Raw genomic sequence first — 115,343 nt, 5'->3', positions numbered from 1 at the left:
GTTCGTCAAATTCGCATTTGTCGCCGTTGCTGGAATACGCTCTTGATGCAAGTTGATCATTCTATCACTCTCCCATCAAATCTGTCTATTGCTACCATAGAATACGCTTTCAAAAAGTAGTCTATTCTTGCAGGCAAACAAGCCGACTAACCTAAACGATTCGTATGGCATTTAACCGCCACAACTATTATAGCATAACCTTTTTCATCTCGACTATGCTTTTCATTTCCCGCAATGTTTGTTATAACCATTAATAGAGCATCGCCTTGAGCACGGGCTGCATGAGTATACGAAAGGGGGATTTGCTTTTGGAACATCGAAAACGGTTGCAGCATGAGCGAATCGAGCTGCCTGGCAATCGTGAGCTTGTGATTGAAGGTCCTGTGCCGCCTGAGCAAGTTGCACAGCTCGTTATGCATCCTGCGCTTGACGCATTCAGAAGGCCTCGCGACCAGCATGAGGCGTTGGTAGAAATTGCAGCGCTTGACGAGGGACGAATTATACTCGTACGGGAAGCAGATACAATTGTCGGTTATGTAACATTCCATTATGCAGACGAGCTTGAGCGCTGGTCTGAGGGCGGGATGAACGACCTAATCGAGCTCGGCGCGATTGAGGTTGCTGACGACTACCGCTCTTATGGACTCGGCAAGAAGATGATAAATCTCGCTTTTGCCGAAGAACAGCTGGACAATATGATTGTATTTACAACCGAATATTATTGGCATTGGGACTTAGAGGGTACGAAGCTTAATGTATGGGAATATCGCAATATGATGGAGAAGCTGATGAAGTCGGTAGGCATGATCTGGTTCGCAACGGATGATCCCGAGATTTGCTCCCACCCCGCTAACTGTCTAATGGTGAAGATCGGCAAGGAAGTGCCGTTAAGCTCCGTTGAACAGTTCGACCGCGTCCGGTTCCGTCAGCGATTCATGTACTAACACGGTTAGAGCTTAAGACATAGGCTTAACCTTTCTAGGAGGCTATAAGGGGAATGTCTTCAAAAGCAAACGCAATATTTTTTCACCATCCGGGTTCTGAGAACTATAAATTCGGAGAGGAGCATCCCTTTGATCCGATGCGCCTTATGTTAACGATTGATCTGCTGAGACGTATGGGCGCGTTGACGGACGATCAAATAAAGCAGCCCCATCTAAGCGCAAACGAGGAGCTTCTTGCGTTAGTGCATAGGCAGGATTACGTGGACGCCGTTAAGAAATTAAGCGCGCCTGTCGATCATAGCGACACGCTTGCCGAGAAATACGGTCTGCAAACCGAAGACACCCCGTTCTTTGCCGGCATTCATCAAGCCGCTTCTGCGATCGTCAGCGGCTCCGTAGCCGCTGCTGATGCCGTCATGAGCGGACAGTCGCTTCATGCGTTCCACCTCGCTGGAGGCTTGCATCACGCCTTCCCTGAGCGCGCATCGGGCTTCTGCGTCTACAATGACGCCGCCATCGCAATCGAACATATACGCCGTACATACGGCGCAAGAGTGCTCTACATCGATACGGACGTCCATCATGGCGACGGCGTACAGTGGGTATTCTATGCCGATCAGGACGTATGCACTTATTCGATTCACGAAACCGGGCGTTTCCTGTTTCCGGGAACGGGCTTCGTTCATGAGAAAGGCGCGGATAGCGGGTTTGGCGCTTGCTTCAATGTGCCGCTCGAGCCCTATACCGAAGACGACTCATGGCTGGAGAGCTTTAATGTGACGCTTCGCAAAGTCATTGCCGCCCATAAGCCGGATGTCATCATCAGCCAGCATGGCTGCGACGCTCACGCCTATGATCCTCTCTCCCATATGCATTGCAGCATGCGCATCTATCGGGAAATCCCGGCCATCATTCATGAGCTTGCGCATGATTATACGAACGGCAAGTGGGTTGCGCTTGGCGGCGGAGGTTACGATATATGGCGTGTCGTTCCAAGAGCTTGGGCGCTCGTGTGGCTGACGATGACCGAGCATCCTGTAACGACAGAGCTCCAAGACACTCTTACAATGCCGCAGCTGCCAGCGGATTGGCTGGAGCACTGGTCAGCTTCTTGTCCGCATGAGCTTCCTTCACACTGGTTGGATGATCTGACGCACATCCCGCCTATTCCGCGACGTGAAGAAATTACACTCAAAAATCGCGTGACGCAACAAATTGCCATTCAGGATATATGAAAAAAATAAACTGCGATTGTCTCATCTTTCAGCAAAAAAAGCACCCGCCGGTCGATCGAAAGCGATCAACTGGCGGGTGCTTATATGTCTAATCATAATAATTACATATGCTTGACCATCTCATCAATGATCTGGTACGAGTTATTAGCGGCTTGAATCGTAAATTGCGCAAAATTCACATGAGCAGATCCATCAGCCTTGTCCGACATGGAGCGAATGACGACATAGGGGATCCCATTCATGTCGCAAACTTGCGCAACGGACGCGCCTTCCATCTCCGCACATGCGCCATCGAACGTCTCATGCAACAGCTTGACCGCCTCGCGGCTTGCAATGAACTGATCGCCAGACAATACGATTCCCTTTAGACTGCGGCCTGGGAAATGACGATCGCTAGCCGATACAGCAAGCTCAATCAGTCTGTCGTCGGCAGGAAACTCCGAACGGCTATGGAAAGGTATCGTGCCTCTAGCAAAGCCAAGCGGCGAGCAATCCATATCGTGCTGAATGCTGGTTGTCGATACGACGATATCGCCGATGTTGAGTCGCGGATCAACCGCGCCTGCAACGCCTGTGAACAACACACAGTCCGCACCGAGATCAAGCAAAATTTGCGTACATACGGCGGCGTTCACTTTACCTACACCCGACTTGCAGAAGATAACTTCCTTGCCGTGCAGTTTGCCCTCGTAATACGTAATCCCTGCCTTCGTCACCTCGGAAACTACTTCCGCATGCTTATGCAGCAATTCAATTTCTTCAACCATAGCGCCAATAATTCCGATTTTGTTAAACGGCATTTCTATTAAATTCCTCCAACTGATTGACGCACAACAATTTCATGAGGCAAAACCACTTGAGATTGTTCCACGTTTTCTTTCTTCATCAGCTTCGTAAGCAAACGCATCGATACTGCGCCAATATCATACATAGGCTGAGCTACAGCTGTTAGCTGCGGTCTTACCATGGAAGCCATACGGCTATTGTCCACGCTAATAACGGAGAAGTCGTCAGGCACTTTCAGTCCCGCATCTTGAATCGCATGAATAGCGCCGATCGCCATCTCATCCGTAGCTGAAAATACGGCCGTAGGACGTTCAGAAAGCTCAATGAAATATTTCATTGCATCAGCACCGGACTCATAACGATAGTTGCCGATACGAACGAGTGAATCGTCATAGGGAATGCCGGAAGTTTCCAGCGCGCGCTTATATCCTTGGAAACGAGCATAGCCGTTAGCCGGGTCTTGCAGCGTTCCGCTAATCATCGCAATGCGCTTGTGGCCTTTCCCAACCAAGCTCATGACTGCGTCGAAAGCTGCGTTCTCGTGATTAATGTCTACCGATGGAACTTGTCCGCTCTCATCCTTAGTCGCGCATAGCACGATTGGCACATTGGCCGTCTTAAACGCTTGCAAGTGCTCTTCGGTTACAGGCGCTCCTAGAAACAGCAAACCGTCGACTTGCTTCTCTAGCAGTGTATTGATAACGCGAATCTCCTTGTCCTTCTTCTTGTCCGCATTAGCCAAAATAATATTATAATGATACATATTAGCTATATCTTCTATGCCCCTGGCTACCTCTGCATACAAAGCATTCGATATATCGGGGATGACGACGCCTACCGTTGTCGTCTTCTTGCTTGCCAATCCGCGTGCGACGGCATTCGGACGATATCCTAGCCGTTCAATCGCCTCATATACCTTCTTGCGTGTTGCAGGCTTTACGTTAGGATTGTTGTTCACAACCCGAGAAACCGTTGCCATGGATACTCCTGCTTCTCTTGCTACATCATAAATGGTTACAGTCACGGTCCTTCTCTCCATTAGCTCAGATTTGTATTGTTACGTACGCCGCATATTACAGTAATGATACGACAAAATATTACTTTTCGCAATGTTAACGCTTATCGTTTACGCTTACGGTGTAAGTAAAATAGCCGTATGAACGATTTAATCACACATCGCCCACCCGGGTAGATCTGGCTAAAAGTGCAGTCGTTGTACCGTTATGTAAGTAGCGTGCGGCGGCTAAGCTGTTTCAGCCGCTTATCCAAATCTTGAATCCATGCTTCGTCCTTCAGCGTTTGCGCAAGCAAATATAGATCTAGCAATTGATTGACGCGCTCCTCGAAGAGGCGCTCGACCGCGCTGCGATCCGTATGCTGCTTATAGGATTTCGCCTCTACTAACAAACTTGCCCATTCATTGCATTCGTTAAACAAAAACGTTTGCTTATCGGGTTCTGCGCCAAGCTGGGCGATTAGTCCAGTCAAATCGGGCTTAACCTCGGGAATAACCTCGCTCCGGTTGCATATCGTGCAGGAGAATATCGGAACGTTATCAATTTCTACTTTTCCGGAAAATATAACTGTTCGCAGCTTCATCGTCATAATGTCGCCGCAATGACACCGCTTTTGCAAAGTGGTCCACTCCTTCTCATGGCAGCTTGAGCCTAAGCAGAAATCTAGGCACAAAGAGATAGGTAGGTAATTCGACCTTTTTCGCAAAAAATCCTGCTTGCATCGTCTATGTAATTTTTACTACAGCAGGCAACAAGCGTTAATCGCCAGCCTATTGACTATTCGCTTTGGACAACTTCGATCTTAACCGCCTCACGGGCGGCAGTAACCCGATAACAACCCATATAGTTGCTCCAATTAGGTCGTTCCTTAGGTCATGCGGATCAAGCATCCGGCCTCCTACGAATGACTGATGATACTCATCCGTAATGCCGTATAAGCCGCATAATAAGATCACGAGCAGCTTGTAGGATAAAAGCTCCGAGCGGCGTCCAAAACCATAGTCGAGCAGCATGGCAAGCAAAAAGTAGGAAACAAAGTGACCCCAATTGAAATCGTCCATGAATGGAAACAGCTTCTGAAACAGCGGAAGCACGGTATCCAGCTGTTCGCCTGTTCGTGAGGATAATATAAAGATAATCGTCATCCAAAGGAAAGCGGGAATAAATCGAAAAATGGAAATACGCCGTTGAGTCTGCATCATTTTTTGTTCTGTTTGCTTCATTGAAACTCCTTCGCTACAATAATAGGGATGGTTAAACGTACACGTTGGAGGGGAAAATCGAAATGTCCTTACATAATAAGACAGTCATTTGCTTGCTGGATGATGAATTTGAAGATTTGGAATTGTGGTATCCGGTATATCGCGCCCGTGAAGCCGGAGCAACGGTGCTCTATGCTGGACCCGAGAAAGGCAAGAAGCATATTGGCAAGTATGGCGTTCCCGCTGTTGCCGACCTCTCATTCGATGAGGTGAGCAGCGAAGATATCATCGGCTTGCTCGTTCCTGGCGGGTGGGCGCCGGATAAGCTCCGCCGTTATCCGAAGGTGCTCCAGCTTGTACAGGAGCTAAATGCGCAAAATAAGCCGATCGGACAAATCTGCCACGCCGGCTGGGTGCTCATCTCTGCCAAAATACTTGAAGGACGCAAAGTTACGTCGACTCCGGGCATTCGCGACGATATGGAGAACGCAGGCGCGACCTGGTACGATGAAGCCGTCGTTGTCGATGGCAATCTCATATCGGCCAGACGTCCGCCGGATCTGCCGGAATACGCCAAAGCTTTCGTAGACGCATTAGAGCAGCGAATGGGTTAACCATTCGCTGTCTTTACGTCCACACGTTCCATGAAACGAGTCAGCACATCAATAATCTCATTGCTTGTTCGGCATTCCAGCACCTGATGGAGCACCTCGCGACTCTCATTCTGCGTCGTGCTTAGCAGTCTTTCCTTCACAGGCAAGATCGAGTGCGAGGACATGCTCAGCTCCTCGACATCTAGGCTTAGCCATATCGGCAGCGCCCGCAAATCCCCCGCCAGCTCACCGCATACGCCTACTTTGATTCCATTGCGCTTTGCCGCGTCTACGGTCAACATCAGCATTCGAAGCAGCGCAGGATGGAACGGCTCATACAGATGTGAAATTTCCTCGTTCATCCGATCGACCGCTAGCGTGAATTGAACGAGATCATTCGTTCCGATGCTGAAGAAGTCAACTTCCTTCGCGAGCATGTCGGCTATCATGACCGCTGCAGGAACCTCAATCATAATGCCGATCTTAATTTCTTTATCGTATGGGATGCCTTCCTGTTCCAGCTCCCGCTTCGCTTGTTCCAGTATGGCATTCGCCGCTCGTACTTCGTCGACCGAGGAAATAAGCGGGTACATCAGCTTCACCTGACCGTAATGGCTGGCTCGAAGAATCGCTCGAAGCTGCGTCTTGAACAAGTCCTGCCGATCAAGCGATATGCGAATCGCACGATAGCCAAGGAACGGATTATCCTCTTCCGGAAGCTCGAAATAATCAAGTTGCTTGTCACCCCCGATATCGAGCGTTCGAATGACGAGCGCATCTCCTGCCAACTTCTCGGCTACACCTTTATATACGTCGAACTGCTCATCTTCTCTTGGGAATCGATTGCGGTCCATGTATAGAAATTCGGTTCGGAACAAACCAACGCCATGCGCCCCGCTTGCCATCGCAATCTCCAGCTCCTTGAGGGAGCTGATGTTAGCAGCAAGCTCCAGCGTCTTGCCGTCCGGCGTCATCGGGCGATAGCCGGCAATGTTATGAAGCTTCTTCTTCGCTTCTTTCTGCCGGCTGTGCAGCTGGGTGTATGTCTCAATAATTTGTTGCGTCGGCTCCATGAATACTTTGCCGTCACTACCGTCGATTATGATTGTCTGACCGGTCTGAAGCGGCTCCTCTAAGGAGATCTCGACGCCAACGACTAGCGGAACGCCTAGCGCTCGCGCCATTATGGCAGAATGGGAAGTCGTGCTGCCTTGCAGCGTCACAATGCCAAGCACATGCTGTGGATTAATATGAGCGAGCTGTGAAGGGGACAGCTCCTTCGCTATAAGAATAAATGGCTGCGTGTCGGAAGGAAGCGTAATTTCCGGAGCGCCCAGCAAGTGCTTGAGCAGCCGGTTGCCGACATCCTTAATGTCCAGCGCGCGTTCCTTCATATATTCATCGTCCAGCAGATCGAACATCGTTACGAAATGATCGATCGCTTCCTTCACAGCAACTTCAGCCGCCTTGTATTGGCGCTGGATGATGCCTTGAATTTCATTCATGAATACAGGATCGTCCAAAATAGCGAGATGCGCGTCAAATATATGCGTCTCCTCCGAACCGACAACCTCTCGAAGTTCATCCTTGATTTGCTCGATTTCGACTTTGGACGTCCGAATGCCTTCATATACACGCTCGAACTCCCGCGCAAAATCGGCAACGTCAATTTTTTGCTCCGGAAGCTCCCACTCCCAATTAGGCAGCACGAACGCTCTCCCGATCGCAATGCCTGCTGACGCTCCTATTCCTTGAATCATTGTGCTTCCCCTCCACCATTTCTCTCTTTAAGTACAACCGACATCACCGAAGACTGACCTTTCTTCACCGCTTTGAACGGCGCAAAGCGCCAGGAGTGTACGAGATCGGAGTTCGTAATGACCATTGGAGTCGCAAGCGACTTGCTCTCCTTCTTAACGCGCTGCAGATCGAAGCGGATAAGCAGCATGCCCGGCGTAACCTCGTCCCCTTCTTTCACGACAGCGTTGAAGTACGACTTGCCAGCAAGCTTCGACGTATCGATACCGATATGAAGCAGCACCTCAAGTCCTTCCCCTGTCTTGATGCCTATGGCGTGCATCGTCGGATAAATGTGAATGACGACACCTTTGACCGGCGATACGAGCTCCCCTCGGTCGGGAATGAAGGCCACCCCTTGTCCGACAAGCTTGCCGGCGAAGATGGGATCGGGCACTTCCTCGAGCGGAATCATTCTGCCCTGCATCGGGGAATTAAACAAGATTTGCGCCTGATCGCGCTGGATCGTCTTGTTCATTTCCTCGCGTATAAGCTCGGAATAGGTCCCGAAGACGACTTGAACATGCCCGCCGCCAAGCTTGATAACGCCTGCCGCGCCGAGATTGCGCAGTGCGTTCGTATCTATTAGCCTCTCGTTTGATACTTTAAGCCGCAGTCGAGTAATGCAGGACTCCATTTGCACGATATTCTGCTTGCCGCCGATCGCTTGGAGAATGAGCGGCGCGCGGTAAGGAATATCGCCTGCCCATTCGTCGAGCTGCGACCCTTCCTCGCGTCCCGGCGTTGGAATGCGGAATCTCCGAATCGCCCAGCGGAACAGAAAGTAATAAACCAAACCAACGACGATGCCAATCGGAATGAGCAGCCACCCGCGCGTAGCCAAATGTTCATTAATAAGGTAATCGATCGCGCCGCCCGAGAACGAAAAGCCGTGTTTAATGCCTAGCTCATACGTTACCCACATAATAACGCCCGACAGAATCGCATGAACGACGTACAAGTACGGTGCTACGAATAAGAAAGCGAATTCGACAGGCTCGGTAACCCCGGTCAAGAAGGAAGACAGTGCCGCATACATAAACGTTTTGCGGATTTTCGGCTTCAAATCCTCGCGCGCTTCATGAATAATCGCAAACGCAATCGCAGGCAATGCGAACATCATCGTAGGGTACATACCCGCCATGAATGAACCCGCCGTTGGATCGCCTGCGAAGAAACGCGGAAGATCGCCGAAGACCATCTCGCCTGTTGCTGTCTCATAGCCGCCAATTTGGAACCAGAACACATGGCTGACGAGATGATGCAGGCCGAATACGACGAGTATCCGATGAACGAATCCGTACAGGAACACGCCGAATCCGCCGCCTGAGGCAACGATGTCGCCAAGATCAATCAGTAACTGCTGCAAATAAGGAGCTACACCGACCATTCCTATTGAGAATAGCAGCGAAATAAAGCTGACGAACAGCGGCACGAACCGAGGACCGCCAAAAAACTGTATGTACTCAGGCAGCTTAAGATTTTTGAACTGCGCATGGCTTAAACCCGATGCCACGCCTATAAGGGTGCCGATGAGCACGGTCGGCTCAATCTGCGCTTCTACGGAGCCCGTAATCCCTTCGTAAATAAACATCCCTACAAGGGCAGCCATACCGGCCGACAACGCATTGCCAGTCATGCCCAGCGCGATGCCGACGGCAAATATGTAAGGCAAAAACATAAATACAGCTTCGCTCGCCGCTTGCAAATAGCCGGACATGCCGGGCATCCCAACCATATCCCATGGCAGCGTGCTTAAGCTTAAAAATATAGCTGCCGCAGGCAGCACAACCATCGGCAGCATGATCGCTCTGCCGAGCTGTTGAAAGCTCCCAATGGAGATCATTACGCACCCCCTAACCGTTTGCGTCTGTTGTGATATGGAACCAAAATGTCTATTACGATGTTAAGCGCATACGTCCGTTTTGTCAAAACAAAACCCTCCTATCTTTAGTCTAGCTGTTTGAAATCATTCCTACAACGAAGATGCAAGGTGAAACGGCTATCGCTGTCTTTTGGCTGCGTTGCGCGTTTCATTCCGGAGAAATATAGGCGTCAGTTTAGTGTGAAAACATATACTATCCTATATTTTAAGAAGAATCGCCTAGCGGCGTCCTATCTATGGACGCCAACGCTTCGTCGAAACGTATAGAGAAAGTATGTGCAAAATCATATACTTTCCTATACGTCAAAAAAAACGCAAGCACCTGAGGCTTCGCCAGCCTCGGCACTCGCGCTTGATCCATGGGATTAATCACGATCGTCGTCATCATGCTTGTCATCATCAGAATCGTTATCATCGTCATTGTCGTCATCATCATTATCGTAATCGACATCCAGTACCTTGCCAGTTGCTGCTGCAATGTCCACTTCTGCCCTTCCTGCAGCTGTTCTTAGCTTGACTTCGAATTTTTTGATGCCGTCATCCCAATCTGTCTCCACCCGGATGACTTCGCCTTTCACCTTCTGCTGAGCCAGCTTGCCGGCTTGTTCTTTCGTAATCGTCATGGATGCCGATTCGGCTGACGGAGCACTTGTCGGTGCTGTTGTCGGCGACGTTGTCGGTGCTGTTGTCGGTGCTGTTGTCGGTGCTGTTGTCGGTGCTGTTGACGGTGTTGTTGTCGGCGACGTTGTTGGTGCAGCCGTAGCACGCGGAGCATCATCGTCATCGTTTTTAACCTTCAGCACTTTACCGGTTGCCGCATCTACGTGGACATCCACTTCCTGGAAGGTGTCCTTGCGGTTGATGTCCACCTCGTAGTACACCGTGTTGCGTTCACGCTCCAATTCAATATCCGTCACGGTTCCTGGAGCTGCTTTTAAAGCGATTTGCTTCGCTTTGGTCTTGCCGATATAGGAAGTTGCCCCTTCGGCCGCCACGGCCGCGCTCGCCCCTCCTAGCGCCACGATAAGTCCCAATCCGATCATCCAGATTTTTCTCTTCATCATACTCTAACATCTCCTTCACCATTCTCTGATTGCGAACCGTTGCCGGCTCTTGCTGCTACATCTATAACTTACACCCGCAATCTAAGAGAACCATTACAGAAACATTAGAGTTTGATGATAAAGCTAATCGTCATCGTCGTCCCAAGTTACAGATACGACCTTACCGGAAGCGGCATTCAGCTGTACGTCCGCTTCACGTCCGTCTTTGCTTTCGATTTCCACGAAATAGTACCACTTTCCGCCCTCTTGCTCCATGTCGATATCCTTGACCCTGCCAGCAATTTTGCCCAGAGCCAGCTCGGTTGCCTTCTGCTCGGTAATCAGAATGGACGGATTGGTTGACGGACTGCTTGCAGGAGGAGGAGGAGTCGGCTTAGGCGTCGCCGTTGGCGGAGGCGACAGCGACGGTTCGGGCGAACCCGGTTCCGGAGACGCGCCCCCCTCTTCAATGCCGTAGCGTTCCAACGTTCGAATAGCGGCAATACCCGCCGGTTCGACTGTCAGCTCATACAAACCTTGCGTTGATCGGAGCTGGATCGCGTACCCTTCGCCTAACGGTTTGCTTCCAACGATCTCACCCGAATATTGTCCGAGTACCTCCTCCTCGGCCGCAGCTAGCGTAAGTTCGGGCGAGCTATCGGCCCGGACCACCAAATAAATCGCTGCAGCGGCAACAATAACGATGACGGTTGCTGCCGCTGCACCGAGCCGCCATTTTGCGTAATTCATGCAATCCATCCCTCCAGTCGTTCCTTTATACCGTCTATTCTAGCTCCCTTTTCTTACATTTTACTGAGAACGACCGGCTGACGCCTCGATAGGAATGACGATTGTTGCCGTCGTGCCAATGTTAGGCACGCTTTCCAGCACAAGCTCGGCGCTAATGGCGTGCGCAAGCTCCCTGCCAAGCGACAAGCCGAGCCCTGCGCCGCCCACCGGCTCCTGATCCCGGCTGCGGGCTTTATCGACGCGATAGAAGCGCTCGAATACTTGCTTGAGATCTTCTGCCGGAATCCCGATTCCATGATCCCTCACTCGTATATACCCGGCATTCTGCACGCGTCCCACCTCAATTTGAATCATCTCGCTGCTGTATTTGCGAGCGTTGTCCAACAAAATGAAAAGAATCTGCTTAAGCATGTCTTGATCCGTGCTAACCGTCACGCCAGCAAGATCCAGCGCTGCCACCCGGACATCGCGCTTATATGCGCTGCGGAAAAACTCGGCGGTCTGCTCGGCGAACGGCAGCAGTTCCAGCGGCTCCCGTTCCACCTTCCACTCCCGCCGGGACGTCGCGAGCAGCAGCAGCTGTTCCGTCATCCCTTTCATTCGTACGGCTTCGGAATGGATCGCTTCAATCGATTCCTCGAACAGCTCCGGCCGATCAAGTCCTCTTCGCTTGAGCAGACTGGCGTAGCTTTCGATAATCGTTAACGGCGTCTTCAGCTCGTGCGAAGCGTTAGACACGAATTGCTCCTGCTTCGCGAAGCTTTCCTCCAGCAGTCCGATCATCTCATTGAACGTTTCTCCCATTTCCACGAGCTCGTCGCGGGAGCGTCCCTGCTGCTTCAGCTTGACGAACTCGCCGCTTCGGGCAATTTGACGCATTGTTCTCGTCATAGCAGAAATAGGACGCATCAGCACCTTGCCTAATACGACGCTGGAAACGAGCACAGGTATCAGCACCGCTGCCGAAACGCTGATCAGCACAAGCCGCAATATCCGCAGCAGCTCCTTAAGCTCCTCGAGACTCGCCGTCGCCTGCACGTTCGCAACCGCCCCATCCCCTCCGATAACCGGAATGGAAACGAAGCCGTAGCTTTTGCCCGCGATATTCACTCGATGCTGCTTCTGCTCGCTGGAATATACGGCCGCTTGGCCGCTTAAATCTGTTTCCGAAGCTGAAGTAACGAGCGTTCCGCCGCCGTCCGCCCCTTCAGGCACCCACCTAAGCATGCCGTTAAGCGGCACGTAAGCGCGAAGCAGCTCCACTAATGCAGCATTGTGGTCTGCCTGACGTAATGCAGTTGCCGCCTGGCGGGTTTCCGCCGCGAGATTGTTCAGCTCGCGCTCCAGCATCATGGAAGAGAACATCGTGTATACCGTTGCATTGGCAAGCAGCAGCAGCACCGTGAACAATACCGACGAATACAGATGTATTTTGCTGCGCAGCTTCATGTCGCGTCCTTAATGCTATAGCCGATGCCCCGCACCGTATGGATAAGCTCCGTATCGAAGCCTTCGTCTATTTTTTTGCGTACATAGCGGATATAAACATCCACGACATTCGTATTGCCCGCATAATCATAGCCCCACACCTCGGCGAGCAGCTGGTCTCTGCTTAAGACCAGTTTTTTGTTGCGAAGCAAATAGGCTAGCAGGTCGAACTCCCGCTGAGTAAGTGCAATCGGATGCCCGGCCCGCTCCACCTCGCGCGTGCTTTCGTTCAACCGGAGATCGGACGCCGTCATCCACTGGCCGGGCTGCTGGTCCCCCGTGACTTGCCCGGCAGCTTTGCGCAAGGCTGCGCGAATGCGGGCGAGCAACTCCTCCATCTCGAACGGCTTCGTCATATAATCATTAGCGCCCAGATCAAGACCGGTTACTTTATCCGATAAAGCGCTCTTGGCCGTGAGCATAATGACGGGAGTGTTTGCATCCACAGCGCGAATACGCTGCAGCAGGTCAATTCCGCTAATCCCTGGAAGCATCACATCGAGCAAAATGAGGGCGATTCCCCCTGCCTTATATTCTGCCCAGCCCTCTACGCCATCTGGCGCAAGTCTTACCCCGTACCCTTCGCTTTCGAGCTCGATTTGCAGCAAACGGGCGATCCGGCGCTCGTCCTCTACAATCAGTATCGTATCGCTCACTGGCAATTCCCTCCCAGCATTACTATTCTATTTTATAAGCATAGCGGAAAGCGTCGTGCTCGTCTAACCTGCCGGTCCGGTAAGGACACAACAAAAAAGCTTTTTAACCGAAGTGCGGTTAAAAAGCTCTCTGTACCGTATTATTATTTGCCTCCTGGAAGAAGGATGGAATCCTCTACCTTAATGCAACGATCCATAATGACATTCAGGCCGCCTGCTTCTGCAATGGAAGCTGCTTCCTCGCTTGCGATGCCCAGCTGCAGCCACAACGTCTTCGCCCCGATCGCAACGGCTTCTTCAGCCACTGGAGGCGTATGCTCGCTCCGTCTGAAGACGTTCACGATATCGACGGGCACGGGAATCTCTTTAAGACTGGCATAGCTCCTCTGACCGAGAATCGATTCCGCGTTCGGGTTCACCGGAATAATCGTATACCCTTTGGCTTGCATCGCCTCGGACACCATATACGATACGCGGTCAGGCTTATCAGACAGCCCGACAACTGCAATTGTTGTGCTTCCCTTCAGAATCGACTTGATTTCCTCGCGAGACGGATGTTGATAGGCCATTGCCGCACCTCAATTCATCTTATTGATTTGCTGTATGATTCGAATAACCCAATTCTTGCGACCTTTACGCTTCGATCCATTCTACGTTCGCGCCAAGCGCCTTCAGATGGTCGAAGTAAATCGGATAAGACTTAGCGACATGATGCGCGTCACGAATGCGGATCGGCTCTTTCGAGCGCAAGCCTACGATCGTAAGCGCCATAATTACGCGATGGTCGTAATGCGCATTAATCTCCACGCCGCCCTCAACGCCTTCGGGACGTCCGTGCACGATAATTTCCGCTTGGCGCTCCTCGACGTTCGCTCCTGCTTTACGCAGCTCATTCAAGTAGTCCGTTATGCGGTCGCATTCCTTGTATCTTAAGTTCTCTACATTATAGAAGCGCGATGTGCCTTCTGCGAATACGGCAGCCGCTACCATCGCAAGCACAGCGTCGGTTGCGTGGTCGCCATCGAATTCAACGGCCTTCAGCTTGCCGTTGCCCTTCACGTGAACGATGCCGTTCTCGTGAGTAAGTGGCGTCTCCATCATCTTAAGTACGTCTACGACAGCGCGCTCGCCCTGCTTGCTGCGCTCTTCGAGACGATGTACGATCACGTCGGATTCCGTAACCGCAGCAGCAGCCAGAATCGCAGCCGAGCCCGGGTAGTCGCCTTGCACGGAGTATGTCTTCGCCGCATAGCTTTGATTGCCGGGAACGCGGAAGCGCATGTAGTCCTCGTCGGCATGGATAACGATTCCTGCCTGCTCCAACACTTCCAGCGTCTGGCCTACAACGACTTTCGACTTCAAGTCATGAAGCACTTCAATCTCGCTGTCTTCCTCAAGCAATGGAGTAAGGAATAGCAACGCGCTAAGGAACTGCGAGCTAATATTGCCGGATACTTGAATGTGGCCGCCCTTCGGCTTGCCGCCTTGAATGCGAATCGGCAGCTTGCCTTCGTTATGCTCAATCTTAACGCCCATCGAGCTCAGCGATTCGATCAGATCATCGTGCGGACGCTTGCCGAGCGAGTCCGGGTAACGGTTAATAAACGTAACGTCAGGGCATAGCGCCGCGATTGCCATCAAGAAACGAAGCACCGCTCCCGCATTGCCTACATCAAGCTGCTCGGCAGGCTTCGGATTGCGGCCGAAGCCGGTAATGACGATTTTCTCGTCATCCTCTTCCACGATAGCGCCAAGATCGCGAATACAGCGGCGCATCGCATCGCTGTCCTCGCTATGCGCAGGATAATAAATCGTGCTTGTTCCTTCAGCAAGCGCGGCTACCAGCAAGTAGCGCGTCGTATAGTTTTTGGAGGAAAGCGCTTGAATTTCCCCTTGTAGCTTTGGAGTAGGTGTCACTAACACGTCCATAGTTCGTATGATCTCCTTTTACTATAATAGTATCCTCTACTGCTGCTTGCCGTTGCCCCAACGTTCCATAATAACGGCTACAACCTCGTTTGCCGTCAAGCTTGTCGTATCCACGGTGATATGCGCAAAATCATACGCATGCTTCCGCTGCTCGAGCAGCGTATTCACCCGGCTTGCGGCATCTCCTTGAAGCAGCGGACGAGCGTCGTCCGATTGCACTCTGTCAATAATCTGGGCAGCATCCGCCTTAAGCGCAACGACGAGTCCCGATGCCAGCATCAGGTTGCGATTCGCTTCGCGAAGCACAGCTCCGCCGCCAGTAGCTATAACCGATGAAGCCTCATCTGCCAGTATGCTCGCAAGCACATCCGACTCGATATCCCGGAAGCCCTCTTCCCCGCTCTCGGCGAAGATATCCGAAATCGCTTGTCCTGCTCTGCTTACGATCTGCTCGTCGACATCAACGCGTTCCCATTCTAGGCGGCCGGCGAGCAGTTTGCTGACGGTTGATTTACCCGTCCCCATAAAGCCGACCAAAATCAGTTTGTTGCCAAGCTGCCGTTCCATTGTAGCTGATCCACCCTTTATAACCATTGTATCTTCGCACATATTCCACAACATCATATCATTTTTTTTGAATACTAGGGTATAAAAAAGTTGCATATGCCGTATGGATGTTAAAGATGCATAACTTCCGGACAGGAGTGAAGCTAGAGATGAATAGCAAGCTGGATTTACCTCCGCCGCACCGAACCGAATCGCATATCGACCGCATAATGGATCCCGACCATCCGTTATGCCGCTCAGATGTCGTATGGATGCTTCAATATATCAAAAAAAAGGTGGCTGACGAGGATCCCGCCTTAATGGATCTCTCGCAGCCACGCTTGTTGCAGAACTTTCATTACTTTGCCGAAGTGGCTATGTCCCTCATTAACCGCAAGCATTACTGCGATCAAGAAGCCGATCGATTACGCGATTGGCTCAGGGAAGCCTCATACGGCATCAACTCGAACAAAGCAAGATAATCGATCGCCGCGCGGGCGCTGACGATTAGGATTGAATCCAGTTGTAGTGGAACGTGCCTTCTTTGTCGATGCGTTTGAACGTATGCGCTCCGAAGTAGTCGCGTTGCGCTTGCAGCAGGTTAGCTGGCAGACGTTCTGTGCGGTAGCTGTCGAAGTATGCGATCGCGCTTGCGAAAGCCGGTACCGGTACGCCGTTAGCAACTGCGATCGATACAACTTCACGCCATGCGCCTTGGTACGACTCGACGATTTCCTTGAAGTAAGGATCAAGGAGCAGGTTGCGAAGGCCTGGATCAAGATCATATGCGTCCTTGATGTTTTGCAGGAAGCGAGCACGGATGATGCAGCCGCCGCGGAAGATCATTGCGATGTCGCCGTAGCGAAGATCCCAGCCGTACTCTTCGGAAGCAGCGCGCATTTGTGCGAAGCCTTGCGCGTATGAGCAAATTTTGGATGCGAACAATGCTTTGCGAACGGATTCGATGAATGCCGCTCTGTCGCCTGTGAAAGGCTTCTTGGCAGGACCGCTAAGCACTTTGCTTGCTGCAACGCGCTCTTCCTTCATAGCGGACAGGAAGCGTGTGAATACCGATTCTGTAATAATCGACAAAGGTACGCCAAGATCAAGCGAGCTTTGGCTTGTCCATTTGCCAGTACCCTTCTGGCCAGCGGAGTCAAGAATGACGTCTACCATTGGTTTGCCAGTCTCTTCATCGTATCTGGAGAAGATGTCGCGCGTAATCTCGATCAGATAGCTGTCGAGCTCGCCTTTATTCCATTCCGTGAAGATCTCGTGGAGCTCTTCGGCGCTAACGTCAAGAACGTTCTTAAGCAAGTCGTAAGCTTCGCAGATCAGTTGCATATCGCCATACTCGATGCCGTTATGAACCATCTTCACGTAGTGGCCGGCACCGTCTGGTCCGATGTATGTGCAGCATGCGTCTTCGCCGACTTTCGCGGAGATAGCCGTAAGGATTGGCTCTACAAGCTCGTAAGCGGATCTTTGACCGCCCGGCATGATCGAAGGGCCTTTCAAAGCGCCTTCTTCGCCGCCGGAAACGCCCGTGCCGATGAAGCGGAAGCCTTTGGCTTCAAGGTCTTTGCTGCGGCGAACGGTGTCAGGGAAATAAGCGTTGCCGCCGTCTATAATAATGTCGCCTTGCTCCAGGTGCGGAACGAGCGAGTCGATTGTTGCGTCTGTGCCTGCTCCTGCTTGAACCATGATCAGGATTTTGCGCGGTACTTCAAGCGATTGAACGAACTCTTCGATCGTATAAGTAGGAACGAGGTTTTTGCCTGCTGCTTCTTGTACAAGATCGTCTGTTTTCTCGCGGGAACGGTTGAACACCGATACCGTGAAACCTCTGCTCTCGATATTGAGTGCCAAGTTTTTGCCCATTACTGCCAATCCAATTACGCCAATTTGCTGTTTCGACATTTGGTTTCGTCCATCCTTTGTTATTTATTTGTTTTGCAATGACTTTATTCTACTCCTTTTGCTGGCAGAAGAAAACCGTTTGGATGAAAAAAAATTTCTTTTGGTTATTAATAAAATTGACCGCTCGTGAAAGATTCTCTTATATTTAATCAAAAAGTCAAGCGTGACGCGGCTTTCAGGCATTAGTCCTTTGCTTGCCTCACAACAAAAAAACGATCAAACGCTGTGCCTCATCGGAGCAGCATTCAATCGTTTAGCATTTTAGTATGAAAAAAAATTTCATGTCTATAACTCTAATTGCAGCATTTCTGTTCGAAGAACAGCCAGCTTCTCCTTCGATGCGTTTGCCGCCTCCTCATTGCCGTCCTGCAGCGCGTCGAACAACATCGACAGCTCGTAATCAAGCTCGTAGCGCAGGACGATTGCTCGCTCTTCCGCTCTCTTCGACTGGAAAGCTTTAATCATTTCCTCTATTGTCACGAAAGGCTTCTTTTGATAAATAATGCGATGTTCCATACCTGACACCTCCACGAGTCGTATAATCTCACCGAACATAATGCTCTCAATGACGATTTGACGATCTTTGATTCGCTTCACTACCGCATGTCCACGCGTGTCATTAATCAGCTTCTCGATCAACTCAGACAACTTTTCGTCCTTAATGATATAATCTCCGACAATTTTATACCGACTCTTCATTCGCTGAAACCGAAGCTTGACGAGCTTGCGGCCGGTGCGGATGGATACGAGAAACTGGCCCTCCGTCTCGCTCCAGTATAAGGAGTACCCTTCCTGAATCAGATCACGGATGAGATTTTGGATTTGCCGGCGGTCAAATCGCAGTTCTAGATTGCAATATTCGACTTCATAGCTCTTGTTCACGGCAATCCCTCCCTTGCTTTATGATAGTTGACGAAATAATCTGATAATTTGTTCTTACCAATATCTTATACTCCATCTTATGTAATGGCAACTTGGATTATTGACTAATTTTATGGAATCGGGCGCCTGTTTGTAAAAAAAAGGGGCAAGTCCGCCTATGTTAAGCGGTTTGTCCCCCATCTGTACAACTATTGACCGGCATTCAGCAACGACGCCATTGTAAGCGCTTCTTCGATCGTCACTTCCTTAGCCGCCGCTTCTGTCCTAAGCTTCGCTTCGACGATGCCGTTCGCCGCCTGCCTGCCGACCGTCAAGCGCAGCGGAATGCCGATCAGATCGGCATCCTTGAACTTAACGCCCGGCCTCTCATCCCGATCGTCGAGCAGCACTTCAATGCCGGCAGCCGTAAGTCGTTCTGCCAGCTGCGAGGCTAGCGCCATCTGAGTGTCATCCTTTGCCGACACAGGCACGATATGAACATGGTACGGCGCGATTGAAGCCGGCCACGCAATGCCTTGTCCATCGGCATGCTGCTCGATGACGGCCGAGAGCAGCCTCGACACGCCAATGCCGTAACAGCCCATAATAAGAGACTGTGCCTTACCTGAGGCATCGAGGAAAGTGGCTTCCATCGCTTCGCTGTATTTCGTCCCCAGCTTGAACACATGTCCGATTTCGATACCTCGGTGGAATTGAAGCCGCCCCTCTTCGCAACGGGGACAACGGTCGCCTTCCGCCGCATTGCGGTAATCGCCGCTCGCCATGCTGTTGAAATGAACGCCCGGCTGTACATTGGCAAGGTGATAATCCGCTTCGTTAGCACCGACAATGGATGTTTCCATTTGCGTAACCGCAATATCAGCATAGACCGGGATCGCCAGTCCGACTGGGCCCGTAAAGCCTGTAGGCGCGCCTGTTACCCGTTCGGTAGTCTCTTGATCAGCGAGCGCAAGCGAGTCAACGGCCAGTGACTGCTTCACCTTAATCTCGTTCACCTCGTGATCTCCGCGTACGAGAATGGCTACCGGATTGCCATCCGCTACGAAGATAAGCGTCTTAATGAATACGGATGCGTCAAGACCAAGCGATTCCGTAAGCTGCTCGATTTTTTTGATGCCTGGCGTATGCAGCCTTTTAGGCGCTGCTGGTTCAACTACTGCGGCATCCATTTGTGCGATGCCGTACTCCGCCTTCTCCAGATTGGCCGCATAATTGCAGCAGGTACATGATGCAATCGTATCCTCGCCAATATCGGCGAGAGCCATAAACTCGTGCGTGCCCCCTTCGCCGCCAATGGAGCCCGCATCTGCCTCTACCGCACGGAAGTTGAGACCGCAGCGCGTGAATATGCGGTGATAGGCGTCATACATGGCCATGTAGCTCCGATGAAGCCCTTCCCAATCCGCATCGAATGAATAAGCGTCCTTCATCAAAAACTCTCTGCCTCGCAGTAGCCCGTAACGCGGACGCTGCTCATCGCGGAATTTGGTCTGGATCTGATAGAGCGTCGCCGGCAATTGGCGATACGAACTGATCTCGCCGCGCAAGAGAGCCGTAATAACCTCTTCATGCGTCGGACCTAGCGCGAATTCCCGATCATGACGATCTCTCAGCCTGACAAGCTCCGGTCCATACACCTCATAACGACCGGATTGCCGCCAAAGCTCCGCGGGCTGCAGCGCCGGCATGAGCACCTCTTGCCCGCCAGCCTTATCCATTTCCTCGCGTACGATTCCCTCCAGCTTCCGCAGTACGCGGCGTCCGAGCGGCAAGTACGTGTAGATGCCTGCGGCAAGCTGTCTGACAAGACCGGCTCGCAGCAGCAGTTGATGGCTGACTGCCTCCGCCTCAGTCGGCGCTTCACGTAAGGTAGGCATTAGCATTTTACTTTGACGCATGAGAATTCCCCCGATTTTCGTGGATTTTGAGCATAAAAAAAGAACGCGTTCGTCAGGGACGAATGCGTTCGCGGTACCACCCTAATTCTGACCGCCCAAGAAAACGGCAGTTCTTCATTCAATAACGGAATGTTGACATTCCGGCGACAAGCTCCCATGACGATCGTCTGGCAGCCACCGCAGCTCGCAAGGCAGGGAGCTTATCGGCCATTCGCGGAAGCCTTTCAACCGATGGGCTTCCTCTCTGTCGCGAACGTTGTTCCGATCAGCATAACCTTGGTCAATGCTATTGTGATATCGTAAGATAAGCTTTTGAATAATTTACAATATTCGCTTGCCACAAGTCAAGACGCTTCCGGCTTCAGCCTACAGACTTTGCTTGCTCGGCCTAAGCACCGCCGAACCGAAGGCGATGAGTACGGCCGCGAACAAGACCAGAATGGCTAGCTGCAAGCCGATATCCGCAACGCTTCCTCCGCCGCCGAGCCGGTCGATCGCTTGAAGAGCCCATTTCTGCGGCAAAAAGTTCGCCAGCTTCTGCATGAACGTCGGCAGCATCGACAAGGGGAAGAAGCAACCGCTGACCATACAGCTTGGCATGATGACGAGGTTATTAATTTGCGTAAGTTGCCGGCTGTCTCTGACCAGCCCGGCAATAGCCGACGTAAGACCGACGGCAGCCAGCAAGAAAAACTCAAGCACCAGCAGCATGTAGCCGAACGAGACGCCAGGATCGTATTGGAACACAAAGTACGTCAAGCTTAGCACGATGAGAAGCTGCAGCGTCCCTACGGCCATGCTGCCCAGAAAGTTGCCGAGCGAGATGTCGATCGCTCTGACCGGCGCCGTATACATCCTCGCCATCGTGCGAAGCTCTCTGTCCTCCATGATGAACCCGATGGATTGACTGACGAGCATCATGACGAACATGAGCAGAATACCGACCATAATCGGACTGGACAAAATATTCCCAAGCTTCGTCCCGACATGCTCCGTCGTGACAAGCGGCTTCTCCTGCGCGGCCAATAGTTCCTTGAGGAGCTGCATGACCCCCTCCTTATCGACTCCTACCGTACCCACAACCATCGCGGCGGACGCGGACAGCTTCTTCGTCTCTGCCTCCAGCGTCGTAGCCAGCGAGGCGTTCCAAAGCTGAATATTCATCCGGTACATCACGGCTGGAACGTGATTGCCCTCGAGCAAAGCGGCTGTATAATCCGACGGAATGAATACGGCGGCATCCGCTTTTCCATCAAGCACCTGCTGCTTGATTTCCTCCTCGGTACTCCCTGTCACATCGCGGACATCATACAGCTTTTCGCGTGATAAAGCCTCTTTTACGTATGCGCCCAGCTCGCCGGCATCCGCATTCGCAACAGCGATAACGGCTTGTTGGCCTTGTGCGCCGAGCAGACCCGTCAACACGGATAATATGATAGCCGGAAGCAGCATGTTGAGGAATAACCCCCGTCTTGAGCCCATTGTCCGTTTGATTAACTGCAGAGCAATATGGATACTAGGCATCCTGCTTCACCACCTTAGGCAATCTGATCACGGCAAGTGCGGATAGTGCGACCGCGATAATAGCCAGAATCGTTACCGCTTGGCTAAAAGCGGACCAACCTGAACCGTTCATAATCGCCCGGAGCCCCTCATTGGCCCAGTGATTAATCGTCCACTTGGAGACATCTCCGATGATGACGTCAATATCCGCGATCATTCCTCCGCTTACAAAGGTCATGGTGAATGCCACGATACCGAATACCGTTTGCGTTGTCTTGACCGTCTTGGCGAAGGAGGCAATGATAATAGAGATGCCCGCTCCGATAGCCGTTGTGAGCAAGCTGATGAGAAATAGCCAAACGTAATTCGAGCCCCAGTCGACGCCGTATGCGTAAGTCGTGAATACGACAATAATAACAGCCTGCAGCCCCGCAACGAGGAAGGAGCCCGTTATGATGCCGAGAACAAGCCCGGCGAAAGATAGCGGCAACGTGAACATGCGCTGCAGCGTGCCGTTCTTATGTTGGTTCAACAGCTCGATGGCTGCCAGCATGCCGCCATACAGAAGGAACATGATCAAGTAAGTCGCCGCATAATATTGCATGGCCGATACGGAGTGGAAAATCTGGTTGCTGTCAACGCCAAGCATGCCGACCTTTACGAACGGTTCGGTCGAACCCGTTCCTCCGGATGCCGCTTGCCCGCTACCTGCCTCCGGCCCAAGAACGGCTTGCGCAGCCACTTCTCTGTTAACCTCCGCTAAGTAACTGTTGATGACCGATTCCACGGCCAAATTTTTCTCCGCGTACCTCCCTGAATACGTATTCCACGATACATTCTCGCCGCTTAGAACACGACTGGAGTAATCAGTCGGAATGACGACGCCATAGTCGGACTCGGATTCCGTCACGGACGGCTGTACGTCTCCTTCCTCCTCCGCGACAATAAGCCGAACGTAAGGTTTGATGGCATCATTTTCCCAGAAGGCGTCCACGCTCGCCCGCAGCTCTCCCTGATCGCCGTTGTATACGATCACTTTCGCAGGCTTAATCTCCGTATCGAAAGCACTTCCGAGCATATAAATAAGAATAAGCGGCAATACGATCAATATTAAAATCAATGATTTTTTGCGACTGTATTTAAGCAGCTCGTAATAAGCCGTTGTCCACCAAATCCGCATTTATCGTTCCCTCCCAAGCTTGTTAACCGAGCATTCGGCATTTCCGCTAATCGTCCCGCAGCGTACGACCCGTCATTTGCAGGAACATCGATTCCAAATTCGGCTCGACCCGCGTCAGCTTCCGAAGCGTAATGCCGTGTTTTTGAAGGATGAACAGCAAATCCTGAAGCATCGAAGACGACTCCTTGACCGTCACCTCTAATGTCGTTCCATTGTTTTGCTCATCGATCTGGCGAACGCCCGGATGCTGCTTCAGCTCTTCCATCGCTTGCCCCAGCTGGCGGTCGATCTCGAAGATCAGCTTCTCGTCTTGGCCAGCCTGCTGCTTCAGCTCCTCCTTCGTTCCGCATGCAATGAGCTTGCCGTTATCCAGAATCCCTACGCGCGAGCAGATCGCTTCAACCTCTTCCATGTAATGACTCGTATAGATAACGGTCGAACCCAGCTTATTAAGCTCGCGCACCGAATCCAAAATATGATTTCTGGACTGCGGGTCGATGCCGACCGTCGGTTCGTCCATAATAATGAGCTTCGGCCGATGCATAATCGCGCAAGCGATGTTCAGCCGCCGCTTCATGCCGCCGGAGAACGTCCGAGGCTGATCGCCCGCCTTCTCCAGCAACCCGACGAATTGCAGCGCCTCCGCCACACGCTCCTTAAGAAGCTTTCCTCTAAGTCCATACAGCTTTCCGAAGAAAGTAACGTTTTCTTTGGCCGTCAGTGTCTCGTAGATCGCAAGCTCCTGCGGCACGAGACCGATTCTTCGCTTGACCTCCAGCGGCTGCTTGCCGATCGAGTAACCGCCGACGGTAATGTCTCCGCTGGTGGCATTCAATAGTCCGGCCAGCATGTTGATCGTCGTGCTTTTGCCCGCTCCGTTCGGACCAAGCAAACCGAACACTTCGCCTTCGCCTATTTCGAGCGACAAATGATTGACCGTCACCTTCGTATCGTATTTTTTGACCACATCTCGAAATGAAACCAAACTCATGTCTGTTCATCCTCTCTCTTGCGCCCTTGTTAACTCTGATTATACGGAAGGATTTGGATGCAGGCAGGTCTCCAAAGTCATGAGATCGAGGTGACAAAAGTCATTTTTGCCAAAATGATGCATGCCTGCGATACCGGCGACCAGGTTGACTGTCTGTGATATAATGAGAAAACGCCTATCGCAATATATGGAAGCGGATATGGCTAACGCCGTCAAAAAAGCATAGATTGGGAACAAATTCAGTTTCGGGAGACCATTCCATATGAATGTCATACTGCTCCGAATGCGAAGCTTGCTCATAGCTATACCGGCACTTGTAACCATCATAGATATTGAAGCAAGAACATACGCCCCGTATACCGCATTCGCACTGATCGCCCTCTTAATTAGCAAAGCCGACATTATCAAGCCTCGATTAGCAGGACCGATACTGATTGTGGAGCTCGTCTACTTTAGCTGGTTTTCTTATACGTACGGCGGAATTTTATACCTCCTGCCTTTCGCAACGCTTATTGCGGCATTCCGCAGAGGAGCGACCGTGCGAGCTTGCGCGGCTTGGACGGCCATCGGCTGTGCGGCGCTTACGGTCGGACTGTACGGCAGAGAGCTTGAGTTGATTGTTGCTCTCCTCGTCTTATGGGGAACGGCCGCGGGCATGCTCTTCGTTACGAATGATTTTGAGAAAAAGAGGTTTAAGTTCGAAGAGCTGTATGAAGCGCTCACGATCAGCAACGAGCAATTGGATGCCGCCAAAGACCGTATGAAAGATTACGCCGCCCAAATCGAGCAATACGCCCAGACCGAGGAACGAAATCGAATTGCCAAGGATATCCATGACGATCTCGGGCACCGGCTCATTCGCGTGAAAATGATGTCGGAAGCCGCGCTGCATCTGTTTGACGTCGATACGGATAGAGCCCGCGGCATTGTCGAGCAAATCCGCGATCAATTACAGGACAGCATGGAGCGCATGCGCCGAACCGTGCGCAAGCTCGCTTCGGATAGCGATAGCGAACCGCGTCGTTACGCGCTGGATCGGTTAATGGCCGAATCGGTGGACGGACAAGGCTACGAGGTCCGATTCGAGGTGCACGGCAATCCGAGGCCGATCTACCCGAGCATGGAGCTTATATTGTTCAAGAACGCGCAAGAAGCGATAACGAACGCGATCAGGCATGGCGAAGCAACAGTCATTACCGTCGACCTCAGGTTCGAGAGCGACAGCGTGTCCTTGACGGTTGCGAATGACGGCATGCTGCCGAACGAGCCTGTAGAAGCCGGACTTGGCATACGCGGCATGCGAGAGCGGATCGCCCTCATTGGCGGAAGGCTGGAGGTTGCGACCGCGGAGCAATTTGCCATCACAACTATTTTGCCGCTGTTAACGAAGTAGGTTCGCGCAAACGGAAGGCGGCGGCGTGATTCGGGATTACATATGCGAGCGCCATAAATAAGGAGGTGCACACGATGATCAAGGTTCTTGTCGTCGATGACGATCCGTTTATTCGGGAAAGCATGCATGTGATATTAGATCTGGATAAGGAACTTCAAGTCGTCGGCGTTAGTCAGAACGGCAGAGAAGCCGCCGACTTCGCGGCTGTTCACCCTGTTGATGTCGTGCTTATGGATATTCGAATGCCGGTCTGCGACGGCGTGGAAGGCACGAAGCTGCTTCGTGCCTTGCCGGTTCCGCCTGCCGTCCTCATTCTGACGACATTCGACGATGACGATTATATTGCGCAGGCCATTCGCAATGGGGCGAACGGTTACTTGCTTAAGAACGTTTCGCCTAGCCTCATTATTAATGGCATTAAGACCGTTCATCAAGGCACGATGCTAATTCATCCCGACATTGCCCGCAAACTGGCTGGCATGCTTGAATCGCCTCGCGGCGGTTCGGTCGAGCCATCCTTTCTATTCGATCAAGCAAGCAAAAGATTGGCCGAGCAGGGCTTGACGGTGGCGGAATGCCAGATTGTCCGTCACGTAGCGGACGGGCAGTCGAACAAGGAAATTGCTTCGTCGCTCTTTCTAAGCGAAGGAACGATTAAGAATTACATTTCTGAAATTCTTAACAAGCTTGAATTGCGAGATCGGACGCAGCTTGCGATCTATTATTTGAAGCTCTTGCAGGGCTTGTAAGTCCATCACAGACATAGAGGAGAGAAATTATATTATGGCAACGAAAACAGCAACAGCCGGACTAGTCGGCTTCACGCAAGAGGATTTTAACGTATTTCAACTGGAAGGCTTGGAGGAACGCATGGCTGGCATTCAAGAGCTTATTCAGCCGAAATTCCAAGCTATCGGCGAACGGCTGGCTGGCGAGCTTGCCGTTCATGCCGGCGACGAAATGTATCTGCATATCGCGAAACACGCCAGACGCACGGTCAACCCTCCGAAGGATACTTGGCTCAGCATTTGCAACAACAAACGCGGCTACAAATCTCATCCGCATTTCCAGTTGGGCCTGTTCGATGACCATCTGTTCCTGTGGCTGGCGCTCATCTATGAAGTGCCGAACAAATCGCAGATTGCTACAGCTTATTTGGACAAGCTCGATGACGTCATTGCCGCCGTGCCGGACAACTATATGATCTCTCTTGACCATACGATGAAGGAAGCGACGAGAACCGGAGATATGAGCACCGAGGATTGGAACAAGGCGCTCGTCCGGTTCCGCGACGTGAAGAAAGCGGAGCTGTTGATCGGCCGCCACATTCCGGCGGATGACATGCTGCTGCGCAGCGGCGATATTTTGCTCAAATTCGCATCTTCGACATTCGAAACGCTTATGCCGCTTTATCGTATGTCGCTTGTATAAACTGCTAGATATATGAAATATGAAAGGCCGTTCTGCACGATCTGCAGAACGGCCTTTCTTTTCGTTATATCTAAATTATTGTACCGATGCCGCCGCTTCCTTCGCAGCTCCATTCGTATTCGCAATACGTTGCTTGCGCGACTTGCGGAAGTACAGCAATTCATAAATACAAGGCACGATGATGAGCGTAAGCAATGTCGCAGCCGTCAGACCGCCAATGACAACAATAGCAAGACTTTGCGAGACTATGCTTCCCGACTCATGCGAGCCGAATATAAGCGGCAGCATCGCAGAGATTGTCGCCACCGCTGTCATGACGATTGGACGCATCCTTGTCGTTGCGGCTTCTATAAGCGCCTCGCGAATCGACATATGCTCCTCGTTCTGTCTGACGCGGTCGAGCAATACAATCGCATTGGTAACGACGATACCGATCAGCATAAGCGCACCGAACATCGCGGTGAAGTCTGGCGTTACGCCTGAGATGAGCAAGCCTGTCACTGCGCCGATAGCCGCAAGCGGCAGCGAGAACATAATGGCAAGCGGTGTGCGCAATGTCTTGAACGACAGCACCATAATCAAGTATACGAGACCGATGGAGATTAATGCGGTTAAGCCCAGATCCGCGAAATCACTCGCTTGCTCCGCAGATGCACCGCCTACGGATAACGCAACGCCTTCCGGCAGCTTAAGCTCATTCGTCTTATCGGTAATCGCGCTGCCGACGACCGACAGCTCTTTCGGTTCTACGGTTGCCGTTACGCGTACATACATTTTACCGTCTTTATGGTAGAAGCTGCTCGGCTCTTCCTTACGAACGAGCTCGGCAATATCCGACATCGCTTTCGGACCAGCTTCTGTCATAACCGTAAGCGACTTAAGATCTGTTTCAGAGGTTGGGTTAACAATTGGCTGCAAAATAACAGGCGTGTCATGATCCTCAATTCGGATGCTGCCAATCGGCAGAGGGTTCAACATGCTTTGCAGTTGCATCGCTAGCTCTTCGCCCTTCGCAGCAGCCGGATCAATATTGAACGAGTAGACTGGCTTCTTCTCCTCGAGATTGCTTTCCACCTTTAGCACGCCGTCTACCGGTTTCAGCGCTGCAAGCAGCTCTTGAGCAGCTTGTTCAACCTTCGCCGGATCTTCGCCGGTAACGTCTACGAAAATTTGCGATGAACCTCCGCCCATCATCAAATCGGTAGCGTTCACGAGCAGTTCCGCTTCTCCATAACCATCTTTCTGTTTTTTCACATCATCCATGAACTGCTCGGCATCGACTCCATCGTTCAGATCCACGATGTAAGCGACAAGCGTCGGCGAATTGACTCCGCCATACTGGGCAGCGTCGGCGCTATTGCCGATGGACATCATCACCCATTCCGTGCCATCATTTTCTGCCAAATAGGACTCGAGCTTCTTCCCGCCTTCTTCTACCGCTTCGGCAGGCGTATCGCTCGGATATTGCAGCGAGACGTTTACCGTGCCAGCGCTGGAAGAATCAAGCGCGCCCTTCGGCATCGCGACGTATGCGCCGATTGAACCTACGAACAGTACGATCGCAATCACAATCGGCACCCATTTCCGTTGCAAGTTCCAGCGGATGAATGCAGCGAACCTCGGTGAGCCTGTATGCTCCTTCTCCTTCGTGCCGCGCAATAACCACGCGCTTAACAAAGGAACAACAGTCAGCGCTACAATAAGCGATGCTAGAAGCGAGTAAGCAACAGTCAATGCGAATGGCAACAGGAACGCTTGGAGCGATCCGCGCAGAAGTCCCATTGGCAGGAATACCGCTACCGTTACGAGCGTCGACGACGTAATCGCCGATGCCACTTCCTTCGTCGCATCTGTAATGAGCTTCATGGAGAAAGGCTCTTTTTGTAATCTTCTATATATATTTTCAATGACGACGATACTGTCGTCGACAAGTCGACCGACCGCAACCGCAACTCCGCCTAGTGTAATAATGTTGAGCGAAACGCCGGATAATTGCAGCAAATAGAGCGTAATGCCGAGTGACAACGGTATGGATACGACCGTTACGATCGTCGCCTTCAGATTGCGCATGAACAATAGGATAACAATTGTAGCGAATAATGCACCTAGCAACACTTCGCGAAGCATGCTGTTCACCGAAGATACGACCGATTCAGCCGTGCTAAGCACGACGGAAATTTCGATCCCCTCTACGTCTTCGTTCAGTCGGTTAACCGCCTCTTCGATTGCGTTGCCGGCTTTCACCGCATTAGCGTCCGCCGACTTGGAAATGGTGAACATGATTGCGTCCTTGCCGTTCAGTCGGTTAATGCTCTCCTGATCATTGGCATAGTCGACCTTCGCGACGTCAGCAAGCGTTACACCTGGAATGATCGGAAGTTTGCGCAGCGTCTCGATATCCGCAATTTGATCGTTAAGGACAATGTTGGCCGCCGATCCGTCTACATTCTTCTCGCCTAGCGATGCCGTTACGCCCCGTCCTTGCAGTACGCCCATCAGCGTTTGCGCAGGAATGCCAGCCGATGCCAGCTTATCCGTTAGCGGAGTCACTTGAATGGTTGGCGTCGATTTGCCGCCAATCGAAATCTGTCCCGCTCCCTCGGAACGCTGCAGTTCCGCTTTTACTTCCTTGAACTTGTCATCCTTCTGCTGATCCGTCAACCCTTCTTCGAAGGTCATTACGACCCAGGAGATAGGTATCATCGAAGTGTTGAATTGCACGACGAACGGCTTCATAACGCCCGCCGGAAGCTGTACCTGATCGACGATTCGTTCGATCTCCGCCTTCGCTTCCTTCATATTCGTTTTCGAATCAAAATTCAAGTTCACTTGAGCGTAACCATCGCCCGAGGTCGAGAACATATCCGTCTTGCCTTTCACGAAGGCCACCGCTTCTTCAATCGGTCCCGTCACTTGCTGTTCCATCGACTTCGCGTCATTGCCCGGTCCGATTGCCGTAATCATGACTTGCGGATTGTCCGCAGCTGGCAAAAACTCCATCGGCAGCCTGAGGTAGCTCATCACCCCCATCGCTAGTGCCATGATTACAATCAAAATAATAGCTGCCTTATTGCGGAAGGACCACTCCGTCAATCTACTCATCTTTCCCGACTCCTTCTCCCATACGGTTTCTTTGTTTTTGTCTTTCATAATCATAAAGGTCAGGCAGACTTTGTAAAAACGTCTCGAGAACGTTATTTGATCTCGCCTTTAGTCGGAACTAATCTACGCCTTAAGTCTAGGTCGACCTCACGAATGAGTAAGTACTCACTTCTATTTTTGCTATACCTCGCTTATAATCAAATGAAGTGAGTAATCACTCATTCACGACATTTCATTCGAGGAGCGTGTATTTCATGTCGGCTACCCCTTCGGTAAACGGGCAATCGGTGTCTGCTGTACAGTTGCATCAGATACAGCGTCGATTTAATGGCAAAACCATACTCGACGGCATATCGCTTACCATTCCGCAAGGCGAGCTATTCGGGCTGCTCGGCCCCTCCGGCTCTGGCAAAACAACTCTTATTAAGCTTATAACAGGTATCGACCGCGCCGACGGCGGCAGTGTTCACATGCTTGGCGAGCCCATTCCTCAGCTTAAGATGCTGCAAGCGTTCGGCTATATGGCGCAATCCGACGCTCTCTACAATGAGCTAACCGGCAAACAGAACTTAGCATTCTTCGGTGCGCTCTTTGGCTTAAAAGGCGCTAAGCTGCAAGTACGCATTCAAGCGGTTGCCGCACTCGTTGAACTGTCTGACCACCTTAACAAGCAAGTTAGCGACTACTCAGGCGGGATGAAGCGCAGATTATCGCTGGCTACCGCACTGCTTCATGAGCCTCGGCTGCTCGTTCTCGACGAGCCGACCGTAGGCATCGATCCGGTGCTGCGGCGATCGATATGGGCGGAGCTCTCCGCTCTTAGCCAGCAAGGCGTAACGATTATCGTTACGACTCATGTCATGGACGAGGCTGAGAAATGTGACCGCCTAGGCATGATTAGAGACGGCAAACTAATCGCTGTCGATACGCCGCAAGCCATAATCGAGCAAGCGGGAGCGGCAACGATCGAGGAAGCGTTCATCACTCTCGGGCAGCAGCAAGTTGCCGGAACGGAGGCGACACAATGAGAATCCGCGCACTGGCCCTCCGCATCATCCGGCAATTTATTAGAGACAAGCGAACTCTCGCTCTATTATTCCTTGCTCCATTGCTCATCTTAAGCTTGATGAAGCTGGTCTTCGACGGTCAAGCGATAACTCCCGATATTGGGACGGTCAACGCGCCTCAAGCATTCACAGACGAGCTGACTGCAGCCGGCGCATCGCTAACGGAGTACGCCTCGACCGACGAGGCGCAACTGGCGATTGAGCATGGGGATCTCGATGCTTTCATCCAAGTCGGCACTCCCGGATTCGCAATCACGCTCGAAGGCAGCGACCCGGCGATGAACAAGGCGGTTATGCTGCTATTCCAAAACACGCTTCAAGCAAAGGTCAGCTCGTCACTGCCGGCGATCACCTATTTGCATGGCGGTCCGGATATGGCCTCCTTCGACTCATTCGGCCCGGTTCTTATTGGTTTCTTCTCGTTTTTCTTTGTCTTCCTGCTCGCTGGCGTGTCGTTTCTAAGAGAGCGTACGACCGGCACCTTGGAACGTCTGCTTGCCTCCCCGATCAGGCGCACCGAGGTGGTGCTCGGTTACTTGGCAGGCTTCGGTCTGTTCACGCTCATACAGGCGATGCTGATCGCTTGGTATTCCATTAACGTGTTAGGCATGTACATGGCCGGACAGATCGGTTATGTGCTGCTTATTAACCTGCTGCTCTCATTAACCGCGTTGACGCTGGGAACTCTCCTGTCTTCTTTTGCCAGCAATGAATTTCAAATGATTCAGTTCATCCCCATTGTCATCGTGCCGCAAGCCTTTTTCTCCGGCTTATTCAATCTTGATGCGATGAATCCTTGGCTGCAAAAGATCAGCTACGCAATGCCGCTCTTCTATGGAGCTGACGCGATGCAAGGCATCATGATTCGCGGCGAAGGCTGGCGTGACATCGGGATCGATGTATATGTGCTCATTGGCTTCTCCTTGTTGTTCGCGCTGCTGAACGTGCTGGCGCTGAAGAAACACAGGAGTATGTAAGAATTTCATTACTTTGCTATAATGACTTCAATAGATAGAGAATGGTAAGGAGTGAGGAAGTGTCTGAGCGTAGGGATGAGCAAGAACCGATAGAAAAATGGCTGAAGGAGCTTCTGAAGCTCGACGAGGCTGAACATGCGATGACCGATAAGCAGCTCAAGATCGTGCAGGCTGCCGCCGATATATTCGCGGAGAAAGGGTTCGCCGCTTCCTCAACAAGCGAGATTGCGCAGCGTGCAGGCGTTGCGGAGGGGACGATATTCCGTCATTACAAGACGAAGAAGGATTTGCTGCTGTCGATCGTCACGCCAGTGATGGCGAAGCTGATTGCACCGTTCGTCCTGCGTGACTTCAATAAAGTGCTGGATAGCACCTATGACAGCTACGACCAGCTACTGCGCGCCATTATTGTTAATCGAATCGAGTTTATAGAAAAGAACATGAAAATCCTAAAGATTTTCATTCAGGAAATTCCATTCCATCCCGACATGCAAGAGCAGTTCCAGAAGCAAATACTATCGAAAATATTGGAGAAGCTGACCGCCAGCGTCGAAAAGTTCCAGCGCAACGGCTCGCTTATCGATTGGTCGCCGCTCACGATCATTCGGTTATCGGTGTCTAGTATAATCGGTTATGTGCTATCGCGTTCATTGTTCGGTTCGAAGGATGCGGTGAACTGGGATGATGAAGCGGAACGAGAAGCTACAATTACATTTGTATTAAAGGGATTGGCTCCATAAAAAGGAAGGGCTGTGCGAATAGCGAATGAGATCGCTAATCGCACAGCCCTCTTTCATGCTCTTGCCCAGCCTAAGCTTCTGTCGCAGTTTCCTGCTTGTCCAGCGAGCGGAATCGGATCAGCAACAACAGTGCGGCTAAACATAAGATGCCGCCGATCAAATAAGGAAGACCCATCGAGATGGTGAACACGAACGAGCCAAGCAACGGTCCGGCAATACGTCCGAGACTGTCCATCGAGGAGCTAAGTCCGGAAGCAACGCCTTTCCCTACCTTCGTCTTCTGAGTAATTAACGACGTTACACAAGGTCTGATAAGCGAGTTCCCGATGCCGAATACGGCCAGCGAAAGTGTTGCCCACCATAAGGAATGCGCACCTAGCAGCATAAAAAATCCGATCGCCGAGATGACAAGTCCGATGCCGATATATTTCGGTTCATCGCCCGTCTTAATCCGGCGTCTTACGAAGCCGCCTTGCACAAGCGCTCCGACAAAACCGCAGACGAAGAATAAAATGCCGACCTGCAGCGGCGTCACATCAAATCGCTTCATTCCGAAAAACTGCAGTGTCGCCTCCATGCCCGCGAGCGTAAAGGTCACGAAGAAAGCAAGCACATACAAGTATTTGAGCGGTCCTGTGAATGCTGAAAAGCGGGACTCCCGCTTCTCCGTGCTCTTGCGACGCTGCTCTGGCGGCAACGATTCCTTCAGCATCATGAAAGCCAAAATGAACGTAATTAGCGCTAGACCCGATGCGGTGTAGAACGGCGTTTCCAGCGATACGAGACTTAATATCCCGCCGAAGCCTGGTCCAACGGTGAAGCCCAGACCGATCGACATGCCGACGAGTCCCATCCCTTTCGTCCGTTGCTCAGGCGGAGTAATGTCTGCTACGTAAGCGACGATAACCGATGCAACCGCACCGGAGAACAATCCGCCAAGAATACGGGACAAATACATGAGCGTCAAGTCGCCTGAAGACAGACCGAACAGCAGGAAGCTGACTGCGAAGCCCAATATGCCGGTTAAAATAATGGGTCTTCTGCCGATCCGATCCGACAATCCGCCCCATAACGGGGACAGAACAAAGGATACAGCCGAATACAAAGCAAGCATCCAGCCGGTATGAATCTCCGCCCCATCCGGGTCGGCGGCTTGTATAATTTCTGGCATAACCGGGATGATAATGCCAAAGCCTATGAATGTAGTCATTAAAGTTGCCATTACGATAGCCATACGATTTTTTAACATGCTGTAATCCCTCCACCCACCTATGTTACCATAACCGTTTATGGGATTGGTATGAACAATTCGAGAACAAATAGCCAAACCTATCCTTTTATAAAAATAAGGAAAGTATAAATTCCACACTTATACTTGTGTCTATATTTCACCGTGAAACATTGTTATTGCCGCCAAAGATGGCGAGAGCCGTTTGCGCTTGAATGAAAATGAAGCTTGCATTCCCCCCTGTTTTTGCTATACTGGGGCTTGTTTGCACATCAGATGAAAGGCAGGGATGAAAGCGATGGATCATAGCAATACCCCGCTCTTCAACGCCCTTCGCCGACATGCGGCGCAGGATCCCGTTCAGTTCCACATACCCGGTCACAAAAAAGGGCTAGGAAGCGATTCCGAATTTCGTGAATTCATCGGCGACAATGCTTTGTCGATCGATCTCATCAATATAGCACCGCTTGATGACCTGCATCAGCCAACCGGAGTCATTGAGGAAGCTCAGAAGCTTGCCTCCGATGCGTTCGGTTCCGATTATACGTACTTCTCCGTACAAGGAACGAGCGGCGCTATTATGACGATGATTTTGTCCGTATGCGCGCCGGGCGATAAAATTATCGTTCCACGCAACGTTCATAAGTCTATTATGGCGGCTATTATTTTCGCAGGCGCGAGACCCGTTTTCATTTCTCCCGCTCGCGACAGCAACCTTGGTATTGACCATGGCATTACGACCCGTTCCGTTCGCAAAGCGCTAGAGCGTCACCCTGACTCCAAAGCCGTGCTCGTTATTAATCCGACCTACTTCGGCATTTGCGCTAACTTAAAGGAAATCGTTGAGCTCGTTCATAGCTACGATATTCCTGTCCTTGTCGACGAGGCGCATGGGGTGCTCATTCATTTCCATGAGAAGCTGCCGATGTCCGCCATGCAAGCAGGAGCAGATATGGCGGCTACGAGCGTACATAAGCTCGGCGGTTCCATGACACAAAGCTCGGTGCTTAACGTGCGCAAAGGTCGCGTTAATCCGCAGCGCGTGCAGACGATCATCAGTATGCTGACTACCACTTCAACTTCTTATATATTGCTTGCGTCGCTTGACACATCGCGCCGCAATCTAGCGCTTAACGGACATGAGCTTGCCGAGAAAGCGATCTCGCTTGCCCAACATGCTCGCGCGGAAATCAATAAGATTCCGGGACTTCATAGCTTCGGAGAAGAAATTCTCGGAGGCGAAGCGACGTATGATTACGATCCGACGAAAGTATGCATTCACGTCCGTCATCTGGGCATTACCGGCTACGAGACGGAGAACTGGCTGCGCGACAACTATAATGTTGAGATCGAGCTGAGCGATATGTATAACATTCTTTGCCTAGTTACGCCTGGTGATACGTCCGACTCGGTATCAAAATTAATCGAAGCGCTGCGCGGGCTGTCCGACAAGTTCCACGAAGGCGCCGAAGCACGCGAGCTCGTCGTCAAGATTCCGGACATTCCGCAGCTCTCGCTGACGCCGCGCGACGCCTTCTACGCCGAGACAGAAGTCATTCCGTTCAAGGAATCGGCAGGTCGGATTATCGCTGAATTCATCTACGTCTATCCGCCGGGAATTCCGATTCTGCTGCCGGGCGAGGTCATCTCGCAAAAAAATATCGACTACATTATCGATCATGTCGAAGTCGGCCTGCCAGTCAAAGGACCGGAAGATCGCAGCATCGAGTACGTGAAAGTAATCGTGGAAGAAACGGCTATCAGCTAATATCCTTTTATTGTCACTTCCAAACGGTCATGCTATGATGTTGACAGAGGTGAGAGTCGATGAGTCAGAGCGCTTATATTAAATTCGTGCAAGGTTCATTAGCCCCGAGCTTAACGTTAGACGATGTACGCAGCAAGCTGCAGCATTACAGGGAACAGACAGCGCTCACCGGCACCCAGCTCGATTGGGATTATGCTGAAGCCGCTTTTCCTTATACGTTCGAATCGAAAGGCGACGATCGCTGGTTCTATTTGAAAGGAATCACATCTCACTACAATCACATTCTATTCGGCACTGGCGAAGCGACTAGCGCGGCCGGCGATACCGTACCTTGCGTACAGGTCGTCCTGCCGGACAGCGCGACGCATGGCGACAAGGCCAAAGCGAATGAGCTATGCAAGTACATGGCGAAGCAGTTGCAAGCCGAGCTTACGCTTTTCAACGGCCGGACCGTTTATTATTATCCACGCAAGTAAACGAAAGCAAAAGAAGGGGCAGCCGCGGCTGCCCCTTCTTTTCTTATGCAATGATAAAGTCGGCGAATTACTTCGCTTCGTTCTCCGTACGAGCAATTTCCTCGTAAATAGCCGTAACGCGATCCCACTCGGCGTCGTCTTCGATGCCAACGAGGAATGCTTCTTCGTTCTCTTCTTCAATACGGAAAATAACGCCGTCCGCTTCCGGATCGTTGCGATCCAGCAGAACTGCGTATACATTGTTCTCGGATTCAAACGTATAAACCATAACCATTTCACGCTCTATGCCTTCATCGTCAGTCACGATAAACACATGCTCTTCGTGCTCATGGTCTTCACCGCAACCGCAATTATCTCCATGCTCATGCTGATGCTCGCTCATGATATTACCCCATTTCAGTTATATATGCATACCTTGCTATCCTACCACGATATGTTATGCTGGTCAAACAAAACGCCTCCCCGTAATGGGGAGACGTTCATTAAGGCGCTAATGACGATATTTGCTTCTCGGAGATGGCTTGCCATTCATCTGAGCCCTTCAGCTTAATGAAGAATAGAATCGGATATTTCCCGGCAGATTCGAACTTGTACTCGATATCCTCGGTTGCATACCAGAAGTTATCGCTCTTCGGATTAACTGCTCCGCTCTGTATGACTCTCTCCTTGCCGCCAGGGTCGAATATAGATACCTTAACAGCCGTTATTTCGGCCTTCAAGTTATCGATCTGGGCGAACACCTTAAAGCTGCCTTGGAAACCTTTGTTGACGTTGCCGAAAACGTTATTGTTCCGGAAGAGGAACATATGCACATTTGGTTTGTCGACCGTAGCCCGCTTGCTTTGATTGTCCCACTCCACTATAGCTTGCATAGAAGATGCGATCTGCCGCAGCGGCAAATAAGTTTTGCCGTCTACTATAATTCCGCCGTCATCTTGATTTATGCCATTAATAATGACTCGTACCTTCTGAGTTGCAGCATCCGCGAACAGCATCGTTCCGCCCCATAGGGATAGCAGCACCAACAGAATAATTACCTTTCTGAATCTCATCGCTGTGGACCTCCATCCGATTGCCTGGATGTAAGTTTATACTCACAGAGAGGTCCAAAGTTGCGGGGCCGCTTCATATTTTTTCATTGCTGCCTCAAAGCGCAATGCCTGTCGTCAGTCGCTGTCAAATGCTGTTGAAATATGCGCTTGCCTGGGAAATAGTCAGAAAATTAATTTTATTACCCGTAGGTTCTCGTAAGGACGCAAGGTACCCCTTTGCCAACGGCTCCCGGCTGCCTCATCCGATCCAAATAGCGCATCCCTCTTGTGCAAGGCGTCTTGCATACTGCGCATGTATCGGACAACACAAGCTTATAATGATATTGCTTCCTCTCGCTCGCCGGTTTCTTCTTGGCTACTTTCCCTTTTCCTTTGCCTTTGCTCAACTTGGATGCACCCCTTCGATAATATCCATTCGCTCCTGCATTGTATGTAGAGAGGGGCGAATGTGCATCTACATTTGGCATCGACAAGTAATTTTTGGTACAGTAATGACATGAAAACGATGGAGGAATCATTATGTTTATTCAAATGGTAGGGACAGGTAGCGCTTTTGCCAAAAAATACGATAATAACAACGCCTTGATCGAAGCGGGAAGCTTTCGCTTGCTGCTGGACTGCGGCATAACGCTCCCTAAGGCGCTTCATCAAACAGACTTAACTTTCAATGATCTTGATGCCGTATTAATTAGCCATATCCATGGCGATCATGTTGGCGGGTTAGAAGAGCTTGCCTTTCAAATGATGTTTAAATATGGGCGTAAACCGGTCCTTTATATTGTAGAAGATATAATCGAACCTCTATGGGAGCAGACGCTTCGGGGAGGGCTTACGCAAGGTCCTCTGCAGACGCTGGGCGATTTTTTTGAAGTGAGAAAGCTTCATGCTGACCGTGAAACGGAGATTGCGCCAGGCTTAACGGTGCTGCCGATAGAAACAAAACATATCGAGAACAAGAAGAGCTACTCCTTCCTATTCAACCGCCGCTTCTTCTACAGCGCTGATATGCGTTTCGACGGAGAACTGCTGCAGAGACTCGTCAATGACGGGATTGAGACAATCTATCATGATTGCCAATTGGAAACGCCGGCCGTCGTTCATGCAGGCTTAGACGAGCTGATGACCCTGCCTGACGAGATCCAACAGAAAACGTGGCTCATGCATTATGGCGATTCGATGGAACAATTCATTGGCAAGACGGGTTCAATGCGATTTGTAGAGCAGTTGAAGCGTTACGAGGTATAACAATGAGGATATGACGATTTCCGCGTCCGTGTATGAGTGACGTTTAAAGTTCGCATACTACTGGGCGGGAGGCTGATCATAATGGAACCGAATAACGGACAAGAAGAAGTAGTAGCCGTCAGAAAAAATGGCGATGGCAGTATCGTCGAATTCAAGCTTTCGTCTGGCAATGTGGTCGACTATTTAACTGCTCAGTCGATGGTCCGCAATAACGAGATCAACAACCTGCAATTGTTCCGTGGCCGCGACCATGAAGAGCACTTACGTTCGGTGCCTGACGGGCGCACAGATAATAATCTAGATAGCTTACCAACTTTCTAAGCGTTGATTGGTACGCACTGTGTAACAACGCAACAAGAAGAACCGACTGACGTCGGTTCTTCTTTGTTTGCTGGTGCATGCATGTATTGGATTAAGATGAATCTCATCGGACTATTCCTTTTCAGTGCTTTCTAGGGCCATCCTTCCCCAGTTTCCTTCTCCATATGAACTGCTCATCGTAAGCAAGCGAGTCGTCCTTCACAAACTTGGCGACACTTCCAATGACAATGCCGATAATCCCAAACATGCCAATCAGCCAAATAGCCAAATACGCATACTGCTCCGCCAACCGATACCGCCTCCTGCACGCTTTCTATATGTATACGCGGATCAGATCGGCTTTAGAATACGCATTCATAGTCATTTGCCAGTTATTATTAACCTCCCTAACAAACACCCAATCACATTAGAAACAGTCAACATACATTACAGAGTACTTTATGACAAGGAGGTGCATCGTATAATGTCTGGATATGTAGGCGGCGCCTTCCACCACAACAACAACATCGGTTTTATCTTGGTATTGTTCATCCTGTTGGTTATTATTGCTTGTAGCTGCGGAGTAGTAGGCGGCTATGGAAAAGGCTGCTAATTAATTCACATCGCTGCAATAATAATGCAGCATAAGCATTGAGCATGAACGAAAGGGTTATCCTTAACGACGTTAAGGGTAGCCCTATTTGTTCTATTTGGTTTGACCGAACTTTTTCTTAGAAAAAATGAATATTATGGTTGACTTCGGTTTTCGATCCTGATATATTATTAATTGTCGCTAATACAACCTGATCTGTTAGCTCAGCTGGGAGAGCACTATCTTGACAGGGTAGGGGTCAGTGGTTCGAGCCCACTACAGATCATACTAGAAGAAAACCGCGAAGCCTTATAAACATTAGGCTCGCGGTTTTTTCGTTTTTTAATTTTGTTTATAATTCCTTAAACTTTTTGAGATTTGGTGCGAATTTGGTGCAAACGGATTGCCGAGCGCTTAATAATATTAATAATAATTTAATGCCGCCCTGGTGATTCGACTCGGTATCCTATTTTTGTCCTAAACCTACGCCGTTTGCCGCACCCTCTGCCTATCTTTTGTGGTAGGCTTTATCCCCCCATTATTTCCTTCATGTGAATAACAAATCACGACTCCCCCCTCCTGATGGTACACCCTTCGGCACCTTAAACAGGCAACCTACTCGAACTCCACAGTTGTCCCTGAGCCCAGAAGGATGCAAATTTAAAAGTTTTCGAGACCAATCTACCGTCTTCTATCAAAATGTGCGATTATACCACGTCTTTAGCCTCGTCCGATATTTGTCTCGCATCATATGCTTATAGAGTTATAACTATTTTATTATTGAAATGGAGTGCATTCAGATATGGCGAAAAAGTCATGCAAAAAAAGAGCGCCCCGAACTAGAAAGAACTGTGGATCTTCCAATCAACTACAGTTTCTATTACAAGCCCAATTACAATTTCAAGCTCAAGTGCAAGCACAGTTGCAAGCACAAACTCAAGCCCAATTACAATTCCAAGCACAAGTTATGTCACAGATGCAAGAGCAGGCACAAGCAGAGCAACAAGCACAAAGTCAATTACAGTCTCTACTTATAACTCAACATCAGGCGCAAATAGCCTTACTAAGTCAAAGACAAATTCAATCAGATCGAACAATCGTGAATGTCAGAACGTCCGAGCCGCCTCCACCGCCACCTCCAGAACCGCCAACCACGTAAGTAATGGCCTTTTAGCACGTTTAACATAACACGGCCATTTTTCAGTACCATTTATTCGCATAATACAAAGCCACCCTATACAAGGGTGGCTTATAGTGTCTTCACCTATTATTTCGTACTTATCCCATATTCATTTTGTGACATTTTCAATCGCTTCGTTGACCCTGGTAAAAAAAGCTAAAGCTTCTTTTTCCAGTTCAGGTGATAGTTTATATTGAATAGCTGCTTTGTATCCCCCGTAAATGTTAGCCATTACTCTAGAGCGATCATGATTATCTAGCCCTTGCAATCTTTCCCACAATGCTATAACTTCTTCCATTTCCATGTATCGTACGCTCCCTACTCATTTCTTCACCTTATAACTATTCAATCTATGTCTACCTATTTCCTCCTGCACGATTCCGCGGTCCCAAATTTGACAGGGTAGGGGGCAGTGGTTCGAGCCAACTACAATCACCATAATAATTTTGCAAACTAAAATAACCCCTTCACCATCTATTATGTAGATGATTCGGGGGTTATTTTTCCAAGCCTGCAAGGTTACATCAGGTGTTGATTAACGGCTGCCGCCGCTCAATTGTTGCTCAGCGATTTGGACAAGCTTCTTAGTGATGTATCCACCAACAGATCCAGCATCGCGAGTCGATAAGTTGCCATTGTATCCGTCTTGGGAGAACTGCACGCCTAGAGATTGTGCTGCTTCCATTTTCAACTGATTGATGGCTTGTTTCGCTTGTGGTACAACCAAGTTGTTTGAACTGCTCGAATTTTGGTTAGCCATGTATGCTCACTCCTTTCTTGGATGTGAGGTTATTTTGTGATGGATCTTGGTTATATATACATCGCATTAAAAAAAATTTTTAATGATCTGGTTACGAATAGGTTGTTCACATAATTTTGAAATCAAAACTGCCTATAGATGCAACAATAACCGTATATTGCACGTCAAATAAGTGCTGCAGCAAATCATAAATGAGGTGATTCGATGAAGAAGAAATCTTTACTGACGTTCACAATAATAGCCGTGTTGCTCCTTGCACTCGGACAAACTGTGTGGGCATTTAAGGATGTTAAGAACGACCCGAATGAAGCGAAAATCGCAGAGCTGAAAAAGCTTGGGTTGTTGAGCGGCGTTGGTCAAAGCGATAATTTCGATCCCAAAGGGAATCTAACTTACGCCGCAGGTATTTCCCTAATCGTCAAAAGCTTGGATCTTAACTTGGACCATGTCCGTTTCATCAGAGCTCCCAAAGCGACGGATTCATTTCCGAATTTGAAGGATGATGTGTGGTATTCCCAATCATTCATTATCGCTGCATTCTATGGTCTTGAAGTTCCGAAGACGGTTAAAGCAGGCGACATCATGACAAAAGAGCAATTCGCGCATCACCTGTTCAAAGCAATTTCCATCAAAGGCGACTATGCCTTTATAGAGATTTTCCTCATGCTCGAGGATCAAGCAGACGTTAATCCGTCTTACTCGGACAGCATTCAGAAGCTCCTCATAAGCAAAATCGCGCAGCTCGACAGCTCGAACAAGTTCTATCCGAAGCAGCCGATTACTCGCAGCGAAGCAGCAGGCTGGGTGTATGACAGCATTCAATTCGTTAAGAACACGGAGCCGGTTATTACACCAGAGCCAACGCCAGATCCGATTATTGATGCGAAGCTTAGTGTAACGCCAGTTAACGGAGACGTGAACAAAGTAACCATAACAGCTCAGGTGCCTCATCCAGGCTATGGCGTTCGGATTGGGTCCATCGTATTCGAAGGGAAGCAAGCTATCTTAAGGCTTGAAGCAACGCAGCCAGATCCGGACAAAATGTATCCTCAAGTCATTACGGATGTTCAAATATCCACTTATATTGATGCAGCTTATGAGCCCGTTATCGGCAGCTCTGAAGGCGGCGGTACTTCGGGTAATGAAGGTGTTAGCTCCAGCGAGGGCTTCCCGATTTCCGAATAATATCGAAAAGGCTTCTCCCGCAATCCGATAAGCGCATCGGATCACGGCGAGAAGCCTTTTTGATAAGCTATTTAGAAAACAAAACTTTCCTGTGTCGCCTCTGCGTGGTTTGGAATTTGCCAGTCGATCTCCGCGCTCCCTATGCTTGTTAAGAAGGCATTCGTCTGCGAGAATGGTTTGCTGCCGAAGAAGCCTTTGCGTGCCGCTAATGGGCTTGGATGAGGCGAAGCGATGATATGATGCTTGTCCGCTTGTATATTCGCTGCTTTCGCTTGAGCATGATTTCCCCAAAGTATGAATACAACCGGTGTCTCGCGTTCATTCAGCGCTTCAATGACTGCGTCCGTGAAGCTCTCCCATCCGATTCGCTGATGCGAATTAGGCTTGCCCTCTTCCACGGTCAGTACCGTATTGAGCAGCAGAACGCCCTGCTCTGCCCAGTGCTCTAAGCAGCCATGATCGGGTATCGGACAACCGATGTCAGCCTGAAGCTCCTTATAAATATTTTGAAGGGAAGGCGGCGTCTTTACACCTTTTCTTACCGAGAAGCTTAAGCCATGGGCTTGACCCTCCCCATGGTAGGGGTCTTGCCCGAGGATTACGACTTTTACTGATTCATAAGGTGTATAGTGAAGGGCGTTAAATATATGTTCTTTGGCCGGATACACGATTTCATTGTTATACTTTTGCTCGAGAAGAGCCAGCATCTGCTGAAAATAAGGTTTCTCCAGTTCCTGTTCCAACCGCTGAGCCCAGTCGTTATTTAGCTCGATGCTCATTCGTATGCACCTCCAACGTTGTTCAAAATTGCTTAAAACCAACAACTAGTCGTCCCATAATTCATCCATTAATTTCTTCACGGCATTTTGGCGTGCTTCTGTCGCTTGTTTATCCGTCTTCCAAATAGCTCCGCATAGTTCAACAACATCGCCTTGTTGCACGCTGTCCTCCACTTGATCTCTTCGAACATCCTGCATCTGTCCGTCAATTTCAATTATGGCATATTCTCCTTCAAAGCGGTCAACAATTCCACGCATGAACAGCCACCTCCACATATAACCTTATTCGCAAGCAATCCCATCACCGTCACGGTCAAGCTTAGCATTATAACCAGGGTCACCTTTGCGAATGGGCGCTTTGCCCGCTTCCCTGACCGCTGCACAGCTCTCAAACACGCTCTGCTGGGTGAGCTTATCGCTTGCAGTGTCGGTTGCCTTCGCATCGACTAAACGGTCTGTATGATCAATCTCAAGTGAAGTACCGTCAGTAACAAACAAAATGTTTCCTAACTGATCCGTACGATAGACTTCTGCACCTTGTTTCTTAAGCCTACCCAGCACCTCGCTCGTAGGGTGGCCGTAGTTGTTCGTCCCAGACTGGATTACCGCAAATTTCGGCTGAATATTCTTCAACCATTCAGTAGAGGTTGAAGAGTTAGAGCCATGATGACCAACAAGCAGCACATCTGCTTTTAAGCTGACGCCAGACTTCATAATATCGTTCTCGCTCTCCGCTTCTGCATCGCCGGTTAGCAGAAAAGAATGTTTCCCGTAGCTTAGCTTTACGACCGCACTCATTTCATTCGTATCTTCATAGACGGATACAGGCGCGATCATGAGAACCTCGACATCCTGCTCCCATTCTAGCGATAACCCGGCTTTCGCCGTAGAGATCTTTAACGACTTCTCCTTAATCGCCGTCAGTACATCTTCGAATGTCTTTGTATTGGACTGAACCTTCGGCATATAGATTTTACCTATATCGAAATGGCTAATGACCGCATCCAAACCGCCAACATGATCCGCATCGGGATGCGTCGCGATCAATATATCGATTTTGTTTATCCGCTGACTTTGGAGGTATGCGACCATCTTCGCTTCTTCGCTATTATTCCCGCCATCGATAAGAATGGTTTTGCCCGTCGGACCTATTATTAGCTGTGATGCGCCTTGCCCGACATCAATGAAATGAACGCTCAGCTTGCCAGCCGTGTCCGCCAACCCGCTCTTGTTCGCAGGCGCAATCTGGCAGGCAGGCAATAGGACCAAAATGATGCCCATTAACAAGCAAAGCACTCGTGTTAGTAATCTCGTCATTCCCGTCTCCTCGTCTCTACTGCTTGTCTAACCCTTTCAAGAAATAAGACAGCTTAATCTCAACCTCTTCTACCAAAACATCCTTAATTCGCGAATCACGCTCAAACTTCCATTTCTCATAGTATTCCGGTTTCATATACACGTAAGTATTGTAGGAACCGATCTTGAACGAAACTTTATACCCTTCGAACTTGCCGCGCGACATGCCTGCTCACGATCCTTTTCATATGGTAATGAATGAATGCTTTATCTCTTCTTATTATACTATCTCATATTGTCATAGGTTGTCACCAAACAAATGTTCGACAAATATCTCTATCAATACAAAACATCTATCAAGAAAAAACTCCCTCTTCTCAGCTGCGTTCACAGATAAGAAAAAGGAGTTTTATGTACGTCAATCATATAATCCGATAAAGGATGCCGAGGACGGGAATCGAACCCGTACGGTGGTCACCCACCGCAGGATTTTAAGTCCTGTGCGTCTGCCAGTTCCGCCACCCCGGCATGTGTGTAAAAAAAGCTTGCAAATGGTGGGCCCTGAGGGACTCGAACCCCCGACCAATCGGTTATGAGCCGACCGCTCTAACCAACTGAGCTAAGGGCCCTCGAAAAACGCCGGTTGACGTTGAGATCGAAAGGTTGGTTGCGGGGGCAGGATTTGAACCTGCGGCCTTCGGGTTATGAGCCCGACGAGCTACCGGGCTGCTCCACCCCGCGACGTAATTCCATTTGTTAAAAAGCTTTTTTTGAAATGGCGACATCAATTAATATACTATATATGCATATTTCAAGTCAAGCAAATTATTCTAATTTTCTTCAGATTTCTTTCTATCCGATCCCGTATTAGGGTAAGAACCTTACTCCGTACCGTCCTTTGCGCGATTTGAATACTTCAACCTCACGAGGACATTCGTAGCCGTATACCCACCAATCGTTCTCCATCCTCCTTACGAGGCATCCCGCTTGAAATTTGGTCTCGTACAAACGCACCCAGTATACCCACCTCATATTGATCCCTCCCTGCTGTTCGCGATCTTCTGCGTTTTTCTATTCTGCAAACGTGCTTGTAGCCATAGAATACCCCAAAATCGGAAATTCTTATCTTTTCATGCATTCGGGTATACTTGAATCATAAGATCTTTTCAGGAGGCTGGTGGACATGAAATATGGCATTGCGGTTTTTCCCGATAAAAAGGTGCAGGAAGCTGCCGATCGATTACGAATTAGACATGACCCTCATTATTCGCTGATCCCCGCCCATTTGACTGTTCGTGAGGCTGAACCGTGGAGTGATGAGAAGCTAGCTGCAGCGATCGCCCATCTGGAAGCTGTATCTACCGCTCTATCATCCTTTACGATTGCGTTCAATCGGGTATCCTCCTTCTTCCCGGTCAGTCATGTACTGTATATGGCGCTGGAAGACCCTTCTCCTATGGTTCAGCTGCATCAACAGGTTTGCACCGGTCCGCTCGCGTTGGAAGCGCAGCGTTACGTCTATACGCCTCATTTGACGTTAGCCCAGCAACTTACATCCGATGAGCTGTACGATCTATACGGCAATTGGAGGATGAACAAGATGAACCTCACCTCCACGATCGAGAAGCTGATCTTGCTTCAGCAATCAGACACAGGGACATGGAAACAATTAAGAGCCTTCGAACTCAAAAAACAATAAAAAGAAGCCTGCACGCGACGCAAAGTCGGATGCAGGCTTCTCTACTTTCTTAATATTGCTTAACCCATGGGCATAGGCCGAGCGATGCCGCCGTCACCCATGCCGCCGGTAGGATCGGTCTTCAGCTTCTCAAGCGTAGCATTGCCGCGCGTCTCCCATTCAGCGAGTGCTTCCTTAACCGTCTTCTCTTCGGTAAGCACTTGTTGGAACAATTCGTAACCAGGCGACTGAGCTTCCCAAATGCCCGGTTTCTCGCGGTAAATCTTCTCCTGATCGGAGCTTACAGGAGGAAGCGGTTTAAGCGTCGTGAATGCATCCATGTTGTACTGCAAGCCGCCGATCGGCGTCAAGAACTCTTTGCGCGCAACCATTTCGTACAAGCTTCTCGATTTCAGCTTCGCCCATTCCTTGCCGTTCGTGAACTTAATGAAATCCCAAGCGCCATCCGGATTTTGCGCTTTCGCGTTAATGCCCATTAGCGAGCTCAAGTAGATGTTGCCACCTACGTCAGGGTTGCCGGGGAACGTAGGAACCGTAACGACATCCCAATCAACCGGAGTGTAGTCTTTGACCTTCGCCGCGTTATCCGAAGCTTTCTTCAGTTCGTTAATATAGTAGTACTCGCCAATCGTCATAGCGACTCTGCCTTTGATGAACAGATCGCCATAGAATGGATCGTTGCCGCCTTCCGCGCTAACCTTTTCATTCATTTGTTGAACGAATTCTTGCGTTGGAACGATCTTCTCTTTATACAGATCCGCTACCGTCTGCCATACTTCCGCCCATTGATCACTGTTAACGAGCATTTTCTCTGCTTTATCGTCCCACATTTTCAATTGAAGCGCGTTAGCATACGTTTGCGTGTCGCTAAAGCCGTCATTCGACCAACGGTTGAACGAGAAGCCGAAGTTGCGGTCTTCGCCTTCGCCTTTTGCTACTTGACGAGCAAGCGACAAGATTTCGGACCATTGCATTTTATCGGTTGGAGGCGTAACGCCAGCATCTGTGAACAACTTCTTATTATAGAAAAGTGCCGATGAACTGAATGTTGGCGTCAGTGCGTAAATATTGCTGTCGCCTGCCGCTTTGATGCCATCAATAACAGTCGGAACATAATCCGTCAGATCGAATTTGTCCTGTTGAATGAGCGGATCAAGCTGTTGGAGCAGATTATCCTGCGTCATACGGCGGAGCAGGTTGTAGTCGAAGATCATAACGTCAACCGGATTCTGGCCAGTCAGCAGTTCTTTCACTTTCTCATACGTATCGGGTTGTTCCGTAACAGGTTTCGAAGAATCCTGCGATTCAAAACGCTGATCATCATAATTGATCGCGCCGACGATCTCAAACGTCACGTTCGGATTCATCATCTCGAACATATCCGTATATTGCTGGCGCATATAAGGCTCATTGTCTGAACCGCCATACATGACACCAATTCGCAGCACCGATTTCTCCGCAGACTTATCGGAAGAGCCGCTGCATCCAACCAAGACGCCGCCGAGCAAAACAAGCGACATACTAACTCCAACCACTTTACGCAAAGGCAATTTTGCTAACTTATTCATTCGATTTAACCCCCCAATGATTTAGGCGGAGTAATAATAATCCGCTCTCCGTCAAACTCCATCGTTGCTTTGTCTTTAATGTTGAGCGCCGTCAAATATTCTTTTGGCACTTGCAAACGTCCGACACGGTCTACAACGACATACGCTTCATGTACCGTCTGCAGCCCGCTTGCTGCCGGAAGCTCTGCCTCACCTCCACCTAGAGTAATGTTCGGATTGCGTTTAATGAATTCGGTACTCGTAAGACCATCACGGATGGCAACGACACGATCCACCTTGCCGGCTAACGTCAAGTCATGCGTTACGATGACTACAGTAATGCCAATCTCTCGATTGAGCCGCCGGAATATGCCCATGATCATATCGGAGGTTGCCGTATCTACCGAGCCAGTAGGCTCATCGGCCAACAGCAGCTTCGGACGGTTAGACAACGAGATGGCTATAGCCACCCTCTGTTGCTCGCCCCCTGAGAGCTGATGCAGCTTGTTATGCATACGATCCTTGAGTCCTACCCAATCTAGCAGCTGCTTCGCGTAGGCGCGATCGACTTTGCCCGAGAGCATCATCGGCATTTCAACGTTCTCTAGCGCGGATAAATAGGGCAGCAGATTGCGGGCATTATTTTGCCAAATGAAACCAACCGTCTCACGCTTGTATTGCACGGTTTCTTCTTCCGTAATCTTAAGCAGATCCCATGGTCCTACCTTCACTTGGCCGGCGGAGGGGCGGTCAAGACCGCCCAATATGTTCAGCAGCGTTGACTTGCCGCTTCCGCTGTTGCCGATAATCGCCATCAGCTCTCCATCTTCCACCTTCAGGTTCAACCCTTGAAGCGCGACGACCTCGAGATCGTCTGTTTTGTAAATCTTGACAAGTCCTTCGCAATCGATCATCGCTTAACGCTCCTCTCCCATTTTGACCGCTTGATGCACTCTCAGTCTGCGGATATGGAGGAACAGCAGCAAAGCGCCGATCAACATCATGAATCCGACGACAAAATAGAGCTGATTCGTATCGTCCGAGTTGAAAATAACCCGGAACGGAGGAACCGTTTCTGCAACGTTCTCGGTTGTTTGCAGGAAAGGCAGGAAGAGCAAGCTGACCGACTTACCTATTAGAACACCTAGCCCAATCGCTAGACCTGCCGTAAAGATTTGCTCGAGCAGCAGCATTCCCGTCAATTGCTTGCGCGACAGCCCCATTGCTCGAAGTACGCCGAATTGAACGGCACGGCCTGATAAGTTGAAGAACCAATATAAGACGTAACCAGCGAGCGTAATGATGACGGAGACCAGGAAGCCTAAGCTTAATATCCCGAATACGCCCCCCCTAGTAGGAAGCTTCGATTGAGAGATGAGCTCTGTGCGCACATCCTTGACCGACGCGAGTCCAACGCCTGCTTGCTGAAGCGATTCAATAATAGGCGCAACCTTCGCGTCCGGCTTCATCTTCAGCCATACCTCATAAGGGATGAGAGGCAATTGATCGTAAATATAATCCAAATTGGCGATTACAAAAGGCGATTTGTCCGGATATTGCGTCGGCCAATACGGTATTATGCCGGCTACTGTAAATTCCAGCATCCCGTCCGTAAAGCCAACGGATACGATATCGCCGAGTTTCAGCTGATATTGCTCGGCTACGCCGGATGGAATAAGCGCCCCGTGCTCGTATTTGCCTAAGTTGTTCAAGTACTGGAACGGATGCGCTGGGAACAGATCATCACGGAACCAAGCAACTTTAGAGAAATCAACGTTGTCAATGCCCATTACGGTACCTTGACCAACCGATTTGCCCGAAATAACGATATTGCCCTTGGTCTGCATGACTCGAGCGGCAGCTTCTACACCCTCCAGCTTGCGAAACAGCTCGAACGGAGGTTCGCTATACAGCGTACGAGTCGGTGTCGTTTGACCGCCACCGCCACCGCCACCACCGCCGCCTCCTCCACCGTTTCCGCCGCCTCCATTGCCTCCTCCGTTACCTCCACCGCCAGAGCCCCCGCCATTACCGCCGCCGTTATTTCCTCCCGACGTCGTAATTTCGGTCGTACCTTCCCATACGGTCTGAATAATGACATCCGAGCCGTATTTATAAAGCGTACGTTCCGTCGAATTGAGATCAATCGTTCTGGCCGCCGAAGCATTATATACACCTAGCCCCAGCGTAAGAACGAGTAAAATCATAAGCGGATAATAACCTTTGGATGAACGAGACAGCTGTGTCAGCGTCAAGTAAATCGGTACGGGCAAGAACTTGCGTCCGAGCCAGTTGAACAGCTTAAGCAGCCAAGGAAACAGCCTCAAGCAGAATAGTCCAAGTGCGAATATGGCTAGCGCCGGCACGAAGAACAGGAACGGCTGAACGTTAAGCTGATCCGTTGTCATACCGGTCTGGAACGTCAGCATTTGACGTTCATTGAATAGATACCAGCCGTAACCGGCTAGACCAAGCAGCAGTACATCAAGGAACCATCGCTGCCATCCCGGCTGACGATCGGAGCGCGCAAGCTGCTGCTTGTAGTTAACGATAGAGGCGCGGGCATAAATAACGGCCGGTATAACTGTCGCCAATATCGCAATTAGCACTGCCGCGGCGCCGGCGATAATCGCCTCAGTCGAGAAACCTACCGGAATCGACTTGCGGCTAACGAAGGATAAGAATCCGTTCGCCGAGCCGATACTCTTCGCCATGAACCAGCCGATGAATGGACCGGCAGCGAGCGAGAGCCCTCCGAGAATAAGTCCTTCAAGCAGGTAGATCCATATAATCTGCCTCGTTCCCGCTCCGCGGCTGCGAAGCACCGCAATATCGCTCCGTTGCTTGTCGAGCGATTGTCGAGCATTCATCGCGATGAAGAAAAAGACCATCGCAAGCATCGGCGCAGCAAGCGTGAACAGCAAAGTCTGAAGCTGCAAGCTCTGCTTCTTGAACTCAGTCAGCGTGGAGGCAAAGGAAATATCGACCCTTGTATCCTTCAATCGCTGGTAGAGCTCTATATTCAATCGATCCAGCGTCCGACCAAGTGGCGAGAGCTGACTCGTCTGAATCTCCGATAGATTGAAAGCATAATACCAGCTTGCATTATGAAGCGGAATACCGTGCTTCTCAAGCAGCGTCTTCGTGAACGCCTGCTCGCTGATTTGGAACGTATTCAGCAAGCCTTCCAAGCCTTGATACCAGTAAGGGTCTGTATCGAGCAGCGGCTTAACCGCCCCTACGATCTTAACCCGCAGCGTCAGGTCTAGACCGCCGTATACCGGATATTCGAATACATCTCCGATATGTACATCATTGCGATACATCGCTTCCTCGAGCATGACGGCCTCAAGGATCTCGCCGTCGCCCTCGCTATTCGTGAACCATCTGCCCTGCGTCAGCTCGGTCTTCGACTCAAGCTCCGACATCGTCATTATCGTAAGCTGGCGATTACGTCCCGCGTCCACCTTCGTGGGGTCCTCAGGTACGACGTCGCCGCTTCGAATCGAATAGCCGGTTACGTACGTGCCGAACGGAAATCCAATCTCCTTCGGCACATCCTCGGTAATATAACGTTTCAGCTCCGATAACGCCGCTAAATCCGTTTTTCCGCCTGAGGGTGATTGATACCGCATGAGCAGCGATCCGGCAGGAAGGCCAGAGCTCTTCTCCTGCAGCGAATCAGCAACAACTCGCTTAAGCGCGCCGTCCGCGTACATCGGTATACTGGTCGCAAACGCGACCGCCAAGGTCAGCCCCGCCAGCGTGCTTAACGTAAGCCAGCGCGTGTTCCACATTTTGCGGAACAAAAAACGAAACAACGGAATCCCCATCAGCTATCGACCTACAACTTTCTGCCCCGGCGTAAGGCCTTGCAGAATCTCGATCTGCGTAGCCGTCTGCTGTCCTACCTCGACGTCCACTTCACGCTTTCCTTCAGCATCGACAACTTGCACATAGGTGCGCGAACCGATTGAACGAAGGGCAGAAGGAGGAATAACGACCGCGTTTTCCGTCCGATTCGTAATAATACTGATCGACAGCGGTGCGCCGCGATTTAGCCCTTTAGGCAAATCAGCTACACTCACGATCAAGAAGTCTTCGGGCCGTTCGGGCTTCGTCTCCCCAGGTTGACCGCCGCCGTTGTTATTTTCTTCGGCTTTAACCGGAAGCGTCTTTACTTTTCCTTTGAAATTGCCGATGCTGTTCATGTTAACGACAGCTTCCATGCCCGGCGCCACTTTCTCCAGTTCCGTCTTGGACAGCTTCGCTGCCGGCGTCATTAGCGCCGTATCCGCTACGATGGCAATCGGCGCATACGCCTTAATCAGATCACCTTTCTGAACATTCAAGGTCACGATTGTTCCGCCGAATGGAGCAACGAGCGTCGCTTTCGCGATCTCCTCTTCCATATCGACAAGCTTCTGTCTTTTCTCCTCGAAAGCGATCTGGCGCTCTTCGAAATCCGTAGGATCCATCTCATCGCGCGTGCGAAGCAATTCCTTCATTGCGATTTCTTCCTTCTTGAAACTTAAACGCTCCAGCCGAAGCGACTTCGTCAGCTCATCAACGTCAAGCTCGCCAATGACTTGACCCGCCTTCACCGTGTCACCGGCCTTAATATACAGTTCTTTCAGGTTTTTACCATCCAAAGTAAAAAATAAGGTCTCTTCCTTCAAAGAAATAAGCTTGCCAATGACCTGCACCTTTGTTTCCAAAGTAGCTGTTGTCACCTCGTACTCCGGTTTCTTGGAAATTTGAGGCGGCGCGATTTCCGGCAGCACCTCTTCTTCCGGCTCCTTCGGCAGCAGCGAGCATCCGCTCGCAAAAACTAGAGATACACTCATTAAAGCAATGACGGACCGCTTAAATAAACTTACCGTCAACCATTTCGTAGACATGGTCGGCAACCTCCAAAATCGTAGGATCATGTGTAGTCATGCATATCGTGACTTGTTCAGTGCGAATAATGTTTTGAAAGACGGCCATAATTTGTGCGGACATTCCGGAGTCAAGCTCTGCCGTCGGTTCATCAGCCAGCAGAAGCATCGGCTTGTGAGCAATAGCCTTCGCTATGGCAACGCGCTGCTGCTCCCCGCCTGACAGCTCGAACGGCCTGTGGTGCATACGCTTCTCCAGACCAACCAGCTCGAGGCACCGGGCTACACGTTCCTTCCACTCGGCTCGAGGCGTTCCAGCCATCCGAAGCGACAATTCAACGTTCTCCCAAGCCGACAAGAGGGGCATAAGCGCGAACGCTTGGAATATAAATCCCATATGCTTGCGTCGTACGAGCGTTCGTTCATTATCACTCATGCGATGGAACGGCATCCCGTTAAACCATATTTCACCCGAGCTCGGCTGATCGAGACCGCCAAGACTATTGAGTAGCGTCGTTTTGCCAGAGCCTGAGCGGCCCCTAAGCATGACAAGCTCACGTTCCTTGAGCTCCATGTTGATCCCCTTCAATACGCGTAGCGGCGCACCTCCAACTAGAAACTCACGCTCCACCTGGCTCACGGTCAGCAGTTTCCTCGGTTCGTCGCTTGGTGCGGACTGCTGCTCTACTTCTCGTTCTACTTCCTTAGAAATTGCCATTTGCGCTACCCATACCTCCCCCTTGTAAGTCTAAACCCCATGCAAAAAACCATGAAAACGATTGGTAAGACTTTCATAATTCTCATCTTACATGATAGACGTAGGACGTGCTCAAAAAGTTACGACTTTTTTCGGGTAAGTTTTTATAACTTTTCAATAAGAAAAAAAGAGCTGCATCCAGCGGCAAATGCTGCTCGCCAAAACAACTCTTCATTCCAATACTACAGCTTAAATTTGCTTACACCATTGTTCAGAATATTCACAAGACCCGAGAGCTGCTCGGCTGTAGAAGCAATATTCTCAACCAATGCCAGCTGCTCCTCCGTGGCTGCCGCCACTTGCTCGGTTTTCGTCATATTCATGGAAGCTGTTGCAGCGGCCTGCTCCATGGATGCGTTCACCTGCTGAGAGCTCGCAGACATTTGTTCCGTTATAGCAGAGTTCTCGTGCAGCTGTTCCGTCATCTGACTAATGGCATCTACGATAACTTCCAGGCTTTGGCGAATATCCGTTACCCGTTCAGAGCCGGCACTGAAGCATTCTTTCGTTTGGGCCATATAGGTCGATGCACCGTCGATCTCCGCCCGAGTGACGGATACGAGCTGATGAATACCGTCAGCCGATTCCAACGAGCTAGCTGCCAGCTTACGAATTTCCGAGGCGACAACCGCGAACCCTTTGCCATGCTCACCCGCACGCGCTGCTTCAATCGAAGCATTTAGCGACAAAATATTCGTTTGGTTGGAGAAAGACGTAATGTTTTCGGCAATCGCGCCGATCTGTTTCGAACGATTCTCTAACGAGACGATCGTTCCAGACAAATTCTCGATCGCTGACTTGATTGATTGCATCTGTTCGATTAAACGTTCAAGCGCGTTTTTACTCTGATCAACCTGCTGGGAAGTCGACGTCGAATGCTCCGCAAGCGATGCTGTATTCTCGGCTATCCGTTGAATGCCGATCGTCATTTCTTCTATTGCTTTCGACGTTTCCTCGGAACCGCGGGCTTGCATCTCCGAACCGTTCGCTACCTCTTGAATGTTGAGCGCAACATGATTCGCTGCATCTTCCGATTCTTTGGACGCCGTCGTAAGATGCGCAGAAGATTCGGTCACTTCTTTCGCGTGATCGACAATACCTCCAATAAGCCTCTGCAGCATACCTATCATCTGATCAACGGATTGATTGATATCGCCCAGCTCATCCTTGCTATATTTCGCGTCTGCTTTTACCGTCAAGTCAAATTCCGTAACTCTTCTCGTCTTCGATACGACGTTGTTGACGGTTCTCATAATCTTCCGAACGGTAATGAAGACCATAATGATCGATATAATCGTCACAACTATGATCCCGATGAAGGTGGTGAGTAAGCTAGTTTCGAGCTCTTCATCCATTTCGGTAATGTTGATTTCCGCATATTTCTCAACATTTTGTCCGATCTCATCAATGCCCGTACGGCTCGCGAGGAATCCGTTATCGACCTCATCATTATGAATTTGGTTGACATTGTTCGCAGCCGATTCCGTCACTAGCTTGGACCATGCGCCGAAGTTGACCGCGAGTTCCTTGGATAATTCGTCAACCGAACGACCGCTGTCCCCGTAGGTATAGCTCCCAACTCCTGTATCTGCCAGCTTCAGTTTCGCTTCCGTCAATCGATCACTCGCTTGCTTCAGATTTTCGGAAATCTCTTCGCTCGCCGTTTTTTTATCCGCTTCGTCAAGCGATCCCGATTCCAATCGCAAGTAAGCAGTATACGCTTGATACATATCTCTGTCGGCGTTAAGAATTAGCCTATCCACATTGCTCGCCGTATCATAAATTTCAAGCTTCATTTCTTCAAAACTCTTTTTTTGCTGGTCAAGTAAAAAAATGCTCGTGAACACGTAAAGCACAAGAGGCACAGCTGCCAGCAACGCAAGCCTCGCGAGTACAGTAAATCTCATTATTATTCCCGCCCCTTCTCTATTCGAATAAACCCACTTCCTTATTTATCGGGGGGAAACGTCGATTTCAAGAGGGCTTCGACAAAAAATTGTATATTTATTTTGATATTTTATCTCTATCCACAGTATTGGAGTCACACAAAAAAAACACGCCGGCTTGCGGCGTGTTCATCCTTGTCTTTCAAAGCATATGGTTACTTGCCGAACGATTGCGGATCATTGCGCCACGCTTGCAGCGCATCTACATCGGTCTCGTCCACTTTGCCGACTTCGACAGCTGCTTGAATTAGCGCGCTATAGTTGGACAAGGTTTGCAGCGGCACGTTCTCGGCTGCGAAGGCTTGTACGGCCGATTCGAATTGGTAAGTAAAGATAGCAAGCACTGACTGTACTTCAGCTCCTGCTTCACGAACAGCAAGCGCTGCTTTCAGCGAGCTTCCGCCTGTGGAAATAAGATCCTCGATAACGACGACTTTTTGACCAGGCACGATACGGCCTTCGATTTGGTTTTGCTTTCCGTGACCTTTCGCTTTATCGCGAATGTAGGCCATCGGCAGGTTCAGCTTTTGCGCTACCCATGCCGCATGCGGAATGCCTGCAGTCGACGTACCCGCAATTACCTCGGTGTCCGGGTATAGTTCGCGTATAAGAGTTGCGAAGCCTTCTGCGATCAGATCACGAATCTCAGGATAACTCATTGTGAGACGATTGTCGCAATAGATCGGCGACTTGATGCCTGAAGTCCATGTGAATGGATCGTTCGGACGAAGGGCTACCGCCTCAATCGCAAGCAAGCTCTTTGCGATCGTCTGCGGCAATTCCGTTAATGTTACTTTACTCATAAGCTACCAGCTCCTCAATGATGGATTCAAGCGCAGCGAGCGGTGACGGCGCTGCTGTAATCGGGCGTCCGATGACCATATAGTCAGTACCTTGACGAAGCGCCTCGCTCGGCGTCATAATGCGCGATTGATCGTTCACGTCAGCGCCAATAGGACGAATGCCTGGCGTAACCGTCTTGAACGAAGCGCCGCATGCAGCCTTAATCGCTTCCACTTCGGAAGGGGAAGCGACAACGCCATCAAGTCCGGACGCCTTCGTCAGCTTCGCGTAACGAAGCACAGCCTCCTCGACCGTTCCAGCTATGCCGATCTGTTCGTTCAGCGTAGTTTGGTTCGTGCTTGTTAATTGCGTTACCGCAATAACGGTCGGCTTGCTCATGCCGCTGCCAAGCGCCGCGTCGACGCCTTCCAGTGCCGCCTCCATCATCGCCCCGCCCCCAGCTGCGTGGACATTGAACATATCTACGCCTAGCTTCGTTACGCTGTTTGCTCCGCCTTTGACCGTATTCGGTATATCATGCATCTTTACGTCAAGGAACACGTAATACCCGCGCTTCTTCAAGCTCTCTACGAAAGACGGTCCAGCCGCGTAGAATAGTTGCATGCCTACCTTCATGTAACAAGGAATGCCTTGCAGCTCTGCGATCAACTTCTCTGCCGCAGCAGCTTCGGGATAGTCGAGCGCTACCATAATGCGGCCAGCCGCCTGCTCTCTTGTCAGCTTCATTGTAATCATCCTTCCTATTCTTAAAGCTTACATGTGCATAATAAACGGCCATACGCACGGATCTTGCAAGCCTTAAGGGGAAGATGACTCATCCTCCCCAGCCTGCCAAAAATCCGTTAACGCTGGCCGTGCTTATGTGCCCTGCTTAAGGGCTAGTTGGTTTAAGGCAATTACTTCTGCAGAACCGGCATAGCATGCGACGAGAAGTTGATTGTCTCAAGCATGCGAAGCAATGCGCGGACCGTATCGAGCGACGTCATGCAGACGACGCCGTTCTCTACCGCTTCGCGGCGGATACGGAAGCCATCGCGCTCAGGTGTCTTGCCTTTCGTAAGCGTGTTGACTACGAAGTGCGCATGGCCTTCGCGAATGAGGTCGAGAATGTTCGGCGAACCTTCGCTCAGCTTGTTCACATGCGTTACGACAAGGCCTGCTTCTTCAAGCGCTGTTGCCGTACCGCCTGTTGCGTAGATTTTGTAGCCGATATTATAGAAGCCGCGCAGCAATTCTGTTGCTTCTTCCTTGTCCTTGTCCGCTACCGTTGCAATGATCGCGCCCGAAGTAGGGATTTTCATACCTGCGCCGATAAGTCCTTTGAAGAGCGCCTTCGCATACTGCACATCTCGGCCCATAACCTCGCCAGTCGACTTCATCTCTGGTGTCAGTGTAGGGTCAACGCGGCGAAGCTTCGCGAAGGAGAACACCGGCACTTTAACCGATACGTATTCGTCCTCAGGCCACAGACCGTCCGTGTAACCAAGATCAGCCAGCTTCGTGCCCATGATTGCTTTAGTAGCCAGGTTCGCCATTGGCAGGTTGGTCACTTTGCTTAGGAACGGAACCGTACGCGACGAACGCGGGTTAACTTCGATTACATACACTTTATCTTGATGAATAACGAACTGGATGTTTACAAGTCCGATGACTTTAAACTCTTTGGCAATCTTAATCGTAATGTCGATAATTTGCTGTTTGATGTCATCCGACAACGATTGCGGAGGATATACCGCGATCGAGTCGCCGGAGTGAACCCCTGCGCGCTCTACATGCTCCATAATGCCCGGGATCAGAACGGTCTCGCCGTCGCAGATCGCGTCGACTTCGGCTTCCTTGCCCAGCATGTAACGGTCGATCAGTACCGGATGCTCCGGATTGATCTTAACGGCTACTTCCATGTAGCTGAGTAGCTCTTCATCGGAGTATACGATCTCCATCGCGCGTCCGCCAAGTACGTAGGACGGGCGAACGAGTACCGGATAACCGAGCTTCTGCGCCGTTACTACGGCTTCGTCTACCGAAGTTACCGTGCTGCCTTCAGGCTGAGCGATGTCCAGCTTGCGAAGCAGCGCTTCGAACTTCTTGCGGTCTTCCGCAGCATCGATGCTCTCCAAGCTGGAGCCCAGAATGCGAATTCCTGCTTTAACGAGCGGAGCCGCAAGGTTGATTGCAGTTTGACCGCCGAATTGAACGATTACGCCGATTGGCTTCTCTTGTTCAATGACGTTCATGACGTCTTCGAAGAACAGCGGTTCGAAGTACAGTCGGTCGGATGTACTGAAGTCTGTGGATACAGTCTCCGGATTGTTGTTGATAATGACTGCTTCGTAGCCAGCTTTCTGAATAGCCCATACAGCATGTACCGTCGAGTAATCGAACTCGATGCCTTGGCCGATACGGATCGGACCAGAGCCGAGTACAAGCACCTTCTGCTTGGACGTTTCCGTTACTTCGTTCTCTACTTCATATGTCGAGTAGTAGTAAGGCGTTGTAGCTTCGAATTCTGCCGCGCACGTATCTACCATTTTGTATACAGGCTTAAGGTTGTGCTGCAAACGGAATGCGCGAACGTCTTCTTCCGTCGTATGGCTGCCGTTCGGGAATCCTTCGCGGCGAATTTCGGCAATGGAACGGTCCGTGAAGCCTTTGCGCTTCGCTTCATACAAAGTCGGGTACGAAAGCGTCGATTCGCTGCGCATACGATCCTCGAATGCGACGATCGATTGGATTTTATCCAAGAACCACCAGTCAATGTTCGTAAGGTCTTGAATTTCTTGCAGAGCATAGCCGCGGCGGAATGCTTCCGCTACGAGGAACATACGCTCGTCGTCCGGCTTCGCCAGGCGCGTACGGAGTACGGATTCCTCAAGGGACGAAGCTTCCTTCAGGTGGATGCGATGAGCACCGATCTCAAGCGAACGAACCGCTTTGTGAATCGACTCCTCGAATGTACGGCCGATGGCCATAACTTCGCCAGTCGCTTTCATTTGCGTGCCGAGCTTTCGGTTCGCGTTAACGAACTTGTCGAACGGCCAGCGCGGAATTTTCGATACGATATAGTCGAGCGTTGGCTCGAAGCAAGCGTAGGTTTGACCTGTTACCGGGTTAACCAATTCGTCAAGCGTATAACCAACTGCGATCTTAGCTGCCATCTTCGCGATCGGGTATCCTGTCGCTTTGGAAGCAAGCGCCGAGGAACGGCTTACGCGCGGATTAACTTCGATGACATAATATTGGTAGCTTTGCGGATCAAGCGCGAACTGTACGTTACAGCCGCCTTCGATGTTCAAAGCGCGAATGATCTTAAGCGATGCCGAACGAAGCATTTGGTACTCGCGGTCGGACAGTGTTTGGCTTGGCGCTACGACGATACTATCGCCTGTGTGTACGCCAACCGGGTCGAAGTTCTCCATGTTACACACAACGATACAGTTATCGTTGGCGTCGCGCATAACCTCGTATTCCACTTCTTTCATGCCGGCAATCGATTTCTCGATCAGACATTGGCTGATCGGGCTGTAACGAATACCCGATGCAACGATCTCGCGCAGCTCTTCTTCGTTCGCGCAGATACCGCCGCCCGTTCCGCCCAGCGTGTAGGCAGGACGAACGATAATCGGATAGCCGATCGTGTTAGCGAATGCAACCGCATCTTCTACGGTTGTAACGATGTCGCTGTCCGGTACGGGTTGTTCCAGCTCGCGCATCAAGTCGCGGAACAAGTCGCGATCTTCCGCTTTCTCGATTGCTGTAAGCTGCGTGCCGAGCAGCTTCACGTTCTCGCGTTCGAGAACGCCGGCGCGTGCCAGCTCAACCGCCATGTTAAGGCCGGTCTGTCCGCCCAGTGTCGGCAGCAAGCCGTCAGGACGCTCTTGACGAATGATTTGGGATACAAAATCAAGCGTAATCGGTTCGATGTATACTTTGTCGGCCATGTTCGTGTCCGTCATGATTGTAGCCGGGTTGCTGTTAATAAGGACAACCTCATAGCCTTCTTCTTTAAGCGCTTGGCAAGCTTGAGTACCTGCGTAGTCGAATTCCGCCGCTTGTCCGATGACGATCGGGCCGGAGCCGATTACGAGAATTTTTTTGAGTTCATTATTTTTGGGCATACTGAAGCTCTCCTTTCAACGTCTCCGATAACACAGCTTGACGGCGTTTTTGTGGGTTAGTTTTTTTGTGCGTACGGATCATTTCCAGGAATTCATCGAACAGATAGCTGGAATCGAATGGACCTGGCGCCGCTTCCGGATGGTATTGCACCGAGAAAGCAGGGAAGGTGTTATGCTTCAAGCCTTCGATTGTCCGGTCATTGTTGTTGATATGCGTAACAGCTAGCGGCGTTCCTTGGATCGACTCTTCAAGAACGGTGTAGCCGTGGTTCTGCGATGTAATGTAGCAACGGTTCGTAGCGAGCTCTTTCACCGGGTGGTTGCCGCCGCGATGGCCGAATTTCAGCTTCGTTGTATCAGCGCCGCAAGCGAGTGCGAACAATTGATGTCCGAGGCAGATGCCGAAGATCGGGAATTCACCGAGCAGCTCGGAGATCATTTTAACCGCGTAAGGAACGTCTTTCGGATCCCCAGGGCCGTTCGACAATTGAATGCCGTCCGGAGCAAGGCGACGAATCTCGTCAGCCGTCGTGTCGTGCGGAACAACAACTACGTCGCAGCCGCGTTGCGTCAGCTCGCGCAGGATACCGCTTTTCGCGCCGAAGTCAACAAGAACGATACGCTCGCGGTTGCCCGGGCTTGAGAACACGTTTTTCGTTGATGTGCGTGCCACTTGATCCGTCATCAGCTTCGACACGTTCAGGCGTTCAGCCAGCTCTTCAATGCGCTCGTTGCCGGTCGTGATAAGGCCTTTCATTGTGCCGTAATGGCGCAGTTTGCGAGTAAGCATCCGTGTGTCGATGTCGTGAATGCCTGGAATGCCGTATTCCTTGAGCAGCTGCCCAAGCGAATATTGCGCGCGCCAGTTGCTTGGCACCGGTTCATGGCGACGTACGACGAAACCGTGGATAAAGGGACGAATCGACTCGAAGTCGTCGCGCGTAATGCCATAGTTGCCGATGAGCGGATACGTCATCGTAACGATCTGTCCGCAGTACGAAGGATCGGACAATACCTCTTGGTAACCCGTAATACCTGTATTAAAAACAACCTCGCCCGTCATTTGCGCTTCCGCGCCGAACGAAAGACCCGTAAATAACGTTCCGTCTTCCAACAATAATCTTGCTTGCATCCGTATTCACTCCTCAGGTGTTGAATCGTTCTATATGTTCTTACTCGTTCTTCTTGACTACTGCCATTTAAGCTATTAGGTCAATGACGTGTTATTCAGCCCAAGCTACCTTGCCGGCTACAATCGTCGCTACCGGCCAGCCGCTAAGCTTCCAGCCTCCGAACGGCGTGTTGTTGCTCTTCGAGGCGAAGGTGCTTGGGTCAACCGCACGCTCGTTATCCAAATCGATAATGGTAATATCCGCAGGTGCGCCTTGCTCTAACCGTCCAGATTCCAAACCGAATACGCGGGCAGGGTCAGAAGTCATTCGTTGCAGCAAGAAACCGAGCGTCCACTTGCCTGTCTGCACGAATTTCGTGTAAAGCAGAGGGAACGCCGTCTCGAAGCCGACGATACCGAATGGCGCGAGCTGTACAGGACGAGCTTTCTCTTCCGCGCTATGCGGTGCATGATCCGTTACGACCATGTCGATCGTTCCGTCCTCAAGCGCTTCGATGACCGCTTGAACGTCTCTTGGCGTACGAAGCGGAGGATTCATTTTCCAGTTCGCATCGTCAACACCAGGAATATCTTCATCGGACAGGATCAAGTGATGCGGGCAAACCTCAGCTGTGACGCGAACGCCGATCGACTTCGCCAGTCTAATGAGCCGAACCGATTGCTCGGTGCTCACATGACAGACGTGATAGTGAACGCCCGTTGCTTCAGCAAGAAGCACGTCGCGGCCGACATGAATCGCTTCGGACTCGTTCGGAATGCCCTTCAAGCCATGCTTGCGGGAGAACTCGCCTTCGGACGCCCAAGCGCCTTCGACAAGCGTATCGTCTTCGCAGTGCGCGATGATCGGCATGTTCATCGATTGCGCGAGCGCCATTGCGTTCTTCATCATTTGAGCATTCTGTACGCCTACGCCGTCATCCGTAAAGCCGATTGCGCCGGCTTCCTTAAGCGCTGCGAAATCCGTCAGCTCGCGACCAAGCTCGTTCTTCGTAATCGAAGCGTATGGAAGCACGTTAACGACGCCTTCCTGCTTCGCTTTGTTCGTAATGTATTTCACCGTTTCCGGCGTATCTGTAACCGGGCGAGTGTTCGGCATGCAGGCGATCGTTGTGAAGCCGCCTTTCGCTGCTGAACGTGTACCCGTTGCGATATCTTCTTTGTATTCGAAGCCTGGATCGCGAAGATGGACGTGCATATCGATCAGACCTGCCGATACGAGCTTGCCCTTCGCGTCGATTACTTCCGCGCTGCCTGTATCGGGAGTCTCAGCTCCGTCAACGATTTGTTCGATCTTGCCGTTCTCAACCTTCACATGCTTTGTTTCCAAACTGCCCGAAGCTTCATTCCATATGCTGCCGTTAATAATCCACAATGACATTGCTAGATCCACCCTCCGGTTTAATTGGCCTTCTTGCCTGCTCTAGGTTAGCTAAGTGCGCGTTCTACGACGGCCATTCGAATCGGAACACCGTTCTCCATTTGCGGGAAAATACGGGATTGCGGATGTTCAACTAATTCATCATCAATTTCTACGTTTCGGTTAATCGGCGCCGGATGCATAATAATCGCATGCTCGGCAAGCTTGGCTGCTCTCTCTACCGTTAAGCCGTATTGCTCCCTGTAGCTCTCAGCGGAATTCAACATCCCGCTCTCATGACGCTCAAGCTGAACTCTCAGCATCATGACGACATCGGATTTCAGCGCTTCGTCGATTGACACGTAAGGCGCATCAAGGTCAGGCGCTTGCATATTCGCCGGTGCGCAGAAGCGAACATTCGCTCCGAACTTCTGCAGCGCCCATAGATTGGAGCGGGCAACGCGGCTATGCTGGACATCTCCTACGATGGCAATGTTCAAACCGTTCAAGTTGCCGAATTGCTTGCGCATCGTGTACATGTCGAGCAACGCTTGTGTAGGATGTTCGTTATTGCCGTCTCCCGCATTAATGAGCGGCACTTTGATCTTCGTTGCTATGTCAGCCAGCACGCCGATCGGCTTCAGGCGAATGATCCCTGCGTCGATCCCCATCGACTCCAGCGTGCGAACCGTATCATAGATCGATTCGCCCTTCTGTACGCTCGATACGGCGGCAGAGAAGTTAAGTACTTCCGCGCCCAATCTCTTCTCGGCAACTTCGAACGAGAATCTCGTTCTTGTGCTGTTCTCAAAGAACATGTTGGCCGCGAACTTTCCTTGCATCGCGTTATGAACTTTATTCGGGTGATGCTCCCAATAAGCTGCGCGATCGAGTATGGACTCGATCTCATCTTTGCTGAGCTCTTTCAAACCGAGCAAACTGCGTTGTTTAAGCTTCGTCATCGTCATCCGGCTTGCCCCCTCTGATGAATTATTATGACTTGATCGGACGAATCAACTTCGGTTAGCGACACTTCGATTTGCTCTTGCTTCGAGGTTGGGACGTTTTTGCCTACAAAATCAGGTCTGATCGGGAGTTCTCGATGCCCGCGATCGACTAGAACCGCGAGCTGAATGCTTTGCGGCCTCCCGCAATCCATAAGCGCGTCCATGGCCGCTCGAATCGTTCTTCCCGTGTAAAGCACATCGTCGAACAATATGATCCGCTTATCCTGAACGTCGATCGGCAACACATCGGTATCGCCGATCCCTGCAGCGACTTCTATATCCGAAGTCAGCACTGCTTTGGAGCGATCGTCGCGGTAGCGGGTAATATCAAGTTCGCTTACCGGCAACGGCTTACCCTCGATTTCCTTGATTCGATCCGCAATCCTTCGAGCCAAGTAGATGCCTCTCGTCCTTATGCCTACAATGATGCAGTTGTCGATCCCTTTGTTCTTCTCCACGATCTCGTGAGCAATCCGCGTCAATGCCCGGCGAATTGCCGTTTCATCCATGATGATTAAGTGCTCTTCTTCCGCCACTTCCGCGCCGCCTCCCTGATCCGTCAATCAAGCCTTGTTCCTTCTTGCCCTGGCAAAACAAAAGCTCCTTGCGTATATTCGCAAGGAGCTTTGTGATCAGTCGTCAAAAGATAGAGGGTCATGCCCTGAGCGCCCTCGTCACAGAGGGCGCTGTCATGGGATGTCCTACCGTTATCTGTTGATCGGCCTGTTATTCACGCTACCTTGCCAGCCTCTCGGGACTGAGTTAAAGGTACTGCCGTTTATCAAAAGAATTATCCCACGTTCGACAAAACTTGTCAAGCGATGTTGGACTATTTCCGTTGATAAATAGTGTGCTTCTAACACGCACGACTATGCAAGAGCAGCGTTTCCTATTACAGGCTTAACTTACGGATACGATCGACTGCTTTTTCTGTATTTTCACGGCTGCCGAATGCTGTAAGACGGAAGTAGCCTTGACCGCTTTGGCCGAAGCCTACACCTGGCGTACCCACGATATTCGCTTCGGAAAGCAGTTTGTCGAAGAAGGACCAGGAATCCATGCCGCCCGGCGTCTTGAGCCAAATGTAAGGTGCGTTAACGCCGCCGAACACTTCCAACCCAATCGAAGCAAGGCCGTCACGGATAATCCCGGCGTTCGTCATGTAGTAATCGACAAGCGCTTTGATTTGCTCCTTGCCCTCTTCCGAATAGATCGCAGCAGCGCCGCGTTGCGTAACGTACGATACACCGTTGAACTTCGTCGTGTGACGACGATTCCACAGATCGTTAATGAGCACTTCGTTGCCTGCAGCGTCGAGGCCTTTCAGTTCACGAGGCACAACCGTGTATGCGCAGCGTACGCCTGTGAAGCCAGCTGTCTTCGAGAAGCTGCGGAATTCGATTGCTACTTCCTTAGCGCCTTCAATTTCATAAATGCTGTGCGGAACGTCCTCTTCTTGGATGAACGCTTCGTATGCCGAATCGTAAAGGATGATGCAGTTGTTCGCTTTCGCGTAGTCAACCCATACTTTAAGCTCTTCCTTCGTCAGCGTCATGCCTGTCGGGTTGTTCGGGTAGCACAGGTAAATGATGTCAACCTTGCGGTCAGGCAAGCTTGGCTTGAAGTTGTTTTCGGATGTGCATTCCAGGTAAGCGATATTCTCGTAACGCTTCGTCTCTTGGTTGTACTTGCCGGAGCGGCCAGCCATAACGTTCGTATCAACGTATACCGGGTATACAGGGTCTTGTACGGCAACAATGCTGTTGTCGCTGAAGATTTCCTGAATGTTGCCCACGTCGCATTTCGAGCCATCGCTAACGAACACTTCGTTCGTAGCAATGTCGATGCCGCGAGCTTTGTAGTCGTTCTCGATAATCGCATTAATAAGGAAATCATAACCTTGCTCTGGACCGTACCCGCGGAAAGAACCAGGGGCAGCAAGCTCGTCCACTGCGCTATGCATCGCTTTCAATACCGCGTCAGGCAAGCCGCGCGTAACGTCGCCAATGCCTAAGCTGATAATCTCGGCGTTCGGGTTTTCTTGAATGAATTTCGTACGGCGTTTTGCAATTTCGGAGAACAAGTAGCTGCCTTGCAGCTCCAAATAGTTCTGATTAATGGAAGTCATTGTATGGTGTCACCTATCCTTCATATTTTTAGCTCGATGATATCAATAGAATATCGTACTTCTTGCTATCAAATAATGAAGAATGTAGCGAAAAGTTTGCACTATTACGCTTCAAGCTTGGCTTTATCGCAAACGCAGACTATTCAACACATGCTCCATATCCGCCGGTATAGGTACTTCGAAATCCAATCGCTCGCCCGTACGCGGATGAGTGAAACCGAGCTGCGCCGCATGAAGCGCTTGTCCGTTCAAGGCAACCGTCTTATTGCGGCCATATACCGGATCGCCTGCAAGCGGATGTCCGATATATTTCATATGAACGCGAATCTGGTGGGTGCGTCCCGTCTCAAGCTGCAGCTCAACCAACGTATAGTCGAATCCGATTCTTTCTAACACGACAAAATGCGTTACCGCATGCCTGCTGTTATGATCGGTTACCGTGAACAGCTTGCGGTCACGAGAATCCCGGCCTATTGGCGCGTCAATCGTTCCCTGATCATGCTGCAGATTGCCATGTACAAGCGCAATGTATTTGCGTGTTACGGTATGCTCCTTCAATTGCTGTGCAAGCGATACATGCGCGAGATCGTTTTTGGCTGCCATAAGCAATCCTGTTGTATCTTTGTCAATGCGATGCACGATACCGGGACGAACGACTCCGTTAATGCCGGACAAGTCTTTGCAATGGTACATAAGCGCATTGACTAACGTTCCCGAGGAATGACCGACTGCAGGATGCACGACCATGCCTCTCGGCTTATTCACTACGATTACGTCAGAGTCCTCGTACAACACGTCAAGCAGGATATTTTCCGGCACAATTGCCGCGTCTTCCGGTTCTGGAATTTGCAACTGAACGACGTTGCCTTCCGCAACTTTGAAATTCGCTTTGACCGTCACCCCGTCAACGACTGCGGCCCCCGACTTAATCCATTCTTGAACTTGCGTACGCGAGATGCCTTCTGAATCTATGCTTTCCGTTATATACTTATCGATTCGCTCGCCCGATTGCTCAGGCGCAACGATCCATTCCAACGTCTCTTCATTAAACTGGCTGTTGCTCATGTTCGTTAGATTCCTTGTCCTCTCCGTTGTTCATCGTTTTTTTCTCATCGCGGGCTGTCAGCAATGTATCGATCAGGATCAATATTACACCGACCACGATCCCTGAATCAGCTACATTAAAGATTGGGAATTCGTACGAACCGAAGTTGAACTGAAAAAAGTCCACAACCTCGCCAAAACGTACACGATCGATAAAATTGCCCAGCGCGCCGCCAAGAACGAGACCGAGACCTGTTAACAGCCATGGCTTGGACGACTTGCGCATCGCTTGAATGTACCATATGATGCCCGTTAATATGACGACCGTAATGATGATAAAAAACACTCGTTGCTCCTGTAAAATACCGAATGCAGCGCCGCGATTGCGATGCGAAGTAATGAGGAAGAAGTTGCCGATGACGCTGATCTGTTCGGCAATCTCCAACTGAGTTGCAATGATTTTTTTCGTTACGTAATCAAGTACAAACACAACCACCGCAATCCAATAAAAGTAAAAGCGCATCTTATCACTCCTAATTTTTCTGTGAAGCTGATTCTTAGGTCATCCAAAATATTGTAGCATAATGCCGCAGACAAGAGCTAGCAAGCTGCTGATGTCCAGCATCCGGCTTCCATCGAAGTCCATACTGAAAATAGTCCAAGCGGCAAAAGCTAATGAAGCAATTATGTTCACGACAAAGGACGGTGCTTTGAACATGTCAACCTTAACAAGCGCCCAGCTTGCGCTGCTGCGTATGAGACTTGAGGATGAACGTCGCGAGATCGACACTCGACTGTCGCGTAACGATCATTACGGTCTAGGCTCTTCCCTTCGCGACGACACAGGCGAACTGTCGCCGATCGACAATCACCCTGGCGATACGGCTACCGAGCTGTATGAACGCGAGAAGGATATCGCCCTCCATGAACAAGAAGAGCTTCATATCGAACGAATCGATGCTGCGCTTGCCGCCATGGAAAATGGAACGTATGGCATATGCAAGGCATCCGGCCAACCGATTCCTTATGAACGATTGGAGGCTGCGCCTGATACGCTCTATAGTATCGAGCACGCACCTCGCCAGCAGCTGTCGCATACGCGTCCTGCCGAAGAAACGCTTCTAAACCATCCATTCGGCAGAACAAGCATGGACGAGCATGAGGATGGCTATAACGGCTTCGACGGCGAAGACGCCTGGCAGATCGTCGAGCAATGGGGCAATGCCGATTCGCCCGCGTTTTCCGAGAATCGCGATGTCGCCGACTACGACCACGTTGGCATCGAAGCCGAAGAAAACGACGGTTACGTCGAATCGATTGAAAGTTTCCTTGCTACCGATATAACCGGACGGCATCTATCTGTTGTGCGCAACCGGGAATACAACCGTTATCTGGATACCGGTGAAGGCGACCATGGTCTTGAAAACCCGGATGAATCCGACGCACTTCAATAAGTTTTGCCTTCAAGCTGAATTTGTACTATTCGTACGATGTCTGCTATGTAATCACCGATAATCGGTAAGTTCAGCGCCCCTAATATACGAAGCACATAAAGAATCGTTGCCGCAAAAAAAGTAAATCCGATCGCGATGCCGACGCCTCTAGCGGTACCGGCAAGCAGATTGCGCCATATAAGCTTTATCGGGCGGTTCAGCAGATCCACATAATCAGCGATATGCGTTCGCTCCATCTCCGATGCAATATGCTGAAGCCGCTTATCCAGTCTGCTTAAGGACGATTGAACTTCATTCAAATCTTCCGCCTGTTGGGCTGTATCATCGTTAGTTGGTTTCAAGAGAAGCCTCCATTTCTGGCAAGCATTAAGCTGCGTTTGAATTAGGTATTATAATGGATTACACCAAATTCAACTTTTCAACGCATATAAAAAACGAGGCCTGCTTGGCCGCAGCCGCTGCGATCAAGCAGGCTTTCTTCACTGCTTAAGGCAGCGGCCGCCAAGCTGCGGCGCTCGTTCTTCGCATGTCATGCTTCTCTTAGGATAACCTTAACCTTTGATGAAAATCCCAACCTGCTTTTCTCCCAGCGTCACACGTTCCATCTCCGCCGCTTCCTCATACGAAACCGTTTGAATCAATACGTTGTCGCGCAACACGTCATCGAATGTTGTCAATGCAGCTTGCAGCTCGGCATCAACCGAAAGAACCAGATCGATGCGCTTCTCGATCGGCAGATCAAGCTTCTTACGCGTATCTTGCACAGCGCGGATAACCTCGCGTACCCAGCCCTCTTGTTCAAGCTCAGGCGTAATGTCCGTATTCAATGCGACAGTAACGCCGCCTCCCGATGCGGATGCGAAACCAGACTTCGCTTGCTTCTCAACAAGCAGCTCATCGATCGTAATCGTCAGGCCCTCGCCTTCGGCGCTGGTGAATACCAAGCTTCCTTCGCCAACAACGGCTCTCGTCTGTTCTGCAGCCAATCCTTTCAGGTAAGCCTGGATAGGACCGACATGCTTGCCGAATTTCTTGCCGGCAACCTTCAGATTAAGCTTGAAGGCGAAGTCAACGAATCCGCTGTCCGTGTTCTGGATCGTAATCGTCTTCACGTTGATTTCGTCCTTCACGATGTCCTCGTAGCCTGCCACGTCGAAGTCCCGATCGAGTGAAACGATCAGTTCAGACAAAGGCTGACGCGTCTTGATACCCGTTTCGTTACGAACGTTGCGAGCAAGTTCTACAATCTGTTTCGCGCTCTCCATATCGCGCTCCAGCGTTTCATCGATTGCGGATTCATCTGCTTGCGGGTAGTCCGCAAGATGAACGCTGCCGCTGCCGCCAAGGTTGCCGTATACGTCTTCCGCCAGCAAAGGAGCATAAGGCGCGATGACACGGGACAAAGTCAGCAGTACGCTCTGTAGCGTTTGATAAGCGGCTACTTTGTCTTCCGACAAGCCGCTGCCCCAGAAGCGGTCGCGTGAACGGCGGATATACCAGTTGCTTAGCTCATCTACGAACGTTTCAATCGCTTTGGCAGGGTTAAGGAAGTCGTTGACTTCAAGACCTTTGTTAACCGTGCGAATCAAGCTGTTCAAACGGGAAACAACCCAGCGGTCAAGCTTATTCGTCGAAGCCTTCACCGGATGTGCCGCAGGATCAAACCCGTCGATCGATGCATACAGCGCATAGAATGCATGGGTATTAACGATGGTGTCAATAACCTTCGACTTCGCCTCGCCAACGATGCCTTTGGAGAAGCGTTTGCTATTCCATGGCGCGCTGTCTGCAAGCAACGCCCAGCGGAAGGCGTCCGTTCCGTATTCGTTGATGATTTCCCAAGGGTCGATTACATTGCCTTTCGACTTGGACATCTTCTGGCCGTTCTCGTCAAGAATATGTCCTGTCGAGATGACAGCTTTGTATGGCGCTTTGCCGTTGTACAGCGTCGACACCGCAAGCAAGCTGTAGAACCAACCGCGCGTTTGGTCGATGCCTTCGCAGATGATGTCAGCCGGGTATTGGTCGGCGAACTGCTGCTCATTCTCGAACGGGTGATGCTGCTGCGCGAACGGCATCGATCCGCTGTCGAACCACACGTCGATTACTTCCGGCGTGCGCGTCATCACAGCGCCTTCCGCGAATGGCGATTTCAGCTTGATGTCGTCCACATACGGCTTGTGCAATTCAATGTCTTCAGGAACAAAGCCTACAGCCCTTTCACGAAGATCGGCAATGCTGCTCGGCGCATATTCCTTGCCGGTAGCTTCACATACCCATACGTTAAGCGGCGTTCCCCAATAACGGTTCCGGCTGATGTTCCAGTCCACCAAATCTTCGAGGAACTTGCCGAAGCGTCCTTCACGGATATGGCCCGGGTACCAGTCAACGCTATTGTTGTTCGCGATCAATTGATCCTTCACCGCAGTCGTCTTAATGAACCAGCTTTCCATTGCATAATAGATAAGCGGCGTTTTGCAGCGCCAGCAGAATGGATAGCTGTGCTCATAGCGCTCCTTACTGTAGAGCAAGCCGCGTTCGCTAAGCGACTTCACGATGTCGATATCAAGCTCAGGATCCTTCACGAAACGTCCTGCAAAGTCTGTCACTTCTGCAACATATCGTCCTGCAAGATCAACGACATTCAGCATGCTGATGTTGTTTTCGCGTGATACTTTGTAGTCGTCATCGCCGTGAGCCGGAGCGATATGAACGATACCTGTACCGCTCGAATCGCTGACGAAGTCGCCTGCGATAACGATATGGCCGTGCTCGACAGGCACGTAGCCGAATGGCGGCGTGTAGCGTTGACCGACAAGCTCGGCGCCCTTCACGACCGACAGCGTCTCGTAGTCCTCTTTCAATACCTTCTCAGCCAATGCCTCAGCAATGATATACACTTCGCCGTTCTTCGATGCGCGAATATAATTCAGCTCAGGGTTAACGGCAAGCGCCACGTTCGCGGGCAGCGTCCAAGGCGTTGTCGTCCAAGCCAGTACGTACTCACCCGACGTCTCCAGCTTGAACTTCACGGTCGCGCTTAAATCCTTCACATCCTCGTAGCCTTGCGCTACCTCATGAGAGCTTAGCGTCGTTTGGCAATCCGGGCAATAAGGGCTGACGCGGTGACCGCGATACAGCAAACCTTTGCCGTGGATATTGGAGAGGATATGCCACACGCTCTCGATGTACTCGTTCTTCAGCGTGATGTAAGGATTGTCGAGATCGGTCCAATAGGCGATTGCTTCAGTCAGCTCGCGCCATTGCTTCTCGTATTCGAATACGCTCGCTTTGCACTTCTTGACGAATTCTTCTACGCCGTAATTTTCGATTTCCTGTTTACCGGAGATGCCTAGCTGCTTCTCGACGCCAAGCTCGACCGGCAAGCCATGCGTATCCCAGCCAGCTTTGCGAATGACGCGATAACCTGCCATCGTCTTATAACGGCAAATAAAATCTTTGATAACGCGTCCCAGCACGTGTCCGATATGCGGCGCTCCGTTCGCGGTTGGCGGTCCTTCATAAAATACGAAATTCGGTTTCCCTTCACGATTCGCAATCGATTGCTTGAACGTATCGTTCTCTTTCCATTGATTCAGTACGCGCAGCTCACGGCTGCGGGCGCGTTCTTTCACATCTACGCGTTGCATAGCTTCATCTCCCTCTCAGTTAACCCTGTTAATAAACAAAATAAAGCCCCGTCCCCTGTAAAAAAGGGACGAGGCTTGCTCGCGTTACCACCCTTGTTCCGCTCTTGCCCCGTATAGCCTAGGACAAGCCGATTATAGCTCAGCCTATATTATAGACCGTGCTTATCATGCGGCACCTTAGTCGCGAACGTATCATTCGCGTTCCCTATAACGGGGGACAGCCGTCGATGCTTACTGCACACTTCAGCATCGCTTCTCGGAGATGATTTTCCGCATGGACCACTCGCCGGACTTTCAGCAATCGCCGGCTCTCTGAGGAATGGTAGACAAGCGTACTCTTTCTCGTCAACGAAGTTAGAACATAACAATTACTAATAGTTATAGCGTATCGGACAGCCAATTGTCAAATGTTAAGCTGCCCAATTATCGGTTCGATTACCCGCGTTGCAGCTCGATCTCAGCATGTCTGGACTGCGAGTCCAGCGTATCCCAGCCATCTTGGCTAAGCAGTTCAAGCTGAGCCTCAACCAGCGTACGGAAACGCGCGCGGTAGATCGAGGCTTGCTTCTTAAGCTCCTCTACCTCCAGCGATACTTTGCGCGACTTGGACAGCGACTCATTAATAATCCGGTCGGCGTTCTTCTCCGCTTCTTTGATTATGAGCTGCGCTTCCTTCTTCGCATTGTTGCGAACCTCGTCCGCAGCTTCTTGCGCTACGATAATCGTCTTGCTTAACGTTTCCTCGATGTTCGTAAAATGATTTAGTTTCTCTTGAACATTCAGAATTTGATTTTGCAGCTCTTTATTTTCACGAATGATCGATTCGTAGTCCTTAATGACCTGATCGAGAAATTCATTCACTTCATCCTCGTCATAGCCGCGTAATCTGCGTCCAAACTCTTTGTTATGTATGTCCAATGGCGTTAACGGCATTGGCGCACCTCCTCAAGGTATTTGTATTGCTGGCATCCGGCTTGTACCTTTGTTGAGAACATTTTCGACAGCGACGACTGAATTCCTGCAATCCGTTAAATAAATTTACCAATTTTAACGCGAATTCTGCCCTTTTTTGTCACACCGTCGACTTCAAGCACTTTGAACCTGCCTAGCCCCTTGAAAGAAACGACATCGCCTTGCTTAAGCGACTCCGACGGATCCTCTTCCGCCTTCCAATTCACTCTGCATCTGCCTGCCCTAATTGGATCGACGATCTTGGAACGGCTAATCCGGTACACATCGCTTGCAATGCCGTCCAGTCTCATTGAAGCAACAGACAAGCTCATTTCCTCAAGCTTCGGTATTACTGTGCTAAGCTCGGACAATGGAAGCACATCGGTCAACACGCTAACTCGATGCACTTGACGCAAGTGTATATTCAAGTAATCGGCAATCTCATCCATAACGATAATATGACTAAAGTCCTCATGTACATGAATATCGCCGATTCGGTCACGTTTAATGCCTAGCCCAAGCAGCGCGCCTAAGTAATCGCCATGGTCAAGCTCATGCTGCGTCCCGGCAGGACTGTTGACAGCTAATACGGATACGCCCGCTTCCTCGCTGTCCAAATCCCGATAATCCGGGCCGATGATGGCACGTTTCCGTTCCGCTTCCGGATACCCGCCCTCGAACCGAATAGCTACGTCGGCATTCCGATTGGCGAGCATCGTAACGATCTCAATCTGCCTTGGGTCCAAAAAATCGGTCCGCTTCAGCTCGTGCTGCTGTGCGGACCGCTCAACCCATTCCAACGCCCGATCGACGAAAGCTTTCTCGTCGGGGTGAAAATGATTATATATGGCTTGCTTCATCACAAGTCATTCCCTTACTAAAAGATGCCTAAGATAAAATCGACAACGGCCGTCAGTCCAAGCCCGATGAAACGAAGGGCGAAGATCGCAACGATTGGCGATATATCTAGCATACCGCCGATAGGCGGAATAAATCTTCTGAATATGCCAAGGTATGGCTCAACTAGCTTGCCCAAGAATACGCCGATAAAGCTCTCGCGAGCGTTAGGCAACCAAGACAACAGCACATATCCGATAATCAAGAAGCTGTATATGCTGATTATTGTTCCAATTAATCCTGCAGCGCTCATAAATTGTGTGGTCACCTCATTTTAGTGTAGTCGTTCTCCTCCGCCAACATCTCCGTTATCGCACCTTGAATCTCTACGGATTCCGGCGTGCATAGAAAAATATTAGGCCCAAGCTTAGAGATGTTGCCGCTTAAAGCGTACACTGTGCCGCTAAGGAAATCAACAATGCGCACGGCTAGGTCTGTCCGAACGCGTTGCAGATTCACGATGACGGCCCTGCGCGAACGCAAATGGTCGGCAATTTCCTGCGCTTCGTCATAGGAACGCGGTTCGCTAAGCACGACTCTTACATTTTTCTGCGAATGGATGCTGACGACGTTATTGCTCTTCGTATTTTTACGTGTCTCGAAGGGCGAGGTTTCAGGTTCTTGTTCATCCACCTGCGGTATTCTTTCACGCTCTACAACTTCCTCTTCCTCCTGCAAGCCAAGAAAATTCATAAATCGATTCATGACGCTCATTACTCATTCCTCCTCTTTACCTATTAGTACGGTGCCTAAGCGGATCCATGTTGCTCCTTCTTCTATCGCCACCTCGAAGTCGTTGGACATGCCCATCGATAATTCCGTAATCGTGTTAGTCGTATTCATTGCTTGAGCGCGCTCGTGCAGTGCGCCTCGCAGCTCTCTTAACGCTTTGAATACAGGTCTTGTCTCTTCGGATTCTGCTTCGAAAGGCGCCATCGTCATAAGCCCGATTGGCTTAATCGACGAGAGCTTTGTCAGCTCATCCACGAATTCGTACAGCTGATCCGGCGAAAGCCCATGCTTCGAGTCTTCGCCTGACACGTTAACTTGAATGAAGCAAGGTACGATGATGCCTAGCTGGGCAGCTTGTTTGTCGATCGCTTGCGCAAGCGACAGCCTGTCCAGCGAATGAATGTATGTAAACTTTCCGACAACGTCCTTCGCTTTGTTCGTCTGCAGTGATCCGATGTAGTGCCAGGTCGGCTTGCTGATGCTGCCTATCTCGGCTTCGCCTTCCAGCGCCTCCCACTTGTCACGCGCATTTTGCCATCGATTCTCGCCTAGATGCTCTAGACCGAGCTTAACGGCAGCAAGTGTCGTTTCCGTGGATACGTATTTCGTGACTGCAATAACGTTGATTTCTTCCTTGCTGCGCCCTGATCTCAGGCATGCCTGTTCGATTCGCAGCTCTACATCCTTGATCCGTTCCGATAAATGACTCATTATGCCTCACCTTTCACGAATGCCGATCCAACTGGCCATACGGCCGGTTAAGCCGTTCTCCATACGATGGGAAAAAAACAAATCCCGTCTGCAGCCCGTGCACCACTTTGTTAATTCGATATGGATCGGCAAAATTCCTGCTTTTATCATAATCTGTCGGTTTATTTCTTTCAAGTTTATATGCGCTTTGCCGTTATCGCTTTTTTGTAGAACGATTTGAGCATGTTCAGAGCTAAGCCCGAGCGACTCAATAAGACGCTCGACATGGTCGATCACGACGCCGTCCACCTCATAGCAGCAGCTGTCGATCGCCGGTCCAATTGCTGCTTTAAGCTTTTCTCGCTTCGTTCCATACTCCTTCTCCATAGCTGCGATTGTTTCCTCTGCAATTCCCTGCACGGTCCCTCTCCAGCCGGCATGAGCGAGCGCTATCGCCTGATGCTCGGGATCATAGAAGTATAGCGGTACGCAATCGGCGTAAAAAGAGGTCAGCAACACGTTCGGTTCATTCGTAATAATCGCGTCGCAGCCTTTAATTACATCATCAAGCGACAAGCTGCCTTTGCCCTTATCTGCAGCGGTTACCTTGTATATCTTGTTGCCATGCACTTGCTCAGCACAAGTCCAAGCTTCGAACGGCCAATCAATGGCCGCTGCTAGCCGCTGCCGATTGGCGACAACATCAGCTGCATCATCGCCAACATGCAGCCCAACATTAAGCGAATGCCACTGCCCGCCGCTCACGCCGCCGTTACGACCGGTGAAACCTGCCGTTAAGTTAGAATTATCGCTATTCCATTCAGACAATAAAAAAAGCGAAGGTCCCTTCGCCGAATGATCTTCCATAAATGCTTCCATCTGTCCGTCACCTCTGTCAGCAAAGGATACTTCATTTCGCTATCATTCGCCATATATGCTATAAATCACGCTTATGCACAGTTTACAGCCTTATGAGCGAGCGTGCAAATCATCCTCATCAGCCCGCAATGATTTCGTGTCGTCCATACGAACAAGCACGACATCTGCGCCTATCTTCACAATATTGCGCCATGGAATGACAACCTCCGTACCTCCGCCGCCGAACACGCCGAAAAACTTCGTAAACTGCGGAACAACAATAGAATCGATACGTCCCTGGCGCAAATCAAGCTCCAGATCAGATATATGCCCCAGCTTCTTCCCATCCACTATATTAATAACGTCCTTCGTCTGAAAATCAGATATTTTCACTATCAATCACCACTTTTCCAGCGGATTTGTCGTCCGAACCGTCTTCTTATTACTATATGAGCCAAATGCCCAAAATGTCCTGCTGGGGCAAAAAAACGAGCCCCTTGAGATACAAATATTCACAGCCGGTGATGAATGCGATAAATTTATTGTACGACAACGTACAATAAGCGGCGGGAGGCCGACTCATCAACATGCCAAAGAAAATCGCATCAGAGCTGGATTGGTTTGTGTTAGGTATCGATAAATTCGCGGAAGGAGGCGAGTCGGCGCTAGTCGTCGAAAAGCTCGCGAGACAGCTGGGAAGCAGCAAAACGAGCTTCTATTGGTATTTCAAAGACCGTTCGCAATATGTCAGCCGAATAATCGCCGAGTGGCATGAGAGGGCAACTACGTCTGTTATAGCAAGAAATACGGCACTGGCGTCGCTGCCTCCGCAAAGACAAGTACGAGAGCTTATGCTTACGATGTTCAGCTTCAACGGTGACGGTGATTTCCTGTTTTACCTCCGTAAGCTGGGAGAAACCGAGGATTCTTATCGTGCAATGCTTCATCATTTGGAACAAAAGCGTCTTCGGTAGATGAGCGAGCTGCTTATTCGCTGCGGACTATCGCAAGAGGCGGCAGTGCGAGGCTCAGAGCTTGTGTACAGCTATTATCTCGGCTGGTACGAAAGCAATAAATTTCAGACGATTACGAAGGAGCATGCAGAAGAGCAGGCTGATTTCCTCATGGCTTTTATTGGGATTGATTCGGATCATTAGCGAAGGAGTGATCGTTATGCAAGCAATTCTTGCCAGCATTGTAAGTGGCAGCAGCACTGCTTATTCTCATGTATGCGAACCTCATTGCCGTCATAGGTCCTCAGCAGCTTCCACGAATGGCGGCATGGGCTCTCGCAATCGTGTTCGCTATTCGAGCGATCGGGGAATTTCATTACTTAGGCTTATTCAAAAGGTATCGCAACTCCCCTTTCGGACGACTTGATACGTATGTGTATAGTCCGCTTTGCCTCTTGATGGCCGGCATGACTTGGTGGATAATCGGGATATCTTGAATGGGAAAGAGCCTGCCGGGAGAAATATCCCCGAGCAGGCTCGTTTGTTCACGTTTTAACATGCTTCTGCATTTGTTGAATCGCCGACTTCTCAAGCCTCGACACCTGTGCCTGCGATATGCCGATCTCGTCGGCAACTTCCATTTGCGTCTTGCCTTCGAAGAACCGCATCGACAGGATCATCTTCTCCCTGTCATTCAACTTGTGCATCGCTTCACGCAGCGCGATCTCCTCGATCCACGATACATCCTTATTACGATCATCGCTAATCTGATCCATCACATAGATCGGATCGCCGCCGTCGTGGTAGATCGGCTCGAACAGCGATACCGGATCTTGAATCGCGTCAAGCGCGAATACAACATCCTCTTTCGGCACATTCAGCGCTTCGGATATTTCAAAAATCGTCGGCTCGCGACTATTTTTGTTCGTCAGGCTGTCCCTTACCTGAAGCGCCTTATAGGCAATATCTCGAAGGCTGCGCGACACGCGAATCGGATTGTTGTCACGCAAGTAACGGCGAATTTCACCGATAATCATCGGTACGGCATAGGTGGAAAATTTGACGTTCTGGCCAAGATCGAAATTATCAATCGCCTTCATAAGTCCGATGCAGCCGACTTGGAACAAGTCGTCCACAAATTCTCCCCTATTGTTAAACCGTTGTATGACGCTGAGAACAAGCCTCAAATTGCCGTTAACCAATTTCTCTCTTGCTGCCCACTCGTTGCGGGTTTGCAATGCCGTAAACAGCTCTCGCATTTCGGCATTCGTTAGGACAGGCAGTTTCGCGGTATCCACTCCACAGATCTCGACTTTATTTCGGGTCAACGTGATTACCTCCCAAGGAGAAACATTACTGTACATTATCTCCTCGGGACCTCTTTTTATTCCTAATCTGACATCGTTCGACATTCAAATGTCGATTTGCATTTAGACCATTTTGTTAAATTCCTTACGCAGCCGCTTAATTATCCGTTTCTCGAGTCGAGAAATATAAGATTGCGATATGCCGAGAAGATCGGCAACATCCTTTTGTGTTTTCTCCTCGCCGTCGGCAAGACCGAACCGCAGCTCCATAATAATTCGTTCGCGCTCCGACAGCTTTTCCAACGCCTTATGAAGCAGCTTGCGGTCTACCTGCTCTTCGATATTGCGGTAGATCGTATCGTTCTCCGTCCCAAGAACGTCCGATAGTAGCAGTTCATTGCCGTCCCAGTCAATATTAAGCGGCTCGTCGAACGACACTTCCGTGCGTGTCTTGCTATTGCGGCGCAAATACATCAATATTTCATTCTCGATACAGCGCGATGCATAAGTGGCGAGTTTGATCTTCTTCTCCGGATCAAACGTGTTGACCGCCTTGATTAGGCCAATAGCGCCGATCGACACCAAGTCCTCGATATGAATACCGGTATTCTCGAATTTACGGGCGATATACACAACGAGCCTAAGGTTGCGCTCGATCAGCATCGCTCGAATCGCAGAGTCGCCGCTAGGCAGCTTCTCTAGCAAATACTCTTCTTCCTCGCGCGTCAAGGGAGGCGGAAGCGCTTCACTGCCGCCGATATAATAAATCTCATCGCTTTTTAGTCCGAATAAAAATAAAACACGATAATAGTATAACTGCAGGATCAATTTCCACTTGACGAGCATTGGGCCCATCCCTCCCCGATTGTATGAGCTAGCTTGCGATCGTTATTCTCTAACCATTGACGGATGAATGATCGCTTGGTAAGCCCCATCAGATGCTAACTTTCCGCCGTCAAGTCCGATGAGCACCTTTCGTGTTTCAAAAACTTGTCCTTCCCTGTTCACTTCAACATGATCCGGTTTGAGCGCAAGCATGAATTGCGATCCGCGATTGACGCCTCGATACGGAACGAGACGAAGCCGATCTTGCCAAACAAAAGGCTGACTGTCCATACCGGCTACGAGCCGATCGACCTGGGAGCTGCGAATGCTGCTCATCCACGCAGGAGGCAAATCCGCTTCCCAAACCGATGCTTCCATCACCATAACCGGCGTTCGGGTAAGCGGATCATACAGCTGATTGCCTGTATCGATAAGACCGACACAGGTTTCCGTTCGTTCACCGATTGTAATCGTTACAGCAGCCAAATGGGTATGCACCAGCTCCCGTTCTCGTTTTTGCGTCAATACGGTACGGTATATATACAGACCGATACAAAACGCAGCAATAAAATAAAAAAGTCCCATTTTCAACTCAACATGCATGCTTCCGCTAACAAATGTGATCGTCCTCCATACTTCCCCAGAGCCCTGCATAAGTAAATAATAGATACCTAATATCGCACCCGCCGCTATAAAGTTGACCGCATAGAAGGCTGCGACAGTGCGCAAATAATGTTGTACCGTCGCAAAGCCAAAAGCAATCCATACCATAACGAGCGACATCGCGACCTTGACGCCAAGCGTAAACATGAAGCTAAGCTGGGGGTAAAACATCAAGATGACATAGCAGCCTCCGACAGCAGCAGCGAGAAGGATGCGCCAGTGGCGAGGCTTCAGGTGCCGAACCCAGGCCGTCGTCAGCAAGATAGCGCCATCGACAAGAAGCTCACGCAGAAACATAATATCGACATACATGTAGAGACTGGCCACCTTCCTGCCATACCTTGCAGCTGGCGCCCTAGAGAACGATTGACACTAGTATATAAAAATTGTATTTCAAAGTCTGTCTATTCATGACGTCATGACATATCTTTTTTTGTCGAGTATGTATATAAAATCCGCGATTGAATACGTAGGCAAATAGAGGCGGCAGAGGTTGATATTATGGGGCACTAGACAACAAAAAACCCGCTCGCTCGGCTAGGCCAAGTGAGCGGGTTTCGTAATATTAGCGGTCGCCGCGCGGACGATTGCGCAAAAAGGCAGGAATTTCGAGTTGATCGCTCGACGCAGTGCTCGTGCCGAATGGCTTAACCGTGTTCGAGCTAGCAGTCGATTGTCTCGTTTCCGGTTGCACGGCTTGAGGCTGAGCTGCTGCATGCCGCGATGGCGATGGCTTGTGCTCGAAACCTGTTGCGATTACCGTAACTTTAATTTCGTCTTTCAAATCTTCATCGATGATAGCACCGAAGATCATGTTCACGTCTGGATCAGAAGCGGAAGTAACGATCTCAGCTGCTTCATTGACTTCATAAAGCGATAGGTTGCTGCCGCCCGTAATGTTCATGATAACGCCGCGTGCGCCGTCAATGGACGTTTCCAGCAGTGGGCTCATAATCGCTTTCTTTGCCGCTTCCGCAGCACGATTCTCTCCTGTAGCAATACCGATACCCATAAGCGCCGAACCGCGCTCAGTCATAATCGTCTTAATATCGGCAAAGTCAAGGTTGATAAGTCCAGGTACCTGGATCAAATCAGAAATGCCTTGTACAGCTTGACGAAGCACGTTGTCCGCTTCACGGAATGCTTCGAGCATCGGAGTCTTTTTGTCAACGATCTCTAGCAATCGATCATTAGGAATAACGATAAGTGTATCTACTTTTTCCTTAAGCGCTTCGATACCCAGCTCTGATTGTCCAGCACGCTTGCGTCCTTCGAATGTGAATGGCCTAGTGACGACACCTACCGTCAAAGCGCCGCATTCGCGAGCGATCTCAGCGATGACAGGAGCAGCTCCCGTACCGGTACCGCCGCCCATGCCGGCTGTGACGAATACCATGTCAGCGCCTTTGAGCTGGTTCGTAATGCTCTCGCGCGATTCTTCTGCCGCCTTATGACCAACATCAGGATTAGCACCTGCGCCAAGACCGCGTGTAAGCTTATCGCCAATTTGCAGCTTATGCTCCGACTTAGCCAAGTGTAGCGCCTGTGCATCCGTGTTTACGGTAATAAATTCAACGCCTTTAACGCCGTTTTCTATCATTCGGTTAACAGCGTTGCTTCCGCCGCCGCCAACGCCGATTACTTTAATTTGAGCCAACTGCTCAAGATCGATATCGAATTCCAACATCCTTCTTTTCCCCCAGTCATGCGTAAACGGCAGAAGCCGTTTCTACCCGGCGCAGCTGCGTTTCGCGTTGAAATATAAGCATCTTATACTAGATGACATATAGAATGTTATATTTTCAAATAAATTCGTTAAACATGTTTTTGATTCGTTCCATCATACCGGGTTTGGATGTAGTTGCCGGAGCAGCCTTGGCGCGGCTTGTCTGCTTCTTCACAGTTCCTGTTCCGCGAGGCCCCATATACTTCGATACGTATTGGATCATACCGACGCCGCTGCTGAAAGCTGGGTCCCTTACACCAATGTAATCCGGCAATGCTATACGGACGCTGGATTCGAGCTCGGACTGAGCGAGCGCTAGCGTGCCTGGCATGGAAACCGTACCGCCTGTCAACACATAGCCGTTGACTTTGTCTCCATATCCCAGCTTGCGAACCTCTTGCCTAATGAGATGGAATATTTCTTGCATCCTAGGTTCAATAATGCTTGCAAGGTCAAACTGCGAAAATTCCTTCTCCGCGTTGCTGCCCATGCGAGTCACTTTGAACTTAACGTCCTCCGCCGCATCGGTCACGTTCGCGCAGCCGTATTTCAGCTTGATCTTCTCTGCTTGATCGCTCTGCGTACGCAGACCGTATGCTATATCGTTAGTTACGTATTCTCCGCCGATCGGCAATGTTGAAGTAGCGGCAAGTCCGCCTTGATCGTAGATCGCAATCGTACACGATCCTGCGCCAATATCGGTAAGAACCGTTCCAATCATTTTCTCGTCCTTGGTCAATGACATGACCCCAGAAGCAAGAGACAATAGAATAACGCCGGATATACGCAGTCCAGCCTTCTCCACGCACCGCATTAAGTTATGTATCGCGGTCTTCGTCCCTGTAACAATCGTTGCTTCGACTTCGAGTCTAACGCCGATCATACCGCGCGGATCTGATATGCCTTCCAAACCATCTACCAAGTATTGTTTAGGAACCAGATTAATAATTTCACGTTCCGGCGGCAAAGCCACTACTCTCGCAGCTTGTACCACTCGTTCAATATCCTCTTCACCAATTTCCCGATCCTCATTGGATACGGCTACTACACCACGGTTCGTCTGTAGAGCAATATGGTTGCCCTGGATGCCTACATAGACATCCGATATTTGAATACCCACCATGCGCTCCGCATGCTCGATGGCGTTGCGGATCGATTGCACGGTCTGGTCAATATCAACAATTGCTCCCTTGCGAATACCTTCAGAGTCGGCAGAACCAACCCCAATAATATTAATGGCTCCGTTAGATACTTCGCCAATGATCGCACGAACCTTGGATGTACCGATGTCCAAACTGACGATGATGTCGTTGTTACTCAACCCGCGGCACCTCCGTTTCAACTTATTAATTAATTTTCCATTTTCAAACGCATACGGTAACTTTTGACATCTTGCGGTCAAAGCTCCCGTTTCGTACCGTCTTTAAGCCGCTCATACCGGAACGTCACCCAAAAACGGTATTCGGTGAAATATAGACAAGTGTATAGGTCTGTGACCTGCACATCCCTATAATTCAAAACAAGGTATTTCTACATATTCAACGCGCCTATTATTTTCCCTCTTTTTTCTACAAAATTTTCGGTGCTTATTTCACTTACAAACTTCACTTACAATCGAGCGCTGCCCCTTGCAGAGCTCATGTCACCATGTTGTTTCAGTCAGCTTCAGCGAGTATAAATGCGATAACTAAAATTCTACCATTCTTTCAAGCTATTGAGTAGTCTATTTTTTCCTACTACGCCATGTTTAAGCGCTTTTACAAGTGCCAAATGATTGAAAAAGAGTACCGCGAACGAAAAAATACCGGATTCAGCGTGATCTTTCATCACACGGGTTGATCTTCAACCGAATATTTATTCCGAATCCGCTTCCTCGTCTTCCGAATCACCCAAGTTAAACGGAACGTATGTATCCGCAAGCAGCATCGTAATCCGCCCAGGCTCCTGCGTCTCAATAACGGCATTAAGCGCTTCGATCTTCTCCGGCAGAACGGCAACGGATGTAATGACTTCGAATTTAGTGCGCGTATAGATCTTGATGCGGTCAGGATAAGCTTTGGACGGATCAGGAATAATCTCCGAAAGATCGGACAACTGTTTTACCGGAATTTTGCCAAGCTGCTTCATCAACGATACTTTTACTTTGTCTTTGGCCGCCCATCCGGTGAGCACGGGCTTGTCCGCTACGAGCATCGCTTCTATCTTCGATGCTATACTCGTGCCGTTCGACAAAAGAGCTGTCAATTCGCCCTTCGGCGACAACTCGAACGCTACGATGGGATATTCCTGTACCGTAATTTGGACAACTCCCGGAAACACTTTATTGACCGTTGCTTGTTCAACTTGGGGCAGCTTTTCTACCCGTTTCTCGATCGTGCTCGAAGTCGTCCCGAAAAATGCGTCGCCTGCCGCGACGGCGGCCGCCCCGGCAACCTCGGCATTGGTGGCCAGCTTCGTGCCCACAATTTGCACTTCTTCTATTTTGCTAATGGAAGAGTTGAAGAAAAGCACTGCAAGCAATACGAGGAATAACAAAAACAGGACAATCAGCAGCTTTCGGCTGCCTCTGCGTTTCTTGGCTGGCTCTTTTAAGACCGGCATGTTTTCACTCATAACTTGTCCCTACTTTCTATGCGAAAAACTCCAAACGCAGCCGTTTCTCAAAAGAGCGGCCATGTTCAGAGCATGTATCTTCTCGTTCGTATGACGCCATAAGCAGCTTTCATTACACAAAGACGCCGGCTCCGCATCAAGTATAAAGGAGGATGAAGCCGGACGTTTCTAACTCAGAACTTGCTTGCATACTATTAATTATTAGGCACCGGCGAGTAGCGCGAGATACGTGCACCCAGCCTCGTCAACATCGATTCGATTTTGTCGTAACCGCGGTCAATGTGGTGAATCTGCTCCACAACCGTACGGCCGTGAGCCGCCAAGCCCGCTATAACAAGAGCAGCGCCTGCGCGCAGATCGGTTGCTTCAACCGTTGCGCCATACAAACGAGGTACGCCGCGGATGAAAGCCGCATTCATATCGACGCGAATATCGGCGCCCATGCGCGATAATTCATCGACATGCTTCAAACGTCCTTCGAAAATCGTTTCCTTCATAATGCTGACACCGTCTGCCAACGTCAGAAGAACCATCAGTTGTGACTGTAAATCGGTAGGGAATGCCGGATAAGGCGATGTAACCACTCTCTCAACCGCCTTCGGTCTAGTAGCGCAGCCCACTTTAATTATATCACCGTCGACGACAATTTGAACACCTGCGCGACGCAGCACATGGATTAGCGATGACAGATGCGCAGGCTGCGTGTTCTGAAGCGTAACCTGGCCGCGCGTTGCGGCTGCCGCAACCATAATCGTACCTGCTACGATACGGTCCGGAATGACTCGATATTGACAGGGATTAAGCGACTGTACCCCTTCTATCGTTATCGTATCTGTCCCGGCACCCATGATTTTCGCACCCATTGCGTTTAGAAAACGTTGCAAATCTTGAATCTCCGGCTCGCGCGCTGCATTCGTAAGCGTCGTCCGGCCTTCGGCCCTGACAGCGGCCATCATGATGTTTTCCGTAGCTCCCACGCTTGGAAAACTTAGATGAATATCCGCCCCGCGCAGCTTCTCTGCACGGCACACAATCCGGTTGCCAAACTCCTCAATCTCCGCTCCAAGCGCTTGCAAGCCTTGCAAATGAAGGTCTATCTTTCTCTCGCCGATTGCGCAGCCTCCCGGCTGGTACACTTCAGCTTCGCCGAAGCGGGCGAGGAGCGGTCCCATTAGGAAAATAGAAGATCGCATTTGTTTCATTAACGATTCCGGCACATGGGACGTATGAGCAGGCTTTGTATCCAGCACAACCGTATCTCCCGAATGCTCGGCGCGGCATCCCAGTTCGCGCAAAATGTTCAGCATGACGTCGATATCCAGCAATTCAGGCACATGTTCAATCGTAAATGTGCCCTCGGCCAGCAAGCTGGCAGCCAATATCGGCAACGCGGCATTTTTCGCTCCTTGGATAACTATGGTTCCTGAGAGAGGTTTCCCACCTTCAATCACCAATTTGTCCAATGTATCACCTCCGAATTACCGCTCACCCACCACCAATACTTCCGGCACCAGTTCCACGCCGAAGCGCTCTTTTATGGTGCGCTGAATATGGGACATGAGGGCGAGAACGTCTTCAGCAGTCGCTTGCCCGGCATTTACAATGAAATTGGCATGAACTTCTGACACTTGAGCGCCTCCGTAGCGATACCCCTTTAAGCCTGCCTCTTGAATAAGCCTTGCTGCAAAATCATTCGGCGGATTACGAAATACGCTGCCTGCACACGGCATCTGTAGCGGCTGTGTTTGGCGGCGCTTATCCTTGAAAGCGGATAGTGCTGCGGAAATTTCCTTGCGATTGCCCTCTGCAAGCTCGAAAGTCGCTTCTACAACAGACCCTCGCTGCTCTTGCAAAATCGAATGCCGATAGGAAAACTTCATGTCGTCTCGATCGTACGTTACCAATTCTCCTGTCTCCAGCACAATCTCAGCTGACTTAAAAATACGTGACACATCAGATCCGTGCGCTCCCGCATTCATGTAGACGGCTCCGCCGACCGTGCCCGGAATTCCCCCCGCGAACTCTAGACCTGTCAGCCCCTCTTTGCCTGCCACGACAGATAGCTTAATGAATGAATAGCCGGCGCCTGCAGTTACAAGGCAACCGTCGAAACGCACAAAATCCAACCCACCGCTCGGCTTAATCACAACACCGCGAATCCCTTTGTCGCTCACGAGCATATTCGAGCCGCGGCCCAAATTCGTCCAGCTTATCCGATGCTTATTCAACAGCCGGATCGCAGCAATCAGCTGCTCTTTGCTCTCCGGTAGAATTAACACATCGGCAGGGCCGCCGATTTTCCATGTTGTATAGTTCGATAGCGGCACATCATACAGAACTTCGCCGATGCCGGCTTGTTCCAATTCCGCTTTAATTGCTTCCATTGGTTGACCCTCCTAAAAGGTTTACGAAGTAAACCTACTTCGTAAGCGTGGACTTAGGTTTTACGAAGTAAAACCTACTTCGTAAGCGTGGACTTACTCCCGCTGATTCACGATTATAGTTGCGACATCCGCCGCCTGGGCGATGGTCACGAATATAGTGTATATTATGCCTATGCGTACTTTTGTGTGACAATCGCCTACTTACTTGCGCGCTTGCAGCCGCTTCAGCTCCGATGCGATAATCGTTGCGGAATTAGGCATAGCAAACGTCTTCGACGCCTCAGCCATTTGTTTCATGAGCTTATCGTCCCTCAGCAGCTTCTGAATGCGGTTCAGCAGCGCTGAACCTGTTAGATCCTTCTCCAGAATCATCTCGGCCGCTCCCGCGTCAACGAGGCTCCGAGCATTCGCTTCCTGGTGGTTATTGGTTACGTTAGGCGAAGGAATTAAGATAGACGGCAAGCCAAGTGCTGTCATCTCCGCCAGCGAGGATGCGCCAGAGCGGCTTACGACAATCGTCGCATCCATTAGCACCTCTGCCATATTGTTCAGGTACGGCACAAGTTTTACATTAGCAACACCGCCTGGACTAGCTTCTTCAATGCGGCTCGAGGTCGAAGCATAATAACTGTCCCCGGTCACGAAGACGAAATAAACGTCCGGTATTTGCCCAAGCTGCGGTGCCATCTCGACCATCGCCTCGTTAAGCGCCTTAGCCCCGCGGCTGCCTCCTACAACGAGCACGAAGCGGCTGCGAGGCGGAATGCCAAGCGAAGCACTACCTTTGCCTGCCGTCGCCCGAAGTACGTTCGTTGCGCACGGGTTGCCCGTATACAGTGTCTTCTTCGCCTTCGGGAACAGCTTCTCCGATTGCTTGAAGCTAACGCCGATCGTGCTCGCGTATCGGGACAGAAACTGATTCGTTAAGCCGGGAATCGCATTCTGCTCGTGAACTAGCGTCGGAATGCCCAGCTTCGCCGCAGCATACACGACGGGTCCGCATACATAACCGCCCGTTCCGACAACGACATCCGGTTTGAACTTACGCAACAGCGCCTTAGAGCGTCTGACGCCTTTTAAGAACCGCAGCACCGTCTTCACATTATCGAGAGACAGCTTGCGGCGAAAGCCTGTAATCTCTATCGCTTCAAAAGGAATTCCTTGCCCTGGTACGATGCGGCTCTCCATTCCTTTGTTCGTTCCGATATAAAGCAGCTGCGTGTCCGGATTGTCCTGCTGCATTTGCTTGCCGATTGCGACTGCCGGATAAATATGGCCGCCGGTACCTCCTCCGGTCAATACGATACGCATATGAACCTTCACCTCGAATAACGGGATATATTAAGTAAAATGCCAAGCGCGGTTAGCAGCAGCGTCAGCGATGATCCCCCATAGCTGATAAGCGGGAGCGTAATGCCCGTAACCGGCATCATCCCGATGACTACGCCAATATTGATCAGCACCTGAACGCCGACGATGCCCGTAATGCCGACAGCGAGCAGGCTGCCAAACGTATCCGGAGCCGAAATCGCCGCGCGCATGCCGCGCCATATGAGCACAAGGAATAATAAGATTAAAGCAGCGCCGCCAATAAAGCCTAGCTCCTCGGCAACGATGGAAAATATAAAGTCGGTCTGCGGCTCCGGCAAGTAGCTGTATTTCTGACGGCTCATTCCAAGTCCGAGGCCGACCAAACCTCCCGGTCCAATCGCATAAAGCGATTGAATGATCTGATAGCCGCCTCCAAGCGGATCAGCCCATGGATCGAGAAAGCTCGTAATCCGCTGCAGCCGGTAAGGAGCAGCTAGGATTAGACCTACGAAACCAACTACACCTAGCATGGCGAGTCCGCCCAAATGCGCCATTCGAGCACCAGCCGTAAAAATAAGAATGATCGATGCGCCCAACATAACCGTTCCTGAGCCGAGATCAGGCTGCAGCATGATAAGTCCGAACGCAAGACCTACGAGGCCAAGCGGCGGCATAAGCCCTTTCGTGAACTGCGTAATCGTCTGCTGCTTCTCCGACAGCCATTTGGCAAGAAACAACACCATCGCCAGCTTCATGAACTCAGACGGCTGGATGCCGAACGAGCTAATGCCCAGCCAACTGCGCGCGCCGCCGCGAACGACGCCTATGCCTGGGATTAATACGACAACGAGCAAACCGAAGCATACGAGAATCGCTGCCGGCGCCCATTTCTTCCACGTCGAATAATGCGTATTCATAGTAAATAGTAACGCACCTACGCCTAGTCCGGCAAACAAAAGCTGACGTTTGACAAAATAAAAACGATCGCCGTGCTCATGAAAAGCAAGCACGGCGCTCGCGCTGTAAACCATCACAAGCCCGATCGCCAGAATTAGCCCAATCGCTGTCAGCAGCCAAATATCCGGGGCAGAACGCGCTTTAACCATAGCGAACACACCTCTTAGCATGGGAAAGTAGGGACATGCCCCCTACTTACAAGGTATGCGCTGAATCCTTAAAAATGCGCCCTCTCTGCTCGTATGAGGCAAACATATCCCAGCTCGCGCAGGCCGGCGACAACAACACGATGTCACCAGGCTCAGCAAGAGCCGCCGCCTGCTTAACCGCTAGTCGCAGCGTCTGCTCGGCGTCCTCCACAGGTTCGGCGATTTCGACGCTGCCTAAACCTGCCAGCTCGGCAACGCGGGCCAGTTTGCCGCGCGTCTCGCCAAGCGCGACAAGCCCTTTCAACCGATCGCGGAAGATTGGCAGCAGCTCCATGTAGTCGGAGCCGCGGTCAAGTCCGCCCGCAATCAATACAATTTTACCCGGCAGCGAGCCGATTGCCATCATGGTTGAAGCAGGATTGGTCGCTTTCGAGTCATTATAATATTTAACCCCGCCAGCCTCGCGTACGTACTCCAACCGATGCTCAACCGCCTTAAACTGCTGCAGAGGCTCTACAAGCCGCTTTATCTCAGCCCCTGCCGCTACGCTTGCAGCAACGGCCGCAAGCGCGTTAGCAACGTTATGACGGCCTGGAATACCTAACTCATCGACGGGTACGACCACGATGGCGTCATTATCCGACTTCAAGCCAGAGCGGTATACGATCTTCCTAGCCACGGCCTCGCTCGAGGACGCCGCTTTCTCTTCTTCCCGGCTGAACGGAGGCTCCACATATACGCCTGTCTCCAGTCGCTCATATAACGAGAATGGCAGCAGCTTCGCTGCAAGTCCTTCTGAAATTTTGCGGCAAATGGGATCGTCCCAATTAAGGACAGCGACGTCCTCAGCCGTCTGATTCGCGAATAACTTCGCTTTCGATGCAATATAATCGTCCATCCCGCCATGGTAGTCGAGGTGCGTCTCCGCCAGATTGAGCAATAGGCCTATACGCGGCCGGAAAGCGATTGTCCCCTTAAGCTGGAAGCTGCTAAGCTCAGCCACAAGCCAATGCTCAGGCGATGCCTCAAGCGCAGCCTCGCAGAGCGGACGGCCGATGTTGCCGGCGATGATCGGCTGCAGGCCTGCTGCTGACAGCAGCTCGCCAAGCCATGTCGTCGTCGTCGTCTTGCCGTTGCTGCCGGTAATGCCGATGATCGGCGCGGGTGAAAGCCAATAGGCAGCCTCAACTTCAGTAATAATCTCTACGTTATGCTCCAATGCCTGCCGTACAGGGGCTGCCGTATATGGAATGCCTGGATTTTTGACTAACAGCGCGGTTTCAGCCGTTACGAGATCGCTCGGATGATAACCGCATAGCACAGAAATGCCCAAAGCAGCCAATTCGTCCGCTTCGGGGCATAATTCACGTTTTTTCATATCGTTAACGACAACCTCGGCTCCGAGGCTATGAAATACTTTGGCGACGCTAACGCCGCTTCTGGCCAAACCGAGTACGACGACCCGTTTACCCTCGTAAGCTGACGGATGATTCATAACAGACAGTCCCTTCTATGGATCATAGCGACGCCCTATGATTAGGGCGCCGCTGAATCTTCTATGTTTAGATAACGAACAGCAAGCCAAGCGCTGCGAAAACTAGTCCGACAAGCCAGAACACCGTAACGACCTTCCACTCGGACCAACCGACCAGCTCGAAGTGATGATGGATCGGGCTCATCTTGAATATCCGTTTGCCGCGAAGCTTGAAAGAAGCGACCTGCAGAATCACGGACAGCATCTCAAGTACGAATACGCCGCCGATTATGATAAGCAGCAGCTCCGTCTTCGTCAGTATCGCCACTGCTGCGATACCTCCGCCGATGCCAAGCGAGCCCATATCGCCCATGAACACTTTAGCCGGATGCTTATTGAAGACTAGGAAACCGAGCACCGCTCCTACCATAGCCGCGGAGAATACAGCCGATTCATGCGACGATGTCTGCAGAGCAACAATGGTGAACGCGCCGAATGCGATTGCGCTTGTCCCCGCAAGCAAGCCGTCAAGTCCATCCGTGAAGTTCACGGAATTGCTTGCCGCGAACATCATAATGACGACTAGCGGGTAATAAAACCATCCGAGATCGACGCCCCAGCCTGTACCGGGAACGGACACCTCGGTACTATGACCCATATTGTAGAGCAGCGCGCAGACGATAATCGAGAACAGCAGCTGACCGAGCAGCTTCTGCCGAGCCGTCAAGCCGAGCGAGCGTTTGAATACGATTTTAATATAATCATCAAGGAAGCCGACGAGACCGAAACCGAGCGATGCGATAAGCAGTACCCAGAACTCATTCGTCTTATCCGCGAACTTCAGGAAGGCGATCATGAGCGCCACCATAATAATGATGCCGCCCATCGTCGGCGTCCCGCTTTTCTTCAGATGGCTTTGCGGGCCGTCCGTCCGAATTTGCTGGCCGAACTTCATGCGGCGAAGCACGGGAATGAACAATGGTCCTAGCAGAACAGCTAGCAGAAAGGAAGCGCCTATAGAGAATAAGATGACCATCATATCCATTTCCTCACCTCGTTTCTAAAGCTTGGACAATCTGTTCCATCTTCATGCCGCGAGAGCCTTTGACGAGCAAGATGTCTTCCGGCGCAAGCTGCTCCGCGAGCCAACCTGCAAGCTTTTCCTTATCTTCAAAATGAATGACCGACGCATCGGCGCCGCTTTTCGCAAACTGCGTTCTTGCTCCGGCTGACGTATGCTCCGACAACGTTCCGAACGTGAGTACCGCATCCGCCTTGTCAGGCGTTATATACGCGCCTAGATCATAATGGAACTGATTCTCGTCAGGACCTAACTCCAGCATGTCGCCAAGCACGATCCATTTACGGCGGAAGCCGTCCAGCTCCGCAATCAAATCGATTGCTGCGCGAGCAGCGGTCGGATTCGCATTGTACGCATCATTCAGCATAATAGCGCCGTTGAACGCTCGTACCGGCTGAATACGCATCCCTGTCAGCTTAATCGCGCTTAAGCCTTCTACAATGCTTGCAGTCGGAACCCCGAATAACCTGCCAACCGCGATTGCGGCTAGCGCGTTGCTGACGTTATGCACGCCCGGAACAGGCACGCGAATGTGCTGCAGCTCGCTTGGCTCCCCATTATATAGAACAGTGAACGTAGAAGCTTCCGGTTCCAGCACAATATCGGTCGCCGACCACTCGTTCCCGCTGCCAAGACCGAACGTGCGGCAGCGCAGCCCATCCGGCAACGTCATGCCGCTAAGCTCTTCCTTCAGCAGGGGCTCATCGCCATTGAAGAACAAGACGCTCGTGTCGCCGAGTCCGGCCGTAATTTCCAGCTTGGCCTTGGCAATGCCCTCTCTTGAGCCAAGCTGCTGCATATGTGCGTCGCCGACATTCGTAATGATCGCTGCATCGGGCTGAGCGATCTTCGTCAGCAGATCGATTTCACCGAACCCGCTCATTCCCATCTCCAGCACCGCAGCTTCAATCTCTTCTTCGAACTCGAGAACCGTCATGGGAAGACCGATCTCATTGTTCAAGTTGCCTTCCGTCTTATGGACATGGTAGGTCGTACCTAAGATTGCGGCTGTCATATCCTTCGTTGTTGTCTTGCCGTTGCTGCCGGTGATACCAACAACGCGCACGGGCAGCTCGCTGCGGTACGCAGCCGCAAGACGCTGAAGCGCGACAAGCGTATCGCCCACGATAAGCAACGGTACATCTGCCAGCGCTTCCGGCACTTCATGTCCTTTTTTCCACAGCGAGGCGACCGCCCCGTTCTCCACCGCTTGCGCGGCAAAGTCGTGACCGTCGAACTTCTCTCCGATAATCGGCACGTACAGCTTGCCAACCGAAGGAAGGCGCGAGTCCTTCGTCACGCCATGTATGATCATATCCTTGCTGCTTCCGGCGTATCTTGCTCCAGCCATCTGCGCTATCTGTTCAATCGTTCTTCTAATCAATGTAATAATCTCCTTATCGCGTCTCTCGCTACACTGCGATCATCGAATGGATGCTTGACGCCTTCAATCTCTTGATAGTTTTCATGACCTTTCCCCGCAATCAATACTACATCGCCTGGGCTTGCCATTTCAACCGCTTTTTCAATAGCGGCTTTGCGATCAGCAATTAGTTCGTACTTATTCGAGCTAATCATGGCCTCTCGCAAACCAACCTCTATATCCTTTAATATCATAAAACGATCCTCTGTGCGAGGATTATCTGATGTAACCAGCACATAATCCGAGTAAGCCGCCGCAATCGCCCCCATTATCGGCCGCTTCTTGCGATCTCTATCTCCTCCGCACCCGAACACGCACAGTACTCGCTTCTCCGCGAACTGGCGAATCGCAAGCAGCACATTCTCAAGTCCATCGGGCGTATGGGCATAATCCACGATGACGGCGAAGTCCTGACCCGCATGAACGGATTCGATTCGTCCGGGCACGCCTGGAATAGATTCAAGACTAGCTTTAATGCGCGACAGCTCAATACCCTCGATAAGGGCGGCCGATATGGCCGCAAGAGCGTTATATACGTTGAAGCGGCCCGCCATCTGGAGCGAAATGTCGATCTCGCCCCGGAACGTCGCGACATGAAACGTTGTTCCGCTTGCGGTAATGCGAACATTCGAAGCGCGCACATCCGCTTCATGATCAATACCATAGGTCACAACATCCGCCGAAGTCAGCCTCGTGAAATACGCGGTAGCTTCATCATCGGCATTAAGCACCGCATACGTTCGTTCAGATGCATCAGCCATGAATGTATTGCCCAGCCTGGAGAAGAACAGCCCTTTGGCCGCCGCGTAACTTTCCATCGTCTGATGGTAATCGAGGTGGTCCTGCGTCAGGTTCGTGAATACGGCTGTGCGAAAACGGCAGCCCTTCACCCTGCCTTGGGCTAGCGCGTGCGAGGATACTTCCATCGCACAATAAGCAGTGCCTGCATCTCTCATCTCTGCGAGATAACGATGCAGTTCTATCGAATGGGGTGTCGTGCCTGACACCTCGAAGGCGCGGCCTCCATATCTCCACTCAATCGTACCGATCACGCCGGTCGGTTGCTGCTGGTCCTGCAATATTTGTTCAATCAAATACGTTGTCGTCGTCTTGCCGTTCGTACCTGTAACGCCGATCAGCTTCATTGCTCGGCTTGGATAGCCGTAATAATGATCAGCGATGACGGCTGCCGCATGTCTGCTATCCTTCACGATCAGTTGAGGAATATCGATATCCAGTTCTCTCTCTGCCACGATTGCGCATGCGCCGCGGCGTACTGCCTCTGGCGCGTGCAGATGTCCGTCCGTCTTGCTCCCCGATAAGCAAATGAACAATTGACCGTCCTCCACCTTGCGTGAATCGGAAGCAATACCGGTTGGCGCTATTTCTCCGTCTCCTATAAGCCTTGCGGTAATGAGCAGCTCAGCTAGTTCGATAATACGCATCCGCAAAAGTCTCCTCCCTCGATGTAACTCGACAGGATTCAATATATGCAGGCGCGCGCCCAATCGTTAATTGATCGGCAGAATAGAACGAACGCTCGTTAAATACTCGTTAACGATCCGTATAGTATAATCAATGCGAATGGTTTATATCATCCTCGTCGCCCAAATAGATTCGAATCGTCGATCCGCGCTCTACTCTCGTTCCTGCTGCAGGCGCTTGGCGAATGACCGTTCTGCCAGTTCCGGCCGACGTCAGGTTGAAATTCATGTTCATATCCTCGTAGATGTCCGATACCGTTTTGCCTACAAGATTCGGCACAGCGATAATCGGTGTCTCTCCAAGCTTATACGTTTTGTCGATCTGCTTATCTCTACGAGGAACTTCTAGAATCGTAAGCGCGTCCTCCATCATGTTTCTCACGATCGGAGCCGCTACTAGCCCGCCGAACTGAATCCCTTGAGGATTGTCGACCGCAACATAGATAACGATTTGCGGATCGTCAGCCGGAGCGAAGCCGATAAACGATACAATATGCTCATTCGGCGAATAACGTCCGTTAATGACTTTCTGCGCCGTTCCTGTCTTGCCGCCGACGCGATAACCGTCGATGAAGGCGTTGCGGCCCGTACCCTTGGCTACGACACTCTCCAGCGCTTCCCTTACCTGTCTTGAAGTATCTTCCGATATGACCTGACGCACCGCTTCGGGTTCAATCGTCTGAACGGTCTCGCCCGTGCTCGGATTAATCCATGATTTTGCTACATGAGGCTTATACAGTGTCCCGCCGTTAATGGCCGCCGACACGGCTGCGATTTGTTGAATCGGCGTGACGGATACGCCTTGACCGAATGCGGTCGTCGCGAGCTCTACAGGGCCAACCTGGTTCAGCTTGAACAAAATGCCATTTTCCTCGCCGCCAATATCAATCCCCGTCTTTTGCCCGAAGCCGAAGTTTTTTATATACTCGAACAGCTTCTCTTTGCCAAGACGATTGCCTAACGTGACGAAGCCCGGGTTGCACGAATTCTCTACGACCTCAAGGAATGTCTGACTGCCATGGCCGCCCTTCTTCCAGCAGCGAAGTCTAGCGCCGCCGATCTCGATCGCGCCAGGATCGAAGAAGCGCTCATTCGTCAGGTTAACCTTCTTCTCTTCCAATGCCGCCGCAAGAGTTATGATCTTGAACGTCGAGCCAGGCTCGTACGTCATCCAGATCGGCAAATTCCGGTTATACACTTCGGATGCAACTTGCTTGTAATTCGCCGGCTCATAGGTCGGTCGGCTTGCCATGCCTAGAATTTCGCCGTTCTTTGGATCCATTGCAATGGCAATGACGCTGTCGGCTTGCAGCCCGGTCATCGCTTGATCGAGCTCCCGCTCCATCACCGATTGAATGGCCTTGTCAATCGTCAATTGAAGCGTCAAGCCGTCTTTAGGCGGTATGTACGTATCTGATGAATTAGGCATTTGCCGACCGGCCGCATCAGCAAGAAATGATACATTGCCCGCGACACCGCTCAGCTCCTCGTTGAACTTAGACTCAACGCCAGTAAGCCCTTGGTTGTCGATACCGGTGAAGCCAAGCACATGCGCCGCCAAGCTTCCGAAAGGATAATATCGTTTGTTGTCTTCGGCAACGACGATGCCTGGTATACTCAGATCGCGAATTTGCTGTGCCTTGTCCAGCGTCATCTTGCGGCCGCCCGGCTTCAAGCTTACGATCATCGTTCCCGGCTTCATTTTGTTATACAACGTTTCTTCGGACATATCCAGAAGCGGCGCAAGCGCCGTTGCGGCTGCTTGCCTGTCCTTAATTTGAGCCGGAATGGCAAAAACGGTTGGCGAGCTTATATTATACGCAAGCTGAACGCCGTTTCGGTCCCATATCTCTCCGCGCTTGGACGCATAAGGAATGTTGCGCCTCCAAGAGTCTTCGGCTTTACCGGCTAGCTTCTCGCCCATCCACAGCTGAACATAGCCAAGACGGACGCATAATGCAATGAACAACACTCCGGCACACAGGAGCACGATAAATAAGCGTCTTCTCACCGTTACATTTGATACCTTCATTACATGTTCCCCCTTAAGCCCCGCTGATTAAGACGAGCGTACGCTAACGCTCATTCCCAACCTATTCGGGACAAGGGGTTTATAGAACAAGCTTTCTGCCGCAAAGCCTCATGCAGCAAGCTTCTTGCAAGCTACTCCGAGGTAATCGAGTTCGGCTGTTCGCCGCCGCTTTCTTTACCGCTGTTGCCACTATTACTGCTTCCATTGTCGTTTGCGCTATCGTTGCTTTCGGATGTACCTTCACCCTCAGCTCCGTCATCGTTAGTTGAATTCGAACTGCTCTGCTCGCCCGAAGAAGAATCGTCACCTTTTGATTGATCGCCTGTATCCGATTCTGCGCTGCCATTGTCTTCTTCGATCACACCCGCCCCTGTCTGAGGCGCCAATACAATCTTAAGCGACCGCTTGCCGTTCTTCGTCTCCTCCTTCTGCGAAACGACGTAGCCTTGCCCCTCAGGGATAAGCTGAATGCCAAGCAACGTCGTAATCTCTAGCGCATCGCGCAAGGACAGTCCTGTCATATCCGGCACTTTAAGCTTGTCTCGCTGTTCCGTCAGCAAGTAGACGCGCTGACTCGGGTTAACGACGCTGCCGGCTGCCGGAATTTGCTGCAGAACGGATTTGCCATTGCCAATAATCTCGAACGTAAGGTTTTTCGGCGCCAATGTCGCTTTCGCTTGCGCAAGCAGCAGATCCGTCACCTTAGGCACGACGATCGCTGCTTCCTTCTTAGCCTCTTCCTTAATTAAACTTGTATCCGGCATGATGCCCATATGACGCAAGCTCTTCAGCATAATTTCGCGGAATGCCGGCGCTGCTACCAAACCGCCGCCGACCGTGCTGTCATCGGGCTCGTCGACCACAATATACAAGACGATCTTCGGATTCTCTACCGGCGCATAGCCGACAAAGGAAACGACAAATTTATCCTCGGAATAACCTTTTCCATCCGATTTCTCCGCCGTACCCGTTTTCCCTGCAATTCTGTAGCCTTCGATAAACGCTCTTCTGCCCGTACCAATCACTTGGTCGGATACGACCTGCTCCAAATATTCGCCGACTTTGCGCGACGTCTCCTTCGAGATGACCTGGCGAACGACCTTTGGTTCAAATACGGTCGTTTTATTCGTCGTCGGATCGGTTATGCTCTTAATGATTTGCGGCTGCATCAGCTTGCCGCCATTCGCAACAGCCGCTACGGCAGCCACCTGTTGGATCGGCGTCACCGCAACCCCTTGCCCGATCGCCGCAGTCGCTACCTCGATCGGATACTGCATATTTATAACGCCCGTTCGCTCGCCGCTAAGCTGGATACCCGTTTTCTGAGCGAAGCCGAACTTAGTCAAATAATCGCGCAGCTTCTCCGCACCCAGCTTCTGATAGCCCAGATTGACGAAGGCAACGTTACTGGAATGCTTAAGGCCGTCTAGATAAGAAATCGTCCCCCAGCCGCCGCGTTGAATATCGCGAATCGTATCGCCGTAGATCGTTACGCTGCCCGACTTATACGTTTCGTTCGGATTGAAAACCCCTTCTTCCACCGCGGCTGCAAGCGTCATGATTTTGAACGTCGAGCCCGGCTCGTACAACGATACAACGCCATGATTATTGTAATTGGCATAATTGCTGTCCCAGTACGAGTTCGGATTGAACTCCGGCATATTCGCCATCGCCAGTATCTCCATCGTATTCGGATCCGCAGCGATAGCCGTAATGCTCTTTGGATTGTATTTTGCAACGATTTCGCGCAGAGCTTCCTCCACATAATTCTGAATGTTGCTATCAATCGTCAACGCGATATTCTGACCATCCTTCGGCGCTTGGTACTCCACCTCCCCGTCAGACAGCTGTACACGCTTGCCATCCTTCAGGAACTTAATCTCGCCGTTCACGCCTTCCAGCTGATCGTTGAAATAAGCCTCTACGCCAGATTTCGCCTTGCCTTCCCTATCTACGAAACCTATTAATTGCGAGGCTAGCAATTGACTAGGATAATACCGTTTCAGCTCATCCATCAAATAAATGCCAACATCATTCACTCCTTTTTTCTTATCCTTTGCCAGCTGCTCTTTCAATTCGTCGCGCAACGCCTTGACTTGATCCGCCAGCGCTTTATCGATCTTATAGCCCTCCTGCCGCACCTCCCGCTGACTGTAAAATGTACCGTCTTCACGTTTTGCCGTCACGAGCTTACGCAGCTCGGACTCCGGCTTATTCAATATTTTATGTAGACCAGCTATCACTTCTTCTGTAATTCCGGCATCATTGATCGCCTGCGGGTTAACCGCAACCGTGTATGCCCGCGCATCCATAGCAATCACGTTGCCGTCGCGGTCTGTAACCGTCCCGCGCTTCGCCACTAGTGTCTCCTGAGCCGACCAGCGCTGCTTGGCTTTATCATACCAGAAGGCTCCTTTTTCGACTTGCACCCAATAGATTCGGCTTATTAGAATGAGAAAAAGGAGGGTCATTATCCCTCCAAATGCCAAAGTCCTCAATTTAATTCTTTTCTTCATCGTTCAACCACCCTATTCACGCATAGCGGATTGTACGCCGTTTTCGTTCACGCCGGTCTTCACCGTAATACCGCTGTCGGTTATGCTTACCATGCCTTGCGTCTCGGCCATCTTGCGAATGCGCTCAGGAGCGCTTAATATCTCGACTTGCTTCTTCAGTTCTTCCATCTCGACATTCAGCGTCTTGTATTCGTTGTTCAGTTGCTTGATTTGAAGGTTCATATCGTAGATTTGCGCGTATCTGGAAATAATGACAAAGGCCACCACAACGCACATCAGGACAGTGAACAAATAGAGCAGTTTCTCTTGCATCGGTATCGTTTTTTTCTTAACCACTACACGTTTCGTTTCTCGGATAGCCTGTTGCTGCTGCTCCGTCTTGCGCTTCGGTTGTAGTGCCAAATTGCCATTCACATACGCCATCTCAAATCCCCCTCTAGCTTACAATTTTTGAGCCACTCTAAGCTTCGCCGACCTTGCCCGCGGATTCATCTCAAGCTCTCTATCGCTTGGAACAATCGGCTTGCGATTCACTAATTTCAGAACGCCTTCATTCCCGCATACGCATAAAGGAAAGTCTGGCGGACATGTGCATTTTTCAACATATTTCGCAAAAATCTGCTTGCAGATACGATCCTCCAGCGAATGGAACGTAATGACCGATGCCCGGCCGCCCGGACTTAAGCATCTAACCGCCTGCTCAAGCGCTTCTTCCTCTGCGCCCAGCTCATCGTTAACCGCTATCCTCAGCGCTTGGAAGGAACGTTTCGCCGGATGACCGCCGGTCCTTCTGGTCGCTGCCGGGATTGCCATCTTAATCAGCTCGGCTAACTCTCCGGTCTTCTCGATCGGCGCCTTTTCTCTTGCCTTCACGATCGATCTGGCAATATTGCGCGCGAACTTCTCTTCGCCGTAACGATCGAGTATACGGGATATGTCCCGCTCCTCCCACGTATTCACAATCTCATGCGCAGTCAAATCTTCTTCGCGATCCATCCGCATATCAAGCGGCGCATCGTGATTGTAGCTGAAACCTCTCTCCGCCTCGTCAAGCTGCGGACTTGAGACGCCAAGATCGAATAGGATGCCGTCGACCTGAGGTATCCCGTCCTTCACCGGCACTCCGCAGCCAAGCAGCTGCTGCTCAAGCTCCCGAAAGTTGCTTCTGACGAGCGTTACTTTATCCATATATGGCGCAAGCCTAACGCGAGCGTTATCCAGCGCCAGATCGTCTTGATCGAACGCGATCAAACGGCCTCCGTCACCTAGCCGTGACGCAATTAACTCGCTATGGCCCGCTCCTCCAAGCGTACAGTCGACATAAATGCCGTCCGGCTTAATGTCGAGGCCATCAACTGCTTCTTCCAATAACACGGTAATATGCTGAAACACGTATCCGCCCTCCTCATCTTGTTGTCGTCTCTAGAAGTTGAAATCGAAATCGACGAGCTTCTCCGCAATTTCGTTGAACGCTTGCTCTGATTGCTCATAGTAGCCGTCCCATGTTTGTTTGCTCCATATTTCCACGCGGCCGGACACGCCTAATACCATACATTCCTTGTCCAGCTTCGCGTAATCGCGCAGATGACTGGGTAGGTTTACCCTTCCCTGTTTGTCCAGCTCGCATTCCGTTGCCCCAGAGAAGAAAAACCGGGTAAACGCACGAGCATCCGCTTTCATTAGCGGCAATGATTTAAGTTTCTCTTCCAATACGGCCCACTCGCTCATCGGGTAGACGAACAAGCAGTTATCGAGACCGCGGGTAGCGATAAAGGTGGAGCCGAGTGAATCGCGGAACTTTGCTGGGATAATAATGCGGCCTTTTTCATCGATGCTATGTTGAAACTCCCCCATAAACATAAGTCCGCTCCACCCCTCCCCACAAACTCTCCACTTTCCCCCACTTTTCCCCACTAAGATAAACTAGTTCGCCACCTAAAATAAAAATCCTGCTCTGTGAGCAGGATTTTTGCTAAATTGTTCAGTTTTAGTTATAGAGTCACGAATAGGACTAAATTAACTTAGGAACTAGTACCTATATCCCATATTCGTCAAGAAGGGAATATTTTCGACATCCCGATAAATTCGCGCCCTTACTCCCTTGATCGTCTACAAGGCAGGAGGCGAATGGTCGTCATTTGCAGGCGGATTGTTGCTGCCGCCGCTCGCCCGTCCCCGTTTCTTCTTCATGAACCATACGATCGGAGCGGCAATAATGGCGAGAAGAAGAAGTACCGGGATCGCTCCTGCGATGAATACAAGCAGCAGCTTCAATCCGTCAATCACCGTTTGGGCACTGCCCGTCAGCGCATCGGACATTTTGGCGCCAAGCCCCTTTTTCTCCCCGCTGGCCGTGTATAAGCTCTGGTCCGTTTGGTAGAGACGGAGCTCTATCGTCGAATAGGCCACATTATGATCCAGATAACGAAGCCTGCCTTTCAATACTTCGATCTCTTCCTGCGCGGCGGACAGCTGATCCGAGAACTTAAGCAGATCATCGGCTTTCGTTGCCTGCTCCATCATGACAAGCAGCCTAGTCTCCACCAATTGCTTCGCCTTCAGTCTTGATTCCGTATCGACATACTGCTCCGAGACATCCTTGCCGTTCACGTTCGTTTCGAAGTGGCTATGCTTAATCTCACCGACCCGATCAATGAACGGCATGAAGCCGTCCGCAGGCACTTTAATCGTGTAAGTCGAACCAACCTCTCCGCTTTGCTTCGTGTCCTGGAACTGCAAGATATACGAACCGCTCTGATGAATGGCGTTCTTGAGCGCGGTTTTCGCTGCCTCTATCTCTTCTACCTCCATCGTCAGCGCCGCCGAATAAATAATCTTTTGGCTGTATCCGTCTTCTTGAGCCGCTGCCCCGCCAGCAAAGCCGGTTCCGGACTGTACTGCTTCGCCGTCGGGATCGCCACCATCTTCCATAGGAGCTTTTGCAACTTCATCTGAGAAGATCATATCCCCACTGGCGGCGGTCCCTTCTTCGGATGCTCCGTTGCCATCAGACTTCTGACTGCTGCTGTTCATATCGGCGGATGAGCAAGCCGTGAGCAGCATTAACATAATGACCGCCAAAGGTGCGAACCAGCGCACACCCTTTCTTATTCTCAGTACCATTGAAACTCCCCCTTGCTTATTTTTCCATACTGACGTGCAATGGCGGCAAAAGGTTTCCACGTTGGCACGTTAACCGCTTGAAACGCAAAAAAGCCGCCGGGTTGCCCCGACGGCCGTCTTGCCTTATCATCTATTCTTCTTTCCAGCTGTCCAGATACGCCTTCTGCTGTTCGCTCAGCGTATCAATGCTGAACCCTAGCGATTCCAGCTTCAAACGCGCAACTTGTTCATCCAGCACGTAAGGAACCTTTTCTACATGATTGCCAAGATCCTTGTATTGCTCGTTCACATAACGAAGCGACAAAGCTTGAAGCGCAAATGTCATATCCATAATTTCCGCTGGGTGGCCGTCGCCAGCCGCAAGATTCACGAGTCGTCCTTCGGCAAGCAGATAGATGCTGCGTCCGTCCTTCAACTTATATTCTTCGATATTTTTACGAACGGTACGAATGCTGCTCGATAGCGCCGCAAGCTCCGGTTTGTTCACTTCTACGTCGAAATGTCCGGCATTGGACAAGATCGCGCCGTTTTTCATTACTTCGTAATGCTCGCCGCGAATAACATCACGGTTGCCTGTTACGGTAACGAATATTTCGCCGACTTTAGCCGCTTCACGCATTGGCAATACAGCGAAACCGTCCATGTAAGCTTCGACCGCCTTAATGGCATCGATTTCCGTTACAACGACGTTCGCGCCAAGTCCCTTTGCACGCATCGCAACGCCTTTGCCGCACCAGCCGTAGCCGACAACAACAACCGTCTTGCCAGCAACAACGAGGTTCGTCGTACGGTTGATGCCATCAAACACCGATTGGCCTGTGCCGTAACGATTGTCGAACAAATGCTTGCAATACGCGTCATTAACCGCCACCATCGGGAATGCGAGCGAGCCGTCCTTCTCCATGGCCTTCAAACGAATGATGCCCGTCGTCGTTTCTTCCGCGCCGCCGCGCAGATTAACGGCGAGATCCTTACGCTCGGAATGAAGAATCGTTGCCAAGTCGCCGCCGTCGTCTATAATGAGATCCGGTTTTGATTCAAGCGCCTTAATGTTGAGCGACTTGAACTCCTCAGCAGACGGATTGTATTTAGCGAATACCGTAATTCCGTCTTCTACAAGCGCTGCGCACACATCGTCCTGCGTCGAGAGCGGGTTGCTGCCCGTAATCGTAACTTCCGCACCGCCGGCTTGAACGACTTTGGCCAAGTAAGCCGTCTTCGCTTCAAGATGAAGCGCGATCGTTACTTTCAGCCCTTTGAACGGCTGGTCCTTCTCGAACTGCTCGCGAATGCGGTTAAGCACCGGCATATGGGCGCTGACCCAATCGATCTTGAGATGGCCTTCCGGTGCTAAAGATATATCCGTAATAATGCTTTTGTCTACAGTGCTCATTTCGGTTCGTCAGCCTCCAGTATTATAAATATACGATTTCATGACCGCCTGAACGGCTATAAGGCGCTTCAAGCAATTTATCCAACCAATTAAGACCGTATCTATTCCAATAGATTACCATGTTAAGCACACGTTCTTGCGGCTTACCCGCCGGCTTAATGGACAAGCCGATTCGGTCTAATTGCCTAATAGACGCTTCGAACTGTTTGTTGAACGTATCCACCGTCTTCGAGCCCATATATTCAATCTGCTCTACGATTTTTTGCATATTCGTGTCGCCCAGCTTCGCAAGCGATGGAGCTACCGAAGTCGCCAGATCGAGCAGAGGCTTATATAGCTCGATGAACGCTTGCTTCGCGCTATCGAACTGTCCTTCAATCGAGAGGCCGTCCTGCTGCTTCAGCCACTCCGCCTTCCGATCCTCGAACTGCTCCATCACATCGGCGAAGCTCAGCTCATACTTCTGCATATGCTTCGCGACCGTTCCCTCGATTAAAGTAAACGACATGCGCGGAACGATAATCGGCATCTCCATGCCAAGCGTACGGAATGCACCGCCGGTCAACGCCCAATAGGCGATCTCGCCTGGGCCAAGCACCGTCGCAAGCACCGGGAACAGATAATCCTGCATAATCGGACGCGTCAATACGTTATTGCTGAATTGCTCCGGACGGCTCTCTGCAAGCTGCAGCAGCTCATCCTTCGTCAGCGATATCGATTGCTTGCGATCTTGGAACGAGCCGCCATGCTTATGCAGCAGCGTACGCTCATCCCCCTTATCCGCTTGGAAAAGGAACAAGTTCGCACTGCCCGCTACAACATCGGCCTGCGGCGAATAACCTAGCGACTTTACTTGATCAGCAGCAGCCGCATACGCCTGCTCCAGCTCATCGTTTCTCTCGATTATTTGCTTGAATAGAGGAGCTTCAACGCGGCGTAGCGCCGGGTCGTCGGCATCCAGCAGCACAAGTCCCTCGTTGCCGAACAGGCGGCTAAGAATTGCAGCGAACATATCCGACAACGAGCCCGAATGCTGCGCCATTTCGCGCAGCTCTTCAACGATCGGTCCCTTGAACTCGGAATACGGCAACGCTGCCTCAAGCTCTTGCAGCAGCTGCTCCCATACCTCTTCCGTGATTGTCGTCCGGCTTACACAGGTGCGAGCCCCTTCCGGTCTTGCCAAGCTCAGCTTGCGCAACTCCTGCTCCGCAGTCAGCACATAAGCATGATTCGCTTCATCCCAATCATGATCTTCGCCGGCAATCCAGAACACGGGCACAACCTTTCTTCCCAGCTGCGCGCTCGCCGACTTGGCGGCGCCGATAATAGATACAGCTTTATGTATAACGAGAAGCGGCCCTGTCCAAAGTCCAGCCTGTTGGCCGCCTATGACGACCGGCGCCCCTTCCGCAATGGCGGCAATATTCGAAGCGGTCTCTGAAGACGGCTTCAACCCCGCCTGATAAGCCGTTAATACGTTGGCAACATCCGTCGCATTCGCTCTTACATTGGCGCTTGCAGCAAGTCTATCGAGCCTCGAGGCCCAGTCCTGCTCATTTCCGGGATGATAGCCGTACAAATCATGAACTCGTTCATCTGTCCGATATATGAATGCTTCTGTCAAAGGCTGAGCACTCGTCAGCTTATACGTTTCGTTATTCATAGCGCAGCCAAAACCCTCCTAATTGCTTGTCGTCCGTGCTCCAATTGTACACAAAGGATAAGCCGCCCGTCAAAACAAAAACGCCTCGCGCGCCAGCGAGGCAACTTACGCATTTATATTTTGAAAAAAGCTTGCCCCAGTCCAATGAACATGAGCAGGATATACATTAGTGCCATAGAGAAGAAGCCAAGCCTCCAGATGGTGCGAAAAATTTTTTTCGCGTCAACAACTCCGCGCTTGCGGAATTGCGCATTTCCAAGCAAACCCGCTCCAAGAACCATGACGAGAAGAATTCCGTAAAGCCCGAAGCTGCTCCCGAACTGCTTGTCGAACAATACGGCAACGATGCCGATTAGAAAAACCGTCGTTACGTCCATAGCGAGCCGTACCGCCTTCTTTGTATCCTTCGCATAAATCTTATACGCAAAAAAGACGATGATGAAAGGAATGACCGGGAGTATCGCCAAATAACCGTATATATGTACAATACTATTCCATATCGTATCCATCCTAGCTCTCTCCTTTCGGAATCGTCCTTGCCTGCATCGCTCCAATCATCGCAATGACGGCTAGGTTCAGCGGCACATCTACTTCTTGCCGCTTTGCAAGCTCCACGATGCCGCCGTTAATGGCATCGATCTCCGTCGCCCGCCCTGCCCTCACGTCGCTTAACATGGAAGATACATTCCCGCTAGTCCGGCTGCACACATCAAGCACGCGTTGCCAGCCTTCTTTTATTGGCTTCATTCCCGCCTTCATCAGAACCTGCTCCGATTCCTCATAAAGTGCCCGCATGAGCAATTCACGTTGCGGCTGGAGCGGCAAGTCGCCATTCTTAACGTCGAAGATGGATGTGAGCGGATTAATGACGGCATTTACCAGCAGTTTATTATAGATCCGATCCAGCATCTCTTCGGAATCATTCGACAGAAAAGCGGTAAATCCTGCCGTTTGAAGCGCAATCAGCAACATTTTTTGCTCATTTACGCGACTATTATCCCATTTGCTCGTGTTCTCATCTACGACCCCGAACCAGAGCTCCCCTTCGCCCGTATGGCTTACGGCACGCAAGTCCAATCGTCTGGCGCCTGCCGATAGGACTGCGGCATAAAGCGGCACCTCAGGGAGCGTCTGATAAAGCTTCTGCATATGCCCGATTCCGTTCTGCAGAGCAAGTACGGCTGTGAATCCTTGTCGTTCGCGAGCCGCTCCGGCAAGCGATGCAATATGGGAGAGCAGCACATCGTTCAGATGCGTTTGCTTCACTGTGACAATGATCCATCTCGAAGCGTGCCCGTCGTCCGTGGAAATGTCCGCATCGGTATTCTCAATCCAGTTGCTCTCTATATTTACGACCTGCTCCGTTCCATCTAGCCGATGAAGGAGCAGTCCCTGCTTTGCTATCCGATCTGCTTGTTCCCTCGACCTTGTCCAAATCGTCACTTTGGCGCCGGCTGCGGCGAGCATCGCGCTTATTAATAGTCCAATGGAGCCCGCTCCGACGACATGTATATGCACGTTAATGCCCCTTCCGAAATTCCAATATTCCCCTCTACCGCTTCCGTTACATGGTAACAAACGTCCCGGCAACGAGCAAGAGGCTTGCCGCTATTCGCTCGGCAAGCCTCTTTCCCAGGTCCTTCCTATAAACTTATTCAATACGTTCCAAATTGCCGTTTGCGTCCATCTTGAAACGCGGTTTTGCTTCTTCTTCATTCGTCAATACAGTCAATCGCCTAGCGCGGTCCATAATTTGAATCAATGTCTTGTAATCGTCATTGACCGCACGGTAATCATGTTGGACGTTATTAACCTCGCGAGACAATCTCTCATTCTCGTCCCGTAGTCGATATAACTCTTCGTCCCTGTCTTTCAGTTCTTTCTCAAACAGCTTGATTTGACGCGATAAATCCTGATAGGTCGTCTTCCAGCCGCGCAAAAAACGAATAACTGCGTCTACCGACAAACCTTCTTCCATAGAAACGGTATCGCGTCCAAGACCTAGACTGCGCTCCTCCGTCTCATATACCGCTAGCGATGATACATGCGGCGTTGCCACTATCGTTTGTTTCTTCAAATAATTGCGCTTCTGGCGCTGCTGTTTCGCAATTTGAATCGCTTCCTCGTATTTCTTGCGAACACAGCTGTTCCAGCGGAATCCGCATGCTGCGGAAGTGCGCCCGATACGCTCGCCTACTTCTTCAAATGCTGCGAGCTGGGTACTACCCTCTCGAATATGGCGTAGTGTAACCTCGGCGAGAATTAAATCATCGTCCGGACTCCACGCATCTTGTCTGACTGCTGTCATGCAACCATAACCTCCTAACGTAAAGGCGCTTACTTATCTCTATGCCCTTGGTAGAGTTCATAGAATCTATTGGATACTAATTTGTATAACCATTTTTTCAAACAATCATACATGTTTGCCGCCATATTGGTGCAAACTAAAGACAGACCGAAGGCTTCGGACAAAAAGTTTGCGATTTCGTCACGCTTGAAGGTTTACACTCCTTTGGGCAAACGTTATAATGATTCTAGAAAATCGGGTCTTAGCGGAAGGGGGATGTTATCATGGCGCGCATGTATCGAGTACTTGGTTTTTGGACCTTGGTAATCGGACTAATGGCTTTCGCAGGCCACATGACGGAGTTTGCGTTACTGTTTTTCGCTCAAGCCGTCGCTTTTGTCTTTTTGGGGTACTTGAATTTCTCCGAGAAAACTTACATAGTGATGTTCTGGGGATATATGGTCATTGCTTTTGTAGGCTTCACGTATTGGTCCGTATTCAAGATGGATCTACCTTTCTAACCAACAAAACAACAAAAGAGAACAAAATGAAGAACGACGCCCTCCATATGGACAGGCGTCGTTCTTTTATTATTTTTCAAGCACCAGCACCTTGAACGCTTCACTCATCTGATCGCTAAGCAGCAATTGCCTCACCGCTCGATTCATTCGAGCCTCGGCGCTGAACGGATCGCGTCCGTCATGCTGCTGCAGAACCTCCATAATTCCGTTATCGAGCAGAAATTGTTTTTGAGTCGCATAATAGACCGTCCGCCACCCTTGACGTTCAGCAGCATCCCGTATTTGCGTGTAATTAACATGCGAAGTGATGTCCTGCTCGCCGGGAAAAAGAAGCGGATTATCGCTGGCTTGATGTTTGCGATAACAGAGCAGCGTTCCCTGCATGCGGTGCTCTGACGCATACTCCTGCGCCTCATGACCATAATCGATCACGACAAGCCTTCCTCGCTTAAGTTGTCTTCCCAGCTTGCCCAGCCAAGCCTCGGCGTCCAAATTCACCTCTGTTATCTGTCCCTCGCGAAGCTTTATGCCGCTCCGAGCGAGCGACTGCTCAATACATTCGTCCGTAAGCGACATTCGAACATAACGAAAGCCATTCACCTCGTCACATGCAACACCAAGCTCAACGAGCTCTCCTCCATATAGCTGCACGCGATGAACGGGAAACGCGTCCAGCAGCTCGTTAGCCAGTACCATGCTCCATCCGCTCCATTCCATAGCCCATGCCTGAGGAGAGGAGAGAATGCTTATTTGCCGGCCTCCAGCTTCCGCCAATTGCAGCTCTGCTGCAGCTGCCGCCGCTTCCCGGTGCACTGGATTATCATCCACGAGTACGTGACTCACCTGATGGGCCCATTCCGCATCGAAGGATATGCAAGCGTTCACTAGTTGAGTTGACAGCCGACCTGTCCCAGCTCCCCATTCCACAAGCTGAAACGGCGGCTCTCCGAGCTCGCGCCTGAAGTTCACCGCATAGGCCGCCAGTGACCTAGCCATAACGCTTCCAACTGCTGAGCTTGTATAAAAGTCCCCTTCCTTGCCGACCCGAACAGCCCCGCTTCGATAGTAGCCATACCTATCGTCATAGAGGCAGCTATTCATATACTCGCGAAAGCTTATGCAAGGCATCGTTCGTCGTATACCGCCTTCATCCGTAATCCAGCCTTGTAAGGCTGATTGGTATATGTTCTGCTCAATTCGCCGTTTCAGACCGCTATCGTTCATTGTATGTTTCATCCTTTTCCAGATGTAAGATATAATAGAATTGATTGCCGCATAAAATGAATGCTGAGGAAGGAGGATGCCGGTGAGACAACCCGCCATTCGAAGACGTATCGCCTTGACAGGCGTTGCCGCGCTAATCGCGGCGCTGCTGTTAATCCGACTCCCCGTTTCGGCCGAGCCTCAGCTAGAGCTGGATGACGACGTCCACTCCGTTCTTGAGAAAAGCTTATCCGTTGTCGAGATTGATAAAGAGATCGGCCGCATTCAAGAGGAGAAACAGACATTGCTGGCGACGATGACCGACACCGAGCAGCAATTGGCTGCTCAGCAGGAGAAGATTGAGAGCAAGCGCGAGCAGGCAGGAAGTGTTCTGCGTGCCTACTATATGGGAGAACGGGATTTTCTATTTACGGCTTTACTGTCGGCTAATTCGCTGCCTGATCTCTTTCAAATTATCGATTATGTAGACATCCTGCTTACACATGACAAGCATACCTTGAACAGCTACGCGGAGCAATACGAGAAGGTGAAGGCAGGGTATGAGCAGCTTAAGGATCGGCAGGCCGCACTCAGCGAACTGGAGGATCGGCTTCAGTCGCAGCGAAGCCGAGTGCTCGCGCTTGAGGCGCAGTTAGACGAGCAGCTTGCAGGAAGGTCTGACGCCGAACGGCTTCGTCTGATGATGAACGAGCTGACCTCGTTTTGGGAGACGGCCGGGCTTAAGGAAGTAAGACAATATTTCCGCGAGCTGTCGAAAGCGATGCAGAAGCTGCCTTCCTGGGTACAGGACAACAAATCGTATTTGGAAATCGAAGGTTTCAACTATACGCTCCGCGTGCCGCAGGACGATCTAAACGCCTTCCTGCGCGAACAAAATGAAATGTTCGAACGATTCGCTTTCACTTTCGCAGACAACAAGGTGACGGCTACCGGCAAGCGCGACAACATGGAATTAAGTATTACCGGCACTTATACCGTACAGGACGAACCTAAGAACGGCATTATCTTTCATGTTGAGGAACTGCTCTTCAACGGATTCGCGTTGCCCGATACGACACGGTCATCTCTAGAAGAAGAATTCGATCTTGGCTTCTACCCCGGACTTATTATTTCGTTCCTAAAAGCCAAATCCGTCGAAATTACGGACGGCGAGCTCATCGTCAAGCTGAGCATCAATCTCTGACCCTTACCTGTAACAAAAAAAATAAACAGCGGCTCACCGTATGTACGGAACAGCCGCTGTTTTATTTATACTTGGCGATATAGTCGCCGAATGCGAAAAACTGCGGCGAACCGTCGATATGAGCCTCCCATTGCGATTGCCAATCCAGCCATTGATCGGGCCAGTCCGTATCGATGGCTGCGGAACTTTCCGCATTAGTCAAATCATTCATAATCCCAACCCACCAAGAAGGCGGAACAATAGCTTGCTCCGATTGGTAGGTGTTGCTTAGACCGAATAGCGATGACCGGGACGGCAATACACCCGAATCCTCATAGAACTGTTGTTGCGCGTATGAATCCGTCATCTCCTCTATCCATAACAGCGCCTCGTCTTCCGCCTCAGTACGAGCAGAGACTGCGAAGCTGCGCGCATTAAGCCAAGGACTGACGATCGCATCACGGTCAATCTTCAAGCGGCTCTGAACGGACTCGGTTAACTCCAAGTAGTCGGACCACGGAAGGATGGCAGCAAGCAGCTCATTTTTATTAACCGCATCGCCGATCAAATAACTGCTCCCTTGCGCGCCAATCTTACTAATTCGCGATTCCGCAAGCTGAAGCCAGTTCAATTGCCCGACGAGCGACGCATCCGACTTCAACAGGAACTCGCTATTTGCCCTGCCCTTCGGATCGAAGGTATGCAGCCAGACGAGCAGCTGTTGCAGATTGCCCGGCACGAGGTTAACAAGCTTCGCCTCCGGCTTCAGCTCGTTCAGCTTAAGCGCTGTTTCCTCGAAGCTTTGCCAAGTGCCAGGCGGGACGGATAAGCCCGCTTCCGCGAGCAGCTGAGAGTTCCAGAAGACGAGATACGGATTATAGTCCTTCGGCACGCCCCAGACATAGCCATTCCACTTAAGAGGCTCCAGCAGGCCGGACATTTGGTCAGAGAGCGCGTCCCCGGTCAGCAGGCTGTCGACAGGCTTTAGATACCCTTGCATCGCGAACGGCCTAATCCAAGGGCTCGGAAGCAGCATCACATCTGCCGGTGTTCCTTGCCGGCTCTGCTCCAGCCATGATGAATAAGCTTCGCTCTCATTCGCTTGATTCAACAATTTAACCTTAATATGTGGATATTTCATCATAAAAGTTCGATTCAATTGACTAAGCGTCATGAATTGCTCAGCGTTAACGGAAACGTTTACATTTAGTTCAATAGAAGTATCAATCGTCTGTTCTCCGCCCGGGGGCTGATCGACTGACTTGCCGTCCGGTTTGCCCGTGCTTGTCGGATCGACGCCAGGGGATAACGGAATGTCTAGCAAAGCAATGATGAGGATAGCACCGATCACAAGGGGCATCCATCTTCTCAGGGACACAGCTTTCTTCCTCTCCGGCTATTTGATCTCCACACATAGGATAGCAATAAATCCATAATTTGTCCAAAGCCCTTTTTTGCCACAAGGATAAGCTGCCATTGCCTCTTTCTGCTCTAAAATGAGAAAAGTGGAGGAGCAGGGCAAACCCTGCACTCCTCCACTTCACAAACAACAGCTCCATCTGCAGTCGTCTACAGCAAGTCGGCAGCGAGCTGCGCAAGCTTCGAGCGTTCGCCTTTCTCCAGCGTCATATGGCCGCTAATGCCTTCGCTTCTAAAGCGCTCAACGATGTGTGTAAGGCCGTTGCTTATAGAATCGAGATAAGGATGGTCAATCTGCTCCGGATCGCCCATAAGGACGATCTTGCTGCCCTCACCGACGCGCGAGACGATCGTCTTCACCTCGTGTTTCGTTAAGTTTTGCGCTTCGTCAATAATAATGAACTGCCCCGGTATCGATCTTCCGCGAATATACGTTAACGCTTCGACTTGAATGCTTCCGAGTCCCATTAAAATTTTGTCGATGTCTCCGGACTTCTTCGTATCGAATAAATATTCGAGGTTATCGTAGATCGGCTGCATCCAAGGACGAAGCTTCTCCTCCTTCTCCCCTGGCAAATAACCGATATCTTTGCCCATCGGAACGACGGGACGCGCAATGAGCAGCTTCTTATACTTATGCTCATCCTCTACCTTGAGCAGCCCGGCTGCAAGCGCGAGCAGCGTCTTGCCCGTCCCTGCCTTACCCGTTAACGTGACGAGCGGAATATCGTCATTAAGAAGCAGCTCAAGCGCCATTCGTTGCTGGGCATTGCGCGCCGTAATGCCCCATACGGGATCGTTGCTAAGGAAGAGCGGTTCAAGCTTCACCCCGTCCTGGCTCACCTTGAGAAGCGCGGATTTGGATGTGCCCATCTCGTCCCGCAAAATAACGAATTCATTCGGATTCAATCGAATATTCAGATGCATATTATTAATCGTCAAGAAACGGTAGGAGTAGAATTCGTCAATGACCGCGGGGTGAACGTACAGTGTCATATAGCCTGCGTAGAAGTCTGACGAGACGACCACTCTGTCGGACAAATAATCTTGCGCCTGCAGGCCGAGCACATCCGCTTTAATTCGGACAAGCACGTCTTTGCTGACGAGCACAATACTGCGCTTCTCCGTTTCATTGTCTTGTTCATTATGATAATTAAGCGCTACAGCCAATATTCGGTTGTCATTGGACATTTCTCCGAACATTTCCTGTACGCGAATGAAGCTGCGATGGTTCAGCTCTACCTTCAGCAAGCCTCCTCCAGGAAGCACGATGCCTTCATGCAAATGACCGTTCTCGCGCATCTTGTCGAGCAAGCGGGATATCGTCCGGGCGTTGCGGCCAAGCTCGTCGGCCAGCCTCTTCTTCGAATCAATTTCCTCTAGTACAACCGCGGGAATAATGACTTCATTATCGTCGAAAGCGAAGATCGCTTGCGGATCATGAAGCAGCACATTAGTATCAAGCACGAATATTTTTTTCATGAGAACCCTCCCGGCGTAGGAAATTCATTAGAAGCTTAGCGAGCCTTGCTAATGGTTTGCGTTGTACATAGTGTGAGCAGCGATCGGTTACACTAGGGCAGATAAGAAGAAACGCCTGACGGCGTCCTTCTATAACGCCATCGTTTCGTCGAAACGTATAGAGAAAGTATGACCAAAATCATATACGTTCCTATACGTCAAGTGTCATTACAACTAAGCATTACACTAAGCACGCTTAAAAAGAGGTGGAATTCATGTTCAAATGGCTCGCTTCTGCGTTCATTATTGCGATTGTAGCGACAGGCTGCAGCACCGTCGCACGTAATGAATCATCACCCTCTCCACAAAATAATGGCCGCGTGGAGGCCCAGCAAACCGATCCGCGCAAAAAAGAAATAAAAAGCTCCGAACAGGTTGCGAAGCATTTGGAGCAGCTTGCTGAGGGCGTCGACGGTGTCAAAAATGCCCGTTGCGTCGTATTCGGAAATACGGCAATCGTCGGCATTGACGTGGACGCCAATCTCGAACGCTCTCGGGTAGGCACCTTAAAATATTCGGTTGCCGAAGCTTTCCGCAAGGACCCTTACGGAATCGATGCGCTCGTGACGGCAGACATGGATCTTACTGAGCGCATTAATGAGATCGGCGACGACATTCGAAGAGGAAGGCCAATTGCCGGCTTTGCTGAAGAGATGGCCGATATTATCGGACGTATCGTCCCGCAGATGCCAAGAGATCTCATGCCAGATTCTGGCGACGTTCAGCAAGAACCGAAGTTGAAAAATAATAAAAAGCAATAAAGTTCTTTGAAATAACTTATGAAGATTTTGCAAATACGGTCCAAAAGACGCAAAAAGCCTAGTGAATGCTCACTAGGCTTTCTCTATGGCGGCGGATACTTGTACATCCATTCTATCCGCTGCAAATTTGTCGTCTGCAATGATATGGAACTCTTTGCCTGCGGACAAGCGCAAGCCGCAACCCATAGCATCACGGTCCTTCTCACTCGCTAAATACCAAGAAGGATCAGCGTTCGCTAAGAAGGAAAGGCTGCTTCTAACCTCGTTTTCTCGTCCGGTTCGTACTGGAATAGGTATCACCATCGCATAGCCTCCCTTAGATAGGAAATTGGTTTGCGTAGCATTATTATACCCAGTTTATTAAGCCGAGTCTACGGTTATTCAGCCATTTTTGCTTGCAGAGCGGTACGCGCTTCATCCAGCTTTTGCTCATCCAAATATACGTAAGGACTTTTCCAATTACCCTCAAGCGGAATAAACGTAATATCCCCGCCACCCATGCCGAAATAACTTGCAATCATTGCCTTAATTTCTTTGGAAGGCATATCCATCGTCATGTTGTCGCCAACCGCATCAATGACTTTGTCGATCTTCGAAATCCCGCTTAACGACTTCATCTTGTCGGCAAGTGCCCCTAACACTTCCGATTGTCGTCTATTGCGGTCAAAGTCGCTCGACATGTTCTTGCCGTCATTCGATTGACGATATCGTACGAAATCAAGCGCATTATCGCCATTCAGCTCCTGCAGACCTTTCTGTAGGTCAATGTCCGTGCCGTCCGCGTTGCTCTTGTATTTCATTCGCATATCAACATCCACCTCTACGCCGCCAAGCGCATCGACGACATCGACGAAACCTTGGAAGTTGATGACTGCCGAATATTTGACGTCAATGCCGAAGAATTCGCT

General features: G+C 50.7%; 112 protein-coding genes, 4 tRNA genes and 1 other annotated feature (2 of these 117 running past the window's edge). Of the genes, 26 read left to right on the top strand and 90 right to left on the bottom strand.

Annotated features, from left to right (window positions below):
- On the bottom strand, positions 1-60 hold the 5' portion of the coding sequence (acsA, locus tag AC0YN0_RS06180) for an acetate--CoA ligase (protein WP_475820461.1). The gene continues 1,665 nt to the left of window position 1, outside the view; 60 of the gene's 1,725 nt are visible here — the first part of the coding sequence; it begins with the start codon at positions 58-60; its stop codon lies off the left edge, out of view.
- Positions 61-308: 248 nt separating this feature from the next.
- On the opposite strand from acsA, the gene AC0YN0_RS06175 reads away from it, so the two are divergent.
- A complete protein-coding gene (locus AC0YN0_RS06175) occupies positions 309-944 on the top strand; it encodes a GNAT family N-acetyltransferase (RefSeq protein WP_337098726.1) in 636 nt (211 codons plus the stop codon).
- Between the two features lie 53 nt (positions 945-997).
- A complete protein-coding gene (locus AC0YN0_RS06170) occupies positions 998-2,179 on the top strand; it encodes an acetoin utilization protein AcuC (protein ID WP_475820460.1) in 1,182 nt (393 codons plus the stop codon).
- A gap of 101 nt (positions 2,180-2,280) precedes the next feature.
- Here the strand turns inward: AC0YN0_RS06170 and AC0YN0_RS06165 are convergent, their stop codons facing one another.
- From AC0YN0_RS06165 to AC0YN0_RS06150, 4 genes are all read right to left on the bottom strand, one after another.
- Positions 2,281-2,979, bottom strand: a complete 699-nt coding sequence (locus AC0YN0_RS06165) for a 5'-methylthioadenosine/adenosylhomocysteine nucleosidase (protein ID WP_475820459.1) — start codon at positions 2,977-2,979, stop codon at positions 2,281-2,283.
- 5 nt (positions 2,980-2,984) lie between these two features.
- Positions 2,985-3,989 (bottom strand): catabolite control protein A, encoded by a 1,005-nt coding sequence (gene ccpA / locus AC0YN0_RS06160; RefSeq protein ID WP_475820458.1) that lies wholly within the window; start codon positions 3,987-3,989, stop codon positions 2,985-2,987.
- 197 nt (positions 3,990-4,186) lie between these two features.
- Complete coding sequence (locus AC0YN0_RS06155; protein ID WP_442051200.1) at positions 4,187-4,600, bottom strand: hypothetical protein; 414 nt, start codon at positions 4,598-4,600, stop codon at positions 4,187-4,189.
- Positions 4,601-4,751: 151 nt separating this feature from the next.
- Positions 4,752-5,204: a VanZ family protein gene (locus AC0YN0_RS06150; protein ID WP_475820457.1), complete on the bottom strand. Its 453-nt coding sequence runs from the start codon at positions 5,202-5,204 to the stop codon at positions 4,752-4,754.
- 62 nt (positions 5,205-5,266) lie between these two features.
- On the opposite strand from AC0YN0_RS06150, the gene AC0YN0_RS06145 reads away from it, so the two are divergent.
- Positions 5,267-5,797, top strand: a complete 531-nt coding sequence (locus AC0YN0_RS06145) for a type 1 glutamine amidotransferase domain-containing protein (RefSeq protein WP_475820456.1) — start codon at positions 5,267-5,269, stop codon at positions 5,795-5,797.
- Here the strand turns inward: AC0YN0_RS06145 and ptsP are convergent.
- The 9 genes from ptsP to AC0YN0_RS06100 all read right to left on the bottom strand — a co-directional run bounded on the left by ptsP (position 5,794) and on the right by AC0YN0_RS06100 (position 15,891).
- On the bottom strand, positions 5,794-7,536 hold the full coding sequence (gene ptsP, locus AC0YN0_RS06140; RefSeq protein ID WP_475820455.1) for a phosphoenolpyruvate--protein phosphotransferase: 1,743 nt from the start codon (positions 7,534-7,536) through the stop codon (positions 5,794-5,796). The two genes, AC0YN0_RS06145 and ptsP, sit on opposite strands and share 4 nt — an antisense overlap.
- Positions 7,533-9,419 carry a glucose PTS transporter subunit IIA gene (locus AC0YN0_RS06135; RefSeq protein WP_475820454.1) on the bottom strand — a complete coding sequence of 629 codons (1,887 nt, stop codon included), beginning with the start codon at positions 9,417-9,419 and terminating at the stop codon, positions 7,533-7,535. The genes ptsP and AC0YN0_RS06135 overlap by 4 nt, the downstream gene beginning before the upstream one ends.
- 404 nt (positions 9,420-9,823) lie before the next feature.
- The gene (locus AC0YN0_RS06130) at positions 9,824-10,522 is read right to left on the bottom strand and encodes a PepSY domain-containing protein (RefSeq protein ID WP_475820453.1); all 699 of its coding nucleotides are present in this window, start codon (positions 10,520-10,522) and stop codon (positions 9,824-9,826) included.
- A 123-nt stretch (positions 10,523-10,645) separates the two neighbouring features.
- Complete coding sequence (locus AC0YN0_RS06125) at positions 10,646-11,251, bottom strand: PepSY domain-containing protein (protein WP_475820452.1); 606 nt, start codon at positions 11,249-11,251, stop codon at positions 10,646-10,648.
- Between the two features lie 60 nt (positions 11,252-11,311).
- Positions 11,312-12,700 carry an ATP-binding protein gene (locus AC0YN0_RS06120; RefSeq protein WP_475820451.1) on the bottom strand — a complete coding sequence of 463 codons (1,389 nt, stop codon included), beginning with the start codon at positions 12,698-12,700 and terminating at the stop codon, positions 11,312-11,314.
- A complete protein-coding gene (locus tag AC0YN0_RS06115; protein WP_475820450.1) occupies positions 12,697-13,395 on the bottom strand; it encodes a response regulator transcription factor in 699 nt (232 codons plus the stop codon). The genes AC0YN0_RS06120 and AC0YN0_RS06115 overlap by 4 nt, the downstream gene beginning before the upstream one ends.
- Positions 13,396-13,538: 143 nt before the next feature.
- Positions 13,539-13,964 carry a CoA-binding protein gene (locus tag AC0YN0_RS06110; RefSeq protein WP_475820449.1) on the bottom strand — a complete coding sequence of 142 codons (426 nt, stop codon included), beginning with the start codon at positions 13,962-13,964 and terminating at the stop codon, positions 13,539-13,541.
- Between the two features lie 64 nt (positions 13,965-14,028).
- Positions 14,029-15,324, bottom strand: coding sequence for a 3-phosphoshikimate 1-carboxyvinyltransferase (gene aroA / locus AC0YN0_RS06105; protein WP_475820448.1), 1,296 nt, complete (start codon positions 15,322-15,324; stop codon positions 14,029-14,031).
- Positions 15,325-15,360: 36 nt separating this feature from the next.
- Positions 15,361-15,891, bottom strand: coding sequence for a shikimate kinase (locus AC0YN0_RS06100; RefSeq protein WP_475820447.1), 531 nt, complete (start codon positions 15,889-15,891; stop codon positions 15,361-15,363).
- 149 nt (positions 15,892-16,040) lie between these two features.
- Here AC0YN0_RS06100 and AC0YN0_RS06095 point away from each other — a divergent pair, with 149 nt between their 5' ends.
- On the top strand, positions 16,041-16,352 hold the full coding sequence (locus AC0YN0_RS06095; protein ID WP_442051188.1) for a hypothetical protein: 312 nt from the start codon (positions 16,041-16,043) through the stop codon (positions 16,350-16,352).
- Positions 16,353-16,377: 25 nt separating this feature from the next.
- Here the strand turns inward: AC0YN0_RS06095 and gndA are convergent, their stop codons facing one another.
- The 6 genes from gndA to AC0YN0_RS06065 form a co-directional block, all read right to left on the bottom strand.
- On the bottom strand, positions 16,378-17,790 hold the full coding sequence (gene gndA, locus AC0YN0_RS06090; RefSeq protein WP_475820446.1) for an NADP-dependent phosphogluconate dehydrogenase: 1,413 nt from the start codon (positions 17,788-17,790) through the stop codon (positions 16,378-16,380).
- A gap of 285 nt (positions 17,791-18,075) precedes the next feature.
- Positions 18,076-18,672: a hypothetical protein gene (locus AC0YN0_RS06085; RefSeq protein ID WP_307203870.1), complete on the bottom strand. Its 597-nt coding sequence runs from the start codon at positions 18,670-18,672 to the stop codon at positions 18,076-18,078.
- Between the two features lie 188 nt (positions 18,673-18,860).
- On the bottom strand, positions 18,861-20,570 hold the full coding sequence (locus AC0YN0_RS06080; RefSeq protein WP_475820445.1) for a proline--tRNA ligase: 1,710 nt from the start codon (positions 20,568-20,570) through the stop codon (positions 18,861-18,863).
- A 366-nt stretch (positions 20,571-20,936) separates the two neighbouring features.
- The gene (locus AC0YN0_RS06075; RefSeq protein ID WP_475820444.1) at positions 20,937-22,094 is read right to left on the bottom strand and encodes an ABC transporter permease; all 1,158 of its coding nucleotides are present in this window, start codon (positions 22,092-22,094) and stop codon (positions 20,937-20,939) included.
- Positions 22,087-23,253, bottom strand: a complete 1,167-nt coding sequence (locus AC0YN0_RS06070) for an ABC transporter permease (protein WP_475820443.1) — start codon at positions 23,251-23,253, stop codon at positions 22,087-22,089. Before AC0YN0_RS06070 ends, AC0YN0_RS06075 begins: the two co-directional genes overlap by 8 nt.
- A 46-nt stretch (positions 23,254-23,299) precedes the next feature.
- Positions 23,300-24,244, bottom strand: coding sequence for an ABC transporter ATP-binding protein (locus AC0YN0_RS06065; protein ID WP_475820442.1), 945 nt, complete (start codon positions 24,242-24,244; stop codon positions 23,300-23,302).
- Between the two features lie 262 nt (positions 24,245-24,506).
- On the opposite strand from AC0YN0_RS06065, the gene AC0YN0_RS06060 reads away from it, so the two are divergent.
- The 3 genes from AC0YN0_RS06060 (at position 24,507) to AC0YN0_RS06050 (ending at position 27,068) form a co-directional block, all read left to right on the top strand.
- Positions 24,507-25,637 carry a sensor histidine kinase gene (locus tag AC0YN0_RS06060; RefSeq protein WP_475820441.1) on the top strand — a complete coding sequence of 377 codons (1,131 nt, stop codon included), beginning with the start codon at positions 24,507-24,509 and terminating at the stop codon, positions 25,635-25,637.
- A gap of 74 nt (positions 25,638-25,711) precedes the next feature.
- Complete coding sequence (locus tag AC0YN0_RS06055; RefSeq protein WP_475820440.1) at positions 25,712-26,386, top strand: response regulator; 675 nt, start codon at positions 25,712-25,714, stop codon at positions 26,384-26,386.
- 34 nt (positions 26,387-26,420) lie between these two features.
- Positions 26,421-27,068, top strand: a complete 648-nt coding sequence (locus AC0YN0_RS06050) for a DUF1054 domain-containing protein (RefSeq protein WP_475820439.1) — start codon at positions 26,421-26,423, stop codon at positions 27,066-27,068.
- A 75-nt stretch (positions 27,069-27,143) separates the two neighbouring features.
- Here the strand turns inward: AC0YN0_RS06050 and AC0YN0_RS06045 are convergent, their stop codons facing one another.
- On the bottom strand, positions 27,144-30,170 hold the full coding sequence (locus AC0YN0_RS06045) for an efflux RND transporter permease subunit (protein ID WP_475820438.1): 3,027 nt from the start codon (positions 30,168-30,170) through the stop codon (positions 27,144-27,146).
- Between the two features lie 254 nt (positions 30,171-30,424).
- Between AC0YN0_RS06045 and AC0YN0_RS06040 the strand changes: the two genes are divergently transcribed.
- Genes AC0YN0_RS06040 through AC0YN0_RS06030 form a run of 3 tightly spaced genes read left to right on the top strand, consistent with a single transcriptional unit; the run spans position 30,425 to position 32,954 of the window.
- Entirely contained in the window at positions 30,425-31,198 is a 774-nt protein-coding gene (locus AC0YN0_RS06040) for an ABC transporter ATP-binding protein (protein WP_475820437.1), read from the top strand.
- Positions 31,195-32,214, top strand: coding sequence for an ABC transporter permease (locus tag AC0YN0_RS06035; protein ID WP_475820436.1), 1,020 nt, complete (start codon positions 31,195-31,197; stop codon positions 32,212-32,214). The genes AC0YN0_RS06040 and AC0YN0_RS06035 overlap by 4 nt, the downstream gene beginning before the upstream one ends.
- A gap of 59 nt (positions 32,215-32,273) precedes the next feature.
- On the top strand, positions 32,274-32,954 hold the full coding sequence (locus tag AC0YN0_RS06030) for a TetR/AcrR family transcriptional regulator (RefSeq protein WP_475820435.1): 681 nt from the start codon (positions 32,274-32,276) through the stop codon (positions 32,952-32,954).
- Between the two features lie 70 nt (positions 32,955-33,024).
- Here AC0YN0_RS06030 and AC0YN0_RS06025 read toward each other — a convergent pair whose 3' ends face one another.
- On the bottom strand, positions 33,025-34,203 hold the full coding sequence (locus AC0YN0_RS06025; protein ID WP_475820434.1) for an MFS transporter: 1,179 nt from the start codon (positions 34,201-34,203) through the stop codon (positions 33,025-33,027).
- A gap of 277 nt (positions 34,204-34,480) precedes the next feature.
- On the opposite strand from AC0YN0_RS06025, the gene AC0YN0_RS06020 reads away from it, so the two are divergent.
- Both AC0YN0_RS06020 and AC0YN0_RS06015 read left to right on the top strand, forming a co-directional pair.
- Positions 34,481-35,950, top strand: a complete 1,470-nt coding sequence (locus AC0YN0_RS06020; RefSeq protein ID WP_475820433.1) for an aminotransferase class I/II-fold pyridoxal phosphate-dependent enzyme — start codon at positions 34,481-34,483, stop codon at positions 35,948-35,950.
- A gap of 59 nt (positions 35,951-36,009) precedes the next feature.
- Positions 36,010-36,426, top strand: coding sequence for a DUF1885 family protein (locus AC0YN0_RS06015; protein WP_475820432.1), 417 nt, complete (start codon positions 36,010-36,012; stop codon positions 36,424-36,426).
- A 67-nt stretch (positions 36,427-36,493) separates the two neighbouring features.
- Here the strand turns inward: AC0YN0_RS06015 and AC0YN0_RS06010 are convergent, their stop codons facing one another.
- The 3 genes from AC0YN0_RS06010 to AC0YN0_RS06000 all read right to left on the bottom strand — a co-directional run bounded on the left by AC0YN0_RS06010 (position 36,494) and on the right by AC0YN0_RS06000 (position 37,864).
- Positions 36,494-36,808 (bottom strand): DUF1292 domain-containing protein, encoded by a 315-nt coding sequence (locus AC0YN0_RS06010; protein ID WP_337098693.1) that lies wholly within the window; start codon positions 36,806-36,808, stop codon positions 36,494-36,496.
- 100 nt (positions 36,809-36,908) lie between these two features.
- Positions 36,909-37,478 carry a stalk domain-containing protein gene (locus tag AC0YN0_RS06005; RefSeq protein ID WP_475820431.1) on the bottom strand — a complete coding sequence of 190 codons (570 nt, stop codon included), beginning with the start codon at positions 37,476-37,478 and terminating at the stop codon, positions 36,909-36,911.
- A gap of 179 nt (positions 37,479-37,657) precedes the next feature.
- Positions 37,658-37,864, bottom strand: coding sequence for a hypothetical protein (locus AC0YN0_RS06000; protein ID WP_337098691.1), 207 nt, complete (start codon positions 37,862-37,864; stop codon positions 37,658-37,660).
- Positions 37,865-37,991: 127 nt separating this feature from the next.
- On the opposite strand from AC0YN0_RS06000, the gene AC0YN0_RS05995 reads away from it, so the two are divergent.
- Together AC0YN0_RS05995 and AC0YN0_RS05990 are read left to right on the top strand one after the other, a co-directional pair.
- Entirely contained in the window at positions 37,992-38,723 is a 732-nt protein-coding gene (locus tag AC0YN0_RS05995; protein ID WP_475820911.1) for an MBL fold metallo-hydrolase, read from the top strand.
- A gap of 81 nt (positions 38,724-38,804) precedes the next feature.
- Positions 38,805-39,044: a DUF3892 domain-containing protein gene (locus AC0YN0_RS05990; RefSeq protein WP_475820430.1), complete on the top strand. Its 240-nt coding sequence runs from the start codon at positions 38,805-38,807 to the stop codon at positions 39,042-39,044.
- 121 nt (positions 39,045-39,165) lie between these two features.
- Here the strand turns inward: AC0YN0_RS05990 and AC0YN0_RS05985 are convergent, their stop codons facing one another.
- Positions 39,166-39,333: a hypothetical protein gene (locus tag AC0YN0_RS05985; RefSeq protein WP_337098689.1), complete on the bottom strand. Its 168-nt coding sequence runs from the start codon at positions 39,331-39,333 to the stop codon at positions 39,166-39,168.
- 174 nt (positions 39,334-39,507) lie between these two features.
- On the opposite strand from AC0YN0_RS05985, the gene AC0YN0_RS05980 reads away from it, so the two are divergent.
- From AC0YN0_RS05980 to AC0YN0_RS05970, 3 genes are all read left to right on the top strand, one after another.
- Entirely contained in the window at positions 39,508-39,636 is a 129-nt protein-coding gene (locus tag AC0YN0_RS05980) for a YjcZ family sporulation protein (RefSeq protein ID WP_475820429.1), read from the top strand.
- 192 nt (positions 39,637-39,828) lie between these two features.
- Positions 39,829-39,901: transfer RNA gene (locus AC0YN0_RS05975), tRNA-Val, on the top strand.
- Positions 39,902-40,417: 516 nt separating this feature from the next.
- Positions 40,418-40,774 (top strand): hypothetical protein, encoded by a 357-nt coding sequence (locus tag AC0YN0_RS05970; protein WP_475820428.1) that lies wholly within the window; start codon positions 40,418-40,420, stop codon positions 40,772-40,774.
- 130 nt (positions 40,775-40,904) lie between these two features.
- On the opposite strand, the gene AC0YN0_RS05965 is transcribed toward AC0YN0_RS05970, so the two are convergent.
- Positions 40,905-41,099, bottom strand: a complete 195-nt coding sequence (locus AC0YN0_RS05965; RefSeq protein WP_475820427.1) for a hypothetical protein — start codon at positions 41,097-41,099, stop codon at positions 40,905-40,907.
- Positions 41,100-41,330: 231 nt separating this feature from the next.
- Complete coding sequence (locus tag AC0YN0_RS05960) at positions 41,331-41,555, bottom strand: alpha/beta-type small acid-soluble spore protein (protein WP_337098675.1); 225 nt, start codon at positions 41,553-41,555, stop codon at positions 41,331-41,333.
- Between the two features lie 204 nt (positions 41,556-41,759).
- Between AC0YN0_RS05960 and AC0YN0_RS05955 the strand changes: the two genes are divergently transcribed.
- Complete coding sequence (locus tag AC0YN0_RS05955) at positions 41,760-42,740, top strand: S-layer homology domain-containing protein (RefSeq protein ID WP_475820426.1); 981 nt, start codon at positions 41,760-41,762, stop codon at positions 42,738-42,740.
- A gap of 71 nt (positions 42,741-42,811) precedes the next feature.
- Here the strand turns inward: AC0YN0_RS05955 and AC0YN0_RS05950 are convergent, their stop codons facing one another.
- The 7 genes from AC0YN0_RS05950 to AC0YN0_RS05920 all read right to left on the bottom strand — a co-directional run bounded on the left by AC0YN0_RS05950 (position 42,812) and on the right by AC0YN0_RS05920 (position 45,556).
- Positions 42,812-43,519: a uracil-DNA glycosylase gene (locus AC0YN0_RS05950; protein ID WP_475820425.1), complete on the bottom strand. Its 708-nt coding sequence runs from the start codon at positions 43,517-43,519 to the stop codon at positions 42,812-42,814.
- Positions 43,520-43,564: 45 nt separating this feature from the next.
- Positions 43,565-43,777: a DUF3006 domain-containing protein gene (locus AC0YN0_RS05945; protein WP_475820424.1), complete on the bottom strand. Its 213-nt coding sequence runs from the start codon at positions 43,775-43,777 to the stop codon at positions 43,565-43,567.
- 24 nt (positions 43,778-43,801) lie between these two features.
- On the bottom strand, positions 43,802-44,836 hold the full coding sequence (locus tag AC0YN0_RS05940) for an MBL fold metallo-hydrolase (RefSeq protein ID WP_475820423.1): 1,035 nt from the start codon (positions 44,834-44,836) through the stop codon (positions 43,802-43,804).
- Between the two features lie 16 nt (positions 44,837-44,852).
- The gene (locus tag AC0YN0_RS05935; RefSeq protein ID WP_337098670.1) at positions 44,853-45,041 is read right to left on the bottom strand and encodes a hypothetical protein; all 189 of its coding nucleotides are present in this window, start codon (positions 45,039-45,041) and stop codon (positions 44,853-44,855) included.
- Positions 45,042-45,257: 216 nt separating this feature from the next.
- Positions 45,258-45,343, bottom strand: a tRNA-Leu gene (locus tag AC0YN0_RS05930).
- 24 nt (positions 45,344-45,367) lie between these two features.
- Positions 45,368-45,444, bottom strand: a tRNA-Ile gene (locus AC0YN0_RS05925).
- A 35-nt stretch (positions 45,445-45,479) separates the two neighbouring features.
- Positions 45,480-45,556 (bottom strand) — tRNA-Met (locus tag AC0YN0_RS05920).
- Between the two features lie 442 nt (positions 45,557-45,998).
- Here AC0YN0_RS05920 and AC0YN0_RS05915 point away from each other — a divergent pair.
- Positions 45,999-46,514: a 2'-5' RNA ligase family protein gene (locus AC0YN0_RS05915; RefSeq protein ID WP_475820422.1), complete on the top strand. Its 516-nt coding sequence runs from the start codon at positions 45,999-46,001 to the stop codon at positions 46,512-46,514.
- Positions 46,515-46,573: 59 nt separating this feature from the next.
- On the opposite strand, the gene AC0YN0_RS05910 is transcribed toward AC0YN0_RS05915, so the two are convergent.
- The 16 genes from AC0YN0_RS05910 to lspA all read right to left on the bottom strand — a co-directional run bounded on the left by AC0YN0_RS05910 (position 46,574) and on the right by lspA (position 67,754).
- Positions 46,574-48,082 carry an ABC transporter substrate-binding protein gene (locus AC0YN0_RS05910; RefSeq protein ID WP_475820421.1) on the bottom strand — a complete coding sequence of 503 codons (1,509 nt, stop codon included), beginning with the start codon at positions 48,080-48,082 and terminating at the stop codon, positions 46,574-46,576.
- Positions 48,083-48,087: 5 nt separating this feature from the next.
- The gene (locus AC0YN0_RS05905) at positions 48,088-48,975 is read right to left on the bottom strand and encodes an ABC transporter ATP-binding protein (protein ID WP_475820420.1); all 888 of its coding nucleotides are present in this window, start codon (positions 48,973-48,975) and stop codon (positions 48,088-48,090) included.
- A 3-nt stretch (positions 48,976-48,978) separates the two neighbouring features.
- Positions 48,979-51,894: an FtsX-like permease family protein gene (locus tag AC0YN0_RS05900; RefSeq protein WP_475820419.1), complete on the bottom strand. Its 2,916-nt coding sequence runs from the start codon at positions 51,892-51,894 to the stop codon at positions 48,979-48,981.
- 3 nt (positions 51,895-51,897) lie between these two features.
- A complete protein-coding gene (locus AC0YN0_RS05895) occupies positions 51,898-52,962 on the bottom strand; it encodes an efflux RND transporter periplasmic adaptor subunit (protein WP_475820418.1) in 1,065 nt (354 codons plus the stop codon).
- Positions 52,928-53,659 carry an ABC transporter ATP-binding protein gene (locus AC0YN0_RS05890; RefSeq protein WP_475820417.1) on the bottom strand — a complete coding sequence of 244 codons (732 nt, stop codon included), beginning with the start codon at positions 53,657-53,659 and terminating at the stop codon, positions 52,928-52,930. Before AC0YN0_RS05890 ends, AC0YN0_RS05895 begins: the two co-directional genes overlap by 35 nt.
- Before the next feature lie 221 nt (positions 53,660-53,880).
- A complete protein-coding gene (locus AC0YN0_RS05885; RefSeq protein WP_475820416.1) occupies positions 53,881-55,605 on the bottom strand; it encodes a methyl-accepting chemotaxis protein in 1,725 nt (574 codons plus the stop codon).
- A gap of 194 nt (positions 55,606-55,799) precedes the next feature.
- Complete coding sequence (gene pyrE / locus AC0YN0_RS05880) at positions 55,800-56,447, bottom strand: orotate phosphoribosyltransferase (protein ID WP_475820415.1); 648 nt, start codon at positions 56,445-56,447, stop codon at positions 55,800-55,802.
- Positions 56,440-57,174 carry an orotidine-5'-phosphate decarboxylase gene (pyrF, locus tag AC0YN0_RS05875; RefSeq protein ID WP_475820414.1) on the bottom strand — a complete coding sequence of 245 codons (735 nt, stop codon included), beginning with the start codon at positions 57,172-57,174 and terminating at the stop codon, positions 56,440-56,442. Before pyrF ends, pyrE begins: the two co-directional genes overlap by 8 nt.
- Positions 57,175-57,344: 170 nt before the next feature.
- Positions 57,345-60,563 (bottom strand): carbamoyl-phosphate synthase large subunit, encoded by a 3,219-nt coding sequence (gene carB / locus AC0YN0_RS05870; protein ID WP_475820413.1) that lies wholly within the window; start codon positions 60,561-60,563, stop codon positions 57,345-57,347.
- A complete protein-coding gene (carA, locus tag AC0YN0_RS05865; protein WP_475820412.1) occupies positions 60,550-61,695 on the bottom strand; it encodes a glutamine-hydrolyzing carbamoyl-phosphate synthase small subunit in 1,146 nt (381 codons plus the stop codon). The genes carB and carA overlap by 14 nt, the downstream gene beginning before the upstream one ends.
- Before the next feature lie 91 nt (positions 61,696-61,786).
- On the bottom strand, positions 61,787-63,073 hold the full coding sequence (locus tag AC0YN0_RS05860) for a dihydroorotase (RefSeq protein WP_475820411.1): 1,287 nt from the start codon (positions 63,071-63,073) through the stop codon (positions 61,787-61,789).
- A gap of 47 nt (positions 63,074-63,120) precedes the next feature.
- Positions 63,121-64,020 (bottom strand): aspartate carbamoyltransferase catalytic subunit, encoded by a 900-nt coding sequence (locus AC0YN0_RS05855; RefSeq protein ID WP_337098644.1) that lies wholly within the window; start codon positions 64,018-64,020, stop codon positions 63,121-63,123.
- Positions 64,017-64,568, bottom strand: coding sequence for a bifunctional pyr operon transcriptional regulator/uracil phosphoribosyltransferase PyrR (gene pyrR / locus AC0YN0_RS05850; RefSeq protein ID WP_475820910.1), 552 nt, complete (start codon positions 64,566-64,568; stop codon positions 64,017-64,019). The genes AC0YN0_RS05855 and pyrR overlap by 4 nt, the downstream gene beginning before the upstream one ends.
- A 383-nt stretch (positions 64,569-64,951) precedes the next feature.
- A complete protein-coding gene (locus AC0YN0_RS05845) occupies positions 64,952-66,187 on the bottom strand; it encodes an LL-diaminopimelate aminotransferase (protein ID WP_442051634.1) in 1,236 nt (411 codons plus the stop codon).
- Positions 66,188-66,310: 123 nt separating this feature from the next.
- On the bottom strand, positions 66,311-67,252 hold the full coding sequence (locus AC0YN0_RS05840) for an RluA family pseudouridine synthase (protein ID WP_475820410.1): 942 nt from the start codon (positions 67,250-67,252) through the stop codon (positions 66,311-66,313).
- The gene (gene lspA / locus AC0YN0_RS05835) at positions 67,233-67,754 is read right to left on the bottom strand and encodes a signal peptidase II (protein ID WP_337098641.1); all 522 of its coding nucleotides are present in this window, start codon (positions 67,752-67,754) and stop codon (positions 67,233-67,235) included. The genes AC0YN0_RS05840 and lspA overlap by 20 nt, the downstream gene beginning before the upstream one ends.
- A gap of 193 nt (positions 67,755-67,947) precedes the next feature.
- Here lspA and AC0YN0_RS05830 point away from each other — a divergent pair, with 193 nt between their 5' ends.
- Positions 67,948-68,685: a TraR/DksA C4-type zinc finger protein gene (locus AC0YN0_RS05830; RefSeq protein WP_475820409.1), complete on the top strand. Its 738-nt coding sequence runs from the start codon at positions 67,948-67,950 to the stop codon at positions 68,683-68,685.
- On the opposite strand, the gene AC0YN0_RS05825 is transcribed toward AC0YN0_RS05830, so the two are convergent.
- The 9 genes from AC0YN0_RS05825 to AC0YN0_RS05785 form a co-directional block, all read right to left on the bottom strand.
- Positions 68,679-68,954 carry a DUF5665 domain-containing protein gene (locus tag AC0YN0_RS05825; RefSeq protein WP_442051651.1) on the bottom strand — a complete coding sequence of 92 codons (276 nt, stop codon included), beginning with the start codon at positions 68,952-68,954 and terminating at the stop codon, positions 68,679-68,681. The two genes, AC0YN0_RS05830 and AC0YN0_RS05825, sit on opposite strands and share 7 nt — an antisense overlap.
- 282 nt (positions 68,955-69,236) lie before the next feature.
- Positions 69,237-72,335 carry an isoleucine--tRNA ligase gene (ileS, locus tag AC0YN0_RS05820; RefSeq protein WP_475820408.1) on the bottom strand — a complete coding sequence of 1,033 codons (3,099 nt, stop codon included), beginning with the start codon at positions 72,333-72,335 and terminating at the stop codon, positions 69,237-69,239.
- Between the two features lie 61 nt (positions 72,336-72,396).
- Positions 72,397-72,693 (bottom strand) — a binding site (T-box leader).
- Positions 72,694-72,770: 77 nt separating this feature from the next.
- The gene (locus AC0YN0_RS05815) at positions 72,771-73,268 is read right to left on the bottom strand and encodes a DivIVA domain-containing protein (protein ID WP_337098639.1); all 498 of its coding nucleotides are present in this window, start codon (positions 73,266-73,268) and stop codon (positions 72,771-72,773) included.
- Positions 73,269-73,363: 95 nt separating this feature from the next.
- Entirely contained in the window at positions 73,364-74,146 is a 783-nt protein-coding gene (locus tag AC0YN0_RS05810) for a YlmH family RNA-binding protein (protein ID WP_337098638.1), read from the bottom strand.
- A 17-nt stretch (positions 74,147-74,163) separates the two neighbouring features.
- Positions 74,164-74,436, bottom strand: coding sequence for a YggT family protein (locus tag AC0YN0_RS05805; protein WP_442051650.1), 273 nt, complete (start codon positions 74,434-74,436; stop codon positions 74,164-74,166).
- Positions 74,437-74,447: 11 nt separating this feature from the next.
- A complete protein-coding gene (locus tag AC0YN0_RS05800) occupies positions 74,448-74,897 on the bottom strand; it encodes a cell division protein SepF (RefSeq protein WP_307203816.1) in 450 nt (149 codons plus the stop codon).
- Positions 74,898-74,900: 3 nt separating this feature from the next.
- Positions 74,901-75,626 (bottom strand): YggS family pyridoxal phosphate-dependent enzyme, encoded by a 726-nt coding sequence (locus AC0YN0_RS05795; protein ID WP_475820407.1) that lies wholly within the window; start codon positions 75,624-75,626, stop codon positions 74,901-74,903.
- 6 nt (positions 75,627-75,632) lie between these two features.
- Positions 75,633-76,484 (bottom strand): peptidoglycan editing factor PgeF, encoded by an 852-nt coding sequence (pgeF, locus tag AC0YN0_RS05790; RefSeq protein ID WP_475820406.1) that lies wholly within the window; start codon positions 76,482-76,484, stop codon positions 75,633-75,635.
- A gap of 90 nt (positions 76,485-76,574) precedes the next feature.
- The gene (locus AC0YN0_RS05785; protein ID WP_475820405.1) at positions 76,575-76,856 is read right to left on the bottom strand and encodes a YlmC/YmxH family sporulation protein; all 282 of its coding nucleotides are present in this window, start codon (positions 76,854-76,856) and stop codon (positions 76,575-76,577) included.
- Positions 76,857-77,050: 194 nt separating this feature from the next.
- Between AC0YN0_RS05785 and AC0YN0_RS05780 the strand changes: the two genes are divergently transcribed.
- From AC0YN0_RS05780 to AC0YN0_RS05770, 3 genes are read left to right on the top strand one after another with little or no spacing between them, the layout of a single operon-like run.
- Entirely contained in the window at positions 77,051-77,437 is a 387-nt protein-coding gene (locus AC0YN0_RS05780) for a TetR/AcrR family transcriptional regulator (RefSeq protein ID WP_475820404.1), read from the top strand.
- A complete protein-coding gene (locus AC0YN0_RS05775) occupies positions 77,438-77,620 on the top strand; it encodes a hypothetical protein (RefSeq protein WP_475820403.1) in 183 nt (60 codons plus the stop codon).
- Between the two features lie 44 nt (positions 77,621-77,664).
- Entirely contained in the window at positions 77,665-77,913 is a 249-nt protein-coding gene (locus tag AC0YN0_RS05770; RefSeq protein WP_475820402.1) for a DUF3995 domain-containing protein, read from the top strand.
- A 48-nt stretch (positions 77,914-77,961) separates the two neighbouring features.
- Here AC0YN0_RS05770 and sigG read toward each other — a convergent pair whose 3' ends face one another.
- The 25 genes from sigG to AC0YN0_RS05645 form a co-directional block, all read right to left on the bottom strand.
- Positions 77,962-78,744: an RNA polymerase sporulation sigma factor SigG gene (gene sigG, locus AC0YN0_RS05765; protein WP_337098630.1), complete on the bottom strand. Its 783-nt coding sequence runs from the start codon at positions 78,742-78,744 to the stop codon at positions 77,962-77,964.
- 102 nt (positions 78,745-78,846) lie between these two features.
- Complete coding sequence (gene sigE / locus AC0YN0_RS05760; protein ID WP_307203808.1) at positions 78,847-79,569, bottom strand: RNA polymerase sporulation sigma factor SigE; 723 nt, start codon at positions 79,567-79,569, stop codon at positions 78,847-78,849.
- Between the two features lie 42 nt (positions 79,570-79,611).
- Positions 79,612-80,523 carry a sigma-E processing peptidase SpoIIGA gene (spoIIGA, locus tag AC0YN0_RS05755; RefSeq protein ID WP_475820401.1) on the bottom strand — a complete coding sequence of 304 codons (912 nt, stop codon included), beginning with the start codon at positions 80,521-80,523 and terminating at the stop codon, positions 79,612-79,614.
- A gap of 253 nt (positions 80,524-80,776) precedes the next feature.
- Entirely contained in the window at positions 80,777-81,898 is a 1,122-nt protein-coding gene (gene ftsZ / locus AC0YN0_RS05750) for a cell division protein FtsZ (protein ID WP_337098627.1), read from the bottom strand.
- A 115-nt stretch (positions 81,899-82,013) separates the two neighbouring features.
- Complete coding sequence (gene ftsA / locus AC0YN0_RS05745) at positions 82,014-83,258, bottom strand: cell division protein FtsA (protein ID WP_475820400.1); 1,245 nt, start codon at positions 83,256-83,258, stop codon at positions 82,014-82,016.
- 533 nt (positions 83,259-83,791) lie between these two features.
- Positions 83,792-84,550 carry a cell division protein FtsQ/DivIB gene (locus tag AC0YN0_RS05740; protein WP_475820399.1) on the bottom strand — a complete coding sequence of 253 codons (759 nt, stop codon included), beginning with the start codon at positions 84,548-84,550 and terminating at the stop codon, positions 83,792-83,794.
- A gap of 194 nt (positions 84,551-84,744) precedes the next feature.
- Positions 84,745-86,013, bottom strand: coding sequence for a UDP-N-acetylglucosamine 1-carboxyvinyltransferase (gene murA, locus AC0YN0_RS05735; RefSeq protein WP_475820398.1), 1,269 nt, complete (start codon positions 86,011-86,013; stop codon positions 84,745-84,747).
- 15 nt (positions 86,014-86,028) lie between these two features.
- Entirely contained in the window at positions 86,029-86,934 is a 906-nt protein-coding gene (murB, locus tag AC0YN0_RS05730; protein ID WP_475820397.1) for a UDP-N-acetylmuramate dehydrogenase, read from the bottom strand.
- A 201-nt stretch (positions 86,935-87,135) separates the two neighbouring features.
- Entirely contained in the window at positions 87,136-88,245 is a 1,110-nt protein-coding gene (gene murG, locus AC0YN0_RS05725; RefSeq protein WP_475820396.1) for an undecaprenyldiphospho-muramoylpentapeptide beta-N-acetylglucosaminyltransferase, read from the bottom strand.
- 8 nt (positions 88,246-88,253) lie between these two features.
- Positions 88,254-89,351, bottom strand: a complete 1,098-nt coding sequence (spoVE, locus tag AC0YN0_RS05720; protein ID WP_475820395.1) for a stage V sporulation protein E — start codon at positions 89,349-89,351, stop codon at positions 88,254-88,256.
- Positions 89,352-89,397: 46 nt separating this feature from the next.
- Positions 89,398-90,846, bottom strand: a complete 1,449-nt coding sequence (gene murD / locus AC0YN0_RS05715; RefSeq protein ID WP_475820394.1) for a UDP-N-acetylmuramoyl-L-alanine--D-glutamate ligase — start codon at positions 90,844-90,846, stop codon at positions 89,398-89,400.
- 67 nt (positions 90,847-90,913) lie between these two features.
- The gene (gene mraY / locus AC0YN0_RS05710; RefSeq protein ID WP_475820393.1) at positions 90,914-91,870 is read right to left on the bottom strand and encodes a phospho-N-acetylmuramoyl-pentapeptide-transferase; all 957 of its coding nucleotides are present in this window, start codon (positions 91,868-91,870) and stop codon (positions 90,914-90,916) included.
- A gap of 4 nt (positions 91,871-91,874) precedes the next feature.
- Positions 91,875-93,290 carry a UDP-N-acetylmuramoyl-tripeptide--D-alanyl-D-alanine ligase gene (locus AC0YN0_RS05705; RefSeq protein ID WP_475820392.1) on the bottom strand — a complete coding sequence of 472 codons (1,416 nt, stop codon included), beginning with the start codon at positions 93,288-93,290 and terminating at the stop codon, positions 91,875-91,877.
- Complete coding sequence (locus AC0YN0_RS05700; protein WP_475820391.1) at positions 93,287-94,774, bottom strand: UDP-N-acetylmuramoyl-L-alanyl-D-glutamate--2,6-diaminopimelate ligase; 1,488 nt, start codon at positions 94,772-94,774, stop codon at positions 93,287-93,289. The genes AC0YN0_RS05705 and AC0YN0_RS05700 overlap by 4 nt, the downstream gene beginning before the upstream one ends.
- 130 nt (positions 94,775-94,904) lie before the next feature.
- A complete protein-coding gene (locus AC0YN0_RS05695) occupies positions 94,905-96,845 on the bottom strand; it encodes a stage V sporulation protein D (RefSeq protein ID WP_475820390.1) in 1,941 nt (646 codons plus the stop codon).
- Between the two features lie 131 nt (positions 96,846-96,976).
- Positions 96,977-99,316, bottom strand: a complete 2,340-nt coding sequence (locus AC0YN0_RS05690; RefSeq protein ID WP_475820389.1) for a penicillin-binding protein — start codon at positions 99,314-99,316, stop codon at positions 96,977-96,979.
- 57 nt (positions 99,317-99,373) lie between these two features.
- Positions 99,374-99,784: a cell division protein FtsL gene (ftsL, locus tag AC0YN0_RS05685; protein WP_475820388.1), complete on the bottom strand. Its 411-nt coding sequence runs from the start codon at positions 99,782-99,784 to the stop codon at positions 99,374-99,376.
- Between the two features lie 18 nt (positions 99,785-99,802).
- A complete protein-coding gene (gene rsmH / locus AC0YN0_RS05680) occupies positions 99,803-100,753 on the bottom strand; it encodes a 16S rRNA (cytosine(1402)-N(4))-methyltransferase RsmH (RefSeq protein WP_442051917.1) in 951 nt (316 codons plus the stop codon).
- Positions 100,754-100,783: 30 nt separating this feature from the next.
- Positions 100,784-101,221, bottom strand: coding sequence for a division/cell wall cluster transcriptional repressor MraZ (gene mraZ, locus AC0YN0_RS05675; RefSeq protein ID WP_442051916.1), 438 nt, complete (start codon positions 101,219-101,221; stop codon positions 100,784-100,786).
- A gap of 249 nt (positions 101,222-101,470) precedes the next feature.
- Positions 101,471-102,484: a DUF4349 domain-containing protein gene (locus AC0YN0_RS05670; protein ID WP_475820387.1), complete on the bottom strand. Its 1,014-nt coding sequence runs from the start codon at positions 102,482-102,484 to the stop codon at positions 101,471-101,473.
- A 130-nt stretch (positions 102,485-102,614) separates the two neighbouring features.
- Positions 102,615-103,877, bottom strand: coding sequence for an adenosylhomocysteinase (locus AC0YN0_RS05665; protein ID WP_475820386.1), 1,263 nt, complete (start codon positions 103,875-103,877; stop codon positions 102,615-102,617).
- A gap of 22 nt (positions 103,878-103,899) precedes the next feature.
- Positions 103,900-105,540 carry a bacillithiol biosynthesis cysteine-adding enzyme BshC gene (bshC, locus tag AC0YN0_RS05660; protein ID WP_475820385.1) on the bottom strand — a complete coding sequence of 547 codons (1,641 nt, stop codon included), beginning with the start codon at positions 105,538-105,540 and terminating at the stop codon, positions 103,900-103,902.
- 113 nt (positions 105,541-105,653) lie between these two features.
- The gene (locus tag AC0YN0_RS05655) at positions 105,654-106,049 is read right to left on the bottom strand and encodes a DUF3397 domain-containing protein (RefSeq protein WP_337098608.1); all 396 of its coding nucleotides are present in this window, start codon (positions 106,047-106,049) and stop codon (positions 105,654-105,656) included.
- A gap of 1 nt (position 106,050) precedes the next feature.
- A complete protein-coding gene (locus tag AC0YN0_RS05650; protein ID WP_475820384.1) occupies positions 106,051-107,058 on the bottom strand; it encodes a ketopantoate reductase family protein in 1,008 nt (335 codons plus the stop codon).
- A gap of 133 nt (positions 107,059-107,191) precedes the next feature.
- Entirely contained in the window at positions 107,192-107,848 is a 657-nt protein-coding gene (locus AC0YN0_RS05645; protein ID WP_442051910.1) for an RsfA family transcriptional regulator, read from the bottom strand.
- A 263-nt stretch (positions 107,849-108,111) separates the two neighbouring features.
- Here AC0YN0_RS05645 and AC0YN0_RS05640 point away from each other — a divergent pair, with 263 nt between their 5' ends.
- The gene (locus AC0YN0_RS05640; RefSeq protein WP_337098605.1) at positions 108,112-108,348 is read left to right on the top strand and encodes a DUF2626 domain-containing protein; all 237 of its coding nucleotides are present in this window, start codon (positions 108,112-108,114) and stop codon (positions 108,346-108,348) included.
- A 69-nt stretch (positions 108,349-108,417) separates the two neighbouring features.
- Here the strand turns inward: AC0YN0_RS05640 and AC0YN0_RS05635 are convergent, their stop codons facing one another.
- Positions 108,418-109,572: a class I SAM-dependent methyltransferase gene (locus AC0YN0_RS05635; protein WP_475820383.1), complete on the bottom strand. Its 1,155-nt coding sequence runs from the start codon at positions 109,570-109,572 to the stop codon at positions 108,418-108,420.
- Between the two features lie 82 nt (positions 109,573-109,654).
- Here AC0YN0_RS05635 and AC0YN0_RS05630 point away from each other — a divergent pair, with 82 nt between their 5' ends.
- Positions 109,655-110,755: a coiled-coil domain-containing protein gene (locus tag AC0YN0_RS05630; protein ID WP_475820382.1), complete on the top strand. Its 1,101-nt coding sequence runs from the start codon at positions 109,655-109,657 to the stop codon at positions 110,753-110,755.
- A 61-nt stretch (positions 110,756-110,816) separates the two neighbouring features.
- Here the strand turns inward: AC0YN0_RS05630 and AC0YN0_RS05625 are convergent, their stop codons facing one another.
- Together AC0YN0_RS05625 and AC0YN0_RS05620 are read right to left on the bottom strand one after the other, a co-directional pair.
- Positions 110,817-112,112, bottom strand: coding sequence for an ABC transporter substrate-binding protein (locus AC0YN0_RS05625; RefSeq protein ID WP_475820381.1), 1,296 nt, complete (start codon positions 112,110-112,112; stop codon positions 110,817-110,819).
- A gap of 191 nt (positions 112,113-112,303) precedes the next feature.
- Complete coding sequence (locus AC0YN0_RS05620) at positions 112,304-113,635, bottom strand: PhoH family protein (RefSeq protein ID WP_337098601.1); 1,332 nt, start codon at positions 113,633-113,635, stop codon at positions 112,304-112,306.
- Between the two features lie 254 nt (positions 113,636-113,889).
- On the opposite strand from AC0YN0_RS05620, the gene AC0YN0_RS05615 reads away from it, so the two are divergent.
- Entirely contained in the window at positions 113,890-114,435 is a 546-nt protein-coding gene (locus AC0YN0_RS05615; protein WP_475820380.1) for a YhcN/YlaJ family sporulation lipoprotein, read from the top strand.
- A gap of 72 nt (positions 114,436-114,507) precedes the next feature.
- On the opposite strand, the gene AC0YN0_RS05610 is transcribed toward AC0YN0_RS05615, so the two are convergent.
- Together AC0YN0_RS05610 and AC0YN0_RS05605 are read right to left on the bottom strand one after the other, a co-directional pair.
- Positions 114,508-114,738 carry a hypothetical protein gene (locus AC0YN0_RS05610; RefSeq protein ID WP_475820379.1) on the bottom strand — a complete coding sequence of 77 codons (231 nt, stop codon included), beginning with the start codon at positions 114,736-114,738 and terminating at the stop codon, positions 114,508-114,510.
- 74 nt (positions 114,739-114,812) lie between these two features.
- Positions 114,813-115,343: the 3' portion of an LCP family protein gene (locus AC0YN0_RS05605; protein WP_475820378.1), read on the bottom strand. The gene runs 519 nt beyond the window's last position; only the last 531 of its 1,050 coding nucleotides appear in the window; its start codon lies off the right edge, out of view; its stop codon occupies positions 114,813-114,815.

The sequence above is a fragment of the Paenibacillus sp. J22P218 genome, assembly GCF_056269195.1.
Note: the sequence above shows the minus strand (reverse complement) of the source record. Positions and strands in the feature narration are given on the sequence as shown.

Coding starts and splice junctions, on each gene's coding strand:
- AC0YN0_RS06170 (WP_475820460.1), top strand. CDS start 998: ATGTCTTCAAAAGCAAACGCAATATTTTTTCACCATCCGGGTTCTGAG.
- AC0YN0_RS06165 (WP_475820459.1), bottom strand. CDS start 2,979: ATGCCGTTTAACAAAATCGGAATTATTGGCGCTATGGTTGAAGAAATT.
- AC0YN0_RS06150 (WP_475820457.1), bottom strand. CDS start 5,204: ATGAAGCAAACAGAACAAAAAATGATGCAGACTCAACGGCGTATTTCC.
- AC0YN0_RS06145 (WP_475820456.1), top strand. CDS start 5,267: ATGTCCTTACATAATAAGACAGTCATTTGCTTGCTGGATGATGAATTT.
- ptsP (WP_475820455.1), bottom strand. CDS start 7,536: ATGATTCAAGGAATAGGAGCGTCAGCAGGCATTGCGATCGGGAGAGCG.
- AC0YN0_RS06135 (WP_475820454.1), bottom strand. CDS start 9,419: ATGATCTCCATTGGGAGCTTTCAACAGCTCGGCAGAGCGATCATGCTG.
- AC0YN0_RS06130 (WP_475820453.1), bottom strand. CDS start 10,522: ATGATGAAGAGAAAAATCTGGATGATCGGATTGGGACTTATCGTGGCG.
- AC0YN0_RS06125 (WP_475820452.1), bottom strand. CDS start 11,251: ATGAATTACGCAAAATGGCGGCTCGGTGCAGCGGCAGCAACCGTCATC.
- AC0YN0_RS06120 (WP_475820451.1), bottom strand. CDS start 12,700: ATGAAGCTGCGCAGCAAAATACATCTGTATTCGTCGGTATTGTTCACG.
- AC0YN0_RS06110 (WP_475820449.1), bottom strand. CDS start 13,964: ATGGCCTATCAACATCCGTCTCGCGAGGAAATCAAGTCGATTCTGAAG.
- aroA (WP_475820448.1), bottom strand. CDS start 15,324: ATGGACGTGTTAGTGACACCTACTCCAAAGCTACAAGGGGAAATTCAA.
- AC0YN0_RS06100 (WP_475820447.1), bottom strand. CDS start 15,891: ATGGAACGGCAGCTTGGCAACAAACTGATTTTGGTCGGCTTTATGGGG.
- AC0YN0_RS06095 (WP_442051188.1), top strand. CDS start 16,041: ATGAATAGCAAGCTGGATTTACCTCCGCCGCACCGAACCGAATCGCAT.
- gndA (WP_475820446.1), bottom strand. CDS start 17,790: ATGTCGAAACAGCAAATTGGCGTAATTGGATTGGCAGTAATGGGCAAA.
- AC0YN0_RS06080 (WP_475820445.1), bottom strand. CDS start 20,570: ATGCGTCAAAGTAAAATGCTAATGCCTACCTTACGTGAAGCGCCGACT.
- AC0YN0_RS06075 (WP_475820444.1), bottom strand. CDS start 22,094: ATGCCTAGTATCCATATTGCTCTGCAGTTAATCAAACGGACAATGGGC.
- AC0YN0_RS06070 (WP_475820443.1), bottom strand. CDS start 23,253: ATGCGGATTTGGTGGACAACGGCTTATTACGAGCTGCTTAAATACAGT.
- AC0YN0_RS06065 (WP_475820442.1), bottom strand. CDS start 24,244: ATGAGTTTGGTTTCATTTCGAGATGTGGTCAAAAAATACGATACGAAG.
- AC0YN0_RS06060 (WP_475820441.1), top strand. CDS start 24,507: ATGAATGTCATACTGCTCCGAATGCGAAGCTTGCTCATAGCTATACCG.
- AC0YN0_RS06055 (WP_475820440.1), top strand. CDS start 25,712: ATGATCAAGGTTCTTGTCGTCGATGACGATCCGTTTATTCGGGAAAGC.
- AC0YN0_RS06050 (WP_475820439.1), top strand. CDS start 26,421: ATGGCAACGAAAACAGCAACAGCCGGACTAGTCGGCTTCACGCAAGAG.
- AC0YN0_RS06045 (WP_475820438.1), bottom strand. CDS start 30,170: ATGAGTAGATTGACGGAGTGGTCCTTCCGCAATAAGGCAGCTATTATT.
- AC0YN0_RS06040 (WP_475820437.1), top strand. CDS start 30,425: ATGTCGGCTACCCCTTCGGTAAACGGGCAATCGGTGTCTGCTGTACAG.
- AC0YN0_RS06035 (WP_475820436.1), top strand. CDS start 31,195: ATGAGAATCCGCGCACTGGCCCTCCGCATCATCCGGCAATTTATTAGA.
- AC0YN0_RS06025 (WP_475820434.1), bottom strand. CDS start 34,203: ATGTTAAAAAATCGTATGGCTATCGTAATGGCAACTTTAATGACTACA.
- AC0YN0_RS06020 (WP_475820433.1), top strand. CDS start 34,481: ATGGATCATAGCAATACCCCGCTCTTCAACGCCCTTCGCCGACATGCG.
- AC0YN0_RS06015 (WP_475820432.1), top strand. CDS start 36,010: ATGAGTCAGAGCGCTTATATTAAATTCGTGCAAGGTTCATTAGCCCCG.
- AC0YN0_RS06010 (WP_337098693.1), bottom strand. CDS start 36,808: ATGAGCGAGCATCAGCATGAGCATGGAGATAATTGCGGTTGCGGTGAA.
- AC0YN0_RS06005 (WP_475820431.1), bottom strand. CDS start 37,478: ATGAGATTCAGAAAGGTAATTATTCTGTTGGTGCTGCTATCCCTATGG.
- AC0YN0_RS05990 (WP_475820430.1), top strand. CDS start 38,805: ATGGAACCGAATAACGGACAAGAAGAAGTAGTAGCCGTCAGAAAAAAT.
- AC0YN0_RS05980 (WP_475820429.1), top strand. CDS start 39,508: ATGTCTGGATATGTAGGCGGCGCCTTCCACCACAACAACAACATCGGT.
- AC0YN0_RS05970 (WP_475820428.1), top strand. CDS start 40,418: ATGGCGAAAAAGTCATGCAAAAAAAGAGCGCCCCGAACTAGAAAGAAC.
- AC0YN0_RS05965 (WP_475820427.1), bottom strand. CDS start 41,099: ATGGAAATGGAAGAAGTTATAGCATTGTGGGAAAGATTGCAAGGGCTA.
- AC0YN0_RS05960 (WP_337098675.1), bottom strand. CDS start 41,555: ATGGCTAACCAAAATTCGAGCAGTTCAAACAACTTGGTTGTACCACAA.
- AC0YN0_RS05955 (WP_475820426.1), top strand. CDS start 41,760: ATGAAGAAGAAATCTTTACTGACGTTCACAATAATAGCCGTGTTGCTC.
- AC0YN0_RS05950 (WP_475820425.1), bottom strand. CDS start 43,519: ATGAGCATCGAGCTAAATAACGACTGGGCTCAGCGGTTGGAACAGGAA.
- AC0YN0_RS05945 (WP_475820424.1), bottom strand. CDS start 43,777: ATGCGTGGAATTGTTGACCGCTTTGAAGGAGAATATGCCATAATTGAA.
- AC0YN0_RS05940 (WP_475820423.1), bottom strand. CDS start 44,836: ATGACGAGATTACTAACACGAGTGCTTTGCTTGTTAATGGGCATCATT.
- AC0YN0_RS05935 (WP_337098670.1), bottom strand. CDS start 45,041: ATGTCGCGCGGCAAGTTCGAAGGGTATAAAGTTTCGTTCAAGATCGGT.
- AC0YN0_RS05915 (WP_475820422.1), top strand. CDS start 45,999: ATGAAATATGGCATTGCGGTTTTTCCCGATAAAAAGGTGCAGGAAGCT.
- AC0YN0_RS05910 (WP_475820421.1), bottom strand. CDS start 48,082: ATGAATAAGTTAGCAAAATTGCCTTTGCGTAAAGTGGTTGGAGTTAGT.
- AC0YN0_RS05905 (WP_475820420.1), bottom strand. CDS start 48,975: ATGATCGATTGCGAAGGACTTGTCAAGATTTACAAAACAGACGATCTC.
- AC0YN0_RS05900 (WP_475820419.1), bottom strand. CDS start 51,894: ATGGGGATTCCGTTGTTTCGTTTTTTGTTCCGCAAAATGTGGAACACG.
- AC0YN0_RS05895 (WP_475820418.1), bottom strand. CDS start 52,962: ATGTCTACGAAATGGTTGACGGTAAGTTTATTTAAGCGGTCCGTCATT.
- AC0YN0_RS05890 (WP_475820417.1), bottom strand. CDS start 53,659: ATGGCAATTTCTAAGGAAGTAGAACGAGAAGTAGAGCAGCAGTCCGCA.
- AC0YN0_RS05885 (WP_475820416.1), bottom strand. CDS start 55,605: ATGAGATTTACTGTACTCGCGAGGCTTGCGTTGCTGGCAGCTGTGCCT.
- pyrE (WP_475820415.1), bottom strand. CDS start 56,447: ATGAGTAAAGTAACATTAACGGAATTGCCGCAGACGATCGCAAAGAGC.
- pyrF (WP_475820414.1), bottom strand. CDS start 57,174: ATGAAGCTGACAAGAGAGCAGGCGGCTGGCCGCATTATGGTAGCGCTC.
- carB (WP_475820413.1), bottom strand. CDS start 60,563: ATGCCCAAAAATAATGAACTCAAAAAAATTCTCGTAATCGGCTCCGGC.
- carA (WP_475820412.1), bottom strand. CDS start 61,695: ATGCAAGCAAGATTATTGTTGGAAGACGGAACGTTATTTACGGGTCTT.
- AC0YN0_RS05860 (WP_475820411.1), bottom strand. CDS start 63,073: ATGTCATTGTGGATTATTAACGGCAGCATATGGAATGAAGCTTCGGGC.
- AC0YN0_RS05855 (WP_337098644.1), bottom strand. CDS start 64,020: ATGACGATGACGAAGCTTAAACAACGCAGTTTGCTCGGTTTGAAAGAG.
- pyrR (WP_475820910.1), bottom strand. CDS start 64,568: ATGGATGAAACGGCAATTCGCCGGGCATTGACGCGGATTGCTCACGAG.
- AC0YN0_RS05845 (WP_442051634.1), bottom strand. CDS start 66,187: ATGACTTCCATTAATCAGAACTATTTGGAGCTGCAAGGCAGCTACTTG.
- AC0YN0_RS05840 (WP_475820410.1), bottom strand. CDS start 67,252: ATGAGCAACAGCCAGTTTAATGAAGAGACGTTGGAATGGATCGTTGCG.
- lspA (WP_337098641.1), bottom strand. CDS start 67,754: ATGCGCTTTTACTTTTATTGGATTGCGGTGGTTGTGTTTGTACTTGAT.
- AC0YN0_RS05830 (WP_475820409.1), top strand. CDS start 67,948: ATGTCAACCTTAACAAGCGCCCAGCTTGCGCTGCTGCGTATGAGACTT.
- ileS (WP_475820408.1), bottom strand. CDS start 72,335: ATGCAACGCGTAGATGTGAAAGAACGCGCCCGCAGCCGTGAGCTGCGC.
- AC0YN0_RS05815 (WP_337098639.1), bottom strand. CDS start 73,268: ATGCCGTTAACGCCATTGGACATACATAACAAAGAGTTTGGACGCAGA.
- AC0YN0_RS05810 (WP_337098638.1), bottom strand. CDS start 74,146: ATGAAGCAAGCCATATATAATCATTTTCACCCCGACGAGAAAGCTTTC.
- AC0YN0_RS05805 (WP_442051650.1), bottom strand. CDS start 74,436: ATGAGCGCTGCAGGATTAATTGGAACAATAATCAGCATATACAGCTTC.
- AC0YN0_RS05800 (WP_307203816.1), bottom strand. CDS start 74,897: ATGAGCGTCATGAATCGATTTATGAATTTTCTTGGCTTGCAGGAGGAA.
- AC0YN0_RS05795 (WP_475820407.1), bottom strand. CDS start 75,626: ATGAGTCATTTATCGGAACGGATCAAGGATGTAGAGCTGCGAATCGAA.
- pgeF (WP_475820406.1), bottom strand. CDS start 76,484: ATGGAAGCATTTATGGAAGATCATTCGGCGAAGGGACCTTCGCTTTTT.
- AC0YN0_RS05780 (WP_475820404.1), top strand. CDS start 77,051: ATGCCAAAGAAAATCGCATCAGAGCTGGATTGGTTTGTGTTAGGTATC.
- AC0YN0_RS05775 (WP_475820403.1), top strand. CDS start 77,438: ATGAGCGAGCTGCTTATTCGCTGCGGACTATCGCAAGAGGCGGCAGTG.
- sigE (WP_307203808.1), bottom strand. CDS start 79,569: ATGCTCGTCAAGTGGAAATTGATCCTGCAGTTATACTATTATCGTGTT.
- spoIIGA (WP_475820401.1), bottom strand. CDS start 80,523: ATGTATGTCGATATTATGTTTCTGCGTGAGCTTCTTGTCGATGGCGCT.
- ftsZ (WP_337098627.1), bottom strand. CDS start 81,898: ATGTTGGAATTCGATATCGATCTTGAGCAGTTGGCTCAAATTAAAGTA.
- AC0YN0_RS05740 (WP_475820399.1), bottom strand. CDS start 84,550: ATGAGTGAAAACATGCCGGTCTTAAAAGAGCCAGCCAAGAAACGCAGA.
- murB (WP_475820397.1), bottom strand. CDS start 86,934: ATGGAAGCAATTAAAGCGGAATTGGAACAAGCCGGCATCGGCGAAGTT.
- murG (WP_475820396.1), bottom strand. CDS start 88,245: ATGCGTATCGTATTGACCGGAGGAGGTACCGGCGGCCATATTTATCCG.
- spoVE (WP_475820395.1), bottom strand. CDS start 89,351: ATGGTTAAAGCGCGTTCTGCCCCGGATATTTGGCTGCTGACAGCGATT.
- murD (WP_475820394.1), bottom strand. CDS start 90,846: ATGAATCATCCGTCAGCTTACGAGGGTAAACGGGTCGTCGTACTCGGT.
- mraY (WP_475820393.1), bottom strand. CDS start 91,870: ATGGATATGATGGTCATCTTATTCTCTATAGGCGCTTCCTTTCTGCTA.
- AC0YN0_RS05700 (WP_475820391.1), bottom strand. CDS start 94,774: ATGCGTATTATCGAACTAGCTGAGCTGCTCATTACCGCAAGGCTTATA.
- AC0YN0_RS05695 (WP_475820390.1), bottom strand. CDS start 96,845: ATGAAGGTATCAAATGTAACGGTGAGAAGACGCTTATTTATCGTGCTC.
- AC0YN0_RS05690 (WP_475820389.1), bottom strand. CDS start 99,316: ATGACCCTCCTTTTTCTCATTCTAATAAGCCGAATCTATTGGGTGCAA.
- ftsL (WP_475820388.1), bottom strand. CDS start 99,784: ATGGCGTATGTGAATGGCAATTTGGCACTACAACCGAAGCGCAAGACG.
- mraZ (WP_442051916.1), bottom strand. CDS start 101,221: ATGTTTATGGGGGAGTTTCAACATAGCATCGATGAAAAAGGCCGCATT.
- AC0YN0_RS05670 (WP_475820387.1), bottom strand. CDS start 102,484: ATGGTACTGAGAATAAGAAAGGGTGTGCGCTGGTTCGCACCTTTGGCG.
- AC0YN0_RS05665 (WP_475820386.1), bottom strand. CDS start 103,877: ATGAGCACTGTAGACAAAAGCATTATTACGGATATATCTTTAGCACCG.
- bshC (WP_475820385.1), bottom strand. CDS start 105,540: ATGAATAACGAAACGTATAAGCTGACGAGTGCTCAGCCTTTGACAGAA.
- AC0YN0_RS05655 (WP_337098608.1), bottom strand. CDS start 106,049: ATGGATACGATATGGAATAGTATTGTACATATATACGGTTATTTGGCG.
- AC0YN0_RS05645 (WP_442051910.1), bottom strand. CDS start 107,848: ATGACAGCAGTCAGACAAGATGCGTGGAGTCCGGACGATGATTTAATT.
- AC0YN0_RS05640 (WP_337098605.1), top strand. CDS start 108,112: ATGGCGCGCATGTATCGAGTACTTGGTTTTTGGACCTTGGTAATCGGA.
- AC0YN0_RS05635 (WP_475820383.1), bottom strand. CDS start 109,572: ATGAACGATAGCGGTCTGAAACGGCGAATTGAGCAGAACATATACCAA.
- AC0YN0_RS05620 (WP_337098601.1), bottom strand. CDS start 113,635: ATGAAAAAAATATTCGTGCTTGATACTAATGTGCTGCTTCATGATCCG.
- AC0YN0_RS05615 (WP_475820380.1), top strand. CDS start 113,890: ATGTTCAAATGGCTCGCTTCTGCGTTCATTATTGCGATTGTAGCGACA.
- AC0YN0_RS05610 (WP_475820379.1), bottom strand. CDS start 114,738: ATGGTGATACCTATTCCAGTACGAACCGGACGAGAAAACGAGGTTAGA.